We start from the raw sequence: 113322 nt of genomic DNA, 5'->3' as shown, positions 1-113322 counted from the left end.
GTCGTTCAGCCACGTCGCGTCCGGGGTCAACGTCATCGTCCAGTCGTCATCGGACACCTGAGCCAAGGAGACGGGCACATTGGTCACAGCAGCCCCGGAGACGCCGGGGACGGCCGAAGAGTCGACCATCGCGGGAATCGGTGTGATGAACACAACATTGCCCAGGACGTCCGTGAAGGTAACGTCCCCGAACTGATCCCGGCCAAGCTGCAAGCCGGGTGCGTGTACTTTCCATGTCCATGACGGGTTGGCCTCAGTCGGAGCTTGGTTGAGAACCAACGTCTCCTTCACCTGGCCCGCCGTGACCTCATACGCGAGATCCTCACCAGCCGCGACGCCCGTGTACGCGACCGACGAGTCGGAATCGCCACCCGACGCCGTCCGATCGACTGCGCTCGCCCGCGTGGCGGGCCGCGGCTTCGCCCCCTCCAAACTGAAGGAGACCGTGTAGCTCGACGACGAGACCTGATAGTCACCGGACGACGAACCAGACGTCGCCGCGAACTTAGGCGCCAACGGGTGATCCGCAACCGCATACCCGCCACTCGACGTCTTCGTCGCCGTTGTGTTCACCGGAACCCACGAACCATCAGACCGCGACACATTCAACGGCTCCGTCGAGAACTGCGCCGTCTTCGTCGAATCCTGATTCTGATACACCGTCTCAAACTCAGACCGCGAAATTGGAGTCGAAGTATCCGGGTTGTATCCCGCAGCTCCCGACATCGTCTTCGTCGGATGAGGATCAGCCGGCGCACCCGGCAACTCTCCCTCGGCCCGCACCCCACCGCCCGCCGTCAACGGATCCCCCACGACTGGCGCGGCCGACTGGCTCGGCAGCGGACTGAGATCCCCTGCCGAAGTCTCAGTCGCTGAAGCAGCCGGCACCGTGAACGGCTGCACGGCTACCGCAACTGCGATCACCGATGCCGCAACGACGGACAAACACGCCCTAAACCAGTCCCCCGACTTCAACACGGCGCCTCAGCTCTCCGCCACCCCCGAGGCAGCAAAACTGAACATACTTGGGCAGCACAGCTGAACACACCATCCAAATAATGAGAAACCACACATATAAGCTTTCGCCCGCGTTCGAATAGTTGGCGCAGGAACATCCCCGCAGGCTAGGAATCTCCGGAAGAGTGCACCCGGAAGTGATAACCCCGTTATCCAGCCGTGTCGCCGCCAGCGTCCCGGGACCCCGCTAGGCCGAGCGACCTGGTCTCGCCACGCCCGCATTCCGTTTCAGAGGGATTTTCATTCACGTGCACCGTGGCGTCGCGTGTGCCGCGCGTTTCGCCCCGTTGAAGCTCCAGAGCAGCGCTGCTCTCTCGTCCCAGATCAATAATCGTCACCTAACAGGTCTCAAACATCCCATCAACACATAATTGATACCCATTGCTATGTCAGCTGTGCACCCACGCCACTTGGTGACCCCGACAGCGGCAATTCCTTCGAGTTACGTAACGATGAGCCAGCTGCACTCGCCGTGACTACTCTCCCGCGGGCTCGGCGTCATCCACGGGTTTCAGCGCCGACGTGGCCGGACCCTCGAGCACGGTGCCGTCCGGTGCGAAGCGGGAGCCGTGCAGCGGGCAGTCCCAGGACAGTTCGGCGTCGTTCCAGCGCACGACGCCGCCGAGGTGGGTGCACACGGCGGAGAGGGCGCAGGTGACGCCGTCCACCGTCGAGACGGCGACGGGCGAAGCACCCCGGCGGCCGACCACGCCCGTCCCCTCAGCGGGCGGGGGAGCATCCACCGGGAGCTGTCCTCCCGTCTCCGCTTCTGCCCACTGGGTGACCGCCGCCTTGCCGACCCCCGCGTTGAAGACGGCGCCGGTGGCGATGTCGATCGGGTGGGTGACCCTGTGGTGCAGCACGCGGGCCCACTCGATGGTCTCGCCCGTGAGGTCTGCGGTGAGGCTGAGCGCGGCGGCGACGCCGTTCGTCATGCCCCACTTGTTGTATCCGGTCGCGAGGAACACGCGCCCGCGTCCGCGCGGCAGCCAGCCGACGAACGGCACCTGGTTGGCCGAGCGGTAGTCCTGCGCGGCCCACCAGTGCGTGCGCTCCGCTCCGGGGAAGGTCGTCTCCGTCCACGCCGTCAGGTCGGCGACGAGAGCCGCAGGAGACTCCGCGCGACCGGCGACATGCCCGTTGCCGCCGACGAGCAGCAGTTCGCCGTCCGGCGACCCCGCCGTGCGCAGCGACCTCGTCGGCTCGTCGGCCGAGAGGTACATCCCGCGCGGCAGTTCGCCGGGCACCCGGAACGCCGTGATGTACGAGCGCAGCGGTTCCGTCTTTGCGAAGTAGAGCCCGCGATCCAGGATGGGCGTTCCGCTCGCCAGCACCACGTTGCCGGCGCGCGTCGTGCCGGAGGTACTGGTCACCACCGCGGGTTCGCTCGCCGAGACGCCGGTCACCCGCTCCCCTTCGACGATCACGCCGCCGAGCGCCCGCACGTCGGCGGCGAGCGAGGCGAGCAGCGCCATCGGGTCCACCTGCGCCTGCGCGGGCAGCCGCAGTGCGGCCTCGACGGCGAAGGGCAGCTCGCAGCCGCGCTCCTCCGTCGCCGCCAGCCCGGCGACGCGGGCGGCGGAGAGTTCGGCGTCGAGCTTGTCGCGGCCATCCAGTGTCGTCGCGTACGTGTATGCGTCGCGCACGTCGTACGGGATGCTCCGCTCGTCCAGATAGTCGAGCAGCCAGCCTTGACCGGCGGTGTTGGCGTCCACGTACGCGCAGAGCACCTTGTCGGTGGTGTGGCGGCGGATCTGCGAGAGGGTCGTGCCCTGCAGCAGGCTGACCTTGCCGGTGGTGTTGCCGGTGGTCACAGCGCCGACGGTGCGCGCTTCGAGCACGGCGACGCGCATCCCGTGCCTGGCCAGCAGCAGGGCGGTGGTGAGACCGGTGAGTCCTGCGCCGACGATCACGCTGTCGTACTCGCCGCCGTCCACGAAGGGATCGGTGGGGATAGGGGCGGCGACGTCGCGCCAGAGCGAGATCATGTCGGGTGCGGTGTCGCTCAGTTCAGCGAGTCGAAGTCGAACCAGAAGGCGTCGTCGTCGTCCGACCCGCCGTCGCCGGGATCGCGCGGGATGGTTGCCGTCTCGATCCTGACTTTCGTCTGCGCCGTGATGAACACCTCGCTCGGCGGCCTGCTCGATTGGGTGATCTGGATGAAATCACCATCGGATCGACTCGCCTTGACGACGCTGCTCTTCAGCTCCTCCACGGGAGCGCGGTCGACGAAGGTGAACCGAAGGTCGTCGATGTAGACGTGGAACACCTGCATGCCCTCTCCCGTGTCCTTAGCTATCTCGTCGTGATAGTACGCGGCGTTTCCGGATGCGCCAGTGCATCGGGAGAACTTTCGGAAGCTGCCAGGAAACTGAGCATCAGAGATAGTCCAAGTCGAGGTCGTCCGACTCTTCCGTTCCCTTCGTGACGAACCCGGCCTTGGTGCCCAGCGCTGCCACCTTCTTCTCGAACGAGTCCACGAACTCCTCGTCCACGAACTCGTCCGTCCCCGGCAGGTGCTCCGCGAGCATCTGACTGGCCGGACCGAGCACGAGCAGCACCTCCGTGACCGCGCCGTCCTCTCCGACAGCAGGCACCGCCAGCTCCGCAGCCGTTCGATGCTCCGCCAGCGCAGCGGCATAACGCAAAATCACGTCGGCGATCGCGTCACCGGTCACTAAGGACCCGCTCGCGTAGTGGATGCGTTTCATAGACCATCCATACCGCCTGAGCCGGTCAGGTCAAGGTCTTGTGCGGATGCCCGCTTCGGGATTCTGTCGCGCGAGCTAGCATGACCACCGTGACAGACCCCCATCCCGATCCCGCCATCGTCGCCCGTCTCCGCGCGGCGGGATGCGTGTTCGCGGAGGACGAGGCGCGCCTCATCGCGGAGGCGGCCACGGACGCCGACCAGCTGGAAGACCTGGTCGCCAAGCGCGTCTCCGGCCTTCCGCTGGAACCGCTGATCGGCTGGGCGGAGTTCTGCGGCCTGCGCATCCGGGTCGCTCCCGGCGTCTTCGTGCCCAGGCACCGCACCGAGTTCCTGGTGGAGCAGGCGGTGGCACTCGCGGCTCCGGATGCGGTGGTGCTCGACCTGTGCTGCGGTGCCGGTGCGATCGGCGCTGCCATCGCATCCCGGGTGGGCGACGGCGTCGAGCTGGTCGCCTGCGACATCGAGCCGGCGGCCGTGCGCTCTGCGCGGGAGAACATCGAGCCGAGGGGCACGGTGTACGAGGGCGATCTGTTCAACGCTCTCCCCGCCTCCCTGCGCGGGCGGGTGGACGTGCTCGCGGTGAACGCGCCGTACGTCCCGACCGAAGCCATAGCATTGATGCCTCCGGAGGCGCGCCTCTATGAGCCGGCTGTAGCGCTCGACGGCGGCGCCGACGGGCTGGCGGTGCAGCGCCGCGTCGCGGCAGAGGCCGCCGCGTGGCTGGCTCCCGGCGGTTCGCTGCTGATCGAGACGAGCGGCGAGCAGGCGGCCCGGACGGCCGCGCTGTTCGAGGAGGCGGGGCTGCTGGTGCGCACGGTCGCATCGGACGAATACGACACGACCGTCGTGGTGGCCACCTCGTCCCGTTGATATCTAGCCGGGCTAGGGATATCGTGACCGGCATGTCGACCACCGCTGTCACCGACGCCGCCACCGCGACCCGCCCCGTCGCCGCCGACCGGGTGCGCCAGGTCGCCGTCGTCGTCGGCGCCGTCCTCGCCGTGATCGGCGCGTTCATCGGCTCCGGAGCGGCGGGAGGCACCCCCATCCAGAAGGCGGCGGGCGGAGCGCTCAGCGCCGACGCCACAATGCTCTCCCCGGCAGGCCCCGCCTTCTCGATCTGGTCGGTGATCTACCTCGGCCTCCTCGGCTACGCCATCTGGCAGGCGCTCCCGTCGCAGGCCGCCAAGACCCGCCAGCGCCGCATCGGATACTGGATGCTCGCCTCGCTGCTCCTCAACGCCGCCTGGATCCTGAGCGTGCAGTTCGGGATGCTCGCCCTCTCCGCGGTGCTCATCGCCGCGCTGCTCGTGGTGCTGATCGTGGCCTTCGTGCTGCTGCAGCGCATCCCGGGCGGAACGACGGCCGACGCGATCCTGTTCGACGGCACCACCGGCCTCTACCTCGGCTGGGTGATGGTCGCGACGGTCGCCAACGTCACCAGCCTGCTCGTCGCCGCCGGCTTCGACGGCTTCGGCTGGAGCCCGCACGCCTGGGGCATGGCGCTCGTGGTGGTCGCCGCCATCCTCGGCGCCGCCCTGGCGATCTGGGACCGAGGCAGGCTGGCTCCCGCCATCGCGAGCGCGTGGGGGCTCGCCTGGATCGGCGTGTCCCGGCTCACCGGCACGCTGGAGTCCGCGCCCGTCGCCATCACGGCCATCGCCGCTGCGGTCGTGCTGCTGATGATCGCCGTCGCGGTCCGGGTCTCGGGGCGCGGCCGCTCGGCCGCGGACCTCGGGTGACGCTCCCTAGATCTTGATCCAGCCGGCCGCGAGCGAGACGATCGCCGCGACAGCCAGCAACACGGCCAGGACGCAGAGCACCGCCTCGAACGGCCGGAACACCCGCAGGCCGCGTTCCCGCCGCGCCGCGACGAACAGCAGCGTGCCCGGAGCGTAGATGATGAACGTCAGCAGCAGGTAGCCAGGCCCCGCGGCGACGATCAGGAACAGTGTGTAGACGGTCGCGATGATCGCCACCGTCAGCCCGCGGCGGCTGCGTCCGCCCGGATCGTCGCCGGCCCGCGTCTCGAGCTTCAGCGCGTACCCGGCCGTCAGCACGTACGGGATGAGGGCGAGCGAGCTGCAGAGGCTCAGCATGAACTGGAACGCGTTCTCCGAGAACAGCGTCACGATCAGCAGCGCCTGCACCAGCAGGGTCGTCAGCACCAGCGCGGCCACCGGGACGCCGCGTCTGCTCACCGCCGCCAGGAACCGGGGAGCGTCCTCATTCTTCGCCGAGGTGAACAGCACCTCGGACGCCATCAGCGTCCAGGACAGGTATGCGCCGAGCACCGAGACCACGAGACCGACGCTGATCAGCGTGTACCCCCACGGCCCGACGATCACCTGCAGCACGCTCGCGACGGACGGCTCCCGCATCCCGCCGATCTCCGCCCGCGGAGCGACGCCGAACGACAGCACCGTGATGAGCACGAACAGGCACAGCACGCTGAGGAACCCGAGCAGCGTGGCGCGGCCGACGTCGCGGCGGCTCTTCGCGTAGCGGGAGTACACGGACGCGCCCTCGACGCCGAGGAACACGAAGACGGTCAGCAGCATCGTCTTCTGGATCTGCCCGAACAGCGACGACGCATCCGGGCTGCCCGTGCCCCACAGGTTGAGCGTGAAGGTATCCCAGTTGAAGCCGATGGCCACGACGATCACCAGGAAGATCACCAGCGGGACCACCTTGGCGACGGCCACGATGGTGTTGATGAACGCCGCCTGCGGCACCCCGCGCCGGATCAGCAGGAAGAACCCCCACACGCCCACCGTCGACACGGCCACGGCGAGCACGGTGTTCCCCGCCCCGAACGCCGGGAACAGGGCGCCGATGGTGGAGCCGATGAGCACCCAGTACGTGACGTTCCCGGCGCATCCACTCGCCCAGTAGCCGAACGCGGAGAAGAACCCGACGTAGTCGCCGAACCCGGCCTTGGCGTACGCGTAGATGCCGGAGTCGAGCGCCGGCTTCCGCACAGCCAGCCGCTGGAAGACGAACACGAGCGTGAGCATCCCGGCCCCGGCGATGGCCCACGCGACGATGGCGCCGATCGCGCCCGTCGCCCCGGCGAACGTCCCAGGCAGCGAGAACACGCCGGCCCCGACCATCGAGCCGACGACCATGCCGGCCAGGACGAGCACCGGAAGCTTGCGCGTTTGAGTCACGTGCAGACATTTTACGTTTCTTTCGCGGCGCCCGCCGCCGCCGCTTCCGCCCGATCCCCACCGCCTCGCCCCCACCGCCCCCACCCCACCGCCCCGCTGCCGCCCGAGCGGAACATTCGGCGCTCACGACCGCGAACTCCGTTCAAGCGGAGAATTCGGCGGCGAGTCGGCCGGGAACTCCGGTCGAACGCGCGCCGCGCGCAACGCAGGAGTAGCCGGCCGACACGCCGCGCTGATCCCCGTCCGGACGGAGCTCGCGGTCGCGAGCGCGCAGATTTCCGCGTGAGCGGAGAACTGGTGTGGGTGTGGGTGGCAGCCGCGAGGCAACGGACGGCAACGGCCGTATGGTGGAGGGATGGGCGGAGTGGTGATCGGGTTCGCGATCATCGCGTTCGTGATCGCCGTCGGCTACGTGGCAGGGCGGCTGGGCATCGGCGGACCGCAGGCGTCGTTCGTCCTCAACAGGATCGCGTTCTTCGTCACCAACCCCGCGCTGCTGTTCGTCACCCTGGCCAGGGCAGACCTGCACGTCGTGTTCTCCGCGCAGCTGCTCATCTCCGGGGTCGCCGCCATCTCCGCTGCCGGATTGTTCGTGCTGCTCTCGCGCCTCTTCTTCCGGCGAGGGGCGGCAGAGACCACCATCGGCGCGCTCGGAGCCGGGTACGTCAACGCCAACAACATCGGCCTGCCCGTGGCCGTCTACGTGCTAGGCAGTGCGACATACGTCGCTCCGGTGCTGCTGCTGCAGCTGATCGTGTTCGCGCCGATCGCCCTCACCGTGCTCGACATCACCTCGCGCTCGTCGGTGTCCGTGCGCTCCATCCTCACGCAGCCGGTCCGCAACCCGATGATCATCGCCTCGGTGCTCGGCATCCTGATCAACCTCAGCGGCCTCCGGTTGCCGGATGCGGTGTTCCAGCCGTTCGTGCTGCTCGGCGGGGCCGCAGTGCCCCTGGTGCTGATGGCGTTCGGGATGTCGCTGCACGGCTCACGCCCGCTGCGCGCCGACCACGGCAGGATCGAGATCATCACCGCCTCCGTCATCAAGGCGGCGGTCATGCCGCTGATCGCGTTCCTGGTCGCCTGGCTCGGGTTCGGGATGCACGGGCACGCGCTGTTCGCTGCCGTCGCGCTCGCCGCACTGCCCGCCGCCCAGAACGTCTACAACTTCGCCGCCCGCTACGAGCGCGGGATGACCGTGGCGCGGGATGTGGTGCTGCTCACGACGCTGTTCGCGGTGCCCGCCCTCCTGCTGATCGCGGCGCTGCTGGCGTAGCTGCGCCGCTACGCGCTCCGCGCCGCGTCAGCCGCGGTCGAGCGAGTGCAGGTACTCCGCGTTGCCGCGGATCGCCGCCTCGTAGCGCAGCAGGTCCTCCGTCCGGATGTGGTCGACCGCCAGCTCCATCAGCTCGGCCACCGCCGCGTCGCTGCGCCCGGCCGCGTGCAGAGAGAGCGCGTGCCACATCCGCACCGACTCCGACTTCGGATACAGGGCGAGCGCCTGCTCGAGGGCGGCGAGCGACTCGTCGAACCTGCCCAGGTTCCGCAGCGTGCTTCCGTACTGCAGCAGGCAGCGGCGGAGCGTGTCCCCGGTGAGCCCGGCATCCATCGCCTGCTCGTAGTAGCCGAGCGCCGTCTCCTCCTCGCCGGCGGTGTCGTACGAGCCGCCGACGTCGTACAGCACGTACGCGTTGCCTGGGTTCTCGGCGAGCACCTCCAGGAAGGCGTCGATGGTCGGCTGCATGTTCTGCCTGTCCCGCTTGTCGAAGATGTCGCGCAGCTGCTGTTCGAGGCGCGGGGTGACGTGGGCGACCATGCTCTTCCTGTTCCTGTCGGGGTGAGGCCACCATACGTCGAAATCCGGCCGTCCCGTTCGACGCAGTACCGTAACGTCACCCTTCAGGAGGCACGGAATGCGCTACTTGTTTCTGATCACCACCGCGCTCGACGGCGAACCGTACCGCGAGAGCGAGGACACCATCGCCGACTGGATCGCCGAGGTGGATGCGCGCGGCAGGGAGCCGGACGGCGACCGCCTGCGCCCCATCGAGGAGGCGAAGACCGTCCGCGTACGCGGCGGCAGGCTCCACGTGACGGACGGCCCGTTCGCCGAGACCAAGGAGTGGGTGGCCGGCTACGACGTCATCGACTGCGACTCGATGGACGACGCCGTCGACCTGGCATCGCGGCACCCGATGGCGCGGTTCGGCCGCATCGAGGTGCGGGAGCTCTGGCCGCTGGGCTGAGTGTTCGGCGGGCTGGACTCTCGGCCTGATGAGTATTCTCGTTGCGTGGAGCAGACGAGCGGGGACGACGCAGCGGTGACGCTCATCCGGTCGACGCTCGCCGAGGCGGTGCGACGACTGGATGCGGCGGGCGCGCGCGACGAGGCGCTGGCCGAGTTCGTGCCGCGACACCGGAAGCTGCTCGTCACCCGGGAGCCTGTGCTGCGGCCGGTGGGCAGGGTGTGGCGGCTGGGCGTGCTGCTGCTCGACAGGCAGGGCGTGCTGCGCGCGACAGGGGCGATCATCCGCGCCACCGCACCCGGCCGTCCCGCGTACCAGTCGCAGTCCGCCGAGACCAGGCGCGCGTACCGGGCAGCGGCGCAACGCGGGCACATCCCGGACGGAGAGACCGTCAACTACGACGCGGCGATCATCGACCTGGATGCGGCGAGCCTGCGCGCATCCACCGGCCCCCTGTTCGTGCGCGACGGACGCGCCCTCGTGCGCTGGAACGCGACGACACCGGATGCCGATGCCGTCGCGTTCGAGGCATACGTCGCCGAGCGGGTCGGCCTGCTGACGGACCCGCCGCAGGGCGCCTGAGCCCTCAGTGCGCCTACGCCCCGCTGGGGCTCGTGCTGCCCGTGCTGGAGCTGCTGCTCTTGCCGGTGATGTCGTCGAGCTTGCCGCTGGCCTTGTCGACCAGGTCGCTCGCGCGGTCGCCGAGTTCGGACGCCGCCTTGCCTGCGAGGTCGCGGACGTCGCCCTTCACCTGCTGAACAGGGTCGGAGTGCGTGAACCCGCTGACCTGACGCTTGATGGTGTCGTAGGTCTTGCGCCCTGACCGGGACCCGAGCACGAAGCCAACGGCCGCGCCTGCCAGGAAAATGATTACCTTCATCGTCGTCCTCTCCGTGGTGGTTGTTCCACGCACCGTACGCGCCCCGCCGTCGATGGGAAGGGGGCACGGTGCCAGAATGGCTGCGTGACGGAGCCGTCGAGCGTCCGGCCCTCCGAGGGTGGCTCGCGCACCGCAGAGGTGCGTGCGTTCGAGCACGCCGTGTCGGCGTGGGCGGCCGGCGTCGCGCCCCCTCCCGTCGCGCCCTCTCCCGGTGGCGGCGGCGGTATCGACACCGCCATCCTGGTCGAGGGTGCGAGTGACCGTGCAGCGGTCGAGGCGCTCGCCGAACTGCACGGCAGGGAGCTGCCGGGCGAGGGCTGGGCGGTGCTTCCGATGGGTGGTGCGATGAGCATCCGGAGGTTCGTGGCCATGCTCGGACCGAACGGGATGGGCGTGGCGCTCCGCGGCCTGTGCGACGCCGGCGAGGTGCGGTTCTTCCACTGGGCGGGGATGCGCGCCTCCGACATCCACGTCTGCCACCCCGACCTGGAGGGCGAACTGATCGGCGCCCTCGGCGTCCGCGGCGTCGAGGAGGTGCTGGCCCGCGAGGGCGATCTGCGCCTGTTCCGGATGTTCCAGCAGCAGCCAGCGCAGCGCCTCCGGCCGGTGGAGCAGCAGCTGCACCGGTTCCTCGGCACGACGTCGGGACGCAAGGAGCACTACGGGCGTGCCCTCGTGCTGGCGCTCCCGGCGGAGCGGGTGCCGGGGCCGCTGCAGGCGCTGCTCGCGCGCGAGTGACCCGGGCGCACTCGCCACGCACGCTCTGCATCGAGGTCATCTGCCATCATGCTGGGTTACGAGAACTCCGGTCGCCGGTCGGGGCGCATGGAAGACGAGGTGGCAGGTGATCGGTCACGTGATCGTTCCCGGTATCGGGGGCTCTGACGCAACGCACTGGCAGACGCGATGGCAGCAGCAGTGGGGTGCTGATGCGGTCCGCATCGAGCCGGTGTCGTGGTCGCATCCGGAGCTCGGTGACTGGGTCGCCGCGATCGAGCGAGCCGTGCGCGCCATCGAGCCGCGGGTCGACGGCATAGTGCTGGTCGCGCACAGCCTCGGCTGCTGGGCAGTGTCCGAGTGGCTGCGCCATGCACCCGTCGAGCGGCCGGTCGGGGCGTTCTTCGTTGCGCCGCCGGATCCGGCGGGCGAGGCGTTCCCGGCTCGGGATGCTCCGACCTTCGTCTCTCTGCGAGAGCACCGGCTGCCGTGTGCGAGCGTGGTCGTCGCGAGTGCGGACGACCCGTACTGCGACCGCCGGAAGGCCGAGGGGCTGGCGGACGGCTGGGGGAGTGGCCTCCTCGTGGCGGGCAGCACCGGGCACATCAACTCCGCCAGCGGGCTCGGAGACTGGGCGACCGGCAAGGACGCCCTCGATCGCCTCGAATCCCGACTTGCCGAGTCCGCCAGCACGTGATCCGGGGCGGTCACGCGGTCAGCGCGTGCGCCTCCCGCGTCGCCTCGACCGTGCTTTCCTGCCGGATCGAGAACGCGTTGTCGTCGCGCACGAGCAGCAGCTCGACGCCGTGCTGGTGGCGCAGCACGACGAGTGCCGAGCTGTCCGTTTCGAGCACGCGCTCGACCTGGCGCAGGAAGATGCGCGCCATCTCGTCGCTCACGCGGAAGTCGCGGCCGAGAGCGTGCACGATGTAGCAGGGCGCGGCTGCCGGGCGCGCCTCGAGGTGGGTCTCCGCGCGGAAGCGGTCGCACGCGCGCTGGTCTGCGTGGGAAATCGTCATGGGTCCTCCGTCGACGTCGGATCACGAACGGTAGGCCGTTCCCCGCGGGGGTATAGGGGTTGCGCGCGGACCGTACTCATGCATCCGGTGGCGGGAGCGCGCATCCGGTGGCGGGAGCAGAATAGGCCCATGAAGACTTTCACCCTTCCGAACACCACCGTCGAAACCTCGAACATCATCCTCGGCCTGATGCGGATCACCCCGCTCGACGACGAACAGATCCGCAGCCTGGTGCGGTCGGCCAGGGATGCGGGGATCACCATGTTCGACCATGCCGACATCTACGGCGATGTGCGGCACAGCTGCGAGACGCGGTTCGGGGACGCGGGGGCCATTCCGGCGTCCGAGCGCGACCAGGTGCAGATCCAGTCGAAGGTGGGCATCAGGGACGGCTACTTCGACTTCTCCCGCGAGCACATCCTGACCACCGTCGACGAGTCCCTCTCCGCCCTCAAGACCGACTACCTCGACCTGCTGCTCCTGCACCGCCCGGACACGCTGGTGGAGCCGGACGAGGTCGCCGCCGCCTTCGACGAGCTGTTCGAGTCCGGCAAGGTCCGCAATTTCGGCGTCTCCAACCAGACCCCCGGCCAGATCGACCTGCTCAAGCGCTCTGTGCGCCAGCCGATCGTGGTCAACCAGGTGCAGCTCAGCATCACCCACTCCCCGCTGATCGCCCAGGGCATCGCCGCCAACATGGCCGCCCTCGACCAGTCCATCGACCGCGACAACGGCATCCTCGACTACAGCCGCCTCAACGACATCACCCTGCAGGCCTGGTCGCCGTTCCAGAAGGGCTTCTTCGACGGCGTCTTCCTCGGCGACCGCGAGAACTACGCCGAACTGAACGAGGTGATCGACGGGCTCGCGGCGAAGTACGACGTGCAGCCCGCCGCCATCGCCGTCGCCTGGATCACCAGGCACCCCGCGAACATGCAGGTCGTGCTCGGCACCACGAACGTGCACCACCTGCTCGACTCCGCAGCGGGAAGCGACGTGCCGCTCACCCGCGAGGAGTGGTACCGCCTGTTCACGACGGCGGGACACATCCTGCCGTAGGGGCGGGCTGCCGTAGCGGGCGGCCGTAGCGCTGGCCGGTCGTAGCGGACGGGCTGCCGCGGCGGGCGCGCATCCACTCGCCACGCGCGCATGAGCGGGTCAGCGTGTCGCCAAGCATCCACTCGCAACGCATGCATTCGCGGGCTACCGTCGGAGGGTGCAGGTCGATTCGCTTCCGGCGCCGCTGCGCGATCTCGCGTCGCGGCTGTGGTTGTGGCGCGTCGCCTCCGCACGGTCGCGCACCATCCGGCCGATGGATGCACCGCAGGCGTACGCCTCTGGGCGCGACAGCATCCGGATGCTCGTCGTCGGTTCCGGCCCGGCCGCCGGCTGGGGAGTGGGCAGTCACGACCTCGCGCTGCCCGGCGCCCTCGCCCGCGCGATGGCTGCGACCACCGGGCGGGGCGTCGTCGTCGACGTGCTCGCCGGCGCGGACATCGGCGTGCGCACGCTGCGGTCGACGCTCGCAGACGCCGACCTGTCCCGGTATGCGGCGATCGTCGTCAGTGTGACCATGACGGACGCGCTGCACCGTGCGGACCCCGTGCGCTGGGAGAGCAGGATGCGGGCGGCGCTCGACCACATCCGGTCGCGGTCGCAGGGTGTCGTGGTGTGGCTCGGGAGTCAGCCGATCCGTTCGGTGCGGCCGTACGACAACGAGTACGGCGACATCGTGCAGCGGTCGGCGACCGAGCTGAACAGGCGGGCGGCCGCGGTGTGCGCCGACACCGACCTGGCCGTGTTCGTCCCGCTGGCCGCGCCGCCGCACAACGACAGCGCCCGCCACCGCACCCCGGCCGACTACCTGTTCTGGGCGCGGCAGATCGCCGACGTGATCGCCCCGGACGTCGCCGACGTGATCAGCACCGTCCCGCCGGCGCCCGCGGAGGACAGGGTGGACGCCATCGCGAGGCTGCGGCTCCACGAACGGGGCCCGGATGCGCGCCTCGACGGGATCGTCGGCACCGCCCGCCGCACCCTGCAGTCGGACATCGCACTGTTCTCGGTGCTCGACGACGAGAAGCAGTGGCATCTGGCGTCGAGCGGCACGCAACTGACCGAGTTCCCGCTGGAGGAGTCGGTGTGCGTGTACACGATCGCCACCGACGACGGCATGGTCATCCCGAACGCGGAAGACGACCCGCGGTTCGCGGAGAACGACATGGTGACCGGGCCCGCGCACCTGCGCTTCTACGCCGGATATCCGGTGGAGGCGCCGGACGGGACGCGCATCGGCGCGATCTGCGTCTTCGGCCGGACGGCGAGGGACCCTGCGGAGTCGGAGACGGATCTCGACGTGCTCCGCGAGCTTGCACTGCTCGCCCAGCGCGAGCTGTGGCGCTGGGAGCCGGGCGAGCAGTAGGCGGCGGGAAGGACGGCTGAGCCGTCCCGCCCCCGCCCGAAGTGCGAAACCCTAGAGGGCGCGGATGTTCTCCGCCTGCGGGCCCTTGGGGCCGTTCGCGGTGTCGAACTCGACCTTCTGGTTCTCTTCGAGGTTGCGGTGTCCGGCGTTGCCGCCGACGATCGCGCTGTGGTGCGCGAAGACATCCTTCGTGCCGTCATCGGGCGCGATGAACCCGAATCCCTTTTCGGAGTTGAACCATTTGACGGTGCCGGTGGCCATATCGTCATTCCCTTTTATTCGTGTTGCGGGCCACGCGATGCGACCCGTCGACCGCGCCAGTGACGCGGACGGTGGATGCGCGAACCGTGTCGACGGTGCGCGCGAGCTGAGCTGCCCTGGATGCGGTCGGCGGCGGCGATGCCGGGCGAGCGCTGGTGGGCTGAAGTGTGCGGTGAATGTCCGTTCGGCAGCGGATCGCTGCGAAGAAACGGCCAGAAGAACGCCGGACGCTGCCTGAGAGCTTAGCGCCCCTTGGTGAGAGCCTGCCGTACGCGGTCGAGCGAGCCGCCGAGAGCGGCATGAGGGGAAAAACGATTCTAGCATTTAACGTAATGGATTTAGCGTATCGAGCTACTGTAGGCGGCACGCCGTGTTACCGGGCCGGCTGTCGTGCTGTGTACTGCTGCGGTGATCGGCGGGTGGGCGCAGGCGAACGTCGCGCGGAACACCTGCCAGTGCTTCGGAACCCGCTGGGCGAGCTATCCGATTCCGAACAACTTCCACAATGTGTATGTTCATTGCTACGCCTAGAGGACGGTGAATTCGATGGCCATCGACGAATCGAAGCGGTCGGGGGACCCGTTCCGCAACGCGGTCAGGACGGGTGTGTTCGCGTGGATCTACTGGCTCCTGACCGCTGCGGCGATGATCGCGGCTGTTGCCGCCGTGTTCGGCGACACGCACCAGCGGATCGTCACAGGCGCGATCGCCTTCCCGGTGATCGTCGCCCTCGCGATTGCGCGATTCATCGTGGCCGCGAGGATTCGGTGGCAGCGGTAGGGCCGGCTAGCGCCCCGTGGTGAGAGCCTGCCGCACGCGGTCGAGCGAACCGCCGAGAAACGGACTCGATGAGCAGTTGCTGTGTTGCCGCCGCGTCATTCATCGAGGCGCGCCACCGAGGCACCGGGGATGAGGTGCGCTTCGAGGTACTCGATCCTCGGTTCGGGGCGCTCGTCCGGCGACTCGATGTGGTCGGCGATCAGGCGGGCGGCGTGCTTGGCGATCTTGCGGGTCGGTTGCACGATGACCGTCAGTTTCGGCACGAGCGCCTGTGCGAGCTCCCGGCTGTCGAATCCGACCACCGAGATGTCACGGCCGATGCGTAACCCCGAGTCGTTCACAGCGGTCACGGCGCCCAGGGTGAGCTCGTAGTTCGCAGTGAAAAGCCCGGTGGGGCGCGGCCGCAGGGCGAGCAACTCCTGAGCGGCGCGATAGCCCGCTTCGACTGTGAGCGGTACGAGACGTTCCAGTGAGAGGTCAACCTGCACCCCGTCGGAAGCCAGCGCGCGCTCGAACCCTTCGGTGCGCAGGCGCATGGAGGAGATGATCGGCTCGCCGCCGACGAATCCGATCCGGCGGTGACCGTGATCGAGGAGATGCCGGGCCCCGAGTGCTCCAGCCGCTGCATTGTCGATGAAGACTCCGTCGGCGTGCACGTCGTCGATGAACCAGTCGACCATCACGACCGGAACGCGCGCAGCCGCGGCGCGCAGGGCGGGCACGTCGTGAGGCGGGGTGACCGCGACGATTCCGTCCACCATGCGGTCCATCAGCAGGTTGACGGGATCTTCGCTCGGATCCGGGCTGGCTGCCACGATGACGCTGATCCCACGTGGGCGGAGAGCTTCCTCCACCCCGGCGATGATCGTCAGGTGGAAGTCGTTGTCTAGCGCCGGCAGCAGCACCCCGACCGTGCGCGACCGCCGCGAACGCAGCGTGCGAGCGAACTGGTTCGGCCGGAAGTCGAGTTCGCGGGCCGCCGTCTCGATCGCTTCGCGATTGGCTTCCAGAACGTTTCGCCCGTTGTAGTACTTGGAGATCGTGGCGAGCGAGAGCCCTGTGGCCCGCTGGATGTCCTTGTATGTCGTCACAGCCCCGTCTTTCCTGGTGTCTCCGTCCAACACCCCTCACGGTCGCCGATGTCTGAGTGCCGCGTCCGCTCAGCATAATCCAGCGACAGCGCGGCGCGAATCGTTTCGACCACGACAGTCCCGACGCTGGCGCGGCTGCGTCTCAAACGAAGCGGACGGGCGGAACTCCCTCGCCCAGACGACCGGCTTGTCGCAGCCACTCCACTGACTCCGCCACGGCCTCGAGCGACGAGTGCGCAGGTTCGTAGCCCAGCAGTCTGCGCCCCTTCTCGATGCTCATCGCATGGCTGCGGGCGATGTGCTGGAGGGCGGAGTCGCGGTGCTCCTCGGGGAGGGAGGCGCTGAACTCCTCGAACGGCACGAAGCGCAGCCTGGCTTCCACCCCGAACCACCGGGCGGCCTCTTCCGCGAACCCGCGCAGTGTGAGCGCGCGCTCGGAGACGGCGTGGAACGCCTCGCCGTTCGCCTTGTCCGGGTGTTCGAGGCAGAGCCGGATCAACTGGGCCACGTCGTCGGCGTGCACGTGATGCACGGTCTCGAGCCCGAAGCCCGGCAGCAAGAGCTCCCGCTGGTCCGCCAGGCTCCGCCAGACACCGAGGTCGGTGGTGCCCTGCGGGGTGACAATCGGCCAGCCGGGGCCGGAGATGTGACCCGGGTGCACGATCGCCACCGGGAGACCGTCCTCGCGTCGGGACTCGGCCAGCAGCAGACGTTCGATTGCCTCCTTCTGGATGCCGTACTCACCCCAGGGCCGCTTGGCGGCGTTCTCGGGAGCGGGAACCTCGGTGAGGATGCCGTGCGTCCAGATCGTGCCGACGTGCACCAGCTGTCGCACCCGTCCGCGAAGGGCGTCGGCGAGCTGCTGGGCGGATCGGGGAGTGAAGCAGATCAGGTCCACCACGGCGTCTGCTTCGAGTTCGGCGACGCGGGGGCCGAAAGCGCCCGCGGCATCTTCGTCCTCGCGGTCGGCGATCACCCGCTCGACGCTCTGCCAGGCCGGGTCCTCACGGTACGGGGCCGAGCTACCGCGCGTGATCGCGACCACGGCGTGCCCGTCCGCCACGAGGCGCGGCACAAGATAGCCACCGATATGCCCTGTTGCTCCGATGACGACGATGCGCATATGTGCTCTCTTTCCGGTGGGCGCCACGGTGGCGCGGAGATCGCTTCGACTAGTGGAACGCGGCGGCGCCGTTGAGCGCGACCACTGTTCCCGAGGCGAAGCCGCCGGCCTCCGAAGCAAGGTACATCACCGCGGCGGCGACGTCGGCGGGTGTGCCGGCTCGTCCGAGCGGGGTGGCGGCGATGGATGCGCGCTGGTCGGCTTCCGGGGTGAAGCGCTCGTGGAACGGGGTATCGAGGATGAGACCAGGGGCGACCGCGGAGACGGCTATCCCGCGTGGCCCCAGCTCTTTCGCCAGAGCTCGGGTGAGGCCCTCGACTCCGGCCTTGGCCGCGGCGTACGCGCCCGCTCCCTGGCCGCCGCCGTTGTGCGCCGCCAGCGAGGAGATGTTGACGACGCGGCCGCCGTCGGTCATCGCAGGGAGGGCCGCGCGCACGACGTAGAAGACGCTCGAGAGGTTGAGTTCGATGACGTGTTGCCAATGCGCGTCGTCTGCTGTGTCCATCGGACGGCGCGCGACGAGGCCGCCGGCATTGTTGACCAGTACGTCGATGCTCCCTCCGAGGGCCTCGCAGATGCGCGCGACGGTCGTCGTCACCTGGGCGCTGTCCGTAACGTCCATCCGCTCGGCGATCACCCGGTCGGCCACGTGCTCGGGCACCGGCGAGGCATTCGTCGTGATCGCCACGCGGTCGCCCGCGCGCAGGAAGGCCTCGGCGATGCCGAGCCCGATGCCGGTCGCGCCGCCGGTGATCAGGACGGTTCGTGGGGTGGAGGGTGCGGTCATGGAGATCTCCGTCTCGGTCGGAACTGGGGACGTACTCGAGGTCAGCGCCCGGTGGGTCTCATGACGATCTCGCTGACGGTCGCCCGGGCGGGCATCCGGATGACGGCGAGACACATGTCGGCGACGTCCTCCGGGTGTAGTGCTCCCGCCAGCTCTTCGGGCGTGGGCGGCGCTGCGCGGTGGCGGACGAAGCCGGTGTCGATGAGGCCCGGCGAGATCGTCGTGACCCGCACGCCGTCGCCGCCGGTCTCGAGAGCCGTGGCGCGCGCGAGAGCGGCAAGACCAGCCTTGCTGGCCTGGTACGCCGCTCCGGAGAGGTCGGGAACCAGAGCGGCGACGGAGGAGATGTGGATGAGCAGTCCGCCACCGTCGGAACGGAAACCGGCAACCGCCGCCCGGGTGAGGAAGAAGGCTGCGGTGAGGTTGCCGTCGAGCACCGAGCGCCAGCCGGCTTCGTCCAGTTCGTCGAGGCGACGGCCTTTGAGATTGACGCCGACCGCATTCACGACGACGTCGATTCCGCCCGCGTCGCGCCGCAGCGCCGCGACGGCGTCGTCGACCTGCACCGCCGAGGTCGCATCGGCGACCGCGACGTGTGCGGTTCCTCCGGCCTCGGCCACCTCTGCACGCACGGCATCGAGCTTGTTGCGATCGCGTCCGAGCAGCAGCACGGTCGCGCCCTCTGACGCCGCCGCCAGGGCGACGGCGCGGCCGACCCCGCCGGCGGCGCCTGCGATGAGCACTCTGGCTCCGGATGCTGTCACGCGATTCTCCGTTCCGTCGAGGCCCGCACCACGAGGGTCGGCGGGAACACGAGCGAGGGGCTGGGCTCACCGGCGTCGGCACCGCCCGCCGTGAGTCGGAGGACCGCCTCCGCCATCTCGCGCAGCGGCTGCTGGACGGTGGTCAGAGCGGGCGAGATGAGGCTTCCGACCGGGATGTCGTCGAACCCGGCGACGGCGAATTCGGCGATCTCGCGGCCCGCATCCCGGATCGCGGCCGATGCGCTGAGGGCAAACATGTCGTTGACGGCGACCAGGGCGGTGGGCTGGTCGTCGAGTGCCAGCAGCGCGTTCACCGCCTTGCTGGCAAGTGGGCCGCTGTCCGCATCGCCGAAGTCGGACGAGCGCGGGACGAGTGCGTCGTCGAACGGTATGCCGTTCTCGGCGAGCGCTCGGCAGTAGCCGGCGAAGCGACGCTGTCTGCTGATGGTGCGCATCGCGCCGGACACGAATGCGATGCGCCTGTGGCCTCGCTCGATGAGGTGCTGCGTGGCCATCCACGCGCCCGCTTCGTTGTCGATGCTGACGTTCAGCAGCTCCGGCGGGTCCGTTGCCTGATGCTCACGGTCGAACGCGATGATCTGCACGCCGGCGTCCATGGCGGGCCGCAGGTGCTCGAGCGACGGGAGGGAGGTGGAGAGCACGATGTGCTCGATGCCGTCAGCCCAGAGTTGCTCGACGTACGCGCGTTCGCGCTCAGGATCGCGTTCGCTGTTGCAGAGGTAGATCTGCCGCCCTTGCGCGTGGAACGCCGCCTCGAGGTGGGCAGCCCACGATCCCCAGAACGGGTTGGCCACCGAGGGGACGATCAGGCCGAGCGTGGGGTTCGGCGCGCCACGCAATTGCCTGGCCACCCGGCTCGGCCGGTAGGAGAGCGACTCCATGGCTTCGAGCACGCGGCGGCGTGTCTCGGGCTGCATGAGATGGTCGCGCGCGTTGAGCAGGTTCGAAACGGTCGAGGGCGAGACTCCGGCGGCCTGAGCCACATCCCTGATGGTCGCGATCGCTCTCACCCCTTCTCTGATTGACGAGCTTCGGATTCACTGTATCGTTGCACGAACTACTGTATCGTTGCACAAAATTTTCCGGGCGTCCTCCCCGCGACGTCCCTGACGAGGAGTCCGACATGCCACACATTGATCCCACGACGACCTGGAGCGTCTTCACCAAACCGTGGCGAGAGCCACGCATCGGCGATCTCGGCGAGCTGGTGGCGACCATGGGCTTCGACGCCGTCGAGCTACCCGTGCGGCCCGGCTATCAGGTGACGCCGGATGACGTGTCGACGGCCCTCCCGACGGCGGTGCGGGAACTCGCGCGAGCCGGGGTCGCCGTCTCCAGCATCGCCTCGGGTACGGACGAGGCGACGTTCGCCGCGTGTGCGGAGGCGGGCGTGCCGCTCATCCGAATCATGGTGCCCATCGGGTCCGGTGGCTACGCCGCAACGGGCGCGGACATACGCCGGACACTCGCCGGCCTCTCCGAAAGGGCCGAACGCCATGGCGTTCGGGTCGCGATCCAGCCGCACTACGACGACTACATCGCCGACTCTTCGGAGCTCTTCGCGCTGCTCCAGGACGTCGATCCCCGATTCGTCGCGGCGATCTGGGACGCGGCGCACGACGCCCTCGCTCGCAAGCGGCCGGAGCATGGTCTGGAACTGCTGTGGCCGTGGCTCGGGATGGTCAACCTCAAGAGCGCATACTACGAGCGGGTGTCTTCGCAGGGGGATCCTGCCTGGGAACCGGTCTTCACCGACGCCCGCAGCGGTATGGCGGAATGGGGTCGCGCGATCAGCTACCTCGTGGAGCATGCGTTCGCCGGCGCGATCTGCCTCACCGCGGAATACACGGACGAGAGCGACCTCGTCGCGAAAGTGACACGGGACCTCGAATACGCGCGAAGCCTGCGAACCGCTGCTCAGGGCGTCGCGGGGGCACTCCGATGAGCGCAGCGGAGAGGGGGCCTGTGCGCGTCGCCGTCATCGGCGCCGGACAGATGGCGAACCTCGTCCACTACCCGTCGTTGACGTCGCTTCCGGATGTGGAGATCGCGGGCATCTGCGATCTCTCGCCGGAACGGCTCCGGGAGACCGGCGAACGATGGGGTATCACTGCTCTATTCGCCGATTGGTCGGCGATGCTCGACGAGACGCGTCCGGACGCCGTCTACGTGATCGGGCCGCCCGAGATCATGTTCGGCATCTGGTGCGAGTGCCTCGTGCGCGGCCTCGATCTCTTCGTCGAGAAACCGCTCGGCCTGACTGTTCATCAGGCGCGCACGCTCGCACGCCTCGCCGACGAGAACGGCTGCGTCACGCAGGTGGGCTTCCAGCGGCGTGCGTCCCCCCTGCTGGCGCGCATGGTCGGCCGGGTGCGCGAGCGCGGCGAGGTGGTCCATGCGGTGTGCCGGTTCTACAAGAACGATCCGACCCCGATGGTGTCGGCGCGCGACCGGATGATGGACGACGGCGTCCACGTGATCGACACCCTCCGGCACCTCTGCGGCGGCGAGGTCATCGCCGTCTCGGATGTGACGCGCCGCGTGATCGTCGACGACATCAACTTCATTGCGGCGACGCTCGAGTTCGACACGGGCGCGGTCGGGGTCATGATCACGAACTGGACGAGCGGCCGGAGGACGTTCGGCGTGGAAATCCACGGGCAGGGGATCGTGGCGGAAGGCGATCTCGAGGTCGGCGGCACCGTCTGGGACGCCGACGGGCGCGAGGAGTTGGATGCCGCCGACTCGGCGGGTTCCTCGGACCTCCACGTGCGCGGAGGCTTTCGGGCCAAGAGCGCCGAGTTCATCGAGGCGGTGCGCACGCGTCGTCTGCCGTCGTCGCATTTCGGCGATGCGCTGAAAACGATGACCGTCGCAGAGACCATCCTCGCGCACGATCTGCTGAAGGAGACGGAGCGCACGAAACGTTTAGTGGTGGACGGAAACTCTTGACTTCGCATCACCGAAACTTCTAGCATTCACCTAAGTCGTAACGTTTCGCCCTAGTACTCAAGGAGGAGTTCAAGATGTCACGGTTGAAAAACACGAGGAGACGGGGACGCGTCGGCGTCTTCGTCGCGGTCGCGGGCGTGCTCGCCCTCGGTCTCTCTGCATGCTCGGGGGGCGGAGGCGCGACCTCGGGCCTCGACGGCGGCACGCTCAAGATGTACACGTGGATCGGCGGCAAGGCCGACAAGCAGCAGTGGAGCGATTACATCGCCGGAGGAAAGCACGCCGATCCGAAGATGGCGGTGAGCTTCTCCGGTCCGCCGATCGGCGACTACTACACGAAGCTCCCCACGGTGATGAAGAGCAGCAGCGCACCGTGCCTGGTGACGTTCCAGAACGGCCGGGTGAACCAGTACGTGCAGGGGCTGGAGCCTCTGGACGACCTCGCGAAGAAGAACAAGCTCGACCTGTCGGCGTACAGTTCGGCGATGCTGGAGCAGCTCAGCGTCGACGGAAAGCTCTACTCCATCCCGTTCAACGCCGGGCCCACGGTCGTCCTCTACAACAAGAAGATGTTCAAGGAAGCCGGCGTGGCCGACCCCAGCAACAGCTGGACGACCGACGACTTCATCGCGGCAGCGAAGGCGACCACGAGGAACGGTGTGTACGGCTTCGCCATCCCTCAGGGGTCGAACCCCATCAGCACCCTCATGGCTGCCGACGGACACCCGTGGGCAGACGAGAACGGCCCGAAGTTCACCGACCCGAACTTCCGCGACGCGCTGCAGCTGCTCGTCGACCTGTCGAACAAGTACAAGGTTGCGAAGCCGCTCGAGGCAGCCGCGGGCGGCACTTTCCCCGACATCGACGCATTCAACACCGGTCAGTCGGCCATGGAGATGCAGGGGCTGTGGGATCTGCAGCACGCGCAGCAGAGCCTCGGCAAGGACAACGTCGGCATCGCCGTCATTCCGAGCAAGAGCGGCACCTCGAAGGGTTTCATCGGCGGATCGGGCTTCGGCATCACGAAGACCTGTGGCGACAAGCAGAAGGCATTCAAGGCCATCGAGGCGATGACGAGCAAGAGCGGACTCGAGTTCGTCACGAAGTCGCAGGCATCCGTGCCCGCGCGTATCGACGCCCTGGACGCATGGTCCACCAACGTCGGGTCGCCGGAGTTCACCACGGTGATCAAGCAGATGACCGGCGACGCGACGCCCTCGCCTGTTCCGTCGAACCAGGCTCAGATCGACACGCTTCTGACGCAGTACGAGGTGAACGCCTTCTCCGGTAAGAGCACGGTGACCGAGGTGCTGCAGCAGGTCAAGGCCGGCCTCGGACAATGACATTCGTGCGTCTGGACCGTGCGGAGAAAGAGGTCTCCAACGGGTCCGTCGCCCAACCGGAACCCCCGAGGGGCCGGCTTCGTCGCCGGCTCCTCGGGGGCCCCCGCTGGGTGGGGTGGGCCTTCGTGCTCCCCGGACTCATCGGGCTGGCGGTGTTCATCGTCATCCCGCAGGTCGCTTCGCTGATCTTGGGATTCTCCGACTCGACCCTGCTGGGAGGCACCCAGTTCACCGGGGCCGAGAACTACCTCCGGCTGCTGCGCGACCCGCAGTTCCTCAACAGCGTCATGGTGACAGCGATCTTCGTGCTCATCTATGTCCCGGCGAACATCGCGATCTCGATGGCGATGGCGCTCTGGCTGAAGACGCGCATTGCCGGCCGCAATTGGCTCCGCGTGATCTTCCTGATCCCGGCGCTGTCGCCGATGGTGGCGAACGCCGCGGTCTTCCGTCTGCTGTTTCAGAAGGATGGAGCCGTCAACCAGGCGTTGACGGGCATCGGGCTTGCTCCGATCCCCTGGCTCAGCGACGGGAATTGGGCTCTGACCGTCGTGATCGGCGTCTCGCTCTGGCAGTCGTTCGGGTACAACATGATCGTGCTCGGTGCCGGCATCGACTCGATCAGCCCCGATGTCGTCGCGGCGTCGCGGATCGACGGGGCCGGCCGGTTCCGACGCTTCTTCTCGATCACGCTGCCGCTGGTCAGCCCGGCCCTGTTCTTCACCACGGTGCTGACCGTGATCGGCGCTTGGCAGACCTTCGCTCAGGCCTATGTGATCACGGGCGGCGGCCCCGGCAACAGCACGATGACGATCATGCTGTACCTCTATCAGACCGCCTTCACGAACAACCAGCTCGGTTACGCGTCGGCTATCGCCACCGTGCTGTTCGTGATCATCGCGATCTTCACGCTGTTCCAACTCTGGGGACAGAGGAAGTGGGTCCACTATGACTGAGCACCAGTTACCGGCCTCGAGCTCTCGCTGGCGACGCCGGGGACGGACCATCGGGTTCGCCGCCAACACGACTGTGGCGTGGCTGTTCGCGATCGTGTTCTCGTTCCCGCTGATCTGGACATTCTTCACCGCGCTGAAGCCGGCGAACGAGGTGTTCGCGGCGCAGATCACCTTCATCGGATCGAAGGTCCTCTGGTCCAATTTCGTGGATGCGTGGACCGAGGTCGACTTCGGACGCCTGCTCCTGAACAGCCTGGTCGTGGCCGCCATCTCAACGGTGCTGACGCTGATCGTGGCCACCCTCACCGCGTTCGCGTTCGCGCGGCTGAAGTTCCCGGGTCGAAGCGCCGTCTTCCTGCTGTTCGTCATCACGCTGACCCTGCCGAGCGAGGTCGCCGTCGTTCCCCTGTTCCTCGGTTTCGACCAGGCGGGGCTAGCGGACACGTGGGTGGCTCTGATCCTGCCCGGACTGTTCGGCGCCTTCGGAGCGTTTCTGCTCCGGCAGTTCATGCTCCAGATTCCGGCAGAGCTGGAGGAGGCCGCTCGGCTCGACGGGGCAACGACCTGGCGCATCCTCATCAGCGTCATCGTCCCGCTGGTCCGGCCGGCCCTGTCGGTGCTTTCGATCTTCGCGTTCCTGGGCAGCTGGAACAGCTTCCTGTGGCCGCTGATCATCCTCAACAGCTCCGACAAGTGGACGATCCCCATCGGGATCGCCGGGTTCACCACCCAGACCGGAACGCAATGGCAGCTGCTGATGGCGGCGTGCGTGATGACAATCGCTCCTGTGGTGGTCGTGGTCGCGTTCGCCCAGAGACAACTGGTGGCCGCGATCGGCGCGGGCGCCTTCGGCGGCCGTTGAGCCCCGACGGACGGAGAAATGTGAACCTCGAACCACTCGACCCCACGACGCTGCCGGCGCCGGTCGACGTGTCGGACAATCGTCCGGCGCTCTCGATGGTGGATGCCGTCATCGAAGCCGGGCCGTACGACGCTACGTGGGAGTCACTGTCCCGCTATCGCGCTCCGCAGTGGTACCGCGACGCCAAGTTCGGCATCTTCCTGCACTGGGGAGCCTTCTCGGTGCCGGCCTTCGGCAACGAGTGGTACCCGCGCACCATGTACCAGCGGGGCACGCCCGCGTTCGAGCACCACGTGGCGACATACGGACCGCACGACCGCTTCGGGTATAAAGACTTCCTTCCTCACTTCCGCATGGAGCACTACGACCCGAAGGAGTGGGTCGCGCTGTTCAAGCGGGCGGGCGCGCAGTTCGTGGTCCCGGTCGCGGAGCACCACGACGGCTACACGATGTACGACACCGCACGCTCGCGTTGGAAGGTGACCGAGGTGGGCCCGGAGCGCGACGTGATGGGAGATCTCTTCGCGGCCGTCGACCAGGCCTGGCTGATCACCGGTGCGTCGACCCACCGGGCGGAGCACTGGTTCTTCATGAATGGCGGAGCGCAGTTCGACTCCGACGTCCGCGATCCCGCGTACGCCGACCTGTACGGCCCTGCGCTGCGCAAGGAGATGAACCCCACCGAGCGGTTCCTTGAGGACTGGCTGCTGCGCACGGTCGAGATCATCGACTCCTACCGGCCACAGATCCTCTACTTCGACACCGGAATCGAGGAGCCGTCGTTCGAGCCATACATCCGCAGACTCGCCGCGTATTACTACAACCGTGCGGCGGAGTGGGGGCGCGAAGTCGTCATCAACTACAAGTGGGAGTCCTTTCGGCCCGGTTCAGCGGTGCTGGACATCGAGCGCGGCACGATGGGCGGCATCCGGCCGGACGTCTGGCAGAACGACACGTCGGTGTCGCGGACGTCGTGGAGCTGGGTGGAGGGGCACGACTACAAGGACGCCTCCGAGCTCATCCAGGAGCTCGTCGATGTGGTCGCGAAGAACGGAAACCTCCTCCTCAACATCGGCCCCCGGCACGACGGGACCATCCCCCAGGAGGAGGCGGCGCTTCTGGAGGCTGTCGGCGACTGGCTGGCCGTGCACGGTGAAGCGATCTACGGCTCCAGTCCGTGGGTCGTGTTCGGTGAGGGGCCGACGGCTCCCGCTGCCGGATCGTTCACCGACGCAGCGGCGGCCGTGTACAGCGCGGAGGACATCCGGTTCACGAGGATGACCGAGGTCGGCCACGATTACGTCTACGGGATCGGGCTCGTCCGTCCGGAGGACGGCCGCATGCGGATCCGCAGCTTCGGTTCAGACAGCCGATTCGTCGACCGTCCGATCGTCGATGTGCGGATTCTGGGCTCGCGGGAGCAGCCGGAGTGGATCCGCACGGGCGAGCATTTGGAGGTCGTGCTTCCCGATTCCGAGATGGCAGGCCCCGGTGGCGCCGTCGTGCGAATCGAGTTGGCGCCGGAGGCTGCCGAGACGCGCATCGACTTCTTCCACGGACTGAACATCTAGCGGCATGCGAGCCTTCGTGATGGACGGACCCGGCCGCGGCTCGGTCGTCGAGGTGCCCGATCCGCGGATCGGCGACTACGACGCCGAGGTCGAGATGCTCTGGTGCGGAGTGTGTTCGAGCACTGACAGGATGCTGCGCGCCGGCACCTTCCGTGGAGGTGTCTCCTATCCGAGCATCCTGGGCCACGAGTCGGTGGGCCGCGTGACGGCGATCGGCTCCGGGGTACGCCATCTCGCGATCGGCGACATCGTCACGCGGCCGGCCGCCTACGGGACGGAGTCAGCGCCTATCGCGATGTACTGGGGCGGATTCGCGGAGCGCGGCGTCGTCCGGGATGTCCGTGCGGAGGCAGCGGATCGGGGGGTCACTGCGGGCGCGGCGCCCTGGGTGCGGCTCCCGCCCGAGACCGACCCGGTGTCGGCGGCACTCGCGATCAGCCTCAGCGAGACGTTCAGCGTCGCCTGCCGGGAAGATGTGCTGGGGGCGAGGGTCGTCGTCACCGGCACCGGCGTCGCAGGTCTTTCGCTCATGCGGTACGCCGCATTGCTCGGCGCGGCCCAGGTCATCGGCGTCGGGCGCCGGCCCGAGCGGCTCGAGCAAGCGAAACGTGCCGGGGCGACGGAGACTCTGCTCGCCGCCGACGCCGCTGATGAGCTCCGTCGGCGCCATGACGCCGACATCGTCTTCGAAGCCTCCGGCCAGGCGTCGATGGTCGATCTCGAATACGGCTGGCTACGCCCGGGTGGTCGGCTCGTCATCTACAGCGCGCCGGAGGGCACCGCAGAGCTGGACCTCATGGCGGCGCCGCGCGACGTGACCCTCCGCGTCGCATCCACCCATGAGACCGCTGTGCTGCCGAACATCGTGCAGCTCGTGCAGTCGGGCTACCTCGCCGTCGACACTTACGTCACGCACCGCGTCGACCTCCCGGACATCTCTGACGCCTTCGACGCGATCGCGCGCGGTGAGGTCGTCAAGGCGTTAGTGCGGCTCCAGTGAAGCGCCGTCCGCCGAGACACCCCCAGAACCGAAGGAAACGGAGAACACACATATGACCAGGATCGACAGCGTCCCGACCCGGCGTCTCGCGAGCGGGGCTGTGATGCCCGCGATCGGAGTGGGGACCTTCGGGTCCGACCACTACCAGCCGGGGGAGGTGGCCGCCGCGGTCGGAGAAGCGATCCGGGCCGGCTACCGCCTCATCGACTGTGCCTCGGTGTACGGCAACGAGGCGCAGGTCGGTACCGTCCTTCAGGGGGCGATCGCCGGCGGTGTGCCCCGCGAGGAGTTCTTCGTCATGTCGAAGGTGTGGAACGATGCGCATGAGCCCGACGCGGCGATCGCCTCGGTCCGTCGGTCACTACGCGACCTCCGACTCGACGTGCTCGACGCGGTGTTCGTGCACTGGCCGTTCCCGAACCACCACGCGCCGTTCGCCGACGCGGCCGACCGTGACCCGGACGCGCGCCCCTACATCCACGAGGAGTACATGGCGCTCTGGCACGCCCTGGAGGGGCTCGTCGACGAGGGAGTCGTGCGACACCTCGGGACCTCGAACGTCACCATCCCGAAGCTCACAGCGATCCTCGCCGACGCGCGGATCGCACCGGCCTTGAACGAGATGGAGCTGCACCCCTGCTTTCAGCAGCCCGAGCTCTTCCGGTTCTGCCTCGATCATGGGATCCAGCCCGTGGGCTACTCACCCCTGGGCTCGCCGTCGCGTCCAGAACGTGACCGCGTCGTCTCGGACGTCTCGGACATGGAGCATCCCGTCGTGCTCTCGATCGCCAGAGCGCACGGCGTGCATCCGGCGTCGATCTGCCTGAAATGGGCGGTGCAACGCGGCCAGATCCCGATCCCGTTCTCGGTGAAGGAGTCGCAGCTGGCTTCCAACCTGCGGGCGGTGGTCGAGGATCCCCTGACTCCCGCCGAACTCGAGGAGCTGCGATCGGCGGAACAGAACAGCCGCCTCATCAAGGGCCAGGTATTCCTGTGGCGCGGGGCTGGCAGCTGGCTCGACCTGTGGGATGTCGACGGCACGATCCCCGGCTGGGACGGCTACGCGGCAGACCGCGCGACAGCGGGGGTGTCCGCATGATCACCGGCCCGCTCGTCCACCCTCCGCTCTTGGAGGCGCTCGCCTCGTCCGGTCACGGCTCCGGGGTGCTGATCGCCGACGGGAACTATCCGTACCTGACCGCCACCGGACCCGGCGTGCGCCTGATCCACCTCAACCTGCGCCCCGGGATGCTCGACGTCACTGCTGTGCTCGACGCCGTGCTCACCGTCGTCAACATCGAATCGGCAACAGTCATGCAGACCCCGGCCGGGGTCTCAGCCCCGGCGCAGGACGACTATGCACGCAGGCTCGGCAGTGATGTGCATATCGACAAAGTCGACCGGTTCGCGTTCTACGAGCGGGTGCGCTCGCCGGATGTCGGCGTCGTCATCGCCACGGGGGACGAACGCCTGTACGGCAATCTGCTGCTCACGATCGGCCTGCGCTGACGCGCTGACGCCTGCCCCCTGAACACAAGACCGGATCCGAGGAGAGAATGAACGCGACGCCCGACTGGAACGACCCCGCCGTCTACGAATGGGGGAGTGAACCCGCTCACGCCACTCTCGTGACGTACGGCACGCTTGCGCAAGCGGTGCGGGCCGACAGGTCGGCATCGCCTTTCCGAATCAGTCTCGATGGGGACTGGAAGTTCCTGTGGTCACCGAACCCGGAATCGCGACTGCCCGATTTCGCCGACGAGAACGCCGACGATTCAGGCTGGGACCTCATCCCGGTTCCCTCGAGCTGGCAGCTGCACGGGTACGACTACCCGATCGGCGTCAACACGGTCCTGCCGTGGACCGGTGAGAACGGCAAGAACGAACAACCCGCTCCCACCGGCGACTACCCGCATGCCCCGACTCGCTACAACCCGGTCGGACAGTACCGGACCACATTCGAACTCCCCGACGGCTGGGCCGACCGGCGAACGTTCATCCAGTTCGAAGGCGTGGAATCCGCGTACTACGTCTGGATAAACGGCCAGCGCATCGGATACCGCGAAGACAGCTACACGCGTGGCGAATTCGACCTGACCCCGTACCTCCACGCCGGACGCAACGTGCTGGCCGTCGAGGTGTACCGATGGTCGACGGGGTCGTACCTGGAGAACCAGGACAACGTGCGACTCTCGGGCATCTTCCGCAGTGTGCTTCTGGTCTCACGCCCGCCGGTGCTCGTCCGGGACCTCACCGTCAGAACTCTGCTCACCGACGACTTCGCCGAGGCGGTCCTCGACCTGAGCGTCGAGGTGCGTGACACCGCCGGTGCGCACACAGAGGAGGACTTCCAGGTCAGGGCGGCGCTCTTCGACGGAACGGATGCGGGGGCCGAGGAGGTGTGGTCACGGTCCGCGCCGGTCGAACCGGCGGCCCCCGGCCGGAATGCGTGCGCGGCGCTTTCGGAGCACGTGATGTCGCCTCGGCTCTGGTCCGCCGAGCGTCCAGAGCTGTACACCCTGGTCGTCGAGCTCTGCGACGCGAACGGGTCGGTCGTGGATTGCGTGTCCACCCGTGTCGGCGTCCGCCGAGTCGAGATCGTCGACGGCGTGTACCGGATCAATGGGCGGCCGCTCTCGATTCGAGGCGTCAACCGGCACGAATGGAATCCGCGAACCGGTCGCACCCTCAGCGCTGCCGACATGATCGCTGACATCCGTCTGATGAAGCAGAACAACATCAACGCCGTGCGCACCTCCCACTATCCCAACGACCCGCGGTGGTACGAACTCGCGGACGAGTACGGACTGTACGTGTTCGACGAGGCGAACAACGAGACCCACATCAACCGCGTCGACGCTGACGGAAGGCCGAACATCCCGGGCGATCGCCCAGAACTCCGGGCGCCCTTGCTGTGGCGGATGCGGAATCTGGTCGACCGGGACAAGAACCACGCGTGCGTGATCGCTTGGTCGATCGGCAACGAGTCGGGAGTCGGATCGAACCTGAAGGACATGTACGACTGGGCCAAGGGGTACGACCCGACCCGCCCGGTGAGCTATCAGGATTCGACCGGGTCCGGCTCGCCGGTCGTCCCCTCGGACCTCTCCGATTTCGACGGCGACTTCTACCCGCCAGTGCCCGAGCTGATCGACCGGGCCGGCCGTGATCCGAGGCCGTACCTCCTCGTCGAGTATGCGTTCAGCCAGGGGAACACTTCTGGCTATTTGGATGAGACGTGGGCGGCCATCCGCGAACATCCCGGTCAGGTGCTGGGCGGCTTCCTGTGGGACTGGGCCGACAAGGGGCTGTGGTGGAAGATGCCGGGACGGCCGGGTGAGGAGTTCCTCGCGTACGGCGGCGACTGGGGCGACGATCCCAGCGAAGAGGGCGCACACATGAGCGGCCTGGCGCTTTCCGACCGAACACCGACACCCAAGCTGGAGGAGGCAAAGCTGGCCTACCAGCCGGTGAGCATCACGCTTTCAGACCTGGACACGTGGACCATAAGGCTCGCAAACGAGTACCTGTTCACAAGCTTGGACGGTCACAGACTGGACTGGTCGGTGACGGAGGACGGCACTGCGATCAGTAGCGGAACGATCCCTGGACACCAGCTCCCGCTAGCACCGTTGCACAGCGCGGACATCTCGCTGCCATGCTCGCTCCCGGAGCAGCTGCGTGACGGTTCCGAGTACCGGCTGGAGCTTTCGATCGTTCTGGATGCTCCCACTCCCTGGGCGGATTCGGGTCACGTCGTTGCACGGGCACAATTCGACCTCCCCGTTGCCTCTCCCGCGCTCCCGCTCATCCCGTCGGCGGAGTTGGCCTCGCCACAGATCCACCAGACCGAGGAGACGATCGAGGTCGCCGGCGCCGGCTACGCGGTCAGGATCGACTGCTCCACTGGCCGCCTGACCTCTTTGCGATACGACGGCCGCGAAATGCTGGCAAGCGACCTGATGCCGAACTACTGGCGCGCCCCGAACGATCCGGAGTTGTCGATCCCTGAATTCAGGGAGACCCTGCCAGAACCGTCTCAACCGTGGCGCGGCGTCGGTGAAGACTGGACTATCAGCGAGATCGAATCGTCGTCTCTTCCGGGCGGCGTCCGGGTGACCGTGCGCGGAAGCGTCACCACCAAGGTGCCGTTCCGCCCCAGCAACCGCGTCACGACGTCGCCTCAATCGATCGTCTACACGATCTATGGCAACGGGCAGGTGGATGTGCTCTCGACGTTCGAGCCGGTACCCGGCACCCCCAACCCCCAGGTCGTCGGCACGGCATTCGGGCTCCGCCCCGAGTTCGCATCCATCGAATGGTACGGCCGGGGACCATGGGAGTCGACCGCTGACCGGCAGAGCTCCGCCTTCTTCGGACGCTACTCCGGGTCGGTCGCGGATCAGGTTACCCGCTACAGCCGACCGCAGGACACCGCGAACAAGGCCGATACCCGCTGGGCCGCTCTGACCGACGACACCGGCAGCGGGGTGATGCTGGTGGCCGGAGGAAGCATGTACCTCAACGTGCAACCGAACAGTCCCGATGAACTGGCCGGGCATCGTCACTGGCACGAGGTGCCGGAATCGTGGCGAACCTACGTTCGCGTCGACGCCGCGCAGGAAGGTCTGCTCGGCGGCAACTGGGACCTGCTGACGCGACCGGAGAAGTACAGCAACACACCGGCCAAGGGCCCGTACAGCCTCCTCTACCGCGTGCTCCCGCTTCGCGAAGGTCAGGATCCGGCAGTTGTGGCCTCGCACCACGTGGAGACCAACCTCCCGCACTGACCGGCACCACTCGACAACATCACCTGGAGATCAGCCCCATGCCATCCGCCTCGCTTCCCGTCATCACCGTCGACAACCGCGTCGCCGAATCGACTGTTCTCCCGCACGTCTGGAGCATGTGCGCAGGGGCCGGCCGAGCCAATGAGGCCCTTCGGGCCGACTGGCGACAGCAGTTCCGGGAGGCTGTGGATCGCCTCGGGTTCCGCTACCTGCGCTTCCACGGCGTGTTCCACGACGACATGTTCGTGTACCGCGGTGCCTATGGCGGAGGCTTCGGGCCGGACGTGCCCCTCGAGAGCCCGGTGCACACCTTCTCATACGTGGACAAAGTGTTCGACTTTCTGGTCGACCTGGGAGTGCGGCCGTTCGTGGAGCTCGGTTTCATGCCGCGTGAGCTGGCGACGCAGACCGCGACCGTGTTCTGGTGGGGTGCGCACTGCAGCCCGCCGAACGACATGGATCGCTGGGTTGAGCTAGTGACGGGTTCGGTGGAGCACTGGATCGAGCGCTACGGTCTCGCCGAGGTACGGGAGTGGCGGTTCGAGGTCTGGAACGAGCCCAACCTCGTCCCGCATTTCTGGACCGGCACGAAGACCGAGTACTTCGAGCTCTACGCGCGAACGGTGCAGGCCATCAAGGCGATCGACGCCGAACTGAAGGTCGGCGGCCCCTCGACCAGCGTCTTCGTGCCCGATGAGCGGTACGCGGGCGAGACCGAGGACCGCTCGGCCGAGCACGGCACCGCCGCGGCATCCGACCCGGATGCGCTCGACTGGCGACCGGTGTGGATCGAGGACTTCCTGGTCTGGTGCGCAGAGCGGGAGCTGCCGGTCGATTTCATCTCGACGCATCTCTATCCCACCGACTTCGCTTTCGGGGCCAATGGCGAGGCCGTCAGCCTCACTCGGTACGCGGATGCGACGCCGGACGACTTGACGGTGTTGCGGAGGCTGATCGGCGAGAGCGCGTATCCGGATGCGGAGGTGCACATCACCGAGTGGTCGAGCTCGCCGTCGAGCCGCGACCACATCCACGACACGGTGTTTGCCGCCACATACATCGTGCGGGCCTACCTCCGTTCCGCAGATCTGGCCGACTCCATCTCCTACTGGACGTTCACCGACATCTTCGAGGAGGGCGGAGCCGGGATCGGCCCGTTCCACGGCGGGTTCGGCCTGGTGAACGAGCAGGGCATCCACAAGCCGACCTTCCACGCCTTCGAGATGCTGAACCGGCTGGGTGACAGGCTGATCGCCTCGACCACGCGCGGCGTCGTCTCGCAGCACAGCGCGACCGGAACGCTGGTCGCGCTCTTCTACAACTATCCCGACGACATGAACGGCCGCTCGGTTGGCTCGCGCAGCTCGTACGAGGCGACGCGCGACCTGGCCGGCATAGGGCCTGAGCAGCGCGTGCGGCACGCGATCGGAGGACTCGAGCCGGGCGCGGTCTTCGCGGTCGAGGTTCTCGCTCCCGGGCACGGTGACGCCGCCGAGGCGTGGAGCGCCATTGGCGAGCCCCTCAACCTCTCGCGTGCCCAGGCCGCGTACCTGCGCGAGCAGGGAGACGCCCTCCAACGTCACACCCTGGTCGCCTCCGCGAGTGGTGCCCTCGAGATCGACCTCGTCCTGACCCCCTGGGCCGTGGCATCGGTCTACGAGCTCTAGGCGCCGCAATGACGACGATCACCGGCGCCCGCGTCTTCGACGTGCGTTTCCCCACTTCGCTCAGCCTCGACGGCTCGGACGCGATGAACAAGGACGGCGACTACTCCGCCGCCTATGTCGTGCTCGACACGGACGACCCCGACCTCAGCGGGTTCGGGTTCACCTTCACGATCGGCCGTGGCAACGACCTGTGCGTCGAGGCCGCTCGCCAGCGGGCGCTTCCGCTGATCGGCCGCTCGGTGGAGGAGGTGGTCGGAGACCTCGGCGCAATTTACCGTTTGCTCGCATCCGACACCCAGTTGCGCTGGCTCGGGCCGGAGAAGGGCGTCGTGCACCTGGCGATGGCCGCCGTCATGAACGCCGTGTGGGACCTCGCCGCGCGCCGTGCAGGCAAGCCGCTGTGGCGCCTGTTGGCGGAGATGACACCGGAGGAGCTGGTCGATGCCACCGATCTCCGGTATCTCTCCGACGCTCTCACCCGGGACGAGGCGATCGGTATCCTCACCGAGATGTCCCCGACCCGCGCTCAACGCATCCACGACCTCGAAGCACGCGGCGGCTACCCCTGTTACACCACGAGTGCCGGCTGGCTCGGGTACAGCGACGAAAAGCTCCGTCGTCTGCTCAGCGAGGCTGTGGATGAGGGCTACCGGCACGTGAAGCTCAAGGTCGGCGCGAACCTGGAAGACGACATCCGTCGACTCCGGATCGCACGCGAGGTCATCGGCTGGGATGCGAAGGTCATGATCGACGCCAACCAGGTGTGGGATGTGCCGGAGGCCATTGAGTGGGTGCGGCGGCTCGCCGAGTTCAATCCGCTGTGGATCGAGGAACCGACAAGCCCGGACGACATCCTCGGCCACGCGGCGGTACGCAAGGCCGTCGCACCTATCGGCGTCGCCACCGGCGAACACGGCATGAACCGGGTCTTGTTCAAGCAGATGTTCCAGGCCGAGGCCATCGACTTCTGCCAAATCGACGCCGCTCGGCTCGCGAGCGTCAACGAGATCCTCGCCGTCTACCTGATGGCAAAGAAGTTCAACGTGCCGGTCTGCCCGCACGCCGGCGGCGTGGGATTGTGCGAGCTGGTGCAGCACCTCTCCATCTTCGACTACGTCGCAGTCTCGGGGACCCTGGAGAACCGGATCACCGAGTTCGTGGACCATCTCCACGAGCACTTCACCGACCCGTGCATCGTCGTCGACGGCAACTACACGCTCCCGTCGAAGCCCGGGTACAGCGCCGAGATGTTCGATGAATCCGTCGCCCAGTATTCGTACCCTGACGGTAGCTACTGGCACGCTCTGCCCGCCCGCGCGGACCCGTGGGTGTAGAGCCTTTTGGGGAGGGCTCCGAGAGCTGAGGTCTAATGGAGGGCCGAGTCGCAGGGCCCGACCTGCCACTTCACGAACTCGGCCGTGAAGCCCGCGCGCTCCGGCGCGCAGAGATACGGGCCTGCGACGACCACGGCGTTCTCGTGGGGTGACCATGGCGCGAGCCTGATGAGTTCGAACTCCTCGCCTTCGGCCTTGGCGCGGACGGAGATCGCGCCTGTCGCCCAGCTCACCCGGATGGTGACCGTCGTGTCCTGCCAGTGCGGTACGGGCGCTGTGGACCAGTCGGAGTACACGTCCGTGACGACGGTCGAGAGCCGGAGGACACCGTCCGCGTATTCGGCGCCGGCCTTCACCCAGTGCTCCTCGTCGACGCGTACGAGCACCCCGGCCTGGTCGAACTGCTGCGACATGCCGGCGACGAACTCGACTTCCACAGCCGTGCCGAGCTCGAAGAGGCGGAGCAGACCGTGCTCGGAGTCTCGCTCGAACCCGTACGACGTCTTCTGCCAGGCGTCGCTGCCCTTCACCGCTTCGACGCGAAGGCCGCCGCCTGGCGTCTCCGTCACGGAGGCGGGCGGGTTCCGCCAGTTGCCTTGACTCCACGGGATGTCACGCACGAGCGCGTCGGGAGCGTCGGTTTCTGTCATCAGTCCGTCCTTGGGAGCTCAGAGGGTAGGGCCGGCTAGCGCCCCGTGGTGAGAGCCTGCCGCACGCGGTCGAGCGAGCCGCCGAGGCCCCACTTCTCCGACAGCTGCTCGAGGGTGGCGCGCCGGTCGTCGTCGGGGGCATGGATGCGCGCATCCACGGTCGGCAGGTCGAGGTCGCGCACCACTTCGACCACGCGGGGTGCGACCTTCAGGTAGTCGGCGGCCGCCTCGAAGCGGGCGCGCATCGGCGCCTTCATGCTGCTGGCCGGGTCGGCTGCCGCTGCGAGGATGCCGTCAAGGTCGCCGTACTCGGTGAGGAGGGTCATCGCCGTCTTCTCGCCGATTCCGGCGACGCCGGGCAGGCCGTCGGAGCTGTCGCCGCGCATCACCGCGAAGTCCGCGTACTGCTGCGGCCGGATGCCGTACTTGCCGACCACGACCGACTCGGTCAGCGTCTCCAGGTTGCTCATGCCGCGGGCCGTGTAGATGACCCGCACGTCTGCGGCGTCGTCGACGAGCTGGAACAGGTCGCGGTCGCCGGTGACCACATCCACCGGATGCGCTTGGCCGGTCGCGAGCGTGCCGATCACGTCGTCCGCCTCGTGCTGCGCAGCGCCGACGACCGGGATGCCGAGCGCATCCAGCACCTCCCGGATGATCGGAACTTGCGTCACCAGGGCCTCCGGCGTCTCCTCCACATCCACGCCGTCCGGAACCTCGCGCGCCACCCGGTGGGCCTTGTAGCTCGGGATGAGGTCGACCCGCCAGCGAGGACGCCAGTCGTCGTCCCAGCACGCCACCAGCTCGTCCGGCCCGAAGTCGGTGACCAGCTTGGCGATGATGTCGAGGAAGCCGCGGACGGCATTCACGGGGGTGCCGTCCGGCGCGCGGACCGTGTCAGGGACCCCGTAGAATCCGCGGAAATACAGGGAAGCACTGTCCAGAAGCATCGTTCGCCCGGTCACGCCCCCGATCCTCCCACGGCGGGCAGGGTGGGCGCGAGAGGGTGGATGCGCGTCACAGCGACGCGGGAAGCCGGTCGATCGTCTGCGACCACCCCGCGTAGCAGTCGATCTTGTCCCACTCCGCGCGCTGCTCGTCGGTGAGGTGGCTGGGGAGTGCCTGGTGCAGCCGCAGCTCGGTGCGGTCGCCGGGCAGCGGGATGAGGGTGATCGTCACGCGCGGGACGTCCACGGCGTCGCGGGTCCACGCATCCACTGGAAGTTCGGGCCAGCCGCCGACCGCACCCCAGTCGAACACGAGGCGCTCGCCGGGGACGAGCTCGCGGTAGATGCCGCCCGTGACGTAGCTGGTGTCGTCATCGACGATCATCCGCTGACGCCAGGCGCCGCCGACGGTCGCGTCGGCGGCGATCGGCTCGGTGACCTCGCCGTTGCCGCTGAAGAACCAGCCGAGGTGCTCCGGTTCCGTCCACGCCGCGAACACGCGCTCGGGCGGGGCGTCGAACGTCCGCACCACCGTGAACGCCCCGGCGATGTCGTCGCCGTCGTGGTCGTCGTTCGTGCTGTTCCTGCCACCGTCGTCGTTCATCGTGTCCCCTCCACGGCCGATCTTCGCACGCCGCGCGGCGGTGTCGATAGGGTGAGATGACCGCCGCCCAGACCGAGAGGCCCACCCGTGTCCGATCTCCGCCCGATCTCCGCAGCACCCAGCATCCTCCGCGCCTCCTTCTGGCTGTGGATCGTCAGCGCTGCCGTCTCCTTCCTGGCCGGGATCGTCGGCGTTGTCGCGTCTGTGCAAGCCGGCGCATCCGGTTCGGCCGCCACCGCCGTGCTGTCCGGCACGGTCGTCGGCGCGATCGTCGGTGCCGGCCTCCGCGTCGTCATCGCCGTCTTCCTGGCGAAGGGCGTCAACTGGGCGAGGATCATCCTCACCATCCTGGGCGCCCTGACGATCCTCACCTCGCTGCCCTCGCTGTTCGTCGGAGACCTGCTGGGCATCCTGCTCCTCGCGCTCACCCTCGCGGCGGGCATCATGATGTGGTCGCCCGCCGCGTCCGCCTATCTGCGCCGCCGCTAGCCGCGCGAAACACCACCAACTGTCGCGAAACGCCCGGGATGCGCCGCAGCGACTGGCATCTCGCGGTCAGTCTTCGACGTAGAGGCCGAGCTGTTCGCCGAGCCTGTCCCGTTCGAGGAGGCGGCGGCCTGCGCCCTTGGCGCTCGCCGTGGTCAGCGTGGTGAGGATGTGGATGACCAGCGCCACCGAGGTCGGTGAGTTGGCGAAGGATGCGCTGGCCGTGTCGACCACGAGGGATTCGTCCGCGATGGCGACGAGGGGCGCATCCGGCGCGTCGGTGATCACGACGAGCGTTCCGCCCGCCTGCTTGAACAGCTCGGCGAAGTCGATCGTGTATTTGCGGTAGCGGGCGAGCGAGAAGGCCACGAGCACGTCACTGGTGCGCACGTCGCTGAGCACGTCGAGCGGTCGCACGATCGTGCCATCGATGAGGGTGACGTTCGCGAGCCCGGCGCTGAGGTCCATCGCCAGCAGGGATGCGTACGTGAACGACTTCGCTGCGCCGAGCACGAACCGGCGGCGCGCGGCGACGATCATCCCGGCGATCAGTTCGAACGCCGGATCGTCCTTGGCCCAGTCGAGCGCGTGAGCGAGCTGCTCGCGCTCCTGTTCGACCACACGGCGTTTGAGGACGAGGGCCGATCTGCGCTGCACCCGGGCGTCGTAGCGCTCGTGCGGGCTGTTGAGTTCTCCGGGATTCACATCGCGCCCTTCTGACGACATAGGAGCAGTATCACAGGAGATTCCTCCGCAGTTCATCCCCCGCGGTGCGCATGGCGGAGAGCACCCGGTCGCGCACGTCGGAGCCGCGCTGCCAATTGGCGAGCACCGCGTATGCGACGCGTCGGTCGGGGGTCATCACGAGGCCGGTGTCCGCACGCACCGTGGAGATGGTGCCCGTCTTGTTCCACAGCCACACGCCGCGATCGAAGAGGTAGTGCGCGAGCGGGTCGAGGCCGAACGCGGACGCCACCATCGACAGGTCCATCCCGGCGCCCAGCCAGCGTTGCAGCGTGTCGGAGGAGGCCGGGCTGAGGTCGGTGGCCTGCGCGGTGCGGGTGACGAAGCGCACGAGCTCGTCGGCGTTCGCGTGCGAGAGCGTGCGCGGGGCGCCGGGAGGCAGCGGCCAGCGGACGATGTCATCGAGACCGGAGTGCTCGTAGCCGATGGCGCGGGTGTGCTCCTGCACTGTGGGAAGGCCGATCACCCGGCAGAGCGTGTTCGTCGCCGCGTTGTCGCTGACGGCCCCGATCAGCGCGGCCACGTCGTAGAGGGACAGCGTGTCGGCCTGCAGCAGGTACCAGAGCCCGGAGTTGTCCATCCATTCGGATGGACGCCGGGTGACGCGCTCGTCGAGGGAGCGGGTGCCCGCATCCACTTCGGTGAGCAGCCGGTGCAGCAGGAACACCTTCCCGACGCTGGCGGTGTCGAGCACGACGTCCGGCCGGTGACGGAACAGAGTCTCGCCCGAGTCGATGTCGACGGCGAGCGCGGAGAACCGGAGGCCGGGCAGTTCCTGCTCCAGCTCGGCGAACGGCACGCTCACGAGGCGGGGATTCCGGTGACGTGCGCGCGCAGCTGCTCGCCGATGGCGTGCATGGCCGCGAGGACGGGCGCGCGTAGATCGTCTGCCGCGTCCTTCCAGTTCGCCGCGACCGCGTAGGCGACGGTGGCGGCCGGGCCGGAGAGGTGTCCGATGTCGATGCGGGCGAACGACGTGCTCCCCGTCTTGTGGCGCAGGATCATGCCCTGATACTCGTCATCGACGTGTGCGAGAGGGTCGAGGAGGAGCGCATCGGCGACCATGGATGTGTCGACGTCGGCGGCCAGCCAGTCCAGCACGCGCGCACTCACGGCGGGCGAGACGACGTCGCCGGAGCCGAGGCGACGCATGAGCTCCGCGAGCTCTGCCCCCGTGCCGTACGACGGTGTCCACGGCAGGTCGGGCGTTCGCTCGTTGCGGATGAAGTCGTGCAGCGACGTGTCGGTGAAGCCGAGCGACGGCGCGACCGCGCGCACGGTGTCCAGCCCGCACAGCCACAGGAGCGCGTTGGTGGCGAGGTTGTCGCTGACCGCGCCGACGAGCAGCGCGGCGTCCTCCACGGTCACACGCTGGTCGCGCATCCGGTACAGCAGTCCGGAGTCTGCCACGCGATGCTCCTCGGGGATCTGGATGCGCTGGCCGGGGTCGAGCTCCCCGGCCTCCAGCCTGCGCGCCACCTCGATCAGCAGGAACACCTTGCCGACGCTCGCCGTCTCGCAGACGACGTGCGGCTCGTGCGCCGCGAGGACGCCGCCGCTGCCGTCGCTGCCGCTGCCGCTGCCGCTGCCAGCGTCGACGACGCAGATCGACCACCGCACCCGCGGGTCGAGCTCGGGCAGCGCAACCGCCGTCACAGCGACGCCCCCACCGTCAGCCGGATCGCGTCCGGCTGTGCGACCAGCGCACCGTCCACGTTGAGCGGGATGCTGAGCGCGTTGGGGTCGTGCCCGAAGCCCTGCTCCCACAGCACGGGCACGCCGAGGCCGGGCAGCAGCTCGTCCACGAGCTCCCGGATGGCGTCCAGGTCGCCGCAGTTGTCCCACGATCCGAGCACGATCCCGGATGCGTCCGCCAGCCGTCCCGCGCGACCGAGCTGCACGAGGAATCCGTCGATCCGGTACTTCTGCTCGTCCACGTCTTCGAGGAACAGGATGCCGCCCGGCCGGTCGAGCGACTCCCGCGCTCCCATCGCACCGGCCAGCAGACTCAGGTTGCCTCCCGTGAACCGCCCTTCGGCGACACCGGGCACGAGCACCGACGTCTTCGGCCCGACGATCTCGCGTCCCCGCCACGACTCGAACAACCAACTGCGCACGTCGTCGCGCACGAATTCGGAGTCGCGGAACACGTCGTTCCCAACCATCGGGCAGAACAGCGTCGGCACATCCAGGTTCACCCGGAACGCTTCGTGCAGGGCGGTGATGTCGGAGGAGCCCGTGAGGAGCTTCGGCCGTCCGTCGCGCCGCAGAGCCGCATCCCGCAGCTGCTCCCAGTCGAGCCCGTCGAGCAGCCTCATCGCCCCGTAGCCGCCCCGGATGCACACCACGGCGTCCGCGTCGGGGTCCATCCACGCATCCACCAGGTCCTGGCGGCGCCCGTCGTCCGGCCCGGCGAGGTAGCTCGCGTGGGGATGCGGGTCGAGCACGTGCTCGCCGACCACCACGTCGAGCCCCCAGTCGCGGTAGTAACCGACCGCGCGCTCGAGGCTCTCTGCACTTCCCAGTCCGGACGGCGACACGAACCGCACGCGGTCGCCCGGCTTCAGCGGCGCCGTGTCGAGGTACGCGGACCTGTCCACCGCGAGGGCCGACGTGCTCATGCGAGCCTCCGCTCGATGCTCGGCGCGGCAGCGAGCAGCCTGCGCGTGTACGGGTGTTGCGGATCGAGGAGCACCTGCTCCGTCGGTCCGTACTCCACGAGGGCGCCCTCGTACATGACGGCGACAGTGTCGGCGATGTTCCACGCCAGCCCGAGGTCGTGCGTGATGACCAGTGCGCTCAGGTCCAGCCTGTCGCGCAGCGAGAGCAGCAGCGCCAGGATCTCGCCACGCACCGAGGCGTCCAGCGACGCGACCGGTTCGTCGGCGACCAGCAGCTGCGGACCGACCGCCAGCGCACCGGCGATCACCGCGCGCTGGCGCTGACCACCGGACAGCTCCTGCGGAATGGCGCGGAAGAAACGCTCCGGCGGGAGCAGTTCGGCATCGGCGAGGCTCTGCGCGACGCGCTCCTGCTCGTCGCCCTGGAAGCGCTGCACGCGCAGGCCCTCGGCGACGGACTCGTAGACGCTGATCTTGGGGTTCAGTGCTGCCGACGGGTCTTGCAGGACCATCTGCACCTCGCTGCGGAACTCGCGCAGCGCGCGTCCCCGGTGCGGGATGTCTTTGCCACGGAACCGGATGGTCGAGCCGTCGTCCGCCCGCTGCAACCCGACGATCGTGCGGGCCAGGGTGGTCTTGCCCGACCCCGACTGCCCGACCAGCGCGAGGATCTCGCCGCGCCGGAGGCTCAGGCTCACGTCTTTGACGGCCGCGAGTGGCTTGCCGCGCCCGTGATACGTGACGGTGACCCCGCGCGCTTCCAGCACCACCTCGTCCGAGAGGACGCGCGATCTGTCGGTGACCGTGACCGCGTCCGCGCGGCGGGTCACCGGGTTGAGCCTGGACGCGGGGTCGCCGATGGTCGGGAACGCCTCGGCCAGCTGACGCGTGTACGGGTGCTGCGGATTCGTGCACACCTCGTATCCGTCGCCCACTTCGACGAGCTCGCCGTCGCGCATGATCGCGATCCGCTCGCAGGCGGTGGCGAGCACGGAGAGGTCGTGGCTGATCATCAGCATCGAGATGCCGCGCTCGGAGACCAGGGTGCTGATCATGTCCAGGATCTGCTTCTGCACGATCACATCGAGGGCCGTCGTCGGTTCGTCGGCGATGATGATGTCCGGCTCGCAGGCGAGCGCCATCGCGATCATGACGCGCTGCTTCTGGCCGCCGGACAATTCGTGCGGGTAGGCCTCCGCCTTCGCGGGTGCCAGGTCGACCGCGTACAGCAGTTCGAGCGCGCGCGCCTTGCGGGCCTTGTCGGTGCGCCAGGCCTCGGAGACGTGCAGTTCGAGCGCCTCGACGATCTGCTGCCCGACCGTGCGCACGGGGTTGAGGGAGTGCATCGCGCCCTGGAAGACGATGGATGCTTCCGCCCAGCGCAGGGCCCTCAGCTCGCCGAACCGCAGGTCGGCGATGTCGGTGTCGCCGATCAGCACGCGGCCGTCCAGCCTGGCGTTTGCGGGCAGGAGCCGCAGCACACTCATGGCGAGGGTCGACTTGCCCGATCCAGACTCGCCGGCGATCCCGAGGGTGCCGCCGGTGGGCAGCTGCAGGGACACGCTCTTGACCGCGGCGATCTCGCCCTCGTCGTTGCGTCCCGCCGTGCGGTAGGTGATGCTGACGTCGTCGAAGGTCAGGTCGGGCATCAGCGGCTCCTCAGCGTCGGGTTCACGATGGTCTCGACGGCGCGGCCGATGAGGGTGAAGGCGAGGACGACCAGGACGATCGCGATGCCGGGCACGAGGATGTACCACCAGTAGCCCGCCGTCGCGGCCGACACATCCATCGAGTTCTTCAGGACCGAGCCCCACGACTGGAGAGTGGTGTCGCCGAGCCCGAGGAACGACAGGGTGGACTCCGCGATGATCGCCGACCCGACGGTGAGGGTCGTGTTCGCCAGCACGAGCGGCAGCACGGCGGGGAGCAGATGCTTCACGATGATGTGCCAGTGCCCGGCGCCGAGCACCCTGGCCCGCTCGATGTAGTCGCGCGACTCCACGGAGAGGGTCTGCGCCCTCACCACGCGCGCGGTCCCCGCCCAGGAGGTGAGCCCGATGGCGATCACGATCGTCCAGACGCCGCGCGAGAGCACGGACGAGAGGACGATCGCGAGGATGAGCGACGGCAGCACGAGGAAGAAGTCGATGATGCGCATCAGCAGGCCGCCGGTCCAGCCGGTGAAGTGGCCGGCCGCGATGCCGACGATGGTGCCGATGATCATCGACACGGCGGTGGCGGCGAAGCCGACGAGCAGCGAGACCCGCGCTCCCCAGATCATCCGCACCCACAGTTCGCGCCCCTGGTCGTCTGTGCCCAGTGGATGCGCGATCGACGGCGGCGCGAACCGCGGCTGGTCGAGGAGCTTGGTGACGTCGAGCATCCACGACGGCGCGAGCACCGGGGCGAGGAGCGCGAGCAGGATCACGACGACGAGGAAGATCAGCCCGGCCATTCCGGCGCGGCTGTGCGAGAACTCCCGGCAGAAGCTGCCGAACGCGTCCCTTCGCCTGGCCCACGCCATGCTGCGGGGCGAACGCCGTGCGGTTGCGGTGGTGGTGCCGCTCATCCGCGCCTCACTCTCGGGTCGAGCCGACGGTACACGAAGTCCGCGACGAGGTTCATGACGATGATGATGGCCGAGAAGACCACGAACGTTCCCTGCAGGAGCGGAAGATCCGGTCCCTGGATCGCCTGGTAGGTGAGCTTGCCGAGTCCTGGCCAGGAGAAGACGGTCTCGACGGTGACGGCGCCGGCGATCAGCCCGCCGATGTGCATGAAGACCAGCGTCACGGTCGGCAGCAGCGCGTTCGGGACGGCGTGGCGACGGCGGAGGTCGTCATCCTTCAGCCCTTTGGCGCGCGCGGTGACCAGGTAGTCGGCGCTCTTCTCTTCCATCACGGATGCGCGCATCACCATCACGTACTGGGCGTAGACGACGGCGACCATCGTGATCACCGGCAGCACCATGTGCGACGCCACGTCGAGAACCATGCCGAGCGGATCGTCCGGAGGGTTCGGCGACGTCATGCCGCCGGTCGGGAACCAGTGCAGGGTTCCGCCGAACACCATGAGCAGGATCAGCGCGAGCCAGAACGTCGGCACGGACCACAGCACCAGCGAGGTGCCCGTGGTGACCTTGTCGAACATCGAACCCGGTCGCCAGCCCGCCTTCTGGCCGAGCCAGAGACCGAGGGCGATGGCCAGGATCGCCGAGGTTCCGGTGAGCAGGATGGTGTTCCAGAAGTATTCGCCGATGAGCGATGCGACGCTCTGCTTGTAGACGTAGCTCTGGCCGAAGTTGAGAGTGACGACGTTGCCGATGTACTCGCCGAACTGCTGCCAGAGCGGCTTGTCGAGGCCGAGCTGCTCGCGCAGCTGCGCCATCTGCTCGGACGTCATCGGGTGCTCGCGCGCCATCGCGGCGACCGGGTCGCCCGGCAGGATCTTGAAGGCGAAGAACCCGAGGATGATCACCATCACGAGGCTGATCGCCGCTCCGCCGATCTTGTTCAGCGCGTATTTCAGCGCTGGGGCGCTGCGGACGGTCGCCTCGCCTTTTTCCTCGAGGATCACCGCCTCTGTGACGGGGGTTGCGTTGCTCATATGCCTTCTCTTCTGACGCGACGGGAGAGCGGTGGCCGCGACGGGAGTCCGCCGCGGCCACCCGGTCGACTATTCGACGTCGGCGCTCGAGCGTCGGCGCACCACGAAGAAGATGATCGCACCGATCACGATGAGGACGATCACCCCACCCGTGACGAGGAGGCCGACGTTGGGGCCGGAGTCGCTGCTCGCGCCGTCTCCGACGGGTGCGACGTCCATGAAGCCCCAGTAGCCGGACTGGTTGGCGATGATCCCGCCCTTCGCCGGCATCATCCGGAAGTCGGTGAACCGGTCGGAGCGGTAGGCCTCGAGCCCGTTGGCATACCAGTACACGATCTGCGCGGTGTCCGTGAAGTTGAGCTGCAGCATCTTCTGGACGATGGCTTCACGCTTCTTGGCGTCCGTCTCGGTCTGCTGCTCCTTGTAGAGCTTGTCGTACTCCGGGTTGCACCAGCCATCCTGCGAGGTCGCGCCGGTGCCGTCGGTCTTGGTCGGCAGGCTCGAGCAGGTGTTGATGCTGAGCTGGTAGTCCGGGTCGGGTCCGACGCTCCAGCCGCTGAAGTAGATGTCGTAGTTGCCCTTCAGCGTGTCGGCGTTGATCGTGTCGGAGTCCGTGGAGATCGGCTGGATGTCGATGCCGATCGTCTTCATCCACGGCTGGAAGTACTGCGCGACCGTCTGCTCCTGCGGGTCCGTCGAGTCCACGAAGAGGCGGAGCGAGAGGCGCTGGCCGTCCTTGACGCGAATGCCGTCCGCTCCGACCTTCCAGCCGGCGGCGTCGAGCTTGGCCTTGGCCTTGTCCGGGCTGTATGCGAGTGCCTTCACGGCCGAGTCGTCCGTGGGCAGCGTCCACTGCGGGTACGAGGACGGGATGAAGCTCGTGCCGGGGTTGCCGAGGCCGTTGAGCACCTTCGACAGCAGGGTCTTGGTGTCGGTGCCCATCCGGATGGCCTGACGCACGTTCACGTCCTGCAGGGCCGGGTTCCCGTTTCCGAACGGCTGGCCGTCGACGGTTTTGACGCCGGAGTTGAAGCTGAGCGACGAGAACCGGCGGCCGATCCCCGAGTGCTCGGTGATCCCCTCCGCGCCCTTCAGCGCCTGGTACTGGGTGGGGGTGAGGCCGGTCACGAAGTCGACGTCGCCGGAGCGGAGGGCCTGAACCTGCGCATCCGAGTTCGTGTAGTACACGTACTGGATGGTGTCGATCTTCGGGGCGCCCTTCCAGAACTTCGGGTTGGCCTTCATGGTGATGAACTGGTTGGCCTTGTAGCTCTCCAGCAGGAACGGTCCGGAGCCGACGACGTCCTTGTCGTTCGCGTACGTGGCGGGGTCGGAGATCTTCTCCCAGACGTGCTTGGGGAGGATCGGGACCTCGATGCCGGGGTTCGGAGCCTGCGGCGCCTTGAGATCGATGACGACGGTCTTGGCGTCCGGCGCCTTCACGTCGGAGAAGTTGGCGAGGAAATTGCCGTTGGCGACGGCGAGGTCGGGGTTGGTCATCATCTGATCGAAGGTGTACTTCACGTCGGCCGAGGTGATGGCCTTCCCGTCGGACCAGGTGAGACCGTCCTGCAGGGTGTACACCCACTTCTTGCCGCCCTCTTCGACCTTCCAGTGGTCGGCGAGGCCCTTCGTCGGCGAGCCGTCGACGTCGCTGTTCTGCACCAGGTTCTCGTACATGTAGCGGAAGAGGTTGGTCGGGAGCAGATAGATCGAGGTCCAGGGGTTGAAGCTGTCGACGAACCCGGAGGTCGCGATCCTCATCGTCTTGGCATCTTTGCCGGACGTCGGGGACGAGGTGGGGTCGGCGGCCTGGACACTGTGCGGCTCCGCCGCGTTCGCTGCGCCGGCGGGCGCGGCGATGATCGCTGCTGCTGCAACGAATGACAGCGCTCGGATCAGATGTTTGCGGTGCCTGGTGCGCATGGGAGTCCTTCCATCGGCCGAGGTCCAGAGCAGGACCACGAGGGTTGCAGTAATGGAACAGCATGGAGCACGTCCTGGTCAACGTATTCGTGACAGATGTTAATGAATTCGTAACGCCATGCGGGTGGCGCGGTTAAGGGTGGGTTTGCCGATAATGTGCACAATCGCACTCCCTCGCACCGCAAAGTGCCCATCGGGATGCGTTTCAGCGCGCAAATCGTGTGCAAATTGCCTATTCACGCTGAAACCGATATTCGTCCATATCGGTTGCTGGTGGAGGATGATGCGTACCGGATAATCCATTCGGGCGAGGAGGAGCGATGCCAGGAACACTGGAGGCCGACGCATCAGAGTGGCGCACCAGCCTGGTGCGCGCCGAAACGGACGAGGGATGGACGGGCCGTCAATGGACGTCGAATGTGCTCGCACCGGCTTGGGCGGGCGACGCGGGCGCCGACCAGGCCGTCGCCTCGTGGAACCTCGACCCGGACGCGACCGCTGTCGTCGAGCTCCGTGCGCGCACGGCCGGCGAACGCTGGCATCCCTGGCAGACCGTCGCTCTGTGGGGCGACATCGGCCGGCGCAGTAGCGCGGCGCCGGGAGGCGCAGCCGGCGCTACGTCCGGGGCGCCGACGATGGAGACCGACGTTCTGACGGCAGGGAGCGCAGGCTCGTTCGACGCGGTGCAGCTGCGCATCACGCTCGGCCACGAAGGCCAGGGTGAAGGCCGGGAGGGCGAGCGCGCCGCATCCAGGGATGCGCTGCGCCTGGCCGCGGTGAGCTTCAGCGCACCGGATGGTGGCGCGCCAGCCTCAGCCTCAGCGTCGGCACCGGACGCGACTCCCGGCCCGGCCGAGGCAGGAATGGTCGGCGCCGCTTCGGCCGTGCAGTCGCTGTCCCAGCGGGCGTACCCCGCCCGCGCCCACCTCGGCGGTGGAGGTCCCGCGTGGTGTTCTCCGACCTCGCTCACCATGATCGCGGGCGCCTGGGGTGCCCGCATCCCGGCCGCTGGATCGGCTGACGTTCCGGCCGGAGCCGACCCGCGCATCCCGTGGGTGGCGCGGGCCGTGTACGACGCGGCATACGACGGGACGGGCAACTGGTCGTTCAACGTCGCTCTCGCCGGAGCGCTCGGCTTCGATGCCCTGGTGACGAGGCTGTCGTCCCTGCGCTCGGCCCGCACGCTGACGGATGCGGGGATTCCGCTCGTGGCGTCGATTTCGTTCGCGCCCGGCGAGCTGCCGGGGGCCGATTACGACACCCCGGGTCACCTGCTCGTGATCCGCGGCTTCGACGCCGACGGGGATGTGCTGGTGGCCGACCCGTCGAACCCCGGCGGAGATGCCGGGCTGCGCACCTACCCCCGCCGTGCGTTCGACGATGCCTGGTCGCACAGTCGCCGCACCGTCTACCTGATCGTGCCGCGTGGTCACACCCTCCCTCCGAGCGCGGAGGGGGAGTGGTGACGGGAGCGCGGCGGTCAGTCCCCGGCGTGAGGCGTGTGAGGCGCGCGGGGTGCGATGGCCGCGAGCTCCGGACCGCCGAGCACCGCCGTGAGGAGGTCGATCCGTTCGCCGAGCGAACGGAGCGACACCCGCTCGTCGACCGCGTGAGCGCCGCCGCCCCGGGGGCCGAAGCCATCGACCGTCGGGATGCCCAGGCTCCCGAGCAGATTCGTGTCCCCTGCCCCGCTCGCCGGCCTGCCGGTGACCGTCTGCCCGACACGCGCCCCCGCGGCCGCGATCGCCGACAGCAGGTCGCCGTCTGCGGCAGACGGGCTCCACGCAGGACGGTGGCTGCGCAGCGTCGTCTCGACCACGGCGCCGCTCCGCACCGGGGAGAGAGTGCGCAGCGCCTCGAGGACGGCGTGTTCCGTCTGGCCGTCCAAGAACCGCAGGCCGATCTCCGCCTCGGCTTCCGCGGGGACGACGTTCGCCCGCCCGCCGCCCGCGATCGTCCCGACGTTGCAGAGCACCTCCGAGTGCTGAGACGCGTCGGCGACGATGCCCCTGACCGCCACCAGCTGGTCGACGAGTTCGTCGATGGCCGAGATGCCCCCGTCCGGGTCGAGCGCGGCATGGGAAGCGCGTCCGCGAACCGTCAGGCCCACCCGGGTGCTGCCGCGCCGCCCCACCTTCAGCGCTCCGTCCGGATGCGGGGACTCGAAGCCGATGGCACCGGAAACGCCATCGGCGCACGACAGGAGCAGCGCCTGCGTGGTGGGCGAGCCGACCTCCTCGTCGCACACGATCACGACGCGCACGCTCCGGTGGGGGCGTCCTCGCAGGCGCTCGGCGGCCGCGAGCATCACGAGCAGCCCGCTCTTCATGTCGTAGACGCCTGGGCCGCGCACGGTGTCGCCGTCCACGGACCACGGCACCTGATCCTCGATCGCGCCGTGCGGCCAGACCGTGTCCGAGTGGCCGACGAGCAGAAGGGGCTCGCCGACGCCCTCGAGGTCGGCGACGAGGTTGGCGCCGGCCTCCGACGTCTCGATGCGCACGTCGGCGCCCGCTGCATCCCACCATTCGGCGAGGAGACTCGTCATGCGCTCGCTCGCGCCCGCGTCGAAGGAGGGCGATTCGATCCGCGCGAGGCGCTCCAACCGGGCGAGGGTCTCACCTGCTTCGTCGTTCACCTCGTGCGTCACGCCGACTCCTGTCGCTTGTTTTACGAATCATATCGTTTGCTTGATCGGGCGCTATCGGAGCGATAACCTGGCGGTCCACGCCTCGTGCGACCAAACATAGGAAACGTATCGTGCCCCAGGCTTCCCTTTCCTCGCTTCGCGCGGAGACGCTGAGTTCCGGCGAGGAGTTCCGCGCGGCCGCGGCTCTGTACACCCGCGTTTTCGGCTACGAGCGTCCCGAGTTCTCGCTCAACCCCAATCTTCTCAGCGCTCTCGCGCGCAACGGAGGGTCCGCGGTCGGCGTGCGCACGGCCGACGACGAGCTGATCGGATTCGCGTACGGTTTCGCCGGGCGCGACGCTCGGGGCCGTGACTTCCACTATTCGCAGGCGGCCGTGGTGGATGCGGCGCACCAGGGCGAAGGCGTCGGCCGGATGCTCAAAGAGCGTCAGCGCGATGTGGCGCTCGGGTGGGGGCACCGCACGATGCGCTGGACATTCGATCCCGTGCTCTCGAGGAACGCCCACTTCAACTTCACCTCGCTCGGTGCAGAGGGTGTCGGGTTCGTGCCCGACTACTACGGCAGGGCGGGCACGGATCGAGTGGTGGTCGAGTGGCGGCTGACGCGTGACGACGACCCGTTCGACGACCTGCGCCGTGTCGAGCCGCCCGCTCTCGGCCGCGCCGACTGGGGCCGCGTCGTCCACGGGCCGCTCTCCCGCCGGGACGGCTCCGTCGAGGAGGCCGCCTGGCTCGCCGTGCCCGCGCAGGCGCCCGCCGTCTCCGACGACGGAGAGGAGCGTGCATCACATGACCTGCTGCGCGCGAACGTGCGTCAGTCGCTGGCTACTCTGATCGGCAGCGGAGCTGTCCTCGTCTCCTGCGTGCGCGTCGATCCGTCCACAGCCGTCTATCTCGCCGTCGAACGTCCGTCCCACCCCGATTCCGGCAAGGAGCCCTCCGTATGAGAATCGACCGATTGCGCCTGTTCGATGTGACCCTTCCCCTCGTCCACAGCTTCGAGACGAGCTCGCACCGCAAGACGGGGCTCAACCACCTTCTCGTCGAGGCGACGGACGCGGATGGCCGGGTCGGCTGGGGCGAGATCGCCACCCCCTCCGACCCGTACTACGGGTCGGAGACCACGCACACCGCGTGGAGCATCGCGGAGCGCTACCTCGTGCCCGCCGTTCTCGGGGTCACCTGGGAGACGCCCGAGGAACTGGAGGCGTCGTGGGGGCGCATCCGGGGTCACGAGTTCGCCAAGGCCGGCTTCTCCATCGCGGGCTGGGACCTGTTCGCGCGCTCGACCGGCCGCTCGCTCTCGTCGCAGCTCGGCGGGACGCGCGCTGCGGTGGAGGCCGGCGTCTCGCTCGGCATCGAGTCGACGGTGGACGAACTCCTCGCGCAGGTCGCCCGCCAGGTGGATGCGGGGTACAAGCGCGTGAAGCTCAAGATCGCGCCAGGATGGGACGTCGAGCCCGTCCGCGCGGTCCGCGCCGTGCATCCCGGGCTGGATCTGCATGTCGATGCCAACGGCGCGTACCGGGAGTCGGAGGAGTCCACTGCGGTGATGCTGGCCCTCGACGGCCACGGCCTGACGATGATCGAGCAGCCTTTCGCCCCGCGGGACTTCGTCGCGCACGCGCGCCTGCAGGCCGTCATCGACACCCCGGTCTGCCTCGACGAGTCGGTCGTGGCCGTCGACGATCTGCACACCATGCTCGCGCTCGACGCGGGACGGGTGCTCAACATCAAGGTGTCCAGGATGGGCGGGCTCGCGGCGGCCAGGACCGCCCACGACGTTGCCCGGGATGCGGGCATCCCAGTCTGGTGCGGCGGGATGCACGAGTTCGGGGTGGGGCGGGCGGCGAACGTCGCCATCTCCTCGCTGCCGAACTTCACGCTGCCCTCGGACGTGTCCGGTTCCGACAAGTACTACGCGCGCGACGTGATCGTGCCGCCCGTCGTCGCCACGGCCGGAATCGTGCAGGTGCCGACCGAGTCGGGCATCGGCCACGAGGTGGACGTGGACTGGGTGATGCAGAACGCGTCTCGCACGCTCGACGTCTCGGCCGCGGCCGGCTGATCAGGAGGACACCATGATGACGCTCACTCTGCACCGCCTGGACCTCGGTTCCGACGCCCAGGCGGCGGACTGCCTGACCAGCATCGACCCGCGCTCCGCCCTCCTGACGGCCACAGACCTCTCGGCGACGCGCGGCGACGGCGTCTTCGAGACGGTGGTCGTGGTCGACGGTGTCCCGCAGGCGCTCGACGCGCACCTCGACCGCTTCGAGCGGTCGGCCGCCATGCTCGACCTTCCTGCGCCGCGCCGCGACCTGTGGAGACTCGCCGTCCTGGCGGCAGCCGACGAGCTCCGCGAGCACACCGCGCGGGGAGCCGTGAAGTTCGTGATGTCGCGAGGCGACGAGGCGGGGGAGGCCGTCGTGCCGGTGCCGACCGGCTGGGCCATCGGTTTCGCCCCGGACAGCCGCCCGGGAGGAACGACTCCGGAGGTGGATGTTGTGCTGCTCGACCGCGGCTACCGACACGACGTCGCGCAGACGTCCCCGTGGCTGCTGCAGGGCGCGAAGACCCTCTCGTATGCGGTCAACATGGCCGCCCTGCGCGAGGCCAGACGCCGCGGAGCCCAGGATGTGATCTTCGTCAGCAGCGACGGCTACGTTCTCGAAGGCCCGAACTCCACGGTCATCGCCAGGATCGGAGGTGTCTACGTGACGCCGCCCGCCGAGCTGGGGGTGCTGCCGGGCACCACGCAGGCCGACGTCTTCTCTGCGCTGTCGTCCGGGGGCGATCCGGTCGAGACCCGCGTCATCGACGTCGCAGAGCTCCGCGCGGCCGACGCCGTCTGGCTGTGTTCCAGCACGCGCGGCGCCGCCCCCGTGCGCTCCCTCGACGGCACTCCGGTGCCCGTCGACGCGCACGCCACCGACCGGATGAACGACGCACTGAACGAGCGGACGGCATGACAGCGAAGATCCCCGTCGTCGACGGCCACAACGACCTCGCCTGGGCTCGTCGCGAGCACCACGGATACACGGTCGCCGCACTGGATGCGTCCTGCCCCGACCTCCACACCGACCTCCCACGCCTCGCGGCCGGCGGGGTCGGCGGCCAGTTCTGGTCGGTCTGGGTCGACCCTGTGCTGCAGGGGGCGGAGCAGGTGACCGCGACGCTGGAGCAGATCGACTTCGTCCACCGGCTGGTGCAGGCCTATCCGGAGCAGCTGCGGTTCGCGCGCACGGCGGACGACGTGCGCGCGGCGATGGCCGATGGCCGCATCGCGTCGCTGATCGGCGTGGAGGGCGGCGACCAGTTCAACGGTTCGCTGGCGGTTCTCCGGCAGTTCGCCCGCCTCGGGGCACGGTACGTCACGCTGACGTGGTCGCGCACGACGGACTGGGCGGACTCCGCCACCGACGAGGCGCGCCACGGCGGCCTGACCGATTTCGGTCGTGAGGTGGTGCGCGAGATGAACCGCATCGGTGTGGTGGTCGATCTCGCGCACGTCGCGCCATCCACGATGCGCGACGCCCTGGCGGTCTCCACGCGCCCGGTCATGGTGAGCCATTCCTGTGCGCTCGCGCTGTGCGACCATCCGCGCAACGTTCCGGACGACGTGCTGGCCGCGATCGGCGCGGTCGGCGGTGTGGTGATGGTGGCGTTCGTCCCGTCGTTCCTGTCCCCGGCTCGCGCCGCGTGGGTGCGCGGCGGCGAGCAGGGGGAGGCGCCGCCGGTCGGCATCGCGGACGTCGCTGACCACATCGAGCATGTGCGCGACATCGCGGGCGTCCACGCGGTCGGCCTCGGCGCGGACTACGACGGCACCGATTCCATGCCGGCCGGACTCGGGGACGTCTCGCGCTACCAGGACCTCCTCGACGAGTTGCGCACGCGCGGCTGGTCGGAGCAAGAGCTCACGGCGCTGGCCCACGAGAACGTGTTGCGCGTGCTCGAAGCGTCCGACCCGGACCACCTCGCCTTCCTGGACGGTTCGGCGCCGCCCCCGCGGGCCGCTGCGCTGACCCCGGCAGTGGATGCAGCGGCGCGGGAAGCGACGGCGGTGGATGCAGCGGCGCGGGATGCGGCTGCGCGGGATGCGGCAGCTCGGGATGCGCAGCAACCGCGCGAACCGGATGCTGCCCCGCGGGTGCTCGTGGTCGTCAACGCGAAGGAGTCGGCTCCTCGCCGCCTCGGCCGGTGGCTCGAGGAGCAGGGCATCGTCGTCGAGCCGGTGCTCGGAACCGACGGTCTGCCGGAGAGCCTCGACGGGTACGCCGGGCTCGTGATGCTCGGTGGTGGCCTGATGCCCGACGACGATGCGCGCGCTCCGTGGCTCGCGCAGGAGCGCGCTCTCGCGCTCGAGGCCATCGACGCCGACCTGCCGACACTGGGCATCTGTCTCGGCGGTCAGATCCTCGCCCATGTCGCCGGCGGGGAGGTGCGCGCGGCCTTCGGGCCGAAGGAGCGAGGGGCGACGGTCATCTCGACCTCGGACGCCGGTCGCGCTGATCGCGTCATCGGCGGACTCGGCTCGTCGGCGCCGATGATCGAGAACCACCAGGACATGATCACGGAGCTGCCGCCCGCCGCTGTGCTGCTCGGGTCGAGCGACGCCGTGGACATTCAGGCGTTCCGGCTGGGCGAGCGCGTCTACGGGCTGCAGTTCCACCCGGAGGTCGGCGCGCACGACCTGCTGCGCTGGAAGGAGCCGACCACCCCGGCGCCGGGCGACCGCCCCGTGGCGGAGCTGATCGAGGAGGCGCGTGGCGTGGACGAGGAGAACACGCAGGCCAGTCACGCACTCGTCAGCGGCTTCGCCGACCACGTGCACAGCTTCGCGCGGGAGCGGACGGCCCGATGACCGGCGATGCCGAGGGCTCAGCGCTCGCCGACCTCGTCTCTCACGCCCGGGACGCGCTCGCCGCGCGACTCGACACGCCCACGCTGCGGCGGGCACCCGCATCCATTGCCGCTGTCGTGCACCGGGGCCGCGTCGTCGCCGTGAGCACGCACGGCCAGCCGCGCCGCGACGGTGCCGCGACCGCGGAGAGCACCGTCTTCCGGATCGCGTCGATGTCGAAGAGCTTCCTCGGGGCCACCGCCCTCGCGCTGCGCGACGACGGCCTGCTCGACCTGCACGCGCCGGCGACCGAGTACATCCCCGAACTCGCCGCTGCGCACGCGGGGGATGCATTGGTCACGCTCGACGCACTCCTGTCGAACCGGGCCGGCCTCGCCGAGGACAACGCGTGGGGGGACCGCCGGCTCGGCGCATCCCGAGCGGAACTGGCGGCCGTCGTCGCCGCCGGGCTGACGCCGTCCACCCAGCCGGGCACCGAGTACCAGTACTCCAACATCGGGATCTCGCTCATCGGCCGGGCCATCGAGGCCGTCACCGGGCGCGAGGTCGAGGCGGTGGTGCGCGAGCGGATGCTCGATCCGCTCGGACTCACAGACACCCGCGCCGCTGCCGACCTCTATCCGGCCGGCAGCGACCTCGCCGGCGGGTTCCGCACCTTCGACGACGGAGCGACGTTCGCGCCGGAACCATACGTCGGCTCCGGCGCGCTGGCCTGCATCGGCAGCCTGTTCAGCACCGTGCGGGACATCGCGGTGTGGGCAGGCTTCCTCGGCTCGGCGTTCGACGCCAAGACCGCCGACGCCGACGGCACCACCGTGCTGAGTGCGTCCTCCCGGCGGGAGCTGCAGACGGCGCGCACCCTGATCCCCATTGGAGCGCCCTCGGTCGGGCGCGAGCTCGACGGCCTCGGATACGGCTACGGCCTGGTGGTCGAGCACGACAGGCGCTTCGGCCGCATCGTGCAGCACGCCGGGGGTCTCCCCGGATTCTCGTCGCACATGCGCTGGCAGCCGGCCACCGGCATCGGCGTGGTCGTCTTCGGCAACTCGGACGCCTTCGGTGCCGGCCGCATCGCCACCGACGTCCTCACCGACGTGCTCACCCGTGTGGATGCGCCTGCGGCCGTCGTGCGCCCCTGGCCGGAGACACTGGATGCGGCCCGCCGGATCGACGAGCTCGTCGCCGCCGACCGTCCCCTCTCCGACGCGGCGGGCATTCTCGCCTCCAACGTGTTGCTGGATGTGCCGGAGAGCGTGCGCGCAGAACGGCTCGCTGCCGCGCTCGCCGAGGTCGGGCCCATCCGGGCGGACGCGGCGCCGTTCGCCGACCGCATCGTCGCCGCCGCCGATCGTTCGGCGCTTCGCTGGGTCGTCCCGTGCGAGCGCGGCGCCCTCGTGTGCGACGTGCACCTCGTCGGCCTGCGCGAGCCCGTCGTGCAGGAGTTCACGATCCAGGTGGCCGGGGAGGGTGGACGCAAGCCGCGCGACGAGGCCGCGCGCGTGACCGACCACCACCAGGTCGAACGGGAGGGTGCGCGATGACGGCGCAGCCCCGTCTCCGCCTCGCGGATCTCGGCGTCACCCTCGGCCCCCATCCCCGTGGGCGGCACAACGCGATCACCGATGTGCCCGGCGTCCTCGTCGGCCACTCCACCGTCCACACCGACCGGCTGAACACCGGCGTGACCGCGATCGTCCCCGAGGTCATCGGCGCTGACCGGCGGTGGATTCCCGCCGGTCTGGCCGTCGGGAACGGCTACGGCAAACTCGTCGGCGCGACACAGCTCCAGGAGCTCGGCGCCATCGAGACGCCCATCCTCCTCACCAGCACGCTCTCCGCGTACCGGGTCGCCGACGCCCTCCTCGGGCACATGCTGTCGCGACCCGGCTACGAGACGACCACGACCCTCAACCCCGTCGTCGGCGAGACGAACGACGGCTTCCTCTCCGACATCCGCTCCCGTCCCCTCGGAACGCAGCACGTCGAGGAGGCGCTCGCGTCGGCCACCTCCGGTCCCGTCGCCGAGGGCAGCGTCGGCGCCGGGTCGGGCACCGTCGCCCTCGGTTTCAAGGGCGGCATCGGCACCTCGTCCAGGACGGTGACTGTGGGAGACGCCCGGCACACCGTCGGCGCGGTCGTGCAATCGAACTTCAGCGGAACGCTCTCGATCGCGGGTGTCCCGATGCCGTCAGCAGAGCTCGTCCCCGGCCCGACCGCGGAGACCGTCGGCAACTCGTGCATGATCGTCGTCGCGACCGACGCGCCGCTCGACGCACGGCAGCTCGCCCGCGGCGCCCGGCGTGCCGTCTTCGCGATGCGGGGCGTGGGAGCCGATTTCGCCCAGGGCAGCGGCGACTACGCCATCGCGTTCTCCGTCGGCCAGGCCGCGCCGCCCGACGACGCCCTGCTCTCTCCGCTGTTCCAGGCGACGATGGATGCGGTCGAGGAGGCCCTCGTGAATTCCCTCCTCGCCGCGACCACGCAGTCCCACGCCGACGGCCACATCGCTCACGCCATCCCGCTGCCGGCGGTGCGCGAGCGGCTCGCCGCGGCCGGCGTCGTCCGCGTCATGGATTCGAACGTATAGAGTCTTCATAATCGGCGGGCTGCGACTGGCGACAACGGCCGGCAGCCCGCCGCTCTTCTTTCTGCCTCTCCGGCCCTCTCCCCTTTTCTCCCTCGTCGGGCCTCTCTTCTCGGCGCTCCGCGCATCCCGTTCTTGACGTCTTCACAACTATCTTTTATGGTTTATTTAGTTCTGAAGAAAAGGATGCAATGGCGCTCACATCTCCCTCACGCACCGACGTGAACCGCACGGCGATCCTGGCCCGCCTCGGCGGCCAGGGGCCGGCCTCTCGCGCCGACCTGGCGCGCATGCTCGGCGTCTCGCCCGCTCTCGTCACCCAGCTCACCCGCGACCTGCTCGCGGAGGGACTCATCGAGGAGCTCGACACCTCCACCTCGCAGGGCGGGGGACGCCCGGCCAGGATGCTCGGCGTCGTCGCCCGCACCGCCTGCGCCATCGGGGTCAAGGTGGTCGCCGATCACGTCGCGTTCGTGGAGGTGGGCATCGACGGCTCCGTGCTCCGCTCGGCCACCGAGCCGTTCGACGCGATGTCGCCGCTCGCGACCTCCGCGCTCATCGAACTCGCCCGCACCTTCATCGAGGCGGGAGGGGACAACCGGCTGCTCGGCATCGGCGTCGGCATCCCCGGCACTGTGGACGAGCAGGGGATCGGCGTCGTGGACTCCACCCAGCTGCGCTGGAACCAGGTGCCGCTCGGCGCGTCGCTCCGCCGGGCGCTCGACCTGCCCGTCGTCGTCGAGAACAACGTCAACGCGCTCAGCGTCGCCGAGCGGCTGTTCGGGCAGGGGCGCGACTGCGCCGACTTCCTGGTGGTCACCATCGGCACCGGCGTCGGGGCCGGCATCGTGTCCGGCGGCTCGATCCTGCGCGGCAGGGCCGGCGGAGCAGGCGACATCGGCCACATTCCCGTCGCGGAGGGCGGCCCGCTCTGCCAGTGCGGTAACCACGGCTGCCTCGAAGCGTTCGTGGGGGAGAGTGCGCTGGTCGCCACCGCCGTGCGGGACGGCGTCGTGAACGACGGCGCGGACATCCGGGATGTGCGCGAAGCAGCAGACGCCGGGAACGCCGCGGCCGTGCGCGTGTTCGACGACGCCGGCCGGCTGCTCGGGCGCACGCTCGCCGGTGTGGTGAACATGCTCGACCCCGAGCTCGTCGTGATCCTCGGCGAGGGCGTAGAGGCGTGGGACCACTGGTCGCCGTCGTTCGAGCCCGCACTGCGCGCATCCCTCGTCCCCGGCAAGCGCGGGGTCGAGGTGGCCGTCGAGACCTGGCAGGACGACCGCTGGGCGCAGGGCGCAGCGGCGCTCGTGCTCGCGACCCCGTTCGATACCCACGGGGTGGCGGGAGAGCAGGGACGCCTGATGCGCGAGCGTCTGGTGTCGAGCGCGGGGGTGCGGCCATGACCGTCTCGGGCATCAGCCCGGTCGGGGCGCCGCCGAGCGCATCCGGTGCTGCGAGCGGAGCAGACGGCCGGCGGGCCGCGCGCACCCCGTCCGGCGGGCGCGGAAGCAGCAGCCGCCCCGGTCGCCGGCCAGGCAGGAAGCGCCTCTCCTACTTCCTCATCGTCGCGATCTTCCTGCTGCCGAGCCTCATCCCGCTGCTGGCCTTCACCATCGGCCCGATGATCGCCGCCGCGTGGACGAGCTTCCACGAGTGGAACCTGATCGGCCCGATGAAGTGGGTCGGCTTCGACAACTACGCCACCCTCGTCAGCGACCCCGGCACGCAGCAGGCCTTCCTGCACACGCTCTACTACATCGTCGGCTACCTGCCGCTCGTCTACGTCGGCGGTCTGGGCCTGGCCCTCGCGCTCAACAGCAGGATCAAGGGGCGCGCGTTCCTCCGCGGCGTCTACTTCCTGCCGGTGGTCACCAGCTGGGTAGTCGTCGCGCTGGTCTGGCGCTGGCTGCTCAACCCCAGCGTCGGCATCGTCAACTGGGCGCTGTCGCTGATCGGGATCGACGGGCCCGGCTGGTGGGCGGACCCCGCCTGGTCGATGCCGTCGATCATCCTGGCCTCGGCGTGGAAGGACCTCGGCTTCGTCATGGTCATCCTGCTGGCCGGGCTGCAGACCATCAACCCCGACCTCTACGAAGCAGCGGAGATCGACGGCGCCGGATGGTGGCGGCGGCTGTTCAGCATCACCCTCCCGATGCTCTCCCCCTCCACCTTCTTCGTCATCGTGCTCTCCCTCATCAACGGCTTCCAGGTCTTCGACCAGGTGTTCGTGATGACGGGCGGCGGACCGAACAACTCGAGCCGCGTCGTGGTGCAGCAGGTCTACGACCTCACCTTCCGCTACGGGCAGGCCGGCATGGCGTCCGCGCTCTCCTGGCTGCTGTTCATCGTGATCCTGATCGTCACGCTCATCCAGTTCCTCGGCCAGAAGAAGTGGGTGAACTATGCGTAGTCCCGTCGCGAAAGTGTCGCTGTACACGGCCGTCATCCTGGGCGCGCTGATCATGGTGTTCCCGTTCGTCTGGACGATCGTCACGTCGATCAGCCCGGGCGCGAGCCTCACCAGCACGCCCAAGCTCATCCCGGACAACCCGTCGTTCGCGCCGTACGCCGAGCTGTTCCAGCGGGTGCCGTTCGGGCAGGTCATCGTCAACAGCCTGGTGATCGCCGTGGTGAGCACGCTGTTCCAGCTGGTCACCAGCTCGATGGCGGCGTACGTGTTCGCCCGGATGCCGTTCCGCGGCCGCGGTGCGATCTTCGTGCTCTACCTGGCGACCATGATGATCCCGTTCCAGGTGCTCATCGTGCCGCTGTTCGTGGAGATGAAGTCGCTCGGCCTCATCAACACGTATGCGGGCGCCATCCTGCCCACCGTCGCGTCGGCCTTCGGGGTGTTCCTGCTGCGGCAGGCGATCAGCACGGTCCCGTACGAGCTCGACCAGGCGGCCACGCTGGATGGGGCCGGCCACTTCCGGGTGTTCTTCCAGATCGTGCTCCCCCTGGTGCGCCCGGCGCTCGCCACGCTCGCGGTGTTCGGCTTCCTGAACACCTGGAACAGCTTCCTCTGGCCGCTCATCATCCTGCGCGACCCGCTGATGCAGACGCTCCCGGTGGCGCTGTCGAGCCTGCAGGGGCAGTACTCCACCCAGTGGGACGTGCTCATGGCCGGCTCGGTCGTCAGCATCATCCCGATGTTCGCGCTCTACCTCTTCGCCCAGAAGTACATCGTCCAGGGCGTCGCCGGCACCGGCCTGAAATAGCCGCGCCATCACCTCCATCACCACAGCAGCAGCATCCGCACCATCCGTATCAAAGGAGATAGCAAACACATGAACAAGAAACTCGCCGCGACCGCAGCACTCGCGGTCGCCGCCCTCGCCACCGTCGGGATGAGTGGATGCAGCGCATCCGGCTCCGACGGAGGGAAGACGACCATCACATACTCGAACTTCATCTCCAACGGCGGCAACGAGAAGAACCTCGCCACCATCGTGAGCGCGTTCGAGAAGGCCAACCCGGACATCACCGTCAAGGTGTCGACCACCGACTACGCCAACTACTTCACCAAGCTGCAGACCGACCTCTCGGCCGGTACGCAGTCCGACGTGTTCGACGTGGACCTCGGCAGCTACGGCAACCTGCAGGCGGACGGCGTGCTCGCGCCGCTCGACGGTGTGGATGCCAAGGCGTACCGCACCTCGGTGCTCGACACCTACAAGACGGACGGCAAGCAGTACGGCCTGCCCACCTCGTTCTCCAACGTGGTGCTCTTCTACAACAAGGACCTCTTCGACAAGGCGGGCGTCTCATACCCGACGGACTCGTGGACCTGGGCGGACGAGGAGGCTGCGGCCAAGAAGCTGACCGACAAGGCGGCCGGCGTCTGGGGCGACTATCAGCCGATCACGTACAACGAGTACTACAAGACCGTGCAGCAGGCCGGCGGGTCGTTCCTCACCAAGGACGGCAAGAAGTCGGCGTTCGACTCCGACGCCGGCACGAAGGCCGCGGACTGGCTCGCCGGCAAGAGCGGCGTGACCATGCCGTCCGCCGCCGACGGAGCAGGCACCCCGGACTTCGACTCCAACCTGTTCAAGGACGGCAAGCTCGCGATGTGGCACACCGGCATCTGGATGTTCAGCACCCTCGGGAAGCTGCCGTTCGGCTGGGACGTCGCGGTCGAGCCGGGTGACACCCAGAAGGCCAGCGCCACGTTCTCCAACGCGGTCGCCGTCTCCAACGACTCCAAGCACAAGGACGCAGCGCAGAAGTTCGCGACCTACCTGTCCAGCTCGAAGACGATGGTGGATGTGCGGCTCAAGGCGGGCTGGGAGCTCCCGGCCATCTCGGACGAGTCCCTGCTGAAGCCGTACCTCACCGCCGGCACCCCGGAGAACCGCAAGGCCGTGTTCGACTCGCTGGAGCACATCGCCACCGCGCCGAACCTGGGCTCCAACTCGCAGAAGATCCAGGACGACGTGACCAACGCGCTCGGCGAGATCGCGGCGGGCAGGTCCAAGACCGCCGACACCATCCCGGCGACGGCGAAGCAGGTCGACGCGCTGCTCAAGTAGCAGCGCACCGCCAGAGCGGCCCGGCCGGGCACCCCCACCCCGGCCGGGCCGCCCATCGCGGACCGTCGACCACGGACGCCGACCACGAACACCGAGTCACGGACACACCAGAAAGGCCGTCGTGCCCACCACCTTCACCCCGCAGACCGCGCTCGCCGGGATCGCGGACCTCGCCGCCTCCGGCCACCGCCTGATCGCGGCGCTGCAGACGCCGGAAGGCGCATACCCGGCGAGTCCCACGTTCTCCGCATACGCCGGATACTGCTGGTTCCGCGACGGATCGTTCATCGCGGATGGCGTCTCCTCCTACGGCGACGAGGCATCGGCGACGGCCTTCTTCGACTGGTGCGCGCGGGTGCTCACGGCGCGGGCGGACCACATCCACTGGATCGTCAACGAGACCAGGGCAGGACGACCGCCGGCCGGGGAGCACATGCTTCCCGCGCGGTTCACGTACGACGGCCAGGACGGCACCGACGAGTGGTGGGACTTCCAGCTCGACGGTTACGGCACCTGGCTGTGGGCGCTCGTCGCCCACGCCGAGCGGCACGGCGTCGACCTCTCCGGCTGGCGCGAAGCGGCCGAGCTGACGGTCGACTACCTCACCAGCTCCTGGGACCGCCCGTGCTACGACTGGTGGGAGGAGCACAGCGAGTCCGTGCACGTCTCCACGCTGGCCTGCGTCTCGGCCGGGTTGGACGCCGCGGTGCGCGCCGGCCTGGTGAGCGGCACGCGCGCCGAGGAGGCGACGGCCGCATCCCGGGCCATCCGCGAGGTCGTCGCTGAGCGGGGCGTGCGCGACGGCCACCTGACCAAATGGCTCGGCGTCGCCACCGTCGACGGCAGCCTTGCAGCAGCCATCGCCCCGCTCGGGATGCTGGACGCGCGCTCGGCGCTCGCCGCTGCAACCATCGACGCCCTGGAGCGGCAGCTCACGGTCGACGGCGGCGTGCACCGCTACCTCGGCGACACCTTCTACGGCGGAGGCCGCTGGCCCATCCTCAGCTGCTTCCTCGGCCTGGCGCACGCCGCGGCGGGCGAGCGGGAGCGCGCGGCGGAACTGCTCGCGTGGGCGGCATCGACGGCCACCGCCGACCTCGACCTCCCCGAGCAGGTCGACGGCCACCTGATCGCCCCCGGCATGCGCCAGGAGTGGCTCGACCGCTGGGGCGCCGTCGCCACCCCGCTGCTGTGGAGCCACGCCATGCTCATCCGTCTCGCCGTCGAACTCGACCCGACTCTCACCTCGCTTACGTCGCTCACGTCGCTCCCGGAAGGACCCACCCGATGATCCGCCACCGCCCGTCCGGCTCCGGCCACCCGTACTCGATCGACACCGAGCAGCGCTCGCCGGTCATCCCCGAGGCCGGCTCGACCGCCGTGCTCGGCGTGCGCGCCAGTGGGATGGTGGATGCGGTCGCCGTCGAGTTCGCCTGGCGGCCGGATGCGGGCCTGGATGCGGATGCTGGCACGCCCGAGTCGCTCGTGCTCCCGCTCGCCCGCGTCGCCAGCTCCTCCCGCGGACGCACCGAGGACGGCGGCCACCTCGCCTCCGCGCAGGCCAGGCTCGCCCGAGCGGTCGGTGGCTGGCAGGTCGAGACCCCGCCGCTCCGGTTCGGCGGCGCATACCGCTACCGCTTCACGGCCACGCACACCGACGGCCGCAGCGAGCGCACGCGCTGGTTCTCGTTCCGCGCGGCGCAGTGGCAGCCGGTGGATGCGGGGGCGGTAGCGACCGCATCCGGCGCATCCGGTGCATCCCGCGTCGTCCCCGGCTCGGTCTCCGTGCTGCACGACGGCGAGCGGGCGACGCGCATCCGGTTCGCGCTCCCGCTGGCCGACGGCGAGCACGTCACCGGTTTCGGCGAGCGCTACGACGCGCTCGACCACCGCGGCGCCGAACTCGACTCCGTGGTGTTCGAGCAGTACAAGAACCAGGGCGCGGAGCGGAAGACCTACCTGCCCATGCCGTTCGCGCACGTCGTGGGCGGCGATGGATGGGGTTTCCACGTCCGCACGTCCCGTCGCGTCTGGTTCGACGTCGGCGCATCCACCCCCTCCGAGCTGCGGGTCGAGGCCGAGCTCGACGCCCCGGTCGACGCATCCGGTCCCTCCGGCGACCTGCTCTCCGTCGCTTTCTTCGACGGATCCCCGACGGACGTGCTGCGCGGCTTCCTCGCCGAGGCCGGCACCCCGGTCGAGCTGCCCGACTGGGTGTTCCGGCTGTGGGCGAGCGGCAACGAGTGGAACACGCAGGCCGAGGTCATGCGCCAGGCCGACCTGCACCGCGAGCACGACATCCCCGTCGGCTCCGTGGTGATCGAGGCGTGGAGCGACGAGAGCACGTTCACCGCGTTCCGGGATGCGCGCGCCGCCGTCACCGAGGACGGCGCGCCGCACCGCCTCGCCGACTTCGAGTTCCCCGAGGACGGCGCGTGGCCGGACCCGAAGGGCATGACGGACGAACTGCACGCCAGGGACATCCGGCTGCACCTGTGGCAGATCCCGCTCATCAAGATGCGCCCGCACCCCCGCGACCAGGTCGCCGCGGACGCCGCAGCGGCGATCAGGGAGAACGTGCTCATCCGGGAGGAGGCCCCGGACGGCAGCCTGCGTCCGTACCGCAACCGCGGCTGGTGGTTCCCGCTCGGCCTGATGCCCGACCTCACCGACGAGCGCGCAGCGCGCTGGTGGACGGAGAAGCGCCGCTACCTCGTCGAGGAGGTCGGCATCGACGGCTTCAAGACGGACGGTGGAGAGCATGCCTGGGGCAGCGACCTCGTCTACCTCGACGGCAGGCGCGGCGACGAGAAGAACAACACCTTCCCCGTCGCGTACGCCGCGGCGTACGGCGACCTGCTCCGCTCGGCGGGCAAGGCGCCCGTGACGTTCAGCCGCGCGGGCTTCACCGGCTCGCAGGCGCACGGCGCGTTCTGGGCGGGCGACGAGAACTCGACCTGGGAGGCGTTCCGCTGGTCGATGCTCGCCGGACTCTCCGCCGCCGCGAGCGGCATCGTCTACTGGGGCTGGGACCTGGCCGGCTTCTCCGGCGACGTGCCCTCCTCGGAGCTGTTCCTCCGCTCGGTCGCCGCCGCGACGTTCGTGCCGATCATGCAGTACCACTCCGAGTTCAACCACCATCGCACGCCGTCGCGCGACCGCACGCCGTGGAACATCCAGGAGCGTTCGGGCGACGACCGCGTCATCCCGGTGTTCCGCCGGTACGCGAAGCTGCGCGAACGTCTCGTGCCATACCTGGCGGAGCAGGCGGCGATCACGGTCGCGACCGCCCGCCCGCTGATGCGCCCGCTCTACTTCGACCACCCGGCCGACCCGGCCGTCTGGTCGACGGAGCCGCAGTGGATGCTCGGAGACGACCTCCTCGTCGCCCCCGTGCTGTCCGAGGGCGCGACCAGCTGGCCGGTCTACCTCCCTGCCGGTTCGTGGGTGGACGCCTGGACGGGCGAGCAGTTCGCGGGAGGCGCGACCGTCACGGTGGACACCCCGCTCGACGCGATCCCGGTGTTCGTCCGCGCGGAGGCCGCGGGGCGCATGCTGCCGGTGTTCGCCGCAGACGATGACGCCGCCGAGGACTGAGCTCATGAATTCTGGCGTCGTCTCGGCGTTCGAGGACTTCATCGACCGCCTGCGCGCGTGGGCGGAGGCGGAGCCCGACGTGATCGGCTTCGTCGGCATGGGTTCAACGGCCGACCGCCGGCGGGTCGACGAGTGGTCGGATCACGACTTCGCGATCGTGACCGTGCCCGGCGCGCAGGAGCGCTTCCGCACCGACCTCACCTGGCTGCCGGATCATGGGCGCCTGGTCGCGGTCGGGCGGGAACACCACGACGGCTTCAAGGCGCTCTACGACGACGGCCACGTGCTCGAGTTCGCCGTGGTCGACGAGAGCGAGCTGCGCACGTTCTCCGCGAACGCGTCCGAGGTTTTCTGGGACGGCGGCCAGGTGAGACAGTGGATGCGTGAGGTCACCACCGCGACCGTGCCGCGCATCCACACCTCCGGTGCCGCCGCCGCTGCGGTCTTCCTGGTGCAGCTGCTGGTCGGTGTCGGCCGCACCCGCCGCGGCGAACTGCTCAGCGGGGCCCACGTCATCCGGGAGGAGGCGGAGGGGACGCTCATCGACCTGATCACCGAGCGCGTGCCCGCCAGCGCCGCCACGCGCGACAACCTGGATGCGCGCCGTCGCTTCGAGCAGTCGTACCCACGCGAGGCGCACCGGATCGCCGCGGCGCTCGCCGCCGACCCGGAGACGGCGGCGCGCACCATGCTCGACCTCGCCGACGACCTGCTCGCCCCGGGCTGGCCCGACTACCCGGCCGCCGGCTCCGCCGCGGTCCGTCGCCGCCTCGGCTGGCTCGATCGCCCCTGAGCCGCGAGATGCCGGTAACTGCGGCGCATCCCGGGCGTTTCGCGACAGTTACTGGTGTTTCGCGGCCTCGACGATGCTCGCGCAGGAGTCGCTCGGGCGGCGGGAGGGGTCGATCGCGGTCACCAGGGTGGTCGAGATCGCGGCCAGCTGCTCGACCTGGTCCGCCGTCAGTGCTCCGAGCAGCGTCGAGCGGACGGTGTCGAGGTGGCCGGGGGATGCATCCCGCACGAAGTCCTCGCCGGCGGGCGTGAGGACCGCGTTGGTCGCGCGACCGTCCTCCTCGCACGGCTGGCGGCGGATCAGCCCGCGCGCTTCGAGGCGGCTGGCGACGTGGCTCAACCGCGACATGGATGCGTTGGTCGCCGTCGCGAGCGCGCTCAACCGCATCCGGTGGTTGGGTGCCTCGGCCAGGCGGGAGAGCACGAAGAACTCGTAGTGCGTGGCGGCGGAGTCGCGGCTGAGCTGCGTGTCGAGCGCACCGGGGAGGAGCTGGACGAGCGCGAGGAGGCCGAGCCACGCGTCCTTCTCGCGTCCCTCGAGTGCCTCGGCGTCTGTCATGACCACCACTCTAGCAAAGTAGTTGACACTTCAACTAAATCCGAGTAATAGTTGAAGCATCAACTAAATCGGCTTCGGCCGGAAGGAGCATCATGACCTCGGTGAGCATCATCGGAAACGGCAACATGGCCAAGGCGATCGGCGGCGTCGTCGCCGACGGCGGAAGCACGGTCGAGTACCTCGGCCGCACCGGCAGTGCAGTGAACGGCGACATCGTCGTCCTCGCCGTGCCGTATCCGGAGGTCGACAACGTGATCGCCCAGTACGGCGACGCCCTCGCAGGCAAGACGGTCGTCGACATCACCAACCCGCTCGACTTCGCCACCTTCGACGGCCTCGTGGTCCCCGCCGACGGCTCGGCCGCTGCGGTCATCGCCGCCAAGCTGCCCGGCTCGAAGGTCGTCAAGGCGTTCAACACGACGTTCGCGGCCACCCTCGCGAGCAAGAAGGTCGGCGACGTGCAAACCACCGTCCTCATCGCGGGAGACGACGACGCGGCCAAGGCCGAGCTCGCCGCCGCCATCACCGCCGGAGGCGTGAAGGCCGTCGACGCCGGCTCGCTCAAGCGCGCCCGCGAGCTCGAAGCCCTCGGCTTCCTGCAGCTGACGCTCGCCGTCGGCGAGCAGATCGCCTGGACGGGCGGCTTCGCCCTGCAGGCGTAACCGCCGCTCCGCGCCGCGAGACACCAGTAACTGCGCCGCATCCCGGGAGTTTCGCGACAGTTACTGGTGTTTCGCGGCCGTGGTCCCGACCGCAGCCTCGACCACGCGGCCGTCGACCACGGTGACCAGCTCGTCCAGTGCGCCGCTGTGCCCCAGGTCGTGCGTCACCAGCAGGGTCGCCGTGTCCCGTTCGCGGCTGAGGCGCCCGATGAGGTCCATGATCGCCGCGCCGCGCTCCTGGTCGAGCGCGCTGGTCGGCTCGTCCACGAGCAGCACCCGCGGCTCCCGCACGAGCGCCCGCGCGATCGCGACCCGCTGCCGCTGCCCGCCGGACAGCTGCGCGGGGCGCCGGTCGGCCTGGCCGGACAGGCCCACCGCGTCGAGCAGGTCGTCCACCCGCGCCCGCACCGCACGCCGCAGCCCGCGCGACGGCCGGTCGCCGAGCTCGCCCATCACCTGCAGCTGTTCGCGGGCGGTGAGCGACGGCAGCAGGTTCGACTGCTGGAACACGATGCCGATGCGCGACCGCCGCAGCGCCGTGGCCTCCGTGCGCGACAGCCCGGCCGCATCCACCCCGTCGATCAGCACGCGACCGGAGTCCGGACGGATGAGCGTGCCGGCGATGGCCAGGATGCTCGACTTGCCGGAGCCCGACGGGCCGGTGATCCCGGTGACGCGGCCGGCGCGGCCGTGCAGGGTGACCGCATCCACGGCCGTCACGCGGGATGCGCCGTCCGGGAAGGTGAGGGTGACGTTGTCGAGGGTGATCACCTGTTGCTCCCGAGTGCGGTGAGGGGATCCGCCGAGGTGACGGTCCGGAGGGCGACGGCCGCGCCGGCGAGACCGAGAACGGCCATCGCCCCGGCGGGCACGAGAGTGGTGAGCGGGCTGATCAGGAACGGCAGCGCCCCGCCGGCGATGGTGCCGAGCCCGACAACGGCGGCGAGTCCGATGCCGATCCCTGCCACGAGCACAACCAGTGCCTGCCCGAGCGCGTCGCGCACCAGGGAGCCGGTCGTCCCGCCGAGGGCCTTGAGCACGGCGATGTCGCCGGAGCGCTGCATCGTCCACACAGTGAAGAACGCGCCGACCACCAGGGCCGAGATGCCGAACAGCATCACCACCATGAGCGCCAGCGAGCCGATCTCCGACTTGAAGGTCTCCAGCGCGGTCAGACTGGCGAGCGGCGCGAGCGCGACGGTCCCCGTCGACCGGCCCACGGCATCCCAGTCGGGGTCGCCGGTCACCGCCAGGACCGTGGATGCGCCGCTCCCGCCCATCCGCTTCTCCGCCTCGGCCGCCGCGCTGCTCGTCAGAGCGACCACCGGGGTGTGGCTGTACCAGAGGTCGCCGCCGATCGACGCGACCCGGTATGCGGTGCCCGCGATGCTCACCCGATCGCCCACGCGGGCGGACAGGTCGGCGGCGGCTCCGGTCGACAAGCCGACCTCGTCGTCGTTCGCGGGGACCAGGCTGCGCAGTGAGGAACCGTCCGGTGAATCGCCGGCGGGCATCCCGAAGAGGGCCACGCCGGTGGTTGTCCCGCCGGTCCCGCCGGCCGTCGCCCGTCCCTGCACGATGCTCACCGGCAGCGCCTCGCGCACCCCCGGCGCGCTCCGCCAGGCCTCCACCGTCCGTTCGGACAGCTCGGACTCCGAGAATCCCGCCGTCTTCCCGTCCGTCTGCTGCAGCACCAGCCTGTTTCCCGGCAGGTCGAGCACCGCGGACACGTTCTGGAACGCCAGCCCGCCGGTCAGCCCGGCCAGGAACCCGACGAGGACGGTGATGAGCGCGACGACGGCGCCGATCAGGATGAAGCGGCCTCTGGCGAACCGCAGGTCGCGCCATGCGACGAACACGGTGTCTCCTTTCCGGCCGGGAGCGTCGTCCCGGCACGTCTTCCAGCCTCGTTTCCGCGCGCATCCCGGTCATCGTCAAGCCTGTGGATGCTGTGCTCGAACTTTCGATGGATGCCCCCAAGGCGCCGAGTCCTTACGCTGGAAGCGTCATGCCGCACAACACCCTCACCCCCGTCTTCGTCGGGCTGCGCACGGGCCTCCACCTGCTCGTCGTCGGCCTGCTCGTGCTGGTGCTGGTGCGGGTGTTCCTGGTGGGCGGCCCGTCGCTCGGTCCGTCGCTGGCGCTCACGGCGGCGTTCGCCGTCGTCTACGCACTGGTCGCGTTCATGCGGTTCGTGCCGGAGCGACGCAGGAAAGCGGCTGCCGCTCTCTGGATCGTGGGGCTGTCTGTCATCTGGATCGGCCTGATCGTGCTGGTGCCCGAGGCGGCGTACCTCGTCTTCCCGATGTTCTTCCTCTACCTGCACGTGCTCCCCGGCCTGCTCGGCCCGGCGGCCGTGGTCGCCGCGACCGGCGTCGCCATCGTCGCGCTCGGGATGCACGGCGGCTTCACCGTCGGAGGCGTGATCGGCCCCGTGGTCGGTGCCGCCGTCGCCTTGCTGATCGGCCTGGGCTACCGCGCACTCGCCCGCGAGGCCGCCGAGCGCGAGGCGCTGCTCGCCGAACTCGTCGCGACCAGGGACCGCCTGGCCGAGAGCGAACGAGAGCAGGGGATGCTCGCCGAGCGTTCCCGCCTCGCCCGCGAGATCCACGACACGGTCGCGCAGGGCTTGTCGAGCATCCAGTTGCTGCTGCACGCCGCCGAGCGCGCGGACGGCGACCGGCCCGGGGCCGAGCACGTCCGGCTCGCGCGGGAGACGGCGGCGGAAGGGCTCGCGGACACGCGCAGGTTCATCCGGGAGCTGGCGTCGCCGCTGCTCGACGACGGGCTCGCGCAAGCACTCGCCCGCCTCGGCGAACAGCAGCCGGGCACCGACGGCGACCTCCGCATCGAGGTCGAGACGTCGCAGACCGGGCACCTCCCGATGACCGTGCAGACCGCCCTGCTGCGCATCGCTCAGGGTGCACTCGCGAACGTGCGCCAGCACGCGCACGCCACGGTCGCGAGGGTCGTGCTCGACGCGACGGACACCGAGGTGACGCTCACGGTCTCGGACGACGGCGACGGTTTCAGCTTCGCCCCGGAACTGGTGGGCGCCCGCGCGGCCGGTTCCGACTCGTTCGGCCTGCGCGCCATCGCCGAACGGGTCGAGCAACTCGGCGGCGACCTCAGCGTCGACAGTGCGCCCGGCCGCGGCACCACGCTGACCGTGACATTCCCGGTGGATGCGCGATGATCCGCATCGTGATCGCCGACGACCATCCCGTCGTGCGCGCCGGGATCCGGGCGCTGCTGGAGGGCGAGGACGACCTGCAGGTGATCGGCGAGGCCGCCACCCCCGACGAGGCCGTCGCCCTCGCAGAGTCGACGGCCCCCGAGCTGGTGCTCATGGACCTGCAGTTCGCCGACGGCCAGAGCGGAGCGGACGCGACCAGGCGTATCCGGGCCCTGGATGCGCCGCCGTACGTGCTGGTGCTCACGAACTACGACACCGACGGCGACATCCTGGGCGCCGTGGAGGCCGGCGCGAGCGGCTACCTGCTGAAAGACGCGCCTCCCGGCGACCTGATCGCGGCCATCCGCAGCGCGGCGGCCGGCGAGAGCGCGCTCGCCCCCGCCATCGCCGGCCGCCTGATGGAACGACTCCGCTCACCCAGCGTGAGCCTCTCCGCCCGCGAGATCGAGGTGCTGCAACTCGTCGCCGACGGTGCATCCAACGCCGAAATCGCCCGCCGCCTCTTCGTCACCGACGCCACGGTGAAATCGCACCTGGTGCACGTGTTCTCGAAACTCGGCGTCGCGTCGCGCACGGCCGCGGTGTCGACGGCGCGCTCGCTCGGGGTGCTGCGGTAGCGGCTTGGCGGGAGACTGGCGATGCGTTTCGAGCCCGCCGGCCGGTGGTCCGAGAACAATAAGCTGATCATCACCGCCACATCGAAGACCAAGGGAAGCTGCTGACAAGCCATCGGTTCACCATGACAGGCGCGCGCACGATCAGGTTCTTCTTCGACTGGGGCCACCGCTGGCCGCTCTGGGAGTCCGGCACAGACAAGTACACGATGGAGCCGAGCGACTTCGGTCTCTCCGAGGAGCTCACCAAGCGTCTCCGCCGGCTCTACGACTTCTGGAGCGAGCACGCCGATCCGTTCGACGGCTGGGACTCGGAGGAGAACTTCCAGCGTTTCGACAGCGACCGAACCGAGGTCATCCAGCTCCTCCGATCAGAGCTGCCAGACGGGATAAGCCTGAGCGTGGAGTGACGTTTCGCGGTTCGGCGCGGCCGGGGACCACTGCAAGCCACTCCGCGTCGCGTCTACCCATTCGCGCGTGGATGCCTGACGTGCAGGATCTCTGTCGTACGGCCAGTCCTCCGCCGTCGGTAACGTGGGGACTATGAACGCGGCTGACGGCGAATGGATCGTCCACCCCACCACGCAGATCGAGGTGTGGGTGGCCACCGGAATGTCTCGAGAGCGCGCGCTCCGTCGCGCAGCGCTGCAGCACAATGGTGAGCTCAGGATAATCCGGTTCTTTCCCGATCACGGCAACCCGTGGCCGCTATGGGAGTCCGACACCGAAGACCCGACACCGACGCCAGATGTCTACGGGCTCAGCGAGCGCCTCGTCGATGACATGCGCGAATGGTACGAGACCTGGGAGTCCGGCTTCCGCTTCGATTCTGGCTGGCTGGACGCATCCACCGGACGCGAGTGGAATACTCGCGGCGACGACATCGCTGACAGACTTCAGGCCGAAGTGTGGGACTTTGCGGAAGTGTCAAGGGAGCATCGACGTGGGCACGAATGACGGGAGCCGGCCACGGCCTGGTTGACATGCGTGGTCGGCTCGCTTGTGTCGACTCGGGTCAACAGACCTGTCGGCTCGATGGGAACGTGCTGATGAGCCTGTCGCTGTCCGATGCCCAAGCGGCCTCCGCGCGGAACGAATAGACGGGCTTGCCGGTCTTCACATCCTGGAGGAAGAGCTCAGTGTTGCTGCACCACTTGTTACCGACGCTGTTGTGGGCCATGTAGTCCGGGAACCGCACTATTGCGGCGGTGGTAGCCGACATCAGATCTTCCCAACTGTGGATTCCGTAGTGCCCCGAATTCCATCCGTAGGCGCGCGCAGTGTCGAGTTTGTCTTGCCAGTTCGACTCTTTGTTCCGGATGTGCTTGTACCCGTACGTCGCGTTGCCGCATTTGAGGCGAACCGGGCGCAGATCCCCATCCCAGGGGAAGGCGTACTCGCCGAAGATATCGGCCTCGTTGTTGAGAGTGAAGCAGCCGAACCACTGGTCCCAGGAAATAAGTCGTGCGTTCGCGCGGGATTGGTCATGGTCGGGGAGCGCGTTGGCGCTGACGAACTCGGGCGTGAGTTCGACGGTCTCGCTGCTCCCGCGCACGTACAGGCGAACGTCTGGGGCACCCAAATCACGCTCCGCGGCCCCCACCTGTGAACCTGGCTGCTCCGCATTTGCGGGAGCGACCGATCCAATGGCGAGTGCTCCCGCGCCGAGAATGGCGGTGAGGATTGTTGTCAGACGTCGTTGTGCCATGTGTCCCTGCTTCGAAAGTGGGGCCCCGCCTGCAGTCCTCGACGCGCCCCGTCACTCCAGCATTACGGGCCGCGCCTACGGGCGCCAGTCCGCAAAATTACGGACTACACATTTGCCGCTCAATACGCTAAATGTGAAACTTTAAGGCGTCTCCGCCAACACCCGCTCCAGCAGCGCCGTCATGTCGATCGGTTCGGTCGGTGGCAGCTCGATGGCGGCCGGGTCGATGTAGTGAGTGGACATGGGATCTCCTCATATCTGTCTCCGGTGCCCCTCTGTGGGCATCCGGTCCGTTCCGTGTTCACGTCTGGTCGGATGGTGCCCGCCGCTGCCCACCCCCAGGCATGTGATGCGGCGGGCACCGTCCCTTTCCGCACGAACTGGTTCCCCGTGTTCATTCGTGCGGGCTTGCGAGGCCGAGTTGCGGGCAGAGCTCGCTCGCGGCCAGGTCGGAGGGGAAGACCGCCAGTCGCCCGTCGGGCAGCTGGCAGGTTTCCAGGTCGGGGACGGGGAACTCTTTCGTGTTCGTGGAGCCGCCGGGGGAGAACGTGCCGATCCGCCAGGTCGCAGCGCACATCTCCTCGGCCAGGGAGATGCGCTCGCTGAGCGGTGTCGGTGTCTTCGCATCCTGGTCGCCCGGCCCGTAGAGGGAGGTTCCGTGGCGGGCGCCCAGATCGGCGGCGCCGTAGCAGTCTGCGGTGTAGTTGATCTGGCCTTGGGATGCTTCCGCGATGGCGATCGCTCCTGCCGTGGTGCCGAGGGCGATCGTTCCTGCGATGCCGAGGGCGACGATCCGGTGTTTGCGGGTGCGACGCCGTTCGGCGCGGGTGATCTCGGCGAACATCGACTGCTTGAGCTCGTCGAAGCGATCGTCGGTCGGCAGGAAGGTGGGGTTGGTCATGGCATCCCCCTGAGGGTTTCGAGTTCGCTTCTGAGGCGTCCGCGCAGTCGGGACAGCCTGTTGCGGACCGCGCCGGGGGTGATGCCGACCTGCGCGGCGGCCTCGTCGTAGCTGTGGCTGCCGCGGATGCACAGCTCGAACACCGTGCGGTCCGGCTCGGGGAGCGCGGCGACGACGCTTTCGACGTATGCGAGCAGTTGCTGCTGCTCGGCGAGCACATCCGGCCCAGGGCGCGGGTCCGGCACCGACCCGTCGACAGGGTCGTCTGTGCGTCTCTTCTGGTGGACGTGGAGGGAGCGTCGACGGTTGGCGATCAGATTGCGGCTCGTCACGAGGAGCCAGGGCAGTGCAGACTCCCCGGCGAGTTCGATGGTGGCGCGCTTGCGCCAGAGCGTCACGAAGACGTCCTGGCTCACCTCTTCGACGTCTTCGCGGGCATCCAGTCGCGCGGCGGTGTACGCGTAGACCACACGGCTGTGCCGGTCGTAGAGAGCGCTGAGCGCGGTCGTGCTACCGCCGGAGAGCGCGCGCAGGAGGGCCCGGTCCGTGGACTCGGACCGTCCCGTCGCGTCCCCCGCCGGCCTCACCTCGGCCAAATCGCTCATGCCTAAGAAATGTGCCTCCACGCCGAATCCTCTCAACCGGACTCGGAACTGATTTCTTGTGCCACCGGCGAGCCAGAGACAGAATGAGGCTGCCCGGTATCGGTCGGGCGTGTTTTCACTTCGGGGGAGAAGTCGCAATGGCAATCACAACCACGGCTCGATCGCGCCGTTTTCTCGCTTCGGCGCTGAGCGTCGCCGCCCTGTCGGCCGGGTTCCTGTCCGTCGGCGGCGCGGCGAACGGGGCCACCGCGGAGGCGCCCGGGGCTCCCTCGTCTCCGGCGCAGTCCTGCTCATACGACCTCGGCACCGGATCCGTGGTGTGCGTGGACGACGGAGACGACCTGAACGAGGCGGTCCTGGAGCAGCAGCACCTCCTCGTCGTCGCCCCGAGCGGAGCGCGTGGGGCCACCGTGGATGCGCTCGCCGCCCCGGTCGGCGCGCCCGGCCCGGCAGTCCTGGCCGGCGCGAAGGCCACGTTCGTCCAAGCGCAGCTGTTCGACGACGCGGGATACGGCGGATCGTTCTTCCAGATCACCAACTCGAGCGCCTGCAACGGCAGCACCGTCTGGTACTTCGGGCCGCTCGGCAACGTCGGCTGGTCCGGCAGGGTCAGCTCGTTCAAGAGCTTCTCGAACTGCACCACGAAGCTGTGGCAGGGCACGAACTACACCGGCGCCTCGTACGGATACAGCGCCAACGCGACGAACCTCGGCTCGATGAACGACAAGGCCAACTCCGTCACCGTGAGGTAGCCGGGCGGCGGCGTCACTTCTTGCCCAGCGCCTCCCGCACGATGAGTTCGCGCACGGTGGGGGCGCCCGCCGAGGTCGACACGGCGACGATCGTGCGCACGTATTCGGGTTCCGTCGCTTGGCGGAGGAGCGCATCGGCGAGGTCGGCGCGGGAGGTGAATGCGCCCGGGGTGTACCGCTCCGCGTAGTCGTATTCGCTCACCCCGGATGCGTCGAACAGGCCGGATGGCCGCACGATGGTCCAGTCGAGATCGCTCGCGGTGACGATCGCCTCCATCCGGCGCATGTCGGTGTAGAGCTGCTTGCCGAACAGGTTGACGATCACGGGTTGCAGGACGCGCTCGAAGAAGAAGCCGCCGTGCGGTCCTGCTGCTGGGTCGATGGCGCTGGAGCTCACGCAGGCGAAGCGGCGCACGCCGGCCGCGCGCATCCCGTTCAGGATGTTGGTCGCGCCGTCGGAGTAGACCGTGATCGGCTGCCGTCCGTATGGAACGCCGAGGGCGGAGAGCACCGCGTCCGCCCCGCGGACCACGGAGGCGACCGCCGCCGTGTCGTGCACGTCGGCTTCGACCACCCGGAGGGATGCGTCACTCAGGGGGAAGCCGTCCGGATCGCGGGTGACGGCGGTCACGGCGTGGCCCGCCGCCAGCGCCTGCCCGACCAGGAGCCGGCCGGTCGGGCCGTTGGCCCCGAATACGACGATGTCCATGCTGTCTCCGCTACTCTTGGGTTAGGAAACCATATAATACGGAAACGATACCATATGACTTCAGGATCATCTGAGCGCCCGGCACAGCGCCCGAACCAGCGGATGCAGCGCCGCGCCGCCGCGTCCGTCAAGCAGTCCCTCCGCGACCTCCGGGTGCAGCTGTCCGTGCTCAACCACCAGGTCGGGATGGCCGCCGAACTCCGCGACATCGACCTCGACTGCCTCGACATCGTCTCCGCCAACGGCCCCATCAGCCCGAGCACGCTCGCGCGGCTGACCGGCCTCCACCCGGCGACGCTCACGGGCATCCTGGACCGGCTCGAGAAGGGCGGCTGGATCGCCCGCGACCGCGACCCCGCCGACCGTCGCTCGGTCCTCCTCCGGGCACTGCCCGAACGCAGTAGAGACATGTTCCGCCTCTACGCCGACATGAACACCCGGATGGACGATCTCTGCGCCGGGTACGACACGGAGCAGCTGGAGACCATCGCCGGGTTCCTGCAGCGGGCGACGTCCGCCGGGCGCGAGGCGACGGAGAAGTTCGGCGAGAGCGACTGAGGTCCGACGCCCGCCGTCGCTATTCCGCGTCCAGAAGGCTGGTTGCGAGAGTTCTGTTGCCTTGCTAGCGCTTCGGGCCGCCCAGTCCGGGCCGGGAGGTGACCTGTTTCATCCAATCGGCAAGCTGATTTTCGTCGATGTCGTCGACGGACTCGATCTCCACGCCTCGAGTTGCCTTGCCCATCCCGAGTGGTGTGACGGGCGGAACCGGGTCGAGCGTCGCGCCGTTGATGAACATGAGTTTGACGTGGCCGGCGAAAGCTCCGCAGCTGAAGCACCATCCGTCCCCGACTCCGTAGTAGGACATGCCCCACTTCACTGAGCGGCGGAGCCCGGGAAGGGTTTCGGCTGCCAGCTCATCCACTCGTTCGGCGATGCGGCGTTGCGGTTGCGGAAGGCTGGCGATGTACGCGAAGACGGGCCGGTCACCAACGGCCGCCTTCGCAGGGCTCGCCGTGCCCGTGGTCATGTCGTCCGGCGGAGTCCACGCGCTCTGGTCGCCGGGTTCGTCGCTCGCGCCGGTTGTCATGAGCGCGATTCTAGAGTCACCACGCAGCAGCGCGTCGATCGCCACGTTGCTGCTCGGGATTGCCCTGGGCTGTGCGGCGCTCATCCCCTATCAAGTGGCGCCGGGGCCCGCGCGCCCGGGGCGATCATGCTCGACGGGATCGGTGAGTGTGAGGCACGATCGGATGAGTGTTCAAGGTTTGGGGGGCGACATGCAGTTCGTGGGTTATAACGAGTCGATGGGGTGGCCTGCAGAGATGCAGGTGAGGATCGCAGCGCATCCGGAACCATTGGTGGAACTGCTTTGGCTGCGGCATCGGGCTGTAGGTGAAGCTGCGGCTGATCTGCCTCCAGCGGATCTCCCGTGGGCACCCGTTGAGTCGACGGACCCGTTTTCCGTGATCGCGTGGGAGGCGTTCTGGGACCGAGCGCTTGAGCACACTCGCATGGTCCACGAGCTGGATCCGGAACGAGTCTCCGAGCGACCCGACCTGTGGAAGGCGCCGCAGGCTACAGAATTGTGGACACGGCTGGGTGTTGAACCCGGTGAGGAGTTCGCGCGCTGGCAGCGAGGACTCCACAACAATGCGTCGGCAGAGTTCGCCACGTCAGAGGATCTGCGATCCGCGTGGGAGAGGGGCCTGCGTGTCGTCATCGATGTTCCTGTGCGGGGGGAGTTCTCCGCGAGACTCAGCGAGTCGACGCTGCTCGTTTCGACGCAGACACGATCAGATACCTTCGCATACGGTCGGGCGTTGACGCGGTTCGCGCGAGCATGACGAAGGGCGAGGGAGGCACCCTCGCCCTTCGCGAATTGCCTACGAGTGGAAGTTCTCCCCAGGGCTGCCAGACAGGCAGACCGCGCCGTTGGACATCACAACGTTGGAGCCCGGGAGCACGTTGGCGAAATCGCCGCCGCCGTTGTACGACCAGCTGCTGAACCAGGTTCCTCCGGACGGTCCGGGGACGGCCCGGGCTGATCGTCGGTGAGATCCATGAGTGCACCATCGCGCTGCACGCAGTTATCAGCTTTGCACTCAGCCGTTCCGCGGCGGGTTAGCATCACCGCATGGACTTTGCCGATCTGGTCTCCGTGCCGGAGCGGTTGACGACGCCGGAGTTCGTGCTCCGTCCGCTCGTCGCCGCCGATGTCGAGCTGGACTACGACGCCGTGATGGCGAGCCGGGAACAGTTGAGGCCGTGGGAGCAGACGGGCTGGCCGGCCGACGACTTCACGCTCGAGGATGACCTCGCCGACGTCGAAGGGCTGGAGCGCGGGCACCGCGACGGGCGGCGTTTCACCTACACGGTGCTGACGCCGGACGAGTCCGAGTGTCTCGGGTGTGTCTATTTCATGCCTGGTGACGCGCGCTCGTACACGACTGCGGAGATCACGCCTCTGGCCGGCAACCAATGGGACCGGGTCCGGGGCACGGTGAGCTTCTGGGTGCGCAGCTCGCGGCTGGACGACGGGCTCGATCGGCGCCTGCTCGACGCTGTGCTCCGCTGGATCGCGGACGACTGGGGTCTCCACGACCTGGTCACCATGACGAACGAGGAGGTTCCCCAGCAGGTCGCCCTGCTCGAGCTGCTCGGCCTCCGCCCCGTGTTCCGGGTGCAGCTACCCGGGCAGTCCGGCGCCTACCTTGCCTACGCCTAGGGCGGTTCCGATGGTGGGCAGGTTTCCGTGGAACGAGAGACCGCGCGAAGCTACTGTTCGCTCCCGCCGCCACCGTCACTCACAGTGCAGCTGCGCGTGAGCGCCATCCAGAGCGGGGGCATCTGGCCCTGGACTTCGCCCCGCGGCTCACGCTGATGCTTCGGGCGACCGCGGCGCGAGCAAAGGCCGATGCCTCGCACGCGCCGCTCGCGTCCCTGCCCGCCCGCCCCGCTGTGTACAGTGTCCGCATGTCTCTTGATCCGGTCGCCGTCACGCCCATCCGCGTCGCTGGTCTCCTCGTCGGGGAGGACGAGCGGCTGCCGGTCTACGTGCATCTCATCGACCATCCGGATGGGCGGATCCTGGTCGACACCGGGCTGACGCAGCTGCACCCCGCGGTGGCCGACATGGACCCGCGCCTCGATGCTCTCGACCGGCACGACGAGCTGGACCTCGAGAGCATCACCGCGGTGGTCAACACCCACCTGCATTTCGACCACTGCGGAGGCAACCACCTGTTCGCCGGTCGGCCGATCTACGTGCAGCGGCAGGAGCTCGAGGATGCCCGCACGCTGGACGATTACACGATCCCGGACTGGGTGGACGCCCCCGGCGTGCAGTACACGGCCGTGGACGGCGAGTACGAGCTGGTGGCGGGAGTCCGGCTGCTGCCCGCTCCCGGCCACACCCGCGGATCCCAGATCGTCGTGATCGAGACGGGCGAGAGGCCGATCGTGATCGCCGGCGACACCGCCGTGTGGTTCGGGGAGCTCGACGAACCCAGCACCGAGGGGCAGCGGCTCATCCTGTCGCTGCACCCGCGGGAGGTGTGGCTCGCTCACGCGGACGAGCCGTGGCGACCGGCCGACTAGCCGCCCCTTAACAAACGAAAACGGAGGGAAAACTCCCTCCGCCACTTCTAATATATAGCACACCAGGGGGCTTGCCGCAAGACCCCCTGTCGGGCGCAGAATCGTCCATCGTGACTCTCTCCCCCTCTGCCTTCGCCCTGCCCGAGCGACTCGCTGCCAAGCGGGACGCCCACCTGATCGCGCGCGACGAGGAACAGTTCGCCGCCATCGCCACGAGCCTCGACGAGCAGATCGCCGAGCTGGAACGGCGGCTCGCCGAGGAGCGGCTGGCGCCCGTCGGCGAAGGGCAGGCCGCCCTCGACCGCGATATCGAGGTGCACCGGCTGACCGCCCGGCTGCGTGCGCTGCGCCGCTTCACCCTGGACCTGTGCCTCGGCAGGATCGTGGCCGACGACGGCTCGGAACCCGTCTACATCGGGCGCCTCAGCCTGTCCGATCGCGACGGCAAGCGGCTGCTCATCGACTGGAGGGCGCCGGCGGCCGAGCCGTTCTTCGCGGCGACGCACGCGCATCCCCAGGGGCTCGTCAGCCGTCGGCGCTACCGGTGGACGCGCGGCAGGGTCAGCGACTACTGGGACGAGGTCTTCACCGAGGACGGCCTGCAGGACGCGGCGGCGCTCGACGACCAGTCCGCCTTCATCGCCAGCCTCGGCAGCAGCCGCTCGCCCAGGATGCGCGACGTGCTGAGCACCATCCAGTCCGACCAGGATGCGATCATCCGGGCGGGCTCGCGGGGGCCGCTGGTGGTCGACGGCGGGCCGGGAACGGGCAAGACCGTCGTCGCGCTGCACCGTGCCGCCTACCTGCTCTACTCCGACCCGCGCATCTCGCGCGGCGACGACGGCGTGCTGTTCGTCGGGCCGAGCCAGGGCTATCTCGCGTACGTCGACGACGTGCTGCCCGGTCTCGGCGAGGAGAGCGTGCAGATCTGCACCCTCCGTGACCTCGTCGCCGAAGGCGCAGACGCGCAGGAGGAGGCCGACCGGCGGGTGGCTGCGCTGAAGTCGTCCGGCGCGCTGCTGGATGCGGTGGAGGCGGCCGTCCGGTATTACGAGGTTCCCCCCTCCACAGCCCTGACGGTCGAGACGCCCTGGATGGATCTCCGGCTGAGCCCCGCGGAGTGGGCGGAGGCGTTCGACGCGCCCGACCCCGGCACGCCGCACAACGAGGCGCGCGACCAGGTCTGGGAGGCACTGCTCGACATCCTCACCGACGGGTTCGACGACGAGGAGGTTCCCCCGCATCAGGTGCGCAGGGCGCTGTTGCAGAACGAGGAGCTGACCCGCACGTTCGCGCGCGCGTGGCCCGTGCTCGACCCGGTCGGCGTCGTCGGCGACCTCTGGTCGGTGCCCGCATACCTGCGGGTGTGCGCGCCGTGGCTGAGGCCGGAGCAGGCGGAGCTGCTGCACCGGAGGAATGCGCGGGCCTGGACCGTCTCTGACCTCCCCTACCTGGATGCGGCCCGGCGGCGCATCGGCGACCCGGAGGCGTCCAAGCGCGCCCGCCGCCGCGCCGCCACCCTCGCGGCGGAGCGGGAGCAGATGGCGAAAGTCATCGACGACCTGATCGCCGCAGACGACTCCGAGATGCTGGTGATGTCGATGCTGCGCAGACCGGATGCGCAGAACAGTCTCATCGACGAGGCGGCGCTGCCGAGCGTCGACCCCGACCTGCTGGCCGGGCCATTCGCGCACATCATCGTCGACGAGGCGCAGGAGCTGTCCGACGCCGAATGGGGGATGCTGCTCCTCCGCTGCCCGTCCCGCAGCTTCACGATCGTCGGTGACCGCGCCCAGGCCAGGCACGGCTTCACGGAGACCTGGCAGGAACGCCTCGGCAGGATCGGCCTGCCGCACGCCGAGCTGGCCTCGCTCACCATCAACTACCGCACCCCGGAGGAGGTCATGGCGGAGGCCGAGCCGGTCATCCGGGCGGTGCTGCCCGACGCGAACGTGCCCACCTCCATCCGGAGCAGCGGCCTGCCGGTGACCCACGCGCCGGCGACAGAGCTGCAGCCGATCCTGGATGCGTGGCTCGCCGACCACGAGGAGGGCGAGGGCATCGCCTGCGTGATCGGGGCGGGCCGCGACGGCGCCGGCCTGTTCGCGCCGTCCCCGCGCATCCGGTATCTGACGCCCGAGCTGTCGAAGGGCCTCGAGTTCGACCTCGTCGTGCTGCTCGATCCAGAGACGTTCGGGACGGGGATCGAGGGGGCGGTCGACCACTATGTGGCGATGACGCGCGCGACGCAGCAGCTGGTCGTGCTCACCACGCCCGAGGGGAGCGGCGCCGGGAGATGATTGACTCGTCCGGGGTCAACCTCGGGGTCAACGTGTCGGAGGAAGCAAGAGCATGGGCGATCAGCTGGAGGGACGTCGCGTCCTGGTGACGGGTGCGGCGCGCGGACTGGGCAGGGCGATCGCCGTGGCGAGCGCTGCTGCGGGAGCGGATGTGGCGCTCGGTGTGCGCGACGAGACGGCGGTCTCCGGACTGGTCGCCGAGATCGAGGCGCTGGGCAGGCGCGCGCTTCCCGTGCGGATGGATGTGACCGACCTGGCGCAGAGTTACGCGGCCGTCGACCGCGCGATCGAGGAGTTCGGCGGACTGGATGTGCTCGTCAACAACGCGGGAGGCGGCGTGCCCGACCGTCCGATCGAGGAGTACACGGTCGACGTCTTCGACTCTCTCATCGACCTCAACGTGAAGTCGACCTTCTTCCTCAGCCAGTACGTCGGCGCACATTTCATCGCCAACGGCGGCGGCTCGATCGTGAACATCGGCTCGCAGGCCGGCTCGGTCGCCCTGCCGGGCGAGGCGGTCTACTGCCTGAGCAAGGCGGCCGTCGCGCACCTGACGAAGAGCTTCGCCGTGGAGTGGGGCGTGCACGGGGTGCGGGTGAACTGCGTCGCGCCGACCTTCGTGCGCACGGACGGCACGGAGGAGATGCTGGCCGATCCCGCGTTCGAGGCCGACGTGATCGACCGGATCGCGGCACTGCACCGCATCGGAGAGCCGCGCGAGGTCGCGGACGCCGTGGTGTTCCTGGCCTCGGACGGCGCATCGCTGATCAGCGGGGAGACCCTGCACGTGGACGGCGGCTGGACCGCGCGCTGAGGATCGCGGAGGCGGAGGATCATGGGCACGGAACGATCGAGGAAGGGACGCCGATGAGCACAGACAGGCGCAGCGCCGAACTCACCACGCTGCTCGGGATCGACACCCCGATCCTGCTCGGGCCGTTCGGCGGACTCTCCTCGGTGGAGCTGACCGCCACCGTCAGCGACCTCGGCGGGCTCGGCGGCTACGGCCTCTACGGCTATGACGCGGCGCGCATCGAGCAGACCGCCGCCGAACTCCGCGCCGGCACCGAGCGCCCGTTCGCGCTCAACCTGTGGCTCCCGCACGTCGAGCAGGGCGAGGCCGACGTGACCGACGCCGAGTTCGCCGCGGCAGTGGATGCGCTCCGCCCGATCTTCGACGAGCTCGGCCTCGAACTCCCCACCCGCCCCGACCGCTACCTCCCGACGTTCGAGGAGCAGTACGAGGCGACGCTCGCCGCATCCCCTGCCGCCATCAGTTTCGTGTTCGGCGTGCCGTCGCCCGAGGCGGTCGAGGCCGCCCACGCCCGAGGGATCGCGGTGGTCGGCACCGCCACGACCGTCGCGGAGGCCGTCGCGCTGCGGGACGGCGGCGTCGACGCCATCGTCGCCACCGGGATGGAGGCGGCCGGGCACCGCGTCTCGTTCCTGCGTCCGGCCGAGGAGTCGCTGATCGGCACGTTCGCGCTCATCCCGCAGGTGGTGGATGCGGTGGACGTGCCCGTCATCGCGGCCGGCGGCATCGCGGACCGGCGGGGCGTGCGTGCTGCGCTCGCGCTCGGCGCATCCGGAGTGCAGGTGGGCACGGCGTTCCTGGCCACGAACCAGTCGGCGGCGACGGATGCGCACCGCAGGGCCATCAGGGAGACACCGGCCGATCGCACGGTGCTGACCCGCTCGATGAGCGGACGGCTGGCACGCGGCGCGGCGAACAGGGCGGTGCGCACCATCGAAGCGGCGGGAGCGGTGGCCCCGTTCCCCGTGCAGAACTGGCTCACCGGACGCTTCCGCGCCGAGGCCTCGCGCCGCGGCATCGGCGACCTGCAGTCGCTGTGGCTCGGGCAGGCGGCACCGCTGGTGCGGTCCGCCGACGCCGCTGACGTGTTCGCCGAGCTGGCCGCGGGGCTGGCCGCGTCGGCGTAGGAGACGCGCGCGGCGGTGCGGTGGCTGCGCTGGCGCGGCGGACGCGCCGCTAGACGAGGCGCTCGCGGGACTGCGTCGCCCAGAGCGTGCGGAGCGCTTCGGCGAGGCTGGGGAAGGTGCCGAGCTGGCGGTCCGCCCAGTCCCAGAGCAGGAAACCGGCGGCCGTGCGCCACACCTGCCCTGCGACGAGCAGGGTCTCGCGGAGTTGGATGTCCCAGCGCCCTTCGCCGGCATCCACCACGTCGAAAGCTTCGGTATATGTCATGTCCACCTCCTGGTCGGTGGACCGCACGCTACGCGCGGAGTGTGACCAACAGGCAAAGAACCGGCGACATTTCGTCGACGGCGCGACCGGATGGTGCAAAACTGGCCGTGCCGCGCAGGAAATCCGCCGAGGAGGCCCGCAATGCCGAAACAGTCCAAGCTCCAGAAGTCCGCCGCCGACGCCTTCGCGAAGGCGGAAGAGGCGCTCGCCGACGCGAAACGCGCGGCGAAGAAGGTCGACAAGAAGGCCAGGAAGAAAGTCGAAGAACTCGCAAGCGAGTTCGACCGGCTGCGTAAGAAGTCGGCGGGGAAGCCCGCCGCGAAGAAGCCCGCCGCGAAGACGCCCCCTGCGAAGACGCCCGTGACGAAGACGAGCGGGAAGAAGGACGCGGGGAAGGCGGCGAAGCCAGCCGCGACCAAGGCGGCAACCAAAGCCACCGCGCCAAAAGCCACCGGGCGGACGGTCGCCGCCCCGAAGGTCACAGCGCCGAAAGCCAGCGCTCCCAAAGCCACTCCCGCGAAAGCCACTGCCCCGAAGTCTCCCGCCAAGCGCCCCACCCCCGCGAAGCGCACCACCTCTTCCTCTTCCTCCTCCACCGCCGTCACCCCAGTCCCCGCCAGCGAGGTGCTGGCCGAACTCACCGTCGTCGAACTCCGACGCAGAGCGCGCAGCCGCAGTGTCGTCGGCTATTCGTCGATGACCAAGGCGCGTCTCGTGGAGGCTCTGTCCGCCACAAGTTGACCGCAGCGCGCCACCGCACCCACGCGTCGGGCGGGTCGCAGTAGCCGGTCGTTCACCTGCTGGCTACTGTGGCCCCATAGGTTCGTTTCCTCGCCGTTCGGATGGAGTGACACGTGACCGAAGCTCGCACGGGCATCCTGGACCGCGGCGCGTTCGCCGCTGAGCCACGCACGCTGCTGGATGTGCTGCGCGCCACAGCGGCCGCGCATCCGGATGCGTCCGCCCTGGAGGACGGGCGCGGCGCGCTCAGCTACCGCGAGCTGATGGCGGCGGTCGTGCGGGTGGCCGCTCGGCTGACGCTGGCCGGGGTGCGGCGCGGCGACAGGGTGGGCATCCGCCTGGCGTCGGGAACGCGCGAGCTGTACATCTCGATCCTCGCCGTGATCGCCGCGGGGGCCGCGTACGTTCCCGTGGATGCGGACGACCCGGAGGAGCGGGCGGAGCTGGTCTTCGGCGAGGCGGCCGTGCGCGGCATCATCACCGGTGACGCCGAGTACCTGCCCACCGACCCGGCCGATGCGCTCGACGCTGTGCCGGTGGATGCGTCGTCGCAGCTCTTCGAGGGCGCCCCGGCGCATCCCAGCACCGCCACCACCCCGATCATCTCCGCGCCGACCCCCGACGACGACGCCTGGATCATCTTCACGTCCGGCTCCACCGGCACGCCGAAGGGCGTCGCCGTCAGCCACCGGTCCGCCGCGGCGTTCGTGGATGCGGAGGCCAGGCTGTTTCTGCAGGACGAGCCGATCGGTCAGAGCGACCGGGTGCTCGCCGGGCTGTCCGTCGCGTTCGACGCGTCGTGCGAGGAGATGTGGCTGGCCTGGCGGCACGGTGCGTGCCTCGTGCCCGCTCCGCGGTCGCTGGTGCGCAGCGGGATGGATCTCGGTCCGTGGCTGACCACGCGCGGCATCACCATCGTGTCGACGGTGCCGACGCTCGCCGCGCTGTGGCCCGCCGAGTCGCTGGAGAACGTGCGGCTGCTGATCTTCGGCGGGGAGGCGTGCCCGCCGGAGCTGGTGGACAGGCTCGCCGTCGACGGGCGGGAGGTCTGGAACACCTACGGCCCGACCGAGGCGACGGTGGTGGCCTGCGGTTCCCTCCTGCGGCCGGGTGAGCCGGTGCGGATCGGTCTGCCGCTCGACGGCTGGGACCTGGCGGTGGTCGACGCCGACGGGATGCCGGTGGGCGACGGCGAGGTGGGCGAGCTGATCATCGGCGGCGTCGGGCTGGCCCGCTACCTCGACCCGGCGAAGGATGCGGAGAAGTACGCTCCGTTGCCGACGCTCGGCTGGGAGCGGGCGTACCGCAGCGGCGACCTCGTTCGCTTCGACCCGGCCGGCCTGCTGTTCCAGGGCAGGGCGGACGACCAGGTGAAGGTCGGCGGCCGGCGCATCGAGCTGGGAGAGATCGAGTCCGCACTGCAGCAGTTGCCCGGCGTCTCCGCCGCCGCGGTCGCCGTGCGGACGACGGAGTCGGGCAACCAGGTGCTCGTCGGCTACGTGTCCGCCGTGGATCCCGGCGCGTTCGACAGGGCGGCCGCCCTCGCCCGGCTGCGCGAGGAGCTTCCCGCCGCGCTCGTCCCCCTGCTCGCGGTGCTCGGCGAGCTGCCGACCCGTACGTCCGGCAAGGTGGACAAAGCCGCGTTGCCGTGGCCGCTCCCTGCCGGTCAGGCACGCAGCGCTTCCGGCAGCGGCGCAGGGGGTAGCACTGGCGACGGCCCGGACGCCGACACCGGCCTCGACGCCGACCCGGTGCTCAGCGCCCTCGCCGCCGACTGGCAGGCGGTGCTCGGCCTCCCCGTCTCCGGCGACGGAGACAACTTCTTCGACCTCGGCGGCGGCTCGCTCTCCGCCGCGCAGCTGGTCACGCGCATCCGGCAGCGCGATCCGGAGTTCACGGTGGCCGACATCTACGCGCATCCCCGGCTCGGGGCGATGGCGGCCGAGCTCGCCTCCCGCGCATCCGGTGCACGCGAGGCGACGGCATCCACCCACGCCGTGCCGCCCACCCCGGCCAGGATGCAGTGGTTGCAGACCGTGCTCGGGGTGCCGCTGTTCGTCCTCAGCGGTGTGCGCTGGCTGCTCTACGCCCTCACGGCGTCCGCGATCCTGCGGCTCTTCGACGGCTTCGGCTTCCTGCCGGCGACGCCGGCCTGGCTGCTGATCGTCGGCCTGCTCGTGTTCGCGACGCCGTTCGGCCGGATGGCCATCTCGGTCGTCTGCGCCAGGCTGCTGCTCTCCGGGGTGCGCGCCGGCGACTACCCGCGCGGCGGCGGCGTGCACTTGCGGTTGTGGCTCGCCGAGCAGGTGGCCCACCAGGTGGGCGCGGTCAGCCTCGCCGGAGCGCCCTGGATCTCCTATTACGCCCGGGCGCTCGGCGCCCGCATCGGGCCGAACGTCGACCTGCACGCACTGCCGCCGGTCACCGGGATGCTCCGGATCGGCGACGGCGCGGCCATCGAACCGGAGGTGGACCTCTCCGGATACTGGATCGACGGCGACCTGCTGCGCATCGGCGCCGTGCGGATCGGCGCGAACAGCACCGTCGGCGCGCGGAGCACCCTGCTGCCGGGAACGCGCATCGGCAAGAACGCGCAGATCGATCCGGGCTCGTCGGTCTTCGGCCGCGTGCGGTCGGGCGAGCGCTGGGCCGGATCCCCCGCGGTGCGGGTGGGCCCGAGCGAGCCGTGGTGGGACGAGGAGCGGCCCCCGCTGCGCAAACGCTGGCTGGCCGCATACGCCGTCGGCGGCGTGGTCGTTGCGCTGCTGCCGATCGTCGCGTTCGCGGCCGGCGGCGTGATCGTCGCGTTCGGGATGGCGGGGTCGGCGTCCATCGGCGAGGCTGCGCTGCGCGCCGCAGCGGCCCTCATTCCCGCCACTCTGGTCTCCGGGTTCGTGCTCGCCGGGCTCGTGGTCGTGATCGTGCGGCTGCTCGGCCTCGGGCTCCGCGAGGGCATCTACCCGGTGCGCAGCTCGGTCGGCTGGGGGGTCTGGGCGACCGAGCGCGTGCTCGACCTCGCCCGCACCTTGCTGTTCCCGCTCTACGCCTCCCTGTTCACCCCCGTCTGGCTCCGGATGCTCGGGGCGGACATCGGCAGGGACGTCGAGGCGTCCACGGTGCTCCTCATCCCGGCGATGACACGGGTGAGGGACGGCGCCTTCCTCGCGGACGACACTCTGGTCGCGTCGTACGAACTGGGCGGCGGGCGGGTCAGGGTGGCCCGCTCCGACATCGGAGCGCGCGCCTTCCTCGGCAACTCCGGCATGGCGGCGCCCGGGCACCGCGTGCCGAAGGACGGGCTCGTCGCCGTGCTGTCCGCCGCACCGCGCAAGTCCAAGCCGGGATCGTCGTGGCTCGGCTCGCCCCCGGTGCGACTCCGGCGCAGCGCGGCGAGCGGCGACCTCAGCCGCACGTACAGCCCATCGGCGGGACTCCGCGTGGCCCGCGCGCTCTGGGAGCTGTGCCGGATCGTGCCCGTGTTCGTCACCTGCGCCATCGGGCTCGGCGTGCTGTTCACGCTGACGGCGCTCGCCGAAGCCTGGGGGCCGTGGGCGGCCGTGCTGCTCAGCGGCGTGGTGATGCTCGCGTTCGGAGCGGTCGCCGCGGCGGTGAGCACGGTGGCGAAGTGGGCACTGGTGCAGCGCATCCGGGTGGCGGAGCATCCGCTGTGGTCGTCGTTCGTGTGGCGCAGCGAGGTGTCCGACGCGTTCGTCGAGATGGTGGCGGCGCCGTGGTTCGCCCAGGCCGCCTCCGGCACGCCTGCCCTGGTGTGGTGGCTGCGCAGCCTCGGCGCGCGGATCGGGCGCGGGGTGTGGTGCGAGAGCTACTGGCTGCCGGAGGCCGACCTGGTGAGGCTGGGCGACGCATCCACTGTGAATCGCGGCTGCGTCGTGCAAACGCACCTGTTCCATGATCGAATCATGAGCATGGACACGGTGACTTTGGAGACCGGCGGCACTCTCGGGCCGCACAGCGTCATCCTCCCCGCCGCCAGGATCGGGGCGCACGCGACGGTCGGACCGGCGTCGCTCGTGATGCGCGGGGAGCTCGTCCCCGACCGCAGCAGGTGGAGCGGCAACCCGATCGGGCCGTGGCGCGAGGTCAAGGTCGCCGACTACCACGCGACGGTCTCATGACCTCGGCGTCCGCGGGTTCCCGCGGCGTCGGCGACGACTACCTCCCGCACTCCGGCAACGGTGGATACGGCGTCGACGCCTACGATCTCGACCTGCGCTACCGCGTGGCCACCAACCGGCTCGATGCGCGGGCCGTCATCACCGCGACGGCCACCCAGGAGCTGTCATCGTTCAGCCTCGACCTGGTGCGGCTGAAGGTGGGAAAGGTGTCCGTGGACGGCGGCCGTCGCACCCGTTTCCGGCAGGCGGCGTCGAAGCTCGTCGTCACACCGGAGCAGCCGATCCCTGCCGGCGCGACGTTCACGGTCGCCGTGGACTATGCAGGCTCGCCCGCCCCGCGGCGCAGTGCCTGGGGCCTGGTCGGCTGGGAGGAGCTGACCGACGGCGTCATCGTGGCGGCGCAGCCGTCCGGGGCGCCCACGTGGTTCCCCTGCAACGACCACCCGTCCGACCGGGCGAGGTACCGCATCCGGGTCTCGGCCGAGCAGCCGTACACGGTGGTGGCGACGGGTGAGCTGGTCGACCGGACCGTGTCGTCCGGGCGCGCGACGTGGACGTACGAGTGCGACGTGCCCACCGCCAGCTACCTCGCGACCGTGCAGATCGGCCGGTACGCGGTGGCCGATCAGCAGGCCGCAGACGCCGCGATCGGCTTCGCATACCCGGCCGAGCTGGAGCAGCGGCTCTCCGCCGACTTCGCGCGGCTGCCCGACATGGTCGGATACTTCTCCGAGGCGTTCGGGCCGTACCCGTTCGACCGGTACACGGTGGTCGTCACCGCCGACGACCTCGAGATCCCGCTCGAAGCGCAGGCGTCCGCGATCTTCGGCGCGAACCACGTCGACGGGGAGGGCGGCTCCGAGCGACTGATCGCGCACGAGCTCGCCCACCAGTGGTTCGGCAACAGCGTCGGCCTGGCGGCCTGGAAGCACATCTGGCTCAACGAGGGCTTCGCCTGCTACGCGGAGTGGCTGTGGTCGGAGGCGGCGGGCAAGGAGCACGCGGACACCCTCGCCAGGAGGTATCACGCCGCGCTGGCGAGGCTGCCCCAGGACATCCTGCTCAGCGACCCGGGCGCGGCGAGCATGTTCGACGACCGCGTGTACAAGCGGGGAGCGCTCGCCCTGCACGCGCTACGACTCACGGTCGGCGACGCGCGCTTCTTCGCGCTGCTGCGCGCGTGGACCGCGTCGTACCGCTTCGCGACCGTCACCACCGACGATTTCCGCTCGTTCGCCGCCGAGACGACGGGCGCCGACCTGGATGCGCTCTTCGACGCCTGGCTGGACGACCTGCCACTCCCCGCGTTGCCCGCGACGGGCGTCACCGTTCGATCGCGACGGTGACGTACAGGTCGTCGCCGAGGTGCGCATCCCGCACCTCGTAGCGGCGCGGATCGCCGGGGACCGACGCGATGAGCAGGTCTCCGGTGTGCTCGAAGGCCACGGCGGCCGGGTCGACCCGCAGCCCGCGGCCGTCGGCCTTGAGGACGGCCTCGATCCTCGTCCACTGGCGCAGGTCGGTGGCTCCGGCCGCGGCCGTGGTCGCGGTCCCGGCCGCGGTGCTGGGCTCCGCATCCACTCCGACCGAGCCGCCCGCCAGCGCCGCCGCCACCGTGACATCGCCCGCGTGCGCGAGGGACACGCGAACCCCTGTGGCCGCATCCGGTGCCATCACCACGGGACGCCCGTGCTCGCCGCTGCAATCGGGGCAGCGCGCCGCGATGCGCACGTCGTCGGCCGGCACGGCGGCCAGCTCGGACACGAGCTCGCGCAGCATGGCCCGGCCGTCGACCGCTGTGCCGCGTCGAAGGAGGAGGTCGCCGGTGCACACGCGCTCAGTGTGCCACGGGATTCACAGGTTTTGGTCACCTGGCCACGGCACGCTTCGAGCATGGCGGAGAAGAAGAGCGAGCGGGCAGCGATCGACGACGTGATCACGCGTCTGAAGAAGAAGTATCCGGAAGCCTCCGGCAAGCACATCGAGAAGCTCGTCGAGGAGAACTACGACTCCTTCAAGAACGCCAGGCTGCGCGACTACATCGCCGTGCTCGTGGAGCACGGGGCGAAGTCGGCGCTCCAGGACGAGAAGCGCAAGAAGAAGTAGTTCCGGCCCTATCCGGCGGCCTCCCCGCTCGCTACGCTCAGACCAGTCCGCGCCGTCGGGCGCTGACCCGAGAGCAGGGGTGTGGCGATGGGCACTTTGACGCAATGGGAACAGGACGAAGTCGCGAAAGCGAATGAGAGCGGCAGGCGACCGGTGGTGTTCGTCCACGGCCTGTGGCTGCTGTCGAGCAGCTGGGACAAATGGCGGGCGCTCTTCGAAGACCAGAGCTATGCCACTATCGCGCCGGGCTGGCCGGACGACCCGGGCAGCGTCGAGGAGGCGCGGCGTGATCCCGAGGTCTTCGCCAAGAAGATGGTCAAGCAGGTCACAGAGCACTACCTCGAAGCGATCGACGCCCTCGAGCACGAGCCGGCGGTGATCGGCCACTCGTTCGGCGGGCTGATCGCGCAGAAGATCGCGGGGGAGGGCGTCGCGGCGGCCACGGTGTCGATCGACAACGCGCCGTTCCAGGGCGTGCTCCAGCTCCCCGCCTCGTCGCTGAAGTCGGCGGCGCCGGTGCTCACCAACCCGACCAACATCGGCAAGGCAGTGTCGCTCACGTTCGAGCAGTTCCGCTACGGCTGGGCCAACCACGTCGACGAGGCGGAAGCGCGCGAACTGTACGAGACGTACCACGTGCCCACGTCCGGAGTGCCGCTGTTCCAGGCAGCGACGGCCAACTTCAACCCGTTCGCCGAGACCAAGGTCGACACGAAGAACCCGGAGCGCGGGCCGCTGCTGCTCATCTCGGGCGAGGGCGACAACACGGTGCCAGCGTCGATCGTCGAGGCCAGCTACAAGATCCAGTCCCGCAACGAGGGAGTGACCAGGCTCGCCACGGTGCCCAACCGCGGCCACTCGCTCACGATCGACAGCGGCTGGCGCGAGGTCGCGGACATCGCGCTCGAGTTCGTCCAGGAGTTCGCGCCGGTCGAGTCATGACCGGCGCCGACGTGGCCGGGCCGCGCATCCGGAGCAGGAAGGGCTGACATGGACCTCGGACTCGACGGAAAGCGGGTGCTCGTCACCGGCGCAGGGCGGGGGATCGGGCTGGCGATCGTGCGTGCGTTCCTCGCGGAGGGCGCGACGGTGGTCGGCGCCTCCCGCCGCGCGACGGACGAGACGACGGCGCTGGTGGACGCCGACGACCGGTTCTCGTTCTTCGGCGTCGACCTCTCCGACCCGGCAGGTCCGGCGGCGATGGTGGATGCGTTCCCGGGCCAGATCGACGTGCTCGTGAACAACGTCGGGTCGGCTCCCGTGCGGCCGGGCGGCTTCGCGTCGATCGACGACGAGACGTGGGCGCAGACCATCGGGCTCAACCTGCTCGCGGCGGTGCGCGCCTGCCGGTCGGCACTTCCGCGGCTGGCCGAGCAGGGGAGCATCCTGAACATCGTGTCGGAGAACGCGATCCTCGCCGACCCGCAGGTGCTCGACTACAGCGCGGCGAAGGCCGCCCTGCTGAGCGTGACGAAGTCGCTGTCGAAGGAGCTCGGGCCGCGAGGGTTCCGGGTGAACTCGATCAGTCCGGGACCGGTCGAGACGGCGCTCTGGCTCGGTGACAGCGGGGTGGCGGCGACGGTCTCGAAGGCGCAGAACATCGACCCGGCGGCGGTGCGTGCGGGCGCGGAGAGCCAGATGGCGACCGGGAGGTTCACCCGGCCTGAGGAGGTGGCCGACCTGGCCGTCATGCTGTCCAGCCCGCGGCTCGGCAACCTGACCGGGGCCGACGTGGTCATCGACGGCGGGATGCGTCCGACGATGTAGTGGCGGTGTCTGCGGTGGCGGTGAGGGCCTTGAGGTCGGCGAGGGCGGCGCGCACGTAGTCGTCGATGGTGGTGCCGGGCTCTGCCGCGATCCAGCGCGCGAACGCGGCGCGGAACACCGTCACCGCAGACTCGGCGGCCAGGTTCGCCTCCGCGGCCGGCACCCCGCGGGCGCGGAGCGCGTCCCCCGCGGCGGCCCCAAGCGCCCACATCTTGAGCAGCTCGCGCTCCAGCAGGCTCGTGTTCGCGGCGATGACCTGCGCGCGCAACAGCGCGAACGGCCGGCGATCCTCCAGGATGCGCGAGGCCAGTGCGAGCGCTTCGCCCGCGATCTCGAGCGGGGCGGCGTCGGCGGGTGCGTCCGCGATTCCAGCGACCGTGGCGTTCTGGAGCGCGTTGGAGCCGTCGAACAGCACCTCGCGCTTGTCGGCGAAGTGGCGGAAGAAGGTGCGCTCCGTCACACCGGCGCGCTCGGCGATGTCGGCGACCGTCGTTCGGTCGTAGCCGCGCTCCGCGTACAGCTCGAGCGCGGAGACGGCGAGGCGGCCGCGCGCATCCGGTTCCCATCGTGCCACGAGATGATTCTACTGATGACAGTCACTGTCATGTGGTGCTAGCCTGATGACAGTTACTGACATCAAAGGAAAGAGGCGTCACATGCGCGTATTCGTCACGGGAGCATCCGGCTGGATCGGCTCCGCCGTCGTCCCAGAACTCCTCTCCGCCGGCCACACGGTCGTCGGCCTCGCCCGGTCGGACGCATCGGCCGCCGCGCTCGAAGCCGTCGGTGCCCAGGCCCACCGCGGCAGCCTCGACGACCTGGCATCGCTGAAGGCGGGCGCGGCGGAGTCGGACGGGGTCATCCACCTGGCGTTCAAGCACGACTTCTCCGACTACCAGGGCGCCGGGCGCACAGAGCGCGCCGCCATCGAGACCCTCGCCGGCGAGCTCGAAGGTTCCGACCGTCCGTTCCTGTTCGCCTCCGGCGTCGCCCTGCTCGCACCCGGCCGCTTGGCGACCGAGCGCGACGTGTCGCCGTACAGCGGGCCGGACGCCCCGCGCGGCGGAGCAGAGCCGCTCGCCTTCGGCTACGCGGAGCGGGGCGTGCGCCCGGTCAGCCTGCGCTTCGCGCCGACCGTCCACGGCGACGGCGACCACGGCTTCACGGCCGCGCTCGTCGACATCGCCCGCCGCACCGGCGTGGCCGCCTACATCGGCGACGGCGCCAACCGCTGGCCCGCCGTCCACCGGCTCGACGCCGCCCATCTGGTGCGCCTCGCGCTCGACGGCGCCCCGGCGGGCAGCGTCGTGCACGCGGTCGCCGAGGAGGGCGTGCCGACCCGTGACATCGCGACGGCCATCGGGCAGGGACTCGGCCTGCCCGTCGTCTCCATCCCGGCGGAGGACGCGCCGGAGCACTTCGGCTGGCTCGGACAGTTCTTCGGCGCCGACGTCCCCGCGTCGAGCGCGCTGACGCGGGAACTCCTCGGCTGGACGCCGACGCATCCTGGACTGCTGGACGATCTCGCCGCCGGGTACTACTTCCGTGCGGCCGCCTGAGCTGATCGAGGGCGTCGGCGTGCCACTGTAGGGGGATGCCGTACACCGTCGTCGTCGCGCCGGACTCGTTCAAGGGCTCGGCGACCGCCACCGCGGTCGCCGAGGCCCTCGCATCCGGCTGGTCGTCGGTGCGCTCCGACGACAGGCTCGTCCTCGCCCCGATGGCCGACGGCGGCGAGGGCACCCTCGACGCGTTCGAGGTCGCCGTCCCCGGCTCGGTCAGGCACGCCATCACGGTGCTCGGTCCGGCGGGCGCCGACCTGGATGCGTCCTGGCTGTCCCTCCCGGACGGCACGGCGGTCGTCGAACTCGCCGAGACGAGCGGCCTCGCCCACCTGCCGACGCTCGCCCCGCTCGACGCGCACACCTACGGTTTCGGACAGGCGATCGCGGCAGCCCTCGCCTCCGGCGCGACCGGACTCCTCCTGGCGATCGGCGGCAGCTCCTCCACGGACGGCGGCGTCGGAGCCCTCGCCGCCCTCGGCGCACACTTCACCGACCCGACGGGCCGCCCCATCCGCCTGGGCAACCGCGGCCTCGGCACGCTCGCCAAGGCCGACCTCAGCGGACTTCCGCCGCTACCGCCCGGCGGGGTGCGCATCCTGAGCGACGTCACCAACCCGCTGCTCGGCCCGACGGGCGCAGCGGCCGTGTTCGGCCCGCAGAAAGGCGCGACCCCGGAGCAGGCGGCCGGGATGGAGTCGGGGCTCGCGCGGCTGGCGCGCGTGCTCGGCGGCGGCCGGGTGCGGGCGGCGGCGCCCGATGCGGGTGCTGAGCGTGGCGGCAGGCAACTCCGGGCCACCACCCCGGGCGCGGGCGCGGCGGGCGGCACCGGCTACGGCCTACTGGCCTGGGGCGCCTCACTCGCTCCCGGATCCGCGGCGGTGGGCGACGCCCTCGGGCTCCCCGCCCTGGTGGCGACCGCCGACGTCGTGATCACCGGCGAGGGCCGCTTCGACAGCCAGTCGGCGGCGGGCAAGGTTCCCGCCTACGTGTCGCACCTGGCACGGGATGCGGGTGTCCCGGCCCTGCTCGCCGCTGGCGCGATCCAGGCGCCCACCGACGCCTTCGCGGCCGCCGTGTCGCTCACCGAACTCGCGGGAAGCGCAGACGCCGCCCTCGCCGACCCGCGGCGCTGGGCGCGAGAAGCGGGTGCTGTGCTGGCCCGTCGGATCGGGTAGCGCGGCTCACCTCACCTCACCCCAGCGACGCCGCGCACCGCCGAAGCCCACCACCGCTACCGCCGCGCGGCCCTCCGCCGCCACCGCACCGCCAGCAGTACCGCTCCGGCCGCCACCAGCAGCGCCCCGATCACGATCCCCGCGATCGGCAGCACGGACCCCGTCCCCGCCAGCGGGCTCGACCCTCCGCCCGACGGCCCGGGCCCCGGGCCAGGCGGCGTCGGCGTGGGCGTCGGCGTCGGCGTCGTGGGGACCACCGTATCCACCGACGCACTCGACGGCGGCGTGGTCACGCTCTGTCCGCCCGGCGGGTCGGCGGTCGCCGTCGCGGTGTTGACGATCGGCTGCCCCGTGAGGTCGGCCGCATCCACCTCGTACGTCGCCGTGCAGACGACGCTCTGCCCCGGTGCCAGGCTGGCGGGGTCGGCCGGGCAGGTCGGCGCGGGAGGCGTTCCGACCCCGGTGAAGATCGTCTCGGTCACCGTGAACGCGGTGAGGGTGACGTTGCCGGCGTTGGTCAGTGTGTACGTGTAGTTCACGGTCTGGCCGGCGTCCGTCACCTCCGTCAGGTCCGCTGCCTTGACGAGCGTGAGGGCGGGCGCCGGGTCGGCCGGGATGATCGTGCCGGACTCGTTGGAGGTCACCGTGCTCGCGTCCGGTGCGGATCCCGAGGCTGTCGCCGTGTTGGTCACCTCGCCCGCGTCGATGTCTGCCTGGGTGAGCGTGTACGTCGTGGTGCAGACGAGCTGGCTCCCCGGGGCGAGCACCGTCGGCGGGCAGACCGCGGGCGGCAGAGTGCCGCTCCCCGAGAAGGCGGTCTCCGCAATGGAGACAGCGCCAACCGGAACGTTGCCGGTGTTTGTCACCACGAACGTGTACGTGACGACCTGGCCGACCACGAACTCGGCCGGACCGTTCGGTGCCACGGATTTCACGAGCGAGAGGGCGGCGACGGCGCCGAGCGGGGTCGTCGTGCCCGCCGGTGGCGAGTCGACCGTGCTGCTGTCCGGTGCCGTCCCGGATGCGACGGCGCTGTTCACGACCTGCCCGGCTGCGATGTCGGCACTGGTCACCGCATACGTCGCGATGGCGGTGGCCTGCTGCCCGGGGGCGAGCTCGCCGTCAGCACCAGGCCAGGTGAAGGTGAACGTTCCGAGGCCCGCGAGCTGGTCGGCGATCGTGACGCCTGTGAGCGTCGTGTTGCCGGTGTTGGTCACCACGAACGTGTAGACGATGGGGTCGCCCGGCCGCGTCGGCTTCTGAATACCGGATGCGTCAGCCGACTTCGTCAGGCCCAGTTGCGACACGTTCGGGATGGGCGTCACGGTGTCGGCCGGATCGGACGGCGTCTCCGCTCCCGCCGGTGTCGTGCCCGTGGCGATGGCGGAGTTGAGCACCTGTCCGGCGTCGATGTCCGCCTGCGTGATCGGGTACGTCGCCGTCGCGGTGGCGACGCCGCCGGGGGCGAGCTCACCGGCTGGACCGGGCCAGCTGTACGTCGGCACCGACAGGCCAGGCAGGCGGTCGGTGAACGAGACGGCGTGCAGGGTGAGGTTGCCGTCGTTCGTGATCGTGAAACTGTAGGTGATCAGGTCTCCGACGGCCGCCGGCGTGGAGAGGGCTGCCGATGCGCTCTTCTGCAGCGTCAGGTGCGGGCCGGGCGGCAGCGGGGTGACCGTGCTCTGCGGCCCGGCGGTGACGTCGGTGCCGCCCGCCGTCGACCCGGCGGCGGTCGCCGTGTTGTCGACGTGGCCGACGTCGATCTCGGCCTGCGTCACCGCGTGCGTGCCCGTGCCGACGACCGATTCGCCGGGCGCGAGGGTGCCGGCCGTGCCCGGCCACGCCAGGGCGAGACCGGCGCCGAGAAGCGTGTCGGTGACGGTGACGCCGAGCAGCGTCACGTTGCCGGTGTTCGTGACGGTGACCGTGTACGAGACGGAGTCGCCCACCGCGGCGGGGGAGCTCACCCCGCTCGCGTTCGCCGTCTTGACGAGGTCGAGGGACGGCGCCTCGCTTCCCGAGATGAGGGCGTCGGAGGTGGCGGTCACGGGTGGCCCGGTGGGCGGCGTTCCCGTCGCGACGGCCGTGTTCGTGACGCTCCCCGCATTCACGTCCGCCTGGGTGATCGTGTACGTGCCCGTGCAGGTGACGGAGTCCCCGGCCGCGAGCGTGGTGGCCGGACACGAGGCGACGGGCGGCGTCCCCGACCCGCTGAAGGCGGTCTCCGCCACCGAGAGGGCGGTCAGCGGGACATTGCCCGTGTTCGTCACGAGGAACGAATACGTGACGACGCGTCCGACGACGTACTGCGTCGGGGCGGTGAGGTCGGTGGACTTGATGAGCGAGATGGCCGGCTGATCGGGCTCGGTGAACACGACCGTGCTGGTCCCGGGCTCGAGGAGGCCGTCGAGCGGCCCGATGTTGCTCGGCCCGTTGGTGAAGGTGCCCGTCGTGTCCGACGTGACGGGAACGGTGACGGTGCAGGACGCCATCCCGGCGTCGAGGTTCCCGCTTCCGCTGACCGACGTGCCCGTCACGGTCGCCACCCCGGCGGGGCAGTCGGTCGCCGGCGCCCCGGAGAACCGGAGCCCGGCGGGCAGCGTGTCCGTGAACGACCAGCCGTTCTTCGCGGAGAGCTCGTCGGTGTTCGTGATCGTGAACGTCAACGTCGTGCTCTGCCCGGCCGGCAGCGTCGACGGGGAGAAGACCTTGTCGAGTTGCGGGGTCGCATCCACGATCGTCGGATCGTCGAACCCGGAGTCGTTGCCGCGGAATGCGCCTGCTGCGTTGTAGAGCTGGACGCCCAGTGACGTGACGCCCGCCGGCATGCGGAAGCCCGCCGAGTTCAGCTGCGCGACGTGGAAGGTGCGGCCGCCGGTCGTGATGACGCGCGTGTGGGCGTCGGTGCACGGGTTCAGACCGGATGCGAGAGTGGTGACCGTGCCGGTTCCCGTCCCCGGCGGCGGCCCGCTCCCCGTCTGATTCTGGATGAGGTTGAAGCTGAGGCTCGGGTCCTGCCTGTTCAGGGTGGGGCCCTCCGACACGCAGTTCGCCGCACCGTAGATCGCGCTGATCAGGTAGAAGTGCCCGGGAACGATGGTCCCGGTGATCGGCTTCGCCGTCTGCACCTGGACGCCCGGCCCGGGATTCGACCCGCCGTTCGTGTACGCGGACAGGATCTGGTTGGTCTGCGCTGTCGCGAGCGGCTCGCCCCGGTAGAGGCCGATCGCGGTCGCCATCCCCTGCAGGTAGCCCCAGGCCGTGACGTCGCATCCGGAGTCGATGCCCGTCACGGTGGCGTTGCGTGGCGTGCTCGACCGCAGCAGCCAGCCGTTGCACTGGTCGCCGGCCGGCGACCAGTTCGGGCTCGCCACGTAGGTGGAGGTGTTCGCCGCCGCCCCGCCGGTGTACTGCCCGATCCGGATGCCGTTCGTGGCGACCTGGTTCTGGAAGTTCTCGAAGAACACATTGGTCGCGGGCGCCCGCGGCACACCGGGACTGCCCGGCGCAGCCAGTGCTGGACCGGTGCCCAGGACGCCCAGCCCGAGCAGAGCGACCCCGGCGGCGGCGACGGAACGCACCAGTGAGAGCGCGCCGCGTGAGCGGCGTGGCGAGTCGAGCTTCCCCGTGCTCCGACTCATGACCGGACTACCTGGTGTCGCCTCTCATGGCATCCCCTCTTCGCAACTGAGGATAGACTCGCGGCTCTACCCGTGGCAAGAGGGCTCCTTCATCCGGCATCCGCCTGTTCCCGTCGCGCATCCCGAGGAGGATGATCGGTGACGGAAGGGAACGATCATGGACGACCTCACCGGTTCATCGGTCGAGCGCGCACGCCGCCTCGCCGCCCTCGACGCGGAGGGCCCGCTGCCACCGGACTGGCTGCGGCGGCAACTCGACCTCGCGCTCGCCGCCTGGGCGGAGGACGAGAAGACACTGGATGTGGATGCGGAAGGCCGCGAGGACTTCTAGGCTCGCGCCCTCGGCGGCTGGATGAGGTCCCACGGCATCCCGTACAGGTCCTCGAATACAGCGACCGTTCCGTAGCTCTCGTGCCGGGGTTCTTCGCGGAAGCGCACGCCGTGCGCGACCATCCGCTCGTGCTGCGCGGCGAAGTCGTCGGTCTCCAGGAAGAACGCGACGTCGCCGCCCGCCTGGCTGCCGGTGGCGGACGCATCCGGGTGCAGGGCGAGCACGAATCCCGTGCCTCCGTCTGCTGGGCCGACCACCACCCTGCGCCAGCCGCCGTCGAAGGTGTCGTCCTGGCGCACCGCGAAGCCGAGCGCGTCCACGAAGAATGCGAGCGCCTCCTCGTGGTCGCGGACGAGATAGGTGACGTTCTGAAGGCGGAGCATCGTCGCAGACTATCGCGCGCCGCCCGCCTCATACCCCTACTCCCGCAGCAGCACCCGCAGCGTCTGGATCGTGTCGGCCTCCGTGGCGTCCTTGTCGTCGCGATACCGCTTCACGCGCGCGAACCGCAGAGCGATCCCGCCCGGGTAGCGGCTCGAACGCTGCACGCCGTCGATCGCGATCTCGACCACCGTCGTCGGCGTCACCCACACCGTGCCGGCCGTGCGGCGTGTCTCGATCTGCTGGAAGTGCTCCGTCTGCCAGCGCAGCAGCTCGTCGGTGAGGCCCTTGAACGTCTTGCCCACCATCACGAACCCGCCCGGCTCGCCGAACTCCCCGGTCGGGTCGAGCGCGCCGAGGTGGAGGTTCGAGAGCCAGCCCTGCCTGCGCCCAGAGCCCCACTCGCAGGCCAGCACCACCAGATCGTAGGTGTGCACCGGCTTGACCTTGATCCACGACGAACCGCGCCGACCCGCCGCGTACGGAGAGTCGATCGCCTTCACGACGACGCCTTCCTGCCCGGCGGCCAGCGCATCCTGGGCCACGCGCTCCGCGACAGCCGGATCGTCCGTCACCTCGCCCGGGATGCGGTGCTCGCCCGCGATCCGCTGCAGTTCGGCCAGGCGGGTCGAGAGCGGTTCGTCGAGCAGGTCGCGGCCGTCGACGTGGAGCACGTCGAAGAACCAGGGGTGCAGCACCGTCTCCCTCGCCGCCTCCGCCCCGAAGCGTGACATCGTCTCCTGGAACGGCCGCGGCGCTCCGTCCTCGTCGAGCGACAGCGTCTCGCCGTCGAGGATGACGTCGTGCACCGGCATCCCGCGCACCACCTCGACGACCTCGGGCACGCGCCGGGTGATGTCGGCGAGGTTCCTGGTGAACACGCGCACGTCGTCGCCCACCCGGTGCACCTGGATGCGCGCACCGTCCAGCTTGAACTCCACCGACGCCTCGCCCGTCGTCGCCAGCGCGGCCGACGCGCTCGCGGCCGTCGCGGCGAGCATCGGCTGCACCGGACGCCCCGGCACCAGCCCGACCTCGTCGAGCTCGGCCGCCGTGCCGGTGATGGCGAGCCTGGCGGTCTCGCCGAGATCGCCGGTGAGCATCGCCGCGCGCCGCACCGCGTCGCCCGGCCGGTCTGCCGCCCGCGCGATGGCGTCGGTGAGCACGCCCTCCAGGGCGCCCGTGCGCATCTCGCCGAGCAGTGCCCTGGCGATGAAGTCCTGTTCTTCCGCCGTCGCGCGCTCGGTGAACTCGCGCAGTTCGCGGGTGCGGTCGCCCGCCGACCCTGCACCGGACAGCGCGGCCAGGCGGTCGAGCAGCGCATCCAGGTCGTCGACGGTGAGGCTGGGCTGTGCGGCCGGGGTGCCCATCGCGGCCGAGAGCCCGCGCCAGCCGACGCCGACCCTTCCCTGGCGCGGCTTGCCGACGAGCAGCCCGACGGCCGGGGCGATCTCCTCCGGCGCGAGCTGCGCGAGCAGAGCGGCCAGCGCATCCACTTTCGCCAGCCGCGACCGCGTGCCCGCGACCGCACTCGACGTCTTCACCAGCTCATCAACCAGCACGCCCACATCCTCCCACCGACCCCCGACACCACCCCAAGCAATCGAACCGGGACTTATGCACGCTCCCGCCCGGCGTGTCGCGTGCATAAGTCCCGGCTCGATTGCTTGGGGAGGGGCGGCAGGGAACGGTAGCGTCGGGGTGTGAGCCGGCGAGTGTTGCGCTTGGGGGCCGTCGCCGTGGTGGTGGCGGCGGTGGCCGTGCTGGCCGGATGCTCGTCCAGCCAGCCCGTGCGCATCGAGGAGGATCTGGGCGCGAGGCCCTATGTCGGCGACTTCTACACGGTTCCGTCCCCGCTGCCGAGCGGCGCGCCCGGCACCCTGATCGCCACCGAGCAGGCGCCCGGCCAGCCGGACGGCGCAGCGGCCTGGCGCATCCTGTTCCGCTCCACCGACCTCACCGGCAAGCCGGTCGTGAACAGCGGCCTTCTCGTCGTTCCCGATACGCCTGCTCCGGCGGGCGGGCGAACCATCGTCTCCTGGGGCCACCCGACCACGGGCAGCGCGGAGAAGTGCGCGCCGTCCCGCTTCTTCGACCCGTACGTCTTCGTCGAGGGGCTCACCGACCTCCTCGACCGCGGATACGCCGTGGTCTACACCGACTACACCGGGATGGGCGTGCCGGGCCCGGACTCCTATCTCGTCGGCGAAACCGAGGGACGAAACGTGCTCGACGCCGCCCGCGCGGCTCGGACGGTGCTCGGCCCCGAGGCCAGCGAGCGCGTCGTGCTCTGGGGCCACTCGCAAGGCGGCCAGGCCGTGCTCTTCGCTGCGCAGCTGGCCGCTTCATACGCGCCGGACCTAGACGTGCGCGCCGCCGCGGTCGCCGCCCCGGCCACCGACTTGGCCAGCCTCATGCGCGCCGACATCGGCGACGTCTCAGGGGTGAGCATCGCGTCGTACGCCTTCGCGGCATACGCGGCGGTGTACGACCAGCCCCTGCAGAGCATCCTGACCCGGGCGGCAGTGGATGCGCTGCCCACCATGAACACCTTCTGCCTCCTCACCCAGAACTCGGCCCTCCACAAGATCGCGAAGCCGCTGATCGGCGCGTTCCTCTCGGCGGATCCGGAGACGACGGAACCGTGGTCCGGCCTCCTCGCCGCGAACACGCCGGGCGCATCCCGGATCGCTGTGCCGCTGTTCGTCGCGCAGGGTCTCTCCGACAAGCTGGTGCGCCCGTCGGCCACGGATGCGTTCGTCGCGCGCGAGAAGGCGGAGGGCACCGCGGTGACGTACGACAGGATCCCCGGCGCGACGCACGGGACGGTGGCGGACAAGGCGATTCCGCGCGTGCTGGAGTGGCTGGATGCGAACGGGGGCGGGGCGGCGGGGTGAGGTCGTCAGCGAGATAAACCACAGTACCGACACCGTTACTGTGCTTTAATGACCATAAACCACAGTAACGCGAGAGGTACTCCGGCTTATGACCTCCTGGCCAGCTCACGGCAGCGAGACGCTTCCGTGGCGCCAGACGCAGCGAGCGGGCACGCGCGACGACCGGATGATGACCGAGGTGGCCGCGACCATCCCGCCGCACATCGCCGCGCTCAGTTACGAGCCGTCGCTCGACATCGTGCGGGACAGCGAGCGGGCGCTGCTCGCCGCCGCCGTCGCCGACACCGCGGCGGAAGGCCACAGCGCAGCGCTGTCCCGCTTCATGCTGCGCACCGAGTCCGTCGCCTCCTCCAAGATCGAGAGGATCGAGGCGTCGGCGGAGGACTTCGCCCGCGCGATCGCGGGCGGGCGGGGCAACAGCAGCGCCACGAGCATGGTCGCCGCCTCCGTCGCCCTGCACACGCTCGTGCGCGACGCGGGAGAGTCCGGCACGATCACCATCGACGGGATGCTCGCCGCTCACAGTGCCCTGATGGAGGAGGACGAGTACGAGGCCCGGTATGCGGGCCGTGTACGCGACATGCAGAACTGGATCGGCGGCAGCGACCACTCGCCGCGCGGCGCACTGCACGTTCCTCCTGCGCCCGAGCGCATCCCGGAGCTGCTGGAGGATCTGGTCTCGTACCTGAACCGGGACGACGTGCCCGTGCTCGTGCAGGCGGCCATCGCGCACGCGCAGTTCGAGTCGATCCACCCCTTCACGGACGGCAACGGGCGCATCGGTCGCGCGCTCATCAGTGCGGTGCTGTGGCGTCGCGGTGTCACGGCGAACACCGTCATCCCGCTCGCGAGCGGGATCCTCGCCCGCAAAGACGACTACTTCGACGCGCTCACCACCTACCGCTCCGGCCACCCGACCGACATCATCCGGATCATCGCGACGGCGACGCGGGTCGCCGCAGTGGAGGCGCGCGTGTCCATCGGGCAGCTCTCGCTGCTGCCGGACGAGTGGCATGCCGAGATGGACACCCGCAGAGGTTCGGCCATCTTCAACCTCATCCCGGCGTTCTTCGACCATCCGGTGATGACGTCGGAGGATGCGGAGCGGCTGTCCGGCTCCGGGGAATCGCAGACGTTCAAGGCGCTCGACCGTCTCGCCGGTGCCGGGATCATCCGCGAGATCACCGGCAGGAAGCGCGGCAGGGTCTGGGTCGCAGCCGACCTGATCGCGGAGCTCGACGACCTGGACCGCCGCATCCAGGCGGCGATGCGGCGCACCCGCGTCGCGTGAGCCCGCGCGCGCCGAGCCTGGCCAGCGCGCCCTCGGCTGTCACCGGCCCGTGAGAGGCTGAGGGCATGCCCGACACCCCCGCCTCCTCCGGGTGGAAGGCGAGCGTCTCCGGGCTCACCCGCTCGGCCCCGCGACCCGCCACCGGCGCGACGCGCATGGGGCTGCAGTTCGAGCTGCGGGAGCGGACCCGCGCATCCACCGGCCGATGGGACGCGCCCAAGTCGCGCCCCGCGACGGCGGCCGCGGCCGCGACAGCCACTACCGGCACAACCACCCCCCGCCTCCTCCGCCTCGGCGTGCGCCCGGTCATGCTCAGCGCCACCGGCAACTGGGTGCGCGGGTCGCTCACCTGGTCTGCCCTGCCGCACCTGCTCAACCGGCTCGCGCTCGATCCTGCGCAGCATGCCTGGTTCGGGCAGTTCGCCGCGCTGCACCGTGCCGGGCGCGACGTGTACGTGCCGGGGGAGGCCGACTGGTTGTTCGTCGACGAGTTCGCCAGTCCGCTGCTCTGGCCGCTGCTCGACGAGGCGGAGCGTGTCGGTGTCGCCCTGGTCACCGGCAAGCGGGAGACGGACGTGCTCGTGACCGACGGCGCCCGCGTGGCCGTCGACGCCACCAAGCTTCCGGATGGCGGGCTGCGGTTGCGCACGGTCGCCGTGGTGGATGGCACCGCGCATCCCGGATCGACGGCCGGCGCCATCGGGGATCACGGCGTCTACCTGTGGGCGCTGAAGCCCGAGCCGCGGTTCACCCTGGCGCGTGCTGCCGCCCCGCTCACGGCCGAGCAGCGGCGCCTGCTCGCAGCCGGGGACACCATCGAGGTTCCCGCAGAGGAGACCGACGAGTTCCTCGGGCAGTACTACCCGCGGTTGCAGAGCCTGGTCAGCGTGACCAGTACGGACGCCTCCGTCGTGTTCCCCGAGGTCCTGCCGCCCGTGCTCGTGCTCACGGCCACGTTCGGCGCGAACGACAGGCTGGAACTCGACTGGGGCTGGGTGTCCGCGACCGGCGCGGAGCCGCTCGGCGCGCATCCCGTGCCGGATGCGGTCACCAAGATGCTCGGCTGGCGGCCGCATCCGGCAGAGCTGTCTGGACTGGATGCCGCCGAGTTCTCCGCCACCACCCTCCCGGCCCTCGAACGGCGAAGGGATGTCCGCGTCGACATCGTCGGCGAGCGCCCGGACTACCGCGAGCTGGTGGATACGCCGAAACTCGTGGTGACCACCGTGGAGACCGACAAGCGCGACTGGTTCGACCTCGGCGTGCTCGTCACGGTGGAGGGGCGCACCATCCCGTTCACTCCGCTCTTCACGGCCCTGTCGCAGGGGCGGCAGAAGCTGCTGCTGGTCGACAAGTCCTATCTGTCGTTGCAGCAGCCCGTGTTCGACAGGCTCCGGGCGCTCATCGACGAGGCGAAGTCGCTGGACGAGTGGGAGCCGGGCTCGCTCAGGATCAGCCGGTACCAGGCGAGCCTCTGGTCCGAGTTCGTCGAGCTCGCCGACGAGGCGCACCAGGCGGAGTCGTGGCGCAGAACCGCCGACGGGCTGCGCGCCATCCGCGACGGGGAGTCGCCCGGCGACCTGGCTGTCCCGGATGCGGTCACCGCCACCCTGCGGCCGTATCAGGTCGACGGGTTCCGCTGGCTGGCGTTCCTCTGGGAGCACGGGCTCGGCGGTGTCCTCGCCGACGACATGGGGCTCGGCAAGACCCTGCAGACGCTCGCCATGATCGCGCACGCCCGCAGCAGGCGCCCGGATGCTCCGCCCTTCCTGGTGGTCGCGCCCACCTCCGTCGTGCCCAACTGGGTGAGCGAGGCCGCCCGGTTCACGCCAGGGCTCACCGTGCGCGCCGTCACCGCCACCCAGGCGAAGAGCCGCCGCCCGCTCAGCGACATCGCAGACGGGGCGGACGTGGTCGTCACCTCGTACGCGCTGTTCCGGCTCGACATCGCCCGCTATCACGCCACCGGATGGGCGGGGCTCGTGCTCGACGAGGCGCAGCTCATCAAGAACCGCACCTCCAAGGCGCACGACGCCGCGAAAGACCTGCGGGTGCCGTTCAAGCTGGCGATCACCGGCACCCCGATGGAGAACGACCTGCTCGACGTGTGGTCGATCTTCCGGGTGGTCTCGCCCGGCCTGCTGCCTCCCCGCTCGGCGTTCACCGACCGGTACCTCAAGCCGCTCGCCGCCGGAGACAGGCCGGACCTGCTGCTGCGGCTGCGGCAACGGGTGCGCCCGCTCATGCTGCGCCGCACCAAGGAGGCGGTCGCGTCCGAGCTGCCGCCCAAGCAGGAGCAGGTGCTGCGCGTCGAGCTGGCGCCTCGCCACCGCAAGCTCTACGACCTCGTGCTGCAGCGCGAGCGCCAGAAGATCCTCGGCCTGGTCGACGACCTCGACCGCAACCGGTTCATCGTGTTCCGCTCGCTGACGCTGCTGCGGATGCTGGCGCTCGACGCCTCCATCGTCGACGAACAGTATGCGAGCATCCCGTCGGCGAAGATCGACGTGCTGCTGGAGGAGCTGGACGACGTGGTGGCCGGTGGGCACCGCGCGCTGATCTTCAGCCAGTTCACCAGCCTGCTGCGGAAGGTGGCGCAGCGGCTCGACGAGCGCGGCATCGCGTACAGCTACCTCGACGGGTCGACGCGCCGTCGCGCCGAGGTGATCGACGGCTTCCGCGACGGAGACGCCCCCGCCTTCCTGATCAGCCTGAAAGCGGGCGGCTTCGGCCTCAACCTGACGGAGGCCGACTACGTCTTCCTGCTCGACCCGTGGTGGAACCCGGCGGCGGAGTCGCAGGCGATCGATCGCACCCACCGCATCGGCCAGCGCTCGAACGTGATGGTCTACCGGATGATCGCGGACGAGACGATCGAAGACAAGGTGATGGCGCTGAAGGAGCGCAAGGCGCGCCTGTTCGAAGCGCTGATGGACGACCCGGGCGGCGCGTTCGATGCCAGCTTCAGCGCCGACGACATCCGGGGGCTGCTGGACGGGTGAGCGGTGGCGGTCCGCGGTTGCGGCGGCCCCAGCCCTCACGCTTCCCGCCGCGACCGCCACAGCAGCCACAGGAAGTACGGCGCCCCGATCACGGCGGTCACCAGCCCCACCGGGATCTGCGCGGGCGCGATCAGGGTGCGGCCGACGGTGTCGGCCACGCACACCAGCAGCGCGCCCAGGATCGCGGCGACCGGGATCACCCGCGCGTGTCGCTGTCCGACCAGGGCGCGGGCGGCGTGCGGCGCGACCAGCCCGACGAAACTGATCACGCCGACCGCGGCGACGGAGGCGGCCGTCAGCACGACCGCGATGCTCAGCAGGGCGAGCCGGGTGGAGCCGAGGCGCACGCCGAGCAGGCGCGGGGTGTCCGCATCCAGCCCGATCAGGTCGAGCCTCCGGCTCATCGCGGCGAGGATCGGCAGTGCGCAGACCAGCGCGATCAGCACCGGGAGCACCTGCGGGAACGTGCGCCCGTATGTCGAGCCGGACAGCCAGACCAGCGCCTTCGCCGCGTTGTACGGATCGGTGAGCACGATGAGCAGGCTCACGATCGAGGTTGTCCCCGCCGAGATGCCGATGCCGATCAGCACCAGCCTGTTCTGTTCGAGGCCGCGCCGGGCCGCGAGACCGAACACCACGGCCGCCGCAGCGACCGCCCCGGCCAGCGCCGCCGAGCCGATCAGCCAGAAGCTCGCCAGCGGGATCGCGGTCACCACCGCTACGGCGCCGACACCCGCCCCGCCGACCACGCCCAGGATGCCGGGCTCGGCCAGCGGGTTCCGCGACACCGCCTGCACCACGGCGCCGGCGACCGCGAGCGCCGCCCCCGCCAGCAGTGCTGCGGCCACGCGCGGCAGGCGGGTGTCGAGCACGAACGTCACCACGCGTCCGGCCTGACCCGTCGCCCAGTTGGCGATGTCGCCGAGCAGCAGCCGAGCATCCCCCAGCAGTGTCGCCGCGACGATGGCGGCCAGCAGCGCAGCCGACGAGATCACCAGCGTCAGGATGAACGCCCTGCGGCTGCGCAGCCGGGTGAACGCAGTGGATGCGGTGTTCGAGCTGGTGTCCCGGGACCGGTACGCCAGCCACACCAGCACCCCGGCGCCGAGGATCGTGGTGACGATGCCCGTCGGCACGGCCACGCTCGCCTGCGCCCCGAACACCGCGCGCAGAAGCACGTCGGAGCCGAGCACCACGATCACACCGGCCACCGCGGAGGCCGGGATGAACGCGTAGTGCTTCATCAGGCCGGGCACGCGGGTGGCGACCAACCGCACGATCGCGGGAGCGCACAGCCCCACGAACCCGATCGGACCGGCGAGGGTCACAGCGACCGCGGCGAGCAGCACGGACAGGACGACGGCGATGCTGCGCGTGAGACGCGGATTGATGCCCACTGCGGCAGCGCCGTCGTCCCCGATGGAGAGGATGTCGAGCCGGCGTCCGAGCACCAGGAGCCCGGCCAGTGCGACCAGCGCGACCGGCGCCAGCTGCTGCACGCCCTGCATCCCGATCTGGGCGAGCGAGCCGTTGCCCCAGGCGAACAGTCCGGTGGTCTGCTGCTGGCGCAGGAGCAGCAGCATCCCGCTCACCCCGCTGAACGCCAGCGTCAGCGCCGAACCGGCGAGCACCAGCCGGATCGGTCCAGCCCCGGCGCGCGACAGGCCGAGCACGATCCCGGCGGCGATCAGGCCGCCGAGGAACGCCGCCCCGCCGGCGGGGAGGGCGGGCAGCGCGATGCCGAACGCCGCGACGGAGACCACCGCCAGGTACGCTCCCGCGTTCACCGCCAGCGTGTCCGGCGATGCGAGCACGTTGCGCGAGACCGACTGCAGGGCGGCACCGGATGCGCCGAGCGCGCAGCCGACGACCAGGCCCACCACGAGCCGGGGCAGCCGCGAGCTGATGAGCACGGCGTCGGCCTGCGCATCCACTGTCCCTGCACCCGACCCCGTCAGCGCCCTCCAGAGCGCCGACGGGTCGATGGATGCGGTGCCCTGGCCCAGGTGGATCACGGCGAGGACGCCGATCGCCACCACAGCGATGCCCGCGAGGACGGGGAGGCGGCCGCTTCGTTGGGAGCGGACGTTCACGGTCAGTTCGTCAGAGCCTTCACGACGGCGTCGACGTACTGCTGCGCGGAGGCCGTGCCGCCGAACATCCAGATGCCGTCCGGCAGGCGGTAGACGGTGCCCTTCTGCACGAACGGCAGGGACTTCCAGACGGCGTTGTCCTTGAGGCCGTCCGCGAACGGGTCTCCTCCGTCGGAGTCGTTGGCGATGTATGCGAAGCGCACGTCGCCGAGCTTCGTGAGGCCCTCGACGTCGGTGGCGGCGAGGCCGTACGCCTTGTCGCCTTCGAGCTTCCACGGGTCGGTGAGGCCGAGTTCGGTGTTGATGTCGGCGATCAGCGAACCGGTGACGTACGGGCGCACCGAGACCTGGTTGCCCTCCTGCCAGCCGTCGGCGAACGCGAGCGGCGTCCCGCCGAGACCGGCGGCCTCCAGCTTCGCCTTGCCGTCGCTGACCGTCTTCTTGAAGCCCGCGATCTCGGCCTTCGCCTGGGACTCGGTGCCCGTCGCCTCGGCGATCAGCTCGGTGTTCTCGATCATCTGGTCGATCTGCTTCGACGCGTCCGCCGACCGCACGACGATCACCGGTCCCACCTTCTCGAGCTGCGCGATGGCCGAGTCGGTGAGGTCGGTGGTGGCGACGATCAGGTCCGGCTTGAGTGCGGCGACCGTGTCGAGACTGGGCTCTCCGCGGGTGCCGATGTCCTTCACGTCCTTGGGCAGCGGCGCGGCCGTGTCGTACGCGGTGTACCCCTTCACGTCGGCGACGCCGACCGGGTCGACGCCCAGGCTCACCAGCGTCTCGACGACACCCCACTCGGTCCCGACGACGCGCTTGGCCGGGCCGTCGAGCTTCACCTTCTCGCCGCGCGCGTCGGTGATGGTGAGCGCGCCCGCTGCTGAGCCGTTCGCCGCCGGTGCCTCCGTGGTGCCGCATCCGGTGAGGGCGAGCACGGTGGCGACGGCGAGCGCTGCTGCGATCCGGTGTCTGATCATGAGGGGGTGGGGGTCCTTTCGGTTCTCAGGTGATGGCTGCCCATCGGGTGTGTTCGTGGCATGCCGGTCGACGGGTTCACATCCACGTCGATCCGGATGCCGTACGTCTCGGTGAGGAGCGCGGGGTCGTAGACCTGCTCGGCGGTGCCGGATGCGACGACGCGACCGGCCGAGAGCAGCACGACCTGATCCGCGACGGCCGCCGCCTGGTCGAGGTCGTGCAGGACGACGCCGATGGTCACGCCGTGCACGTCGGCGAGCTCCCGGATGAGGTCGAGGATCTCCACCTGGTAGCGCAGGTCGAGGTAGGTGGTCGGCTCGTCGAGCAGCAGCACGTCGGTGTCCTGCGCGAGACAGCACGCCAGCCACACCCGCTGCAGCTGTCCGCCGGACAGGCTCTCGACGCCGCGCTCGGCGAACTCGGAGACGCCGGTCAGCGACATGGCGCGCTCGACGGTCGCCGGGCCGTCCTGGTCGGTGCCGCGGAACCGCTGCCGGTGCGGGTGGCGGCCGAAACCGACGACGTCGCGCACGCTCAGGCCGGCGGGGGTGGGGCGGCTCTGGGCGAGGAGGGTGATTCGGCGGGCGAAGGCGGTGCGGGAGAGGGTGAGGGCGTCGGTCGGGTCGCCGTCGCCGTGCAGCGTCACGCGACCGGCGCGGGCGGCGTGCAGCCGGGCGATGGCGCGCAGCAGCGTGGATTTGCCGCTCCCGTTCGGGCCGATCAGCGCCGTGACGCGCCCGGCCGGGAGGTCGAGGTCGGCGCCGTGGACCACATCCACCCCGTCGTACGCGACCGTGACGGCGGTGGCACGAAGCCCGGCGTGATGCTCGGGATGCGTCGGGCGGCGGGAGGTCACGATGCAAGAGCTTAGGGCAGCCTTACCTAACTCGGCAACCGGGAATTGTTCCGCCGCGCGTGTCACACGTCCGCCTCCACCGGTGTCTCAAGGGGCAGAGAGTCGAACGAAGGAGATCTCATGACCACCCCGATCCAGGTCGTCGTCATCGGCGGAGGATACGCAGGAGTGACAGCAGCAAACCGCCTGACCACGCGCGGCGACATCGCCGTGACCCTTGTCAACGCGCGACCCGTCTTCGTCGAGCGCATCCGGCTGCACCAGCTGGCCGGTGGCTCGGACGACGCCGTGGTCGAATACGCGAAAGTGCTCGCCGACGGCATCCGGCTCGTGGTCGACACCGCCGACCGCATCGACCGGGATGCGCGGACCGTGCAGCTCGCATCCGGTGCCGTGCTCGGCTACGACTACCTCGTCTACGCCCTCGGCAGCGGGCGCGCGGTGCTGGAGGTGCCGGGCGCGGCTGAGTTCGCTCATCCGATCGCCGACCTGGCCGACGCCGAACGGCTGCGGGATGCGCTCGCGGCAGCAGGTGATGCGGCTCCCGTCACCGTCGTGGGCGGTGGCCCGGCGGGCATCGAGACCGCGGCGGAGCTCGCCGAGCAGGGCCGCGACGTCGTACTGTTCTGCGCCGGTCCGCTCGGTCCGACGCTGCACCAGCGCGCCCGGCGGACAGTCGAGCGACGGCTGACGGCGCTCGGCGTCCGCATCGAGGACGGCCAGGGCTCGCGGGTCACCGCGGTGACATCGGATGCGGTCCAGCTGGCGGACGGACGCAGCATCCCGAGCGCGGTGACCGTGTGGGCGACCGGTTTCGGCGTGCCGCAACTGGCGCGGAGCAGCGGGTTGACCGCGGACGCCATCGGCCGCCTCGTCACCGACGAGACGCTGACCAGCGTGGACGACGACCGCATCGTGGCGGCGGGAGACTCGGCCGCCCCGTCGGGGCTCGCGGTGCGGATGAGCTGCCAGGCAGCCGGCCCGCTCGGCGGTTCGGCGGCGGACACGGTACTGCGCCGCATCGCCGGAGGGCAGCCGGCGCCGTTCGTGCTCGGCTTCGTCGGACTGTGCATCAGCCTCGGACGGCGCAGCGGCATCTTCCAGTTCGAGCACAGGAACGACACCGCGACGGGGGTGTACATCTCCGGGCGCGCGGGAGCGAAAGTGAAAGAGGTGGTGTGCTGGGGAACGGTCGAGTCGCTGGTCATCGAGGCGCGCCATCCCGGGGCGACGCGACTCCCGGCGGCCTTCGGAGATCGGGAGCGCCGCCGTATGCTCGCAGAAGCGGGTGCGGGTGTGGGTGCCGCGTCGGGTGTGGGTGCTGGTGCGGTTTCGGGTGGAGGGGAGCTGGCGTGAGCGACGACGAGGCGGAGGATGCGGACCGGCAGGACGGCCCGGCGGGCGACGCATCCGGTGACGCCACCGAGTTCTTCGTCGCCCACCGGAACCTGCTGTTCACCGTCGCGTACGAGATGCTCGGCTCGGCCGCCGACGCGGAGGACGTGCTGCAGGAGACCTGGCTGCGCTGGGTGAGGGTCGACAGAGCGGAGGTGCGCAACGAGCGTGCGTACCTGGTCAGGATCGCGACCCGGCTCGCCCTCAACCGCCTGCGTTCCGTGCAGCGCCGCCGCGAGGCGTACGTGGGCCCGTGGCTGCCCGAGCCACTGCTGACCGCCCCGGATGTGGCCGACGACGCCGAACTCGCCGAGTCCGTCTCGATTGCGCTCATGGTGGTGCTGGAAACCCTCGGCCCCACCGAGCGGGTCGTATTCGTGCTGCGCGAGGTGTTTGGTTTCGGCTTCGACGAGATCGCCGCCGCCGTCGACAGGACCCCGGCCGCCGTGCGCCAGATCGCCCACCGCGCCCGCGGCCACGTGGAGGCGCGGCGCCCCCGCGTCACCGTCACGGCCGGCGAGGCCAGAGCGGCCCTCGAAGCCTTCCGGGTCGCGGTCGAGACGGGAGACACGCAGGGCGTCCTCGCCGTGCTGGCCCCGGATGTGGTGCTCGTCAGCGACGGCGGCGGAGTGAAACAGGCAGCCCTCCGCCCGATCGTCGGCGCCGACAAGGTCGCCCGCTTCATCGCAGGAGGCATCCGCAAGACGGGCGCATCCGTCACCGGAGCGGCGACGACCGTCAACGGCAACCCAGCCCTGGTCCTCAGCGTCGACGGCGAGATGGACGGCGTCCTCGCCGCCCAGGTCGCCGACGGCCGCATCGTCGGCCTCTACTTCGTCCGCAACCCCCAGAAGCTGACTCGCGTGGGCGAGGAGACGATGCTGTCGCGGCGGTGAGGGGGATGCGCGATGCCCGCCAGCCCCCCTACCGCCCCAGCGCCCGCACCGCCACCTTCGCCGCCTCCGCCACCAGTGCGTTGTCCGGCGTGGCATCCGGCGTGTCCTTCCGCGTCAGCACCACGACGATCACCGGCGCCCTGCCTGCCGGGTACACCACCGCGATGTCG

General features: G+C 69.7%; 107 protein-coding genes (2 of these 107 running past the window's edge). 63 read left to right on the top strand and 44 right to left on the bottom strand.

Annotated features, from left to right (window positions below):
* The 4 genes from HF024_RS18805 to HF024_RS18790 all read right to left on the bottom strand — a co-directional run.
* On the bottom strand, positions 1 to 660 hold the 5' end (the start) of the coding sequence (locus HF024_RS18805) for a PA14 domain-containing protein (protein WP_168690616.1). 6207 nt of this gene lie to the left of the window's left edge; the window shows 660 of its 6867 coding nt (coding positions 1-660); the start codon lies at positions 658 to 660; its stop codon lies beyond the left edge, outside the window.
* 833 nt (positions 661 to 1493) lie between these two features.
* Positions 1494 to 3005 (bottom strand): FAD-dependent oxidoreductase, encoded by a 1512-nt coding sequence (locus HF024_RS18800; protein WP_168690615.1) that lies wholly within the window; start codon positions 3003 to 3005, stop codon positions 1494 to 1496.
* 17 nt (positions 3006 to 3022) lie between these two features.
* A complete protein-coding gene (locus HF024_RS18795) occupies positions 3023 to 3292 on the bottom strand; it encodes a hypothetical protein (RefSeq protein WP_168690614.1) in 270 nt (89 codons plus the stop codon).
* Between the two features lie 103 nt (positions 3293 to 3395).
* Positions 3396 to 3728, bottom strand: a complete 333-nt coding sequence (locus tag HF024_RS18790; RefSeq protein ID WP_168690613.1) for a hypothetical protein — start codon at positions 3726 to 3728, stop codon at positions 3396 to 3398.
* An 89-nt stretch (positions 3729 to 3817) separates the two neighbouring features.
* On the opposite strand from HF024_RS18790, the gene HF024_RS18785 reads away from it, so the two are divergent.
* Entirely contained in the window at positions 3818 to 4600 is a 783-nt protein-coding gene (locus HF024_RS18785) for a putative protein N(5)-glutamine methyltransferase (protein ID WP_247597204.1), read from the top strand.
* Between the two features lie 32 nt (positions 4601 to 4632).
* Positions 4633 to 5472 (top strand): TspO/MBR family protein, encoded by an 840-nt coding sequence (locus HF024_RS18780; RefSeq protein WP_168690611.1) that lies wholly within the window; start codon positions 4633 to 4635, stop codon positions 5470 to 5472.
* 6 nt (positions 5473 to 5478) lie between these two features.
* On the opposite strand, the gene HF024_RS18775 is transcribed toward HF024_RS18780, so the two are convergent.
* Entirely contained in the window at positions 5479 to 6900 is a 1422-nt protein-coding gene (locus HF024_RS18775) for a basic amino acid/polyamine antiporter (protein ID WP_168690610.1), read from the bottom strand.
* Positions 6901 to 7255: 355 nt separating this feature from the next.
* Between HF024_RS18775 and HF024_RS18770 the strand changes: the two genes are divergently transcribed.
* A complete protein-coding gene (locus tag HF024_RS18770) occupies positions 7256 to 8176 on the top strand; it encodes an AEC family transporter (RefSeq protein WP_085368385.1) in 921 nt (306 codons plus the stop codon).
* 27 nt (positions 8177 to 8203) lie between these two features.
* On the opposite strand, the gene HF024_RS18765 is transcribed toward HF024_RS18770, so the two are convergent.
* Positions 8204 to 8716 (bottom strand): tetratricopeptide repeat protein, encoded by a 513-nt coding sequence (locus tag HF024_RS18765; protein WP_168690609.1) that lies wholly within the window; start codon positions 8714 to 8716, stop codon positions 8204 to 8206.
* A 97-nt stretch (positions 8717 to 8813) separates the two neighbouring features.
* Between HF024_RS18765 and HF024_RS18760 the strand changes: the two genes are divergently transcribed.
* Both HF024_RS18760 and HF024_RS18755 read left to right on the top strand, forming a co-directional pair.
* The gene (locus tag HF024_RS18760; RefSeq protein ID WP_168690608.1) at positions 8814 to 9146 is read left to right on the top strand and encodes a YciI family protein; all 333 of its coding nucleotides are present in this window, start codon (positions 8814 to 8816) and stop codon (positions 9144 to 9146) included.
* Between the two features lie 45 nt (positions 9147 to 9191).
* A complete protein-coding gene (locus HF024_RS18755; protein WP_168690607.1) occupies positions 9192 to 9728 on the top strand; it encodes a hypothetical protein in 537 nt (178 codons plus the stop codon).
* A gap of 13 nt (positions 9729 to 9741) precedes the next feature.
* On the opposite strand, the gene HF024_RS18750 is transcribed toward HF024_RS18755, so the two are convergent.
* On the bottom strand, positions 9742 to 10026 hold the full coding sequence (locus tag HF024_RS18750; protein ID WP_085368381.1) for a YtxH domain-containing protein: 285 nt from the start codon (positions 10024 to 10026) through the stop codon (positions 9742 to 9744).
* Positions 10027 to 10110: 84 nt separating this feature from the next.
* Here HF024_RS18750 and HF024_RS18745 point away from each other — a divergent pair, with 84 nt between their 5' ends.
* The gene (locus HF024_RS18745; protein WP_247597203.1) at positions 10111 to 10764 is read left to right on the top strand and encodes a TOPRIM nucleotidyl transferase/hydrolase domain-containing protein; all 654 of its coding nucleotides are present in this window, start codon (positions 10111 to 10113) and stop codon (positions 10762 to 10764) included.
* A 106-nt stretch (positions 10765 to 10870) separates the two neighbouring features.
* Positions 10871 to 11440, top strand: a complete 570-nt coding sequence (locus HF024_RS18740; protein WP_168690606.1) for an alpha/beta hydrolase — start codon at positions 10871 to 10873, stop codon at positions 11438 to 11440.
* Positions 11441 to 11450: 10 nt separating this feature from the next.
* On the opposite strand, the gene HF024_RS18735 is transcribed toward HF024_RS18740, so the two are convergent.
* On the bottom strand, positions 11451 to 11762 hold the full coding sequence (locus tag HF024_RS18735) for a TetR family transcriptional regulator (RefSeq protein WP_085368379.1): 312 nt from the start codon (positions 11760 to 11762) through the stop codon (positions 11451 to 11453).
* Positions 11763 to 11891: 129 nt separating this feature from the next.
* Here HF024_RS18735 and HF024_RS18730 point away from each other — a divergent pair, with 129 nt between their 5' ends.
* Positions 11892 to 12821 (top strand): aldo/keto reductase, encoded by a 930-nt coding sequence (locus tag HF024_RS18730; protein WP_168690605.1) that lies wholly within the window; start codon positions 11892 to 11894, stop codon positions 12819 to 12821.
* A 157-nt stretch (positions 12822 to 12978) separates the two neighbouring features.
* Complete coding sequence (locus HF024_RS18725) at positions 12979 to 14184, top strand: GDSL-type esterase/lipase family protein (RefSeq protein ID WP_247597202.1); 1206 nt, start codon at positions 12979 to 12981, stop codon at positions 14182 to 14184.
* Between the two features lie 51 nt (positions 14185 to 14235).
* Here HF024_RS18725 and HF024_RS18720 read toward each other — a convergent pair whose 3' ends face one another.
* On the bottom strand, positions 14236 to 14445 hold the full coding sequence (locus tag HF024_RS18720; RefSeq protein ID WP_085368377.1) for a cold-shock protein: 210 nt from the start codon (positions 14443 to 14445) through the stop codon (positions 14236 to 14238).
* 546 nt (positions 14446 to 14991) lie between these two features.
* On the opposite strand from HF024_RS18720, the gene HF024_RS18715 reads away from it, so the two are divergent.
* Positions 14992 to 15225: a hypothetical protein gene (locus HF024_RS18715; protein ID WP_168690604.1), complete on the top strand. Its 234-nt coding sequence runs from the start codon at positions 14992 to 14994 to the stop codon at positions 15223 to 15225.
* 95 nt (positions 15226 to 15320) lie between these two features.
* Here the strand turns inward: HF024_RS18715 and HF024_RS18710 are convergent, their stop codons facing one another.
* The 5 genes from HF024_RS18710 to HF024_RS18690 form a co-directional block, all read right to left on the bottom strand.
* Positions 15321 to 16316, bottom strand: a complete 996-nt coding sequence (locus tag HF024_RS18710) for a LacI family DNA-binding transcriptional regulator (RefSeq protein ID WP_168690603.1) — start codon at positions 16314 to 16316, stop codon at positions 15321 to 15323.
* Positions 16317 to 16458: 142 nt separating this feature from the next.
* Complete coding sequence (locus tag HF024_RS18705) at positions 16459 to 17439, bottom strand: NAD-dependent epimerase/dehydratase family protein (protein WP_168690602.1); 981 nt, start codon at positions 17437 to 17439, stop codon at positions 16459 to 16461.
* Between the two features lie 49 nt (positions 17440 to 17488).
* Positions 17489 to 18226, bottom strand: a complete 738-nt coding sequence (locus HF024_RS18700) for an SDR family oxidoreductase (RefSeq protein ID WP_168690601.1) — start codon at positions 18224 to 18226, stop codon at positions 17489 to 17491.
* Between the two features lie 41 nt (positions 18227 to 18267).
* Positions 18268 to 18990 carry an SDR family oxidoreductase gene (locus tag HF024_RS18695; RefSeq protein WP_168690600.1) on the bottom strand — a complete coding sequence of 241 codons (723 nt, stop codon included), beginning with the start codon at positions 18988 to 18990 and terminating at the stop codon, positions 18268 to 18270.
* Positions 18987 to 19994 (bottom strand): LacI family DNA-binding transcriptional regulator, encoded by a 1008-nt coding sequence (locus HF024_RS18690; protein ID WP_247597464.1) that lies wholly within the window; start codon positions 19992 to 19994, stop codon positions 18987 to 18989. The genes HF024_RS18695 and HF024_RS18690 overlap by 4 nt, the downstream gene beginning before the upstream one ends.
* 65 nt (positions 19995 to 20059) lie before the next feature.
* On the opposite strand from HF024_RS18690, the gene HF024_RS18685 reads away from it, so the two are divergent.
* The 12 genes from HF024_RS18685 to HF024_RS18630 all read left to right on the top strand — a co-directional run bounded on the left by HF024_RS18685 (position 20060) and on the right by HF024_RS18630 (position 35486).
* Positions 20060 to 20956, top strand: coding sequence for a TIM barrel protein (locus HF024_RS18685; RefSeq protein WP_247597201.1), 897 nt, complete (start codon positions 20060 to 20062; stop codon positions 20954 to 20956).
* Positions 20957 to 20976: 20 nt separating this feature from the next.
* Positions 20977 to 21963 carry a Gfo/Idh/MocA family oxidoreductase gene (locus HF024_RS18680; RefSeq protein WP_247597200.1) on the top strand — a complete coding sequence of 329 codons (987 nt, stop codon included), beginning with the start codon at positions 20977 to 20979 and terminating at the stop codon, positions 21961 to 21963.
* 74 nt (positions 21964 to 22037) lie between these two features.
* Entirely contained in the window at positions 22038 to 23306 is a 1269-nt protein-coding gene (locus HF024_RS18675; RefSeq protein ID WP_085368368.1) for a sugar ABC transporter substrate-binding protein, read from the top strand.
* Between the two features lie 125 nt (positions 23307 to 23431).
* The gene (locus HF024_RS18670; RefSeq protein ID WP_247597199.1) at positions 23432 to 24262 is read left to right on the top strand and encodes a sugar ABC transporter permease; all 831 of its coding nucleotides are present in this window, start codon (positions 23432 to 23434) and stop codon (positions 24260 to 24262) included.
* Complete coding sequence (locus tag HF024_RS18665; RefSeq protein ID WP_085368366.1) at positions 24255 to 25124, top strand: carbohydrate ABC transporter permease; 870 nt, start codon at positions 24255 to 24257, stop codon at positions 25122 to 25124. Before HF024_RS18670 ends, HF024_RS18665 begins: the two co-directional genes overlap by 8 nt.
* 20 nt (positions 25125 to 25144) lie before the next feature.
* Positions 25145 to 26695 (top strand): alpha-L-fucosidase, encoded by a 1551-nt coding sequence (locus HF024_RS18660; protein WP_085368365.1) that lies wholly within the window; start codon positions 25145 to 25147, stop codon positions 26693 to 26695.
* 4 nt (positions 26696 to 26699) lie between these two features.
* A complete protein-coding gene (locus HF024_RS18655; RefSeq protein WP_210723988.1) occupies positions 26700 to 27695 on the top strand; it encodes a zinc-binding dehydrogenase in 996 nt (331 codons plus the stop codon).
* Positions 27696 to 27798: 103 nt separating this feature from the next.
* Positions 27799 to 28794, top strand: a complete 996-nt coding sequence (locus HF024_RS18650; protein WP_247597463.1) for an aldo/keto reductase — start codon at positions 27799 to 27801, stop codon at positions 28792 to 28794.
* A complete protein-coding gene (locus tag HF024_RS18645) occupies positions 28791 to 29204 on the top strand; it encodes an RbsD/FucU family protein (RefSeq protein ID WP_085368362.1) in 414 nt (137 codons plus the stop codon). The genes HF024_RS18650 and HF024_RS18645 overlap by 4 nt, the downstream gene beginning before the upstream one ends.
* A 47-nt stretch (positions 29205 to 29251) precedes the next feature.
* The gene (locus HF024_RS18640) at positions 29252 to 32485 is read left to right on the top strand and encodes a glycoside hydrolase family 2 TIM barrel-domain containing protein (RefSeq protein WP_168690596.1); all 3234 of its coding nucleotides are present in this window, start codon (positions 29252 to 29254) and stop codon (positions 32483 to 32485) included.
* Positions 32486 to 32523: 38 nt separating this feature from the next.
* Entirely contained in the window at positions 32524 to 34152 is a 1629-nt protein-coding gene (locus HF024_RS18635) for a beta-xylosidase (protein ID WP_168690595.1), read from the top strand.
* Between the two features lie 8 nt (positions 34153 to 34160).
* Positions 34161 to 35486: an L-fuconate dehydratase gene (locus HF024_RS18630; RefSeq protein WP_168690594.1), complete on the top strand. Its 1326-nt coding sequence runs from the start codon at positions 34161 to 34163 to the stop codon at positions 35484 to 35486.
* 32 nt (positions 35487 to 35518) lie between these two features.
* On the opposite strand, the gene HF024_RS18625 is transcribed toward HF024_RS18630, so the two are convergent.
* From HF024_RS18625 to HF024_RS18615, 3 genes are all read right to left on the bottom strand, one after another.
* Positions 35519 to 36136 carry a DUF1349 domain-containing protein gene (locus tag HF024_RS18625; protein ID WP_168690593.1) on the bottom strand — a complete coding sequence of 206 codons (618 nt, stop codon included), beginning with the start codon at positions 36134 to 36136 and terminating at the stop codon, positions 35519 to 35521.
* A 35-nt stretch (positions 36137 to 36171) separates the two neighbouring features.
* Positions 36172 to 37086 carry a 5'-3' exonuclease gene (locus tag HF024_RS18620; protein WP_168690989.1) on the bottom strand — a complete coding sequence of 305 codons (915 nt, stop codon included), beginning with the start codon at positions 37084 to 37086 and terminating at the stop codon, positions 36172 to 36174.
* Between the two features lie 67 nt (positions 37087 to 37153).
* Positions 37154 to 37687 carry an SRPBCC domain-containing protein gene (locus tag HF024_RS18615; RefSeq protein ID WP_168690592.1) on the bottom strand — a complete coding sequence of 178 codons (534 nt, stop codon included), beginning with the start codon at positions 37685 to 37687 and terminating at the stop codon, positions 37154 to 37156.
* Positions 37688 to 37774: 87 nt separating this feature from the next.
* Between HF024_RS18615 and HF024_RS18610 the strand changes: the two genes are divergently transcribed.
* Positions 37775 to 38176: a hypothetical protein gene (locus HF024_RS18610; RefSeq protein WP_168690591.1), complete on the top strand. Its 402-nt coding sequence runs from the start codon at positions 37775 to 37777 to the stop codon at positions 38174 to 38176.
* A 66-nt stretch (positions 38177 to 38242) separates the two neighbouring features.
* Here HF024_RS18610 and HF024_RS18605 read toward each other — a convergent pair whose 3' ends face one another.
* From HF024_RS18605 to HF024_RS18570, 8 genes are all read right to left on the bottom strand, one after another.
* A complete protein-coding gene (locus tag HF024_RS18605) occupies positions 38243 to 38878 on the bottom strand; it encodes an SIS domain-containing protein (protein ID WP_247597198.1) in 636 nt (211 codons plus the stop codon).
* Positions 38879 to 38909: 31 nt separating this feature from the next.
* The gene (locus tag HF024_RS18600) at positions 38910 to 39722 is read right to left on the bottom strand and encodes a serine hydrolase (RefSeq protein WP_210723987.1); all 813 of its coding nucleotides are present in this window, start codon (positions 39720 to 39722) and stop codon (positions 38910 to 38912) included.
* On the bottom strand, positions 39719 to 40573 hold the full coding sequence (locus HF024_RS18595; RefSeq protein WP_168690590.1) for a serine hydrolase: 855 nt from the start codon (positions 40571 to 40573) through the stop codon (positions 39719 to 39721). The genes HF024_RS18600 and HF024_RS18595 overlap by 4 nt, the downstream gene beginning before the upstream one ends.
* Complete coding sequence (locus tag HF024_RS18590; RefSeq protein WP_168690589.1) at positions 40570 to 41538, bottom strand: LD-carboxypeptidase; 969 nt, start codon at positions 41536 to 41538, stop codon at positions 40570 to 40572. The genes HF024_RS18595 and HF024_RS18590 overlap by 4 nt, the downstream gene beginning before the upstream one ends.
* Positions 41535 to 43187 carry an ABC transporter ATP-binding protein gene (locus HF024_RS18585; RefSeq protein WP_085368354.1) on the bottom strand — a complete coding sequence of 551 codons (1653 nt, stop codon included), beginning with the start codon at positions 43185 to 43187 and terminating at the stop codon, positions 41535 to 41537. Before HF024_RS18585 ends, HF024_RS18590 begins: the two co-directional genes overlap by 4 nt.
* Positions 43187 to 44107, bottom strand: coding sequence for an ABC transporter permease (locus HF024_RS18580; protein WP_085368353.1), 921 nt, complete (start codon positions 44105 to 44107; stop codon positions 43187 to 43189). The genes HF024_RS18585 and HF024_RS18580 overlap by 1 nt, the downstream gene beginning before the upstream one ends.
* Positions 44104 to 45144 (bottom strand): ABC transporter permease, encoded by a 1041-nt coding sequence (locus HF024_RS18575; RefSeq protein ID WP_085368352.1) that lies wholly within the window; start codon positions 45142 to 45144, stop codon positions 44104 to 44106. The genes HF024_RS18580 and HF024_RS18575 overlap by 4 nt, the downstream gene beginning before the upstream one ends.
* 69 nt (positions 45145 to 45213) lie before the next feature.
* Positions 45214 to 47070, bottom strand: a complete 1857-nt coding sequence (locus HF024_RS18570) for an ABC transporter substrate-binding protein (RefSeq protein WP_168690588.1) — start codon at positions 47068 to 47070, stop codon at positions 45214 to 45216.
* 320 nt (positions 47071 to 47390) lie between these two features.
* On the opposite strand from HF024_RS18570, the gene HF024_RS18565 reads away from it, so the two are divergent.
* Positions 47391 to 48536 carry a C39 family peptidase gene (locus HF024_RS18565; RefSeq protein WP_168690587.1) on the top strand — a complete coding sequence of 382 codons (1146 nt, stop codon included), beginning with the start codon at positions 47391 to 47393 and terminating at the stop codon, positions 48534 to 48536.
* Positions 48537 to 48550: 14 nt separating this feature from the next.
* Here HF024_RS18565 and HF024_RS18560 read toward each other — a convergent pair whose 3' ends face one another.
* Entirely contained in the window at positions 48551 to 49720 is a 1170-nt protein-coding gene (locus tag HF024_RS18560; RefSeq protein WP_247597197.1) for a M20/M25/M40 family metallo-hydrolase, read from the bottom strand.
* 110 nt (positions 49721 to 49830) lie between these two features.
* Between HF024_RS18560 and HF024_RS18555 the strand changes: the two genes are divergently transcribed.
* From HF024_RS18555 to HF024_RS18490, 13 genes are all read left to right on the top strand, one after another.
* Positions 49831 to 50667, top strand: coding sequence for a GNAT family N-acetyltransferase (locus tag HF024_RS18555; protein ID WP_168690586.1), 837 nt, complete (start codon positions 49831 to 49833; stop codon positions 50665 to 50667).
* Positions 50664 to 51788: an o-succinylbenzoate synthase gene (menC, locus tag HF024_RS18550; RefSeq protein ID WP_168690585.1), complete on the top strand. Its 1125-nt coding sequence runs from the start codon at positions 50664 to 50666 to the stop codon at positions 51786 to 51788. Before HF024_RS18555 ends, menC begins: the two co-directional genes overlap by 4 nt.
* A 13-nt stretch (positions 51789 to 51801) precedes the next feature.
* Positions 51802 to 52692, top strand: a complete 891-nt coding sequence (locus HF024_RS18545; RefSeq protein ID WP_168690584.1) for an aminodeoxychorismate lyase — start codon at positions 51802 to 51804, stop codon at positions 52690 to 52692.
* Positions 52689 to 54587: a membrane dipeptidase gene (locus tag HF024_RS20055; protein ID WP_348770466.1), complete on the top strand. Its 1899-nt coding sequence runs from the start codon at positions 52689 to 52691 to the stop codon at positions 54585 to 54587. The genes HF024_RS18545 and HF024_RS20055 overlap by 4 nt, the downstream gene beginning before the upstream one ends.
* A complete protein-coding gene (locus HF024_RS18530) occupies positions 54584 to 56128 on the top strand; it encodes a serine hydrolase domain-containing protein (RefSeq protein WP_168690583.1) in 1545 nt (514 codons plus the stop codon). Before HF024_RS20055 ends, HF024_RS18530 begins: the two co-directional genes overlap by 4 nt.
* Positions 56125 to 57174 (top strand): P1 family peptidase, encoded by a 1050-nt coding sequence (locus HF024_RS18525; RefSeq protein ID WP_168690582.1) that lies wholly within the window; start codon positions 56125 to 56127, stop codon positions 57172 to 57174. Before HF024_RS18530 ends, HF024_RS18525 begins: the two co-directional genes overlap by 4 nt.
* Before the next feature lie 188 nt (positions 57175 to 57362).
* On the top strand, positions 57363 to 58577 hold the full coding sequence (locus HF024_RS18520) for an ROK family transcriptional regulator (protein WP_168690581.1): 1215 nt from the start codon (positions 57363 to 57365) through the stop codon (positions 58575 to 58577).
* Positions 58574 to 59584, top strand: coding sequence for a sugar ABC transporter permease (locus HF024_RS18515; RefSeq protein WP_168690580.1), 1011 nt, complete (start codon positions 58574 to 58576; stop codon positions 59582 to 59584). The genes HF024_RS18520 and HF024_RS18515 overlap by 4 nt, the downstream gene beginning before the upstream one ends.
* Positions 59577 to 60392, top strand: coding sequence for a carbohydrate ABC transporter permease (locus tag HF024_RS18510; RefSeq protein ID WP_168690579.1), 816 nt, complete (start codon positions 59577 to 59579; stop codon positions 60390 to 60392). The genes HF024_RS18515 and HF024_RS18510 overlap by 8 nt, the downstream gene beginning before the upstream one ends.
* A gap of 69 nt (positions 60393 to 60461) precedes the next feature.
* Positions 60462 to 61706, top strand: coding sequence for a sugar ABC transporter substrate-binding protein (locus HF024_RS18505; protein WP_085368340.1), 1245 nt, complete (start codon positions 60462 to 60464; stop codon positions 61704 to 61706).
* Positions 61707 to 61827: 121 nt separating this feature from the next.
* Complete coding sequence (locus HF024_RS18500) at positions 61828 to 62997, top strand: glycoside hydrolase family 15 protein (RefSeq protein ID WP_168690578.1); 1170 nt, start codon at positions 61828 to 61830, stop codon at positions 62995 to 62997.
* Entirely contained in the window at positions 62994 to 65303 is a 2310-nt protein-coding gene (locus tag HF024_RS18495) for a TIM-barrel domain-containing protein (RefSeq protein ID WP_168690577.1), read from the top strand. The genes HF024_RS18500 and HF024_RS18495 overlap by 4 nt, the downstream gene beginning before the upstream one ends.
* Positions 65304 to 65307: 4 nt before the next feature.
* On the top strand, positions 65308 to 66096 hold the full coding sequence (locus tag HF024_RS18490; RefSeq protein ID WP_168690576.1) for a hypothetical protein: 789 nt from the start codon (positions 65308 to 65310) through the stop codon (positions 66094 to 66096).
* 48 nt (positions 66097 to 66144) lie between these two features.
* On the opposite strand, the gene HF024_RS18485 is transcribed toward HF024_RS18490, so the two are convergent.
* Positions 66145 to 66654 (bottom strand): MarR family transcriptional regulator, encoded by a 510-nt coding sequence (locus HF024_RS18485; protein WP_168690575.1) that lies wholly within the window; start codon positions 66652 to 66654, stop codon positions 66145 to 66147.
* 92 nt (positions 66655 to 66746) lie between these two features.
* Here HF024_RS18485 and HF024_RS18480 point away from each other — a divergent pair, with 92 nt between their 5' ends.
* Positions 66747 to 67316 carry an NAD(P)-binding domain-containing protein gene (locus HF024_RS18480; protein WP_168690574.1) on the top strand — a complete coding sequence of 190 codons (570 nt, stop codon included), beginning with the start codon at positions 66747 to 66749 and terminating at the stop codon, positions 67314 to 67316.
* Between the two features lie 60 nt (positions 67317 to 67376).
* Here HF024_RS18480 and HF024_RS18475 read toward each other — a convergent pair whose 3' ends face one another.
* Together HF024_RS18475 and HF024_RS18470 are read right to left on the bottom strand one after the other, a co-directional pair.
* Positions 67377 to 68087 carry an ABC transporter ATP-binding protein gene (locus tag HF024_RS18475; protein ID WP_168690573.1) on the bottom strand — a complete coding sequence of 237 codons (711 nt, stop codon included), beginning with the start codon at positions 68085 to 68087 and terminating at the stop codon, positions 67377 to 67379.
* Complete coding sequence (locus tag HF024_RS18470; RefSeq protein ID WP_168690572.1) at positions 68084 to 69175, bottom strand: ABC transporter permease; 1092 nt, start codon at positions 69173 to 69175, stop codon at positions 68084 to 68086. Before HF024_RS18470 ends, HF024_RS18475 begins: the two co-directional genes overlap by 4 nt.
* Positions 69176 to 69324: 149 nt before the next feature.
* On the opposite strand from HF024_RS18470, the gene HF024_RS18465 reads away from it, so the two are divergent.
* The 4 genes from HF024_RS18465 (at position 69325) to HF024_RS18450 (ending at position 72083) form a co-directional block, all read left to right on the top strand.
* Complete coding sequence (locus HF024_RS18465) at positions 69325 to 70512, top strand: sensor histidine kinase (RefSeq protein ID WP_168690571.1); 1188 nt, start codon at positions 69325 to 69327, stop codon at positions 70510 to 70512.
* Positions 70509 to 71129 carry a response regulator transcription factor gene (locus HF024_RS18460; protein ID WP_168690570.1) on the top strand — a complete coding sequence of 207 codons (621 nt, stop codon included), beginning with the start codon at positions 70509 to 70511 and terminating at the stop codon, positions 71127 to 71129. The genes HF024_RS18465 and HF024_RS18460 overlap by 4 nt, the downstream gene beginning before the upstream one ends.
* A gap of 122 nt (positions 71130 to 71251) precedes the next feature.
* A complete protein-coding gene (locus tag HF024_RS18455) occupies positions 71252 to 71536 on the top strand; it encodes a hypothetical protein (RefSeq protein ID WP_168690569.1) in 285 nt (94 codons plus the stop codon).
* Between the two features lie 133 nt (positions 71537 to 71669).
* Positions 71670 to 72083 (top strand): hypothetical protein, encoded by a 414-nt coding sequence (locus tag HF024_RS18450; protein ID WP_168690568.1) that lies wholly within the window; start codon positions 71670 to 71672, stop codon positions 72081 to 72083.
* Positions 72084 to 72141: 58 nt separating this feature from the next.
* On the opposite strand, the gene HF024_RS18445 is transcribed toward HF024_RS18450, so the two are convergent.
* The 3 genes from HF024_RS18445 to HF024_RS18435 all read right to left on the bottom strand — a co-directional run bounded on the left by HF024_RS18445 (position 72142) and on the right by HF024_RS18435 (position 74340).
* A complete protein-coding gene (locus tag HF024_RS18445) occupies positions 72142 to 72834 on the bottom strand; it encodes a hypothetical protein (protein ID WP_168690567.1) in 693 nt (230 codons plus the stop codon).
* A 394-nt stretch (positions 72835 to 73228) separates the two neighbouring features.
* Entirely contained in the window at positions 73229 to 73735 is a 507-nt protein-coding gene (locus HF024_RS18440) for a hypothetical protein (protein ID WP_168690566.1), read from the bottom strand.
* Positions 73732 to 74340: a sigma-70 family RNA polymerase sigma factor gene (locus tag HF024_RS18435; RefSeq protein WP_085368326.1), complete on the bottom strand. Its 609-nt coding sequence runs from the start codon at positions 74338 to 74340 to the stop codon at positions 73732 to 73734. The genes HF024_RS18440 and HF024_RS18435 overlap by 4 nt, the downstream gene beginning before the upstream one ends.
* 137 nt (positions 74341 to 74477) lie before the next feature.
* Here HF024_RS18435 and HF024_RS18430 point away from each other — a divergent pair, with 137 nt between their 5' ends.
* On the top strand, positions 74478 to 75092 hold the full coding sequence (locus HF024_RS18430) for a hypothetical protein (protein ID WP_168690565.1): 615 nt from the start codon (positions 74478 to 74480) through the stop codon (positions 75090 to 75092).
* Positions 75093 to 75105: 13 nt separating this feature from the next.
* Here the strand turns inward: HF024_RS18430 and HF024_RS18425 are convergent, their stop codons facing one another.
* A complete protein-coding gene (locus HF024_RS18425) occupies positions 75106 to 75801 on the bottom strand; it encodes an SDR family oxidoreductase (protein WP_168690564.1) in 696 nt (231 codons plus the stop codon).
* A gap of 54 nt (positions 75802 to 75855) precedes the next feature.
* Here HF024_RS18425 and HF024_RS18420 point away from each other — a divergent pair, with 54 nt between their 5' ends.
* Positions 75856 to 76359, top strand: a complete 504-nt coding sequence (locus HF024_RS18420) for a MarR family transcriptional regulator (protein ID WP_168690563.1) — start codon at positions 75856 to 75858, stop codon at positions 76357 to 76359.
* 64 nt (positions 76360 to 76423) lie between these two features.
* Here the strand turns inward: HF024_RS18420 and HF024_RS18415 are convergent, their stop codons facing one another.
* A complete protein-coding gene (locus tag HF024_RS18415; RefSeq protein ID WP_247597196.1) occupies positions 76424 to 76933 on the bottom strand; it encodes a DUF1801 domain-containing protein in 510 nt (169 codons plus the stop codon).
* 1002 nt (positions 76934 to 77935) lie between these two features.
* Here HF024_RS18415 and HF024_RS18410 point away from each other — a divergent pair.
* From HF024_RS18410 to HF024_RS18390, 5 genes are all read left to right on the top strand, one after another.
* Positions 77936 to 78526: a GNAT family protein gene (locus tag HF024_RS18410; RefSeq protein WP_168690562.1), complete on the top strand. Its 591-nt coding sequence runs from the start codon at positions 77936 to 77938 to the stop codon at positions 78524 to 78526.
* 248 nt (positions 78527 to 78774) lie between these two features.
* Positions 78775 to 79398 (top strand): MBL fold metallo-hydrolase, encoded by a 624-nt coding sequence (locus HF024_RS18405; RefSeq protein WP_168690561.1) that lies wholly within the window; start codon positions 78775 to 78777, stop codon positions 79396 to 79398.
* Between the two features lie 107 nt (positions 79399 to 79505).
* The gene (gene helR / locus HF024_RS18400) at positions 79506 to 81698 is read left to right on the top strand and encodes an RNA polymerase recycling motor ATPase HelR (RefSeq protein WP_168690984.1); all 2193 of its coding nucleotides are present in this window, start codon (positions 79506 to 79508) and stop codon (positions 81696 to 81698) included.
* A gap of 52 nt (positions 81699 to 81750) precedes the next feature.
* On the top strand, positions 81751 to 82512 hold the full coding sequence (locus tag HF024_RS18395) for an SDR family NAD(P)-dependent oxidoreductase (RefSeq protein ID WP_168690560.1): 762 nt from the start codon (positions 81751 to 81753) through the stop codon (positions 82510 to 82512).
* Positions 82513 to 82565: 53 nt separating this feature from the next.
* Positions 82566 to 83639 carry a DUF561 domain-containing protein gene (locus HF024_RS18390; protein WP_168690559.1) on the top strand — a complete coding sequence of 358 codons (1074 nt, stop codon included), beginning with the start codon at positions 82566 to 82568 and terminating at the stop codon, positions 83637 to 83639.
* A gap of 49 nt (positions 83640 to 83688) precedes the next feature.
* Here the strand turns inward: HF024_RS18390 and HF024_RS18385 are convergent, their stop codons facing one another.
* The gene (locus HF024_RS18385; protein ID WP_085368317.1) at positions 83689 to 83904 is read right to left on the bottom strand and encodes a hypothetical protein; all 216 of its coding nucleotides are present in this window, start codon (positions 83902 to 83904) and stop codon (positions 83689 to 83691) included.
* Positions 83905 to 84045: 141 nt separating this feature from the next.
* Between HF024_RS18385 and HF024_RS18380 the strand changes: the two genes are divergently transcribed.
* From HF024_RS18380 to HF024_RS18370, 3 genes are all read left to right on the top strand, one after another.
* Positions 84046 to 84645, top strand: a complete 600-nt coding sequence (locus HF024_RS18380; protein ID WP_168690558.1) for a histone H1 — start codon at positions 84046 to 84048, stop codon at positions 84643 to 84645.
* Between the two features lie 113 nt (positions 84646 to 84758).
* A complete protein-coding gene (locus HF024_RS18375) occupies positions 84759 to 88781 on the top strand; it encodes a Pls/PosA family non-ribosomal peptide synthetase (protein WP_168690557.1) in 4023 nt (1340 codons plus the stop codon).
* The gene (locus HF024_RS18370) at positions 88778 to 90127 is read left to right on the top strand and encodes a M1 family metallopeptidase (protein WP_168690556.1); all 1350 of its coding nucleotides are present in this window, start codon (positions 88778 to 88780) and stop codon (positions 90125 to 90127) included. Before HF024_RS18375 ends, HF024_RS18370 begins: the two co-directional genes overlap by 4 nt.
* Here HF024_RS18370 and HF024_RS18365 read toward each other — a convergent pair.
* A complete protein-coding gene (locus HF024_RS18365) occupies positions 90105 to 90614 on the bottom strand; it encodes a 4-phosphopantetheinyl transferase (RefSeq protein WP_168690555.1) in 510 nt (169 codons plus the stop codon). The two genes, HF024_RS18370 and HF024_RS18365, sit on opposite strands and share 23 nt — an antisense overlap.
* A 60-nt stretch (positions 90615 to 90674) precedes the next feature.
* On the opposite strand from HF024_RS18365, the gene HF024_RS18360 reads away from it, so the two are divergent.
* From HF024_RS18360 to HF024_RS18350, 3 genes are all read left to right on the top strand, one after another.
* The gene (locus HF024_RS18360) at positions 90675 to 90887 is read left to right on the top strand and encodes a hypothetical protein (protein WP_168690554.1); all 213 of its coding nucleotides are present in this window, start codon (positions 90675 to 90677) and stop codon (positions 90885 to 90887) included.
* 153 nt (positions 90888 to 91040) lie between these two features.
* Positions 91041 to 91829 carry an alpha/beta hydrolase gene (locus tag HF024_RS18355; RefSeq protein WP_247597195.1) on the top strand — a complete coding sequence of 263 codons (789 nt, stop codon included), beginning with the start codon at positions 91041 to 91043 and terminating at the stop codon, positions 91827 to 91829.
* A gap of 48 nt (positions 91830 to 91877) precedes the next feature.
* Positions 91878 to 92654, top strand: coding sequence for an SDR family oxidoreductase (locus HF024_RS18350; protein WP_168690552.1), 777 nt, complete (start codon positions 91878 to 91880; stop codon positions 92652 to 92654).
* On the opposite strand, the gene HF024_RS18345 is transcribed toward HF024_RS18350, so the two are convergent.
* Entirely contained in the window at positions 92623 to 93228 is a 606-nt protein-coding gene (locus tag HF024_RS18345; protein ID WP_168690551.1) for a TetR/AcrR family transcriptional regulator, read from the bottom strand. The genes HF024_RS18350 and HF024_RS18345 overlap by 32 nt on opposite strands.
* 82 nt (positions 93229 to 93310) lie before the next feature.
* Between HF024_RS18345 and HF024_RS18340 the strand changes: the two genes are divergently transcribed.
* Both HF024_RS18340 and HF024_RS18335 read left to right on the top strand, forming a co-directional pair.
* On the top strand, positions 93311 to 94213 hold the full coding sequence (locus HF024_RS18340) for an SDR family oxidoreductase (protein WP_168690550.1): 903 nt from the start codon (positions 93311 to 93313) through the stop codon (positions 94211 to 94213).
* 35 nt (positions 94214 to 94248) lie between these two features.
* Positions 94249 to 95394 (top strand): glycerate kinase, encoded by a 1146-nt coding sequence (locus HF024_RS18335; protein WP_168690549.1) that lies wholly within the window; start codon positions 94249 to 94251, stop codon positions 95392 to 95394.
* 56 nt (positions 95395 to 95450) lie between these two features.
* Here HF024_RS18335 and HF024_RS20010 read toward each other — a convergent pair whose 3' ends face one another.
* A complete protein-coding gene (locus tag HF024_RS20010) occupies positions 95451 to 99035 on the bottom strand; it encodes a DUF11 domain-containing protein (RefSeq protein ID WP_168690548.1) in 3585 nt (1194 codons plus the stop codon).
* A gap of 157 nt (positions 99036 to 99192) precedes the next feature.
* On the opposite strand from HF024_RS20010, the gene HF024_RS18325 reads away from it, so the two are divergent.
* Entirely contained in the window at positions 99193 to 99366 is a 174-nt protein-coding gene (locus HF024_RS18325) for a hypothetical protein (RefSeq protein WP_168690547.1), read from the top strand.
* Here the strand turns inward: HF024_RS18325 and HF024_RS18320 are convergent.
* Together HF024_RS18320 and HF024_RS18315 are read right to left on the bottom strand one after the other, a co-directional pair.
* Positions 99363 to 99749 carry a VOC family protein gene (locus HF024_RS18320; RefSeq protein ID WP_168690546.1) on the bottom strand — a complete coding sequence of 129 codons (387 nt, stop codon included), beginning with the start codon at positions 99747 to 99749 and terminating at the stop codon, positions 99363 to 99365. The two genes, HF024_RS18325 and HF024_RS18320, sit on opposite strands and share 4 nt — an antisense overlap.
* 36 nt (positions 99750 to 99785) lie before the next feature.
* Positions 99786 to 101309: an ATP-dependent DNA ligase gene (locus HF024_RS18315; protein ID WP_168690545.1), complete on the bottom strand. Its 1524-nt coding sequence runs from the start codon at positions 101307 to 101309 to the stop codon at positions 99786 to 99788.
* Positions 101310 to 101450: 141 nt separating this feature from the next.
* On the opposite strand from HF024_RS18315, the gene HF024_RS18310 reads away from it, so the two are divergent.
* The 3 genes from HF024_RS18310 to HF024_RS18300 all read left to right on the top strand — a co-directional run bounded on the left by HF024_RS18310 (position 101451) and on the right by HF024_RS18300 (position 106937).
* Entirely contained in the window at positions 101451 to 102644 is a 1194-nt protein-coding gene (locus tag HF024_RS18310; RefSeq protein WP_247597194.1) for an alpha/beta fold hydrolase, read from the top strand.
* An 88-nt stretch (positions 102645 to 102732) separates the two neighbouring features.
* Complete coding sequence (locus HF024_RS18305) at positions 102733 to 103935, top strand: Fic family protein (RefSeq protein WP_247597193.1); 1203 nt, start codon at positions 102733 to 102735, stop codon at positions 103933 to 103935.
* A 65-nt stretch (positions 103936 to 104000) separates the two neighbouring features.
* Positions 104001 to 106937: a DEAD/DEAH box helicase gene (locus HF024_RS18300; RefSeq protein ID WP_168690544.1), complete on the top strand. Its 2937-nt coding sequence runs from the start codon at positions 104001 to 104003 to the stop codon at positions 106935 to 106937.
* 35 nt (positions 106938 to 106972) lie between these two features.
* On the opposite strand, the gene HF024_RS18295 is transcribed toward HF024_RS18300, so the two are convergent.
* The 3 genes from HF024_RS18295 to HF024_RS18285 are packed head-to-tail and all read right to left on the bottom strand — an operon-like array spanning position 106973 to position 110861.
* Entirely contained in the window at positions 106973 to 109030 is a 2058-nt protein-coding gene (locus HF024_RS18295) for an iron ABC transporter permease (protein ID WP_247597192.1), read from the bottom strand.
* 2 nt (positions 109031 to 109032) lie between these two features.
* Positions 109033 to 110004, bottom strand: coding sequence for an iron-siderophore ABC transporter substrate-binding protein (locus HF024_RS18290; protein WP_168690543.1), 972 nt, complete (start codon positions 110002 to 110004; stop codon positions 109033 to 109035).
* Complete coding sequence (locus HF024_RS18285; RefSeq protein WP_168690542.1) at positions 110001 to 110861, bottom strand: ABC transporter ATP-binding protein; 861 nt, start codon at positions 110859 to 110861, stop codon at positions 110001 to 110003. The genes HF024_RS18290 and HF024_RS18285 overlap by 4 nt, the downstream gene beginning before the upstream one ends.
* A gap of 120 nt (positions 110862 to 110981) precedes the next feature.
* Here HF024_RS18285 and HF024_RS18280 point away from each other — a divergent pair, with 120 nt between their 5' ends.
* Together HF024_RS18280 and HF024_RS18275 are read left to right on the top strand one after the other, a co-directional pair.
* Positions 110982 to 112217 carry an FAD-dependent oxidoreductase gene (locus tag HF024_RS18280; protein WP_168690541.1) on the top strand — a complete coding sequence of 412 codons (1236 nt, stop codon included), beginning with the start codon at positions 110982 to 110984 and terminating at the stop codon, positions 112215 to 112217.
* On the top strand, positions 112214 to 113152 hold the full coding sequence (locus HF024_RS18275; RefSeq protein WP_168690540.1) for an RNA polymerase sigma-70 factor: 939 nt from the start codon (positions 112214 to 112216) through the stop codon (positions 113150 to 113152). The genes HF024_RS18280 and HF024_RS18275 overlap by 4 nt, the downstream gene beginning before the upstream one ends.
* Positions 113153 to 113180: 28 nt before the next feature.
* Here the strand turns inward: HF024_RS18275 and bla are convergent, their stop codons facing one another.
* Positions 113181 to 113322: the end of a class A beta-lactamase gene (gene bla / locus HF024_RS18270; RefSeq protein WP_168690539.1), read on the bottom strand. Its footprint extends 857 nt past the window's final position; only the last 142 of its 999 coding nucleotides appear in the window; its start codon lies off the right edge, out of view; it ends in the stop codon at positions 113181 to 113183.

Origin of the sequence: Leifsonia sp. PS1209 (genome assembly GCF_012317045.1) — a bacterium.
Taxonomy (GTDB): Bacteria; Actinomycetota; Actinomycetes; order Actinomycetales; family Microbacteriaceae; genus Leifsonia.
This window is presented reverse-complemented; position numbering and strand designations above follow the sequence as displayed.

What these genes read in the sequence shown, in the direction of transcription:
- HF024_RS18800 (WP_168690615.1), bottom strand. Translation starts at nt 3,005, where the DNA reads ATGATCTCGCTCTGGCGCGACGTCGCCGCCCCTATCCCCACCGATCCC.
- HF024_RS18795 (WP_168690614.1), bottom strand. Translation starts at nt 3,292, where the DNA reads ATGCAGGTGTTCCACGTCTACATCGACGACCTTCGGTTCACCTTCGTC.
- HF024_RS18790 (WP_168690613.1), bottom strand. Translation starts at nt 3,728, where the DNA reads ATGAAACGCATCCACTACGCGAGCGGGTCCTTAGTGACCGGTGACGCG.
- HF024_RS18780 (WP_168690611.1), top strand. Translation starts at nt 4,633, where the DNA reads ATGTCGACCACCGCTGTCACCGACGCCGCCACCGCGACCCGCCCCGTC.
- HF024_RS18770 (WP_085368385.1), top strand. Translation starts at nt 7,256, where the DNA reads ATGGGCGGAGTGGTGATCGGGTTCGCGATCATCGCGTTCGTGATCGCC.
- HF024_RS18765 (WP_168690609.1), bottom strand. Translation starts at nt 8,716, where the DNA reads ATGGTCGCCCACGTCACCCCGCGCCTCGAACAGCAGCTGCGCGACATC.
- HF024_RS18760 (WP_168690608.1), top strand. Translation starts at nt 8,814, where the DNA reads ATGCGCTACTTGTTTCTGATCACCACCGCGCTCGACGGCGAACCGTAC.
- HF024_RS18750 (WP_085368381.1), bottom strand. Translation starts at nt 10,026, where the DNA reads ATGAAGGTAATCATTTTCCTGGCAGGCGCGGCCGTTGGCTTCGTGCTC.
- HF024_RS18735 (WP_085368379.1), bottom strand. Translation starts at nt 11,762, where the DNA reads ATGACGATTTCCCACGCAGACCAGCGCGCGTGCGACCGCTTCCGCGCG.
- HF024_RS18730 (WP_168690605.1), top strand. Translation starts at nt 11,892, where the DNA reads ATGAAGACTTTCACCCTTCCGAACACCACCGTCGAAACCTCGAACATC.
- HF024_RS18720 (WP_085368377.1), bottom strand. Translation starts at nt 14,445, where the DNA reads ATGGCCACCGGCACCGTCAAATGGTTCAACTCCGAAAAGGGATTCGGG.
- HF024_RS18715 (WP_168690604.1), top strand. Translation starts at nt 14,992, where the DNA reads ATGGCCATCGACGAATCGAAGCGGTCGGGGGACCCGTTCCGCAACGCG.
- HF024_RS18705 (WP_168690602.1), bottom strand. Translation starts at nt 17,439, where the DNA reads ATGCGCATCGTCGTCATCGGAGCAACAGGGCATATCGGTGGCTATCTT.
- HF024_RS18700 (WP_168690601.1), bottom strand. Translation starts at nt 18,226, where the DNA reads ATGACCGCACCCTCCACCCCACGAACCGTCCTGATCACCGGCGGCGCG.
- HF024_RS18675 (WP_085368368.1), top strand. Translation starts at nt 22,038, where the DNA reads ATGTCACGGTTGAAAAACACGAGGAGACGGGGACGCGTCGGCGTCTTC.
- HF024_RS18665 (WP_085368366.1), top strand. Translation starts at nt 24,255, where the DNA reads ATGACTGAGCACCAGTTACCGGCCTCGAGCTCTCGCTGGCGACGCCGG.
- HF024_RS18655 (WP_210723988.1), top strand. Translation starts at nt 26,700, where the DNA reads ATGCGAGCCTTCGTGATGGACGGACCCGGCCGCGGCTCGGTCGTCGAG.
- HF024_RS18650 (WP_247597463.1), top strand. Translation starts at nt 27,799, where the DNA reads ATGCCCGCGATCGGAGTGGGGACCTTCGGGTCCGACCACTACCAGCCG.
- HF024_RS18645 (WP_085368362.1), top strand. Translation starts at nt 28,791, where the DNA reads ATGATCACCGGCCCGCTCGTCCACCCTCCGCTCTTGGAGGCGCTCGCC.
- HF024_RS18640 (WP_168690596.1), top strand. Translation starts at nt 29,252, where the DNA reads ATGAACGCGACGCCCGACTGGAACGACCCCGCCGTCTACGAATGGGGG.
- HF024_RS18635 (WP_168690595.1), top strand. Translation starts at nt 32,524, where the DNA reads ATGCCATCCGCCTCGCTTCCCGTCATCACCGTCGACAACCGCGTCGCC.
- HF024_RS18630 (WP_168690594.1), top strand. Translation starts at nt 34,161, where the DNA reads ATGACGACGATCACCGGCGCCCGCGTCTTCGACGTGCGTTTCCCCACT.
- HF024_RS18625 (WP_168690593.1), bottom strand. Translation starts at nt 36,136, where the DNA reads ATGACAGAAACCGACGCTCCCGACGCGCTCGTGCGTGACATCCCGTGG.
- HF024_RS18620 (WP_168690989.1), bottom strand. Translation starts at nt 37,086, where the DNA reads ATGCTTCTGGACAGTGCTTCCCTGTATTTCCGCGGATTCTACGGGGTC.
- HF024_RS18615 (WP_168690592.1), bottom strand. Translation starts at nt 37,687, where the DNA reads ATGAACGACGACGGTGGCAGGAACAGCACGAACGACGACCACGACGGC.
- HF024_RS18590 (WP_168690589.1), bottom strand. Translation starts at nt 41,538, where the DNA reads ATGAGCACGTCGGCCCTCGCGGTGGACAGGTCCGCGTACCTCGACACG.
- HF024_RS18585 (WP_085368354.1), bottom strand. Translation starts at nt 43,187, where the DNA reads ATGCCCGACCTGACCTTCGACGACGTCAGCATCACCTACCGCACGGCG.
- HF024_RS18580 (WP_085368353.1), bottom strand. Translation starts at nt 44,107, where the DNA reads ATGAGCGGCACCACCACCGCAACCGCACGGCGTTCGCCCCGCAGCATG.
- HF024_RS18575 (WP_085368352.1), bottom strand. Translation starts at nt 45,144, where the DNA reads ATGAGCAACGCAACCCCCGTCACAGAGGCGGTGATCCTCGAGGAAAAA.
- HF024_RS18570 (WP_168690588.1), bottom strand. Translation starts at nt 47,070, where the DNA reads ATGCGCACCAGGCACCGCAAACATCTGATCCGAGCGCTGTCATTCGTT.
- HF024_RS18565 (WP_168690587.1), top strand. Translation starts at nt 47,391, where the DNA reads ATGCCAGGAACACTGGAGGCCGACGCATCAGAGTGGCGCACCAGCCTG.
- menC (WP_168690585.1), top strand. Translation starts at nt 50,664, where the DNA reads ATGAGAATCGACCGATTGCGCCTGTTCGATGTGACCCTTCCCCTCGTC.
- HF024_RS18545 (WP_168690584.1), top strand. Translation starts at nt 51,802, where the DNA reads ATGATGACGCTCACTCTGCACCGCCTGGACCTCGGTTCCGACGCCCAG.
- HF024_RS20055 (WP_348770466.1), top strand. Translation starts at nt 52,689, where the DNA reads ATGACAGCGAAGATCCCCGTCGTCGACGGCCACAACGACCTCGCCTGG.
- HF024_RS18530 (WP_168690583.1), top strand. Translation starts at nt 54,584, where the DNA reads ATGACCGGCGATGCCGAGGGCTCAGCGCTCGCCGACCTCGTCTCTCAC.
- HF024_RS18525 (WP_168690582.1), top strand. Translation starts at nt 56,125, where the DNA reads ATGACGGCGCAGCCCCGTCTCCGCCTCGCGGATCTCGGCGTCACCCTC.
- HF024_RS18520 (WP_168690581.1), top strand. Translation starts at nt 57,363, where the DNA reads ATGGCGCTCACATCTCCCTCACGCACCGACGTGAACCGCACGGCGATC.
- HF024_RS18515 (WP_168690580.1), top strand. Translation starts at nt 58,574, where the DNA reads ATGACCGTCTCGGGCATCAGCCCGGTCGGGGCGCCGCCGAGCGCATCC.
- HF024_RS18510 (WP_168690579.1), top strand. Translation starts at nt 59,577, where the DNA reads ATGCGTAGTCCCGTCGCGAAAGTGTCGCTGTACACGGCCGTCATCCTG.
- HF024_RS18505 (WP_085368340.1), top strand. Translation starts at nt 60,462, where the DNA reads ATGAACAAGAAACTCGCCGCGACCGCAGCACTCGCGGTCGCCGCCCTC.
- HF024_RS18495 (WP_168690577.1), top strand. Translation starts at nt 62,994, where the DNA reads ATGATCCGCCACCGCCCGTCCGGCTCCGGCCACCCGTACTCGATCGAC.
- HF024_RS18490 (WP_168690576.1), top strand. Translation starts at nt 65,308, where the DNA reads ATGAATTCTGGCGTCGTCTCGGCGTTCGAGGACTTCATCGACCGCCTG.
- HF024_RS18485 (WP_168690575.1), bottom strand. Translation starts at nt 66,654, where the DNA reads ATGACAGACGCCGAGGCACTCGAGGGACGCGAGAAGGACGCGTGGCTC.
- HF024_RS18480 (WP_168690574.1), top strand. Translation starts at nt 66,747, where the DNA reads ATGACCTCGGTGAGCATCATCGGAAACGGCAACATGGCCAAGGCGATC.
- HF024_RS18465 (WP_168690571.1), top strand. Translation starts at nt 69,325, where the DNA reads ATGCCGCACAACACCCTCACCCCCGTCTTCGTCGGGCTGCGCACGGGC.
- HF024_RS18460 (WP_168690570.1), top strand. Translation starts at nt 70,509, where the DNA reads ATGATCCGCATCGTGATCGCCGACGACCATCCCGTCGTGCGCGCCGGG.
- HF024_RS18455 (WP_168690569.1), top strand. Translation starts at nt 71,252, where the DNA reads ATGACAGGCGCGCGCACGATCAGGTTCTTCTTCGACTGGGGCCACCGC.
- HF024_RS18450 (WP_168690568.1), top strand. Translation starts at nt 71,670, where the DNA reads ATGAACGCGGCTGACGGCGAATGGATCGTCCACCCCACCACGCAGATC.
- HF024_RS18445 (WP_168690567.1), bottom strand. Translation starts at nt 72,834, where the DNA reads ATGGCACAACGACGTCTGACAACAATCCTCACCGCCATTCTCGGCGCG.
- HF024_RS18440 (WP_168690566.1), bottom strand. Translation starts at nt 73,735, where the DNA reads ATGACCAACCCCACCTTCCTGCCGACCGACGATCGCTTCGACGAGCTC.
- HF024_RS18435 (WP_085368326.1), bottom strand. Translation starts at nt 74,340, where the DNA reads ATGAGCGATTTGGCCGAGGTGAGGCCGGCGGGGGACGCGACGGGACGG.
- HF024_RS18430 (WP_168690565.1), top strand. Translation starts at nt 74,478, where the DNA reads ATGGCAATCACAACCACGGCTCGATCGCGCCGTTTTCTCGCTTCGGCG.
- HF024_RS18425 (WP_168690564.1), bottom strand. Translation starts at nt 75,801, where the DNA reads ATGGACATCGTCGTATTCGGGGCCAACGGCCCGACCGGCCGGCTCCTG.
- HF024_RS18420 (WP_168690563.1), top strand. Translation starts at nt 75,856, where the DNA reads ATGACTTCAGGATCATCTGAGCGCCCGGCACAGCGCCCGAACCAGCGG.
- HF024_RS18410 (WP_168690562.1), top strand. Translation starts at nt 77,936, where the DNA reads ATGGACTTTGCCGATCTGGTCTCCGTGCCGGAGCGGTTGACGACGCCG.
- HF024_RS18405 (WP_168690561.1), top strand. Translation starts at nt 78,775, where the DNA reads ATGTCTCTTGATCCGGTCGCCGTCACGCCCATCCGCGTCGCTGGTCTC.
- HF024_RS18395 (WP_168690560.1), top strand. Translation starts at nt 81,751, where the DNA reads ATGGGCGATCAGCTGGAGGGACGTCGCGTCCTGGTGACGGGTGCGGCG.
- HF024_RS18390 (WP_168690559.1), top strand. Translation starts at nt 82,566, where the DNA reads ATGAGCACAGACAGGCGCAGCGCCGAACTCACCACGCTGCTCGGGATC.
- HF024_RS18385 (WP_085368317.1), bottom strand. Translation starts at nt 83,904, where the DNA reads ATGACATATACCGAAGCTTTCGACGTGGTGGATGCCGGCGAAGGGCGC.
- HF024_RS18380 (WP_168690558.1), top strand. Translation starts at nt 84,046, where the DNA reads ATGCCGAAACAGTCCAAGCTCCAGAAGTCCGCCGCCGACGCCTTCGCG.
- HF024_RS18370 (WP_168690556.1), top strand. Translation starts at nt 88,778, where the DNA reads ATGACCTCGGCGTCCGCGGGTTCCCGCGGCGTCGGCGACGACTACCTC.
- HF024_RS18360 (WP_168690554.1), top strand. Translation starts at nt 90,675, where the DNA reads ATGGCGGAGAAGAAGAGCGAGCGGGCAGCGATCGACGACGTGATCACG.
- HF024_RS18350 (WP_168690552.1), top strand. Translation starts at nt 91,878, where the DNA reads ATGGACCTCGGACTCGACGGAAAGCGGGTGCTCGTCACCGGCGCAGGG.
- HF024_RS18340 (WP_168690550.1), top strand. Translation starts at nt 93,311, where the DNA reads ATGCGCGTATTCGTCACGGGAGCATCCGGCTGGATCGGCTCCGCCGTC.
- HF024_RS18335 (WP_168690549.1), top strand. Translation starts at nt 94,249, where the DNA reads ATGCCGTACACCGTCGTCGTCGCGCCGGACTCGTTCAAGGGCTCGGCG.
- HF024_RS20010 (WP_168690548.1), bottom strand. Translation starts at nt 99,035, where the DNA reads ATGAGTCGGAGCACGGGGAAGCTCGACTCGCCACGCCGCTCACGCGGC.
- HF024_RS18325 (WP_168690547.1), top strand. Translation starts at nt 99,193, where the DNA reads ATGGACGACCTCACCGGTTCATCGGTCGAGCGCGCACGCCGCCTCGCC.
- HF024_RS18320 (WP_168690546.1), bottom strand. Translation starts at nt 99,749, where the DNA reads ATGCTCCGCCTTCAGAACGTCACCTATCTCGTCCGCGACCACGAGGAG.
- HF024_RS18305 (WP_247597193.1), top strand. Translation starts at nt 102,733, where the DNA reads ATGACCTCCTGGCCAGCTCACGGCAGCGAGACGCTTCCGTGGCGCCAG.
- HF024_RS18300 (WP_168690544.1), top strand. Translation starts at nt 104,001, where the DNA reads ATGCCCGACACCCCCGCCTCCTCCGGGTGGAAGGCGAGCGTCTCCGGG.
- HF024_RS18290 (WP_168690543.1), bottom strand. Translation starts at nt 110,004, where the DNA reads ATGATCAGACACCGGATCGCAGCAGCGCTCGCCGTCGCCACCGTGCTC.
- HF024_RS18280 (WP_168690541.1), top strand. Translation starts at nt 110,982, where the DNA reads ATGACCACCCCGATCCAGGTCGTCGTCATCGGCGGAGGATACGCAGGA.